The organism is Halonotius roseus, assembly GCF_006861655.1.
In the GTDB taxonomy this organism is placed as follows: Archaea; Halobacteriota; Halobacteria; order Halobacteriales; family Haloferacaceae; genus Halonotius; species Halonotius roseus.
Genome location: NZ_SESI01000002.1, coordinates 223,770 through 334,249, shown reverse-complemented (window position 1 = coordinate 334,249; position 110,480 = coordinate 223,770). Strand labels below are relative to the sequence as shown.

The following is a 110,480-nucleotide window of genomic DNA, read 5'->3' as shown; positions in this document are numbered from 1 at the left end:
TCGAACTCAACGCCTCCGACCAGCGAACCGCCGACGTGATCGAGCGGTTCGCCGGCCGGGCGGCGAAGAACGCGACGCTTGCGGGCAGCGCGGGCGGCGGCGGAGCGGGCGGCGGCGACACCGACAGCCGCCAACTCGTGATTCTCGATGAGGCTGACAACATCCACGGCAACTACGACCGTGGCGGCGCGTCGGCGATCACGGAGTTGGTCAAAGAGTCCGGCCAGCCCATCGTCCTCATCGCCAACGAGTTCTACGAGATGTCTCGGGGGCTCAGAAACGCCTGCGAGGACATCGAGTTCCGCGATGTATCGGCGCGCTCTATCGTGCCCGTCCTGCGGGACATCTGCCGACGCGAAGGGGTCGAGTACACTGACGACGCCCTCGACGCTATCGCCGAGACCAACGACGGCGACCTCCGTGGGGCGATCAAAGACCTCCAAGCCGCCGCCGAAGGGAGAGAATCGATCACGGCCGAGGATGTCGTCACCAGCGGCCGGGATCGGGCGATGGATCTTTTTCCGTTCCTTGATGCCGTCCTCAAGGAGGAGTCCGCCGAGGAGGCCCTCCAGTCGGCCTATCGGGTCGATGAAACGCCCGACGATCTGACGAAATGGATCGAGAACAATCTGCTGGCGGTCTACGAGCCCGCCGAGGCCGCCCGTGCCTACGACGCCCTCGCCAACGCCGACCGCTGGCTCGGGCGCGTGCGTGCCACCCAGAACTACAGCTACTGGCGGTATGCGACCGACAACGCCGCCGCCGGCGTCGCCGCCGCCCGCGACGGAACCAAGGGTGGATGGACGCGCTACAGCCGCCCGCAGTTCTGGCCCGGCTCCGATGAGACGGCCGACGAGGTCTGCCAGCGGATCGCCGAACGCGGCGGGCTGAGCATCGACACCGCCCGCCGCGACGTGCTGCCCTTCCTGTCGGCGATGACCCACCACTGCAAACCGCGGGAATTGACGGTGGCGATGGCCGCGGCCTACGACCTCGACGAGGCGGCCGTCTCCTTTATCACCGGCAGCGGGGAGTCGACAAACAAGGTTGAGTCTATCGTCGCCGATGCCGAGGAGCTGCGCGCGGAGGCGATGGAAGCCCACTCCGGCGGTGCGTTCGCTGGCAACGTACGGGACGCCGCCGCAGGCGCGGCCGGCAGCGACGACGCTGGCGGCGACCACGAGGGCGACAGCGGTACCACCGGCGACGACCCGAGCGACACGGCCGGCGATGTCGCCGACGAACCCGGTGACGACGCGGATCGCGGTGCTGAGGAGGACGAGGATCAGGCCGGGCTCAACGATTTCATGTAACCGTCGCTGCGGTTTCGCTCACTCGGACTGCTCGCTGCCGAGTCGCGTCGCCGTCGACGGCGTGTCGGTGTCGACCAGCCGCCAGAGACCGGCAGCGACGACGCCGAGCAGCGCGAGGTAGAGCCCGAAGTTCAGGAGTTGCACGGTCGGCGTGTAGATGATGAGATCCCGCCCGATCAGCATCGTCGCCAGCAACACGCCGAAGGCGACGCCCGCGAGCCGTCGACCCAGCGGATCGACGCCGTCCAGCCAGTGGATCGTCGCCAGCAACGCGACGACGGCGACGAGCGAACTGGCGTAGTACCACGCTTGGGCCCCCGGCGAATACTGCAACAGCGGGACGCCGCGGCTGAACAGCCCGCTGACCAGCAGCGCGGCCAACGCGACGCCGAGCGTACGGCGGCTCCGTGGTCGTGGTGGGCGGCTGTGATGGTCGCGGTAGCCGTAGATCGTCGTCAGCGACAACAGCGTGAAAATCGACAGGGCAACGATCAGATGGGCGGCGTGTGTCGGCGCGCTGTACCCCCACGGCAGCAGCCCGTTGAGCGTGACTGTGATCGCACCAATCGATATCTGCAGCGGGAGTAACACGACCGCGCCGACCGCCGCCAGCGTCGTTCGGCGGTCGCCGCGCTGCCATGCCCAGCCGGCCGTCCCGAGGATGAAGAAGCCGGTGATCATGGCGACGACACGGTGGAACCACTCGATGAAATCGGGGTTGATCGACAGCGCGGGGATCAACTGATCCGAACAGAGCGGCCACTGTGCTTGACAGGCCAACCCCGAGCCGGTGGCGGAGGTGTAAACGCCGAGGGTGATCAGCGACAGCGTGAGTGCCGTCGTCACCGCCGCAAACCGTCGAAAGCTGAGCCAGTTTGGGCGTTGAACCATTGCTTGAGAGTCGGGTCGCGGGCTATTTAGACCTGTCTTCACTCGGCCGAGTCGTGTTCAGAGAAGTCGGAAAAACTGGAACCTCCTCGAAAGTCCCAGCCGACCGCAGTCGGTTGCCCCACCAACGGGGTGGGACTGAAAGGGGCCGGCGGGTCGGCGTACCCGGACGACGCAAGCACTGGAGGAGCGAACGGAGTGAGCGACGAAGCGCGCAGCGAGTCCCGGAAGCCGAGCCGCCGGGGGCTTTCGAGGTGTTCTCAATCAAAACGAACTTATCTGAATAGTACCCTCGTCCGAGAGCCGTCTTCACTCGCGGCTGCAGTGTCTCGTTCGGATTCAAGTACGTCGCCCACGGAGGGACGACTATGTCCATCCAGCCGCCGCTTGACGACCGCCGGGCGCGACTCGACGCCTATCTCGACGACCGCGATCTGGCGGCCGTCTGGTTCGGTCGCCCCAACAGCTTCGCGTGGCTGACCGGCGGCAGCAACGTCGTCGACCGCGAGGGGCCGGTCGGCGTCGCCGCCGCCGGCTATGACCGCGAGCAGGGCTTTCGCGTCGTTACCGACACCATCGAGGCCCCGCGGCTCCGCGACGAGGAGCTTCCGGACGCATTCACGATCGAGGCCGCCGACTGGTACGCCGACTCGCTGGCCGACGCGGTTGCCGAGCGGTCGCCGACGCCCGCGACGGCCGACTTCGACGTTGCCGGCTTCGAGGCGGTCGACGCCTCCTCGCTCCGCCAGCCGCTGGCTGATGCCGACATCGAGGGCTATCGCGCGGTCGGCGTGGATGTGGCCGAGGCTATCGAATCGGTCGCGCGGTCGCTCTCACCCGCCGACACCGAACGCGCGGTCGCTACCGACCTCCGCGCAGCCCTCGAAGCCCGTGGGCTCGTCGCGCCGGTCGTCCTCGTCGGCGGCGACGAACGCGCCCAAGCGTATCGGCACTACACGCCGAGCGACACCGAAATCGGTGACTACGCGTTGTTGTCGGTGACGGCCCACCGCGGCGGGCTGTACGCGAGCACGACTCGGACGGTCGCCTTCGACGCCCCCGACTGGCTGGCCGACCGCCATCGCGCGGCCGCTCGCGTCGAGGTGTCGGCGTTGGCAGCGACCCAGCGGTCGGCCGCCGCTGCTGGCGACGACGCTGGCTCGGTTTTCGCGGCGATTCAGGACGCCTACGCCGCCGTCGGCTGGCCCGACGAGTGGATGAACCATCACCAGGGTGGCGCGGCCGGATTTGCCGGCCGTGAGTGGATCGCTACACCCGATCACGCGGCTCGTGTTTTCGCGCCGATGGCCTACGCGTGGAACCCGACCGTGCAGGGTGCCAAAAGCGAGGGAACTGTGCTGGTCGCTGACGACGCTATCGAGCCGCTGACGACGACCGGCGACTGGCCGACTATCGATGTCGCCGCCGTCGACACGGTCGCCGATGTCCGGCTTTCGCGTCCCGCGATCCTGCACCGTGATTCATAAGCGGATTTGCGCCTTCGAAACCCCTTTCAGGTAGTCAAGACTGGTCACGCATATGTCATGGCACGCGATTGATAGTGTCGACGAGGCGATCGAGGAAACTCGGTCGTTTCTCTCCCCGTTTGCGATCGGTCGGTGGCTGAAGCTCGCCCTCATCTCGATCTTTGTCGGGACGGGCGGCTCCGGCCTCGGCCTGTTGAACCTCCCCTCCTCGGTTCCTGGTGACGATCCTACCGGTAACATGAGTGCTGGTGGTGGCAACATGACCTCCGGCGGGAATATCAGCACCGCGCCCGGTGGCGAGTTCGGGCCCGACGGCAACGTGACAGCCGGCGCGCCGCCGACCGGCGAGCTGCCACCGCCGGGTGAACTCCTTGAGATGGCCGGGGCCGAGCTCGGGCTTATCGCGGTGATCGCCCTCATCGTTCTCGGGATCGGGCTGGTGATCGGTATCATCACGGAGACGCTGCGGTTCGTCTTCTACGACGATCTCCAGACCGACACAGTTCGGCTTGTCGAGCCCGCGAAACGCCGATTCGGCCAGGCACTCCGGTTGTATGGGTTCAAGATCGGCCTCCAGCTGCTGACCGTCGGACCGATCGCCGGGCTCGTGGCATTCCTCCTGCTGGCCGATGTTCCGATCGGCCCGCTTGTCGGTGTGGCCGCCGCGCTGGTCTTCCTCGCGGTCGTCCTTGTTTCGATGATCGTGAGCCGGATCACCGACGAGTTCGTCGTTCCGACGATGGTCGTTACCGACAGCGGCGTCCTCGACGGCTGGCGGCGGTTCTGGCCCGTCCTCCGCGGGCAGCTCTCGCAGTTCGGCGTCTACCTCGTCGTCCACTTCCTGCTGCTGTTGGCGGTCGGCATCGCCCGAGCGATCCTCTCGGTCATCGTTTACGGGATCGTCCTTGTCATCGGCGGCGTGATCGGGCTGGTCATCGTATTCGGGCTGTTCGGTGGGCTCAGCGCGGCCGCATCCTCGACCGCCGCGCTCGTGGTGTTGGGCCTGCTCGGCGCGCTGACGCTGCTGATCGGCTGGGTGTTGCTGTTGCCGGTGCAGATCGCGGTGTTGACCTACGTCACCAACTACGAGGTGTCGATGCTGGCGGCCTGTGACGACGACCTGCGGCTGCGACCCCAAACGGACGCCATCGACGACGGCGGCGAGTCGGCTGTCGTCGACTGATCGTCGCTGTCGGCGGGGGTCGTGTGTCGGATCGATGGCCAAAACAACGGGTAGCTGACGCGTGACCGGCTTTTATCATGCTGGCGTAACATGTCCAAGACAGTCGTTTGCGGTCCCCTCACGACCCATGTCAGAGCACCTATGTCACGCTCGGCCTCACTTGGCGTCCTCCTTGATCACGCCCAAGACAAGATCGCCCTCCTCGATGCCGACGGCTCGTTTACCTACGTAAACGACGCGACCGAGCGACTCCTCGGTTACGAGTCGGACGACCTCGTCGGCACCAACACCTTCGACTACATCCATCCCGACGATGTCGACGCTGTCCGCGAGCGGTTCACCGAGACGATCGACAGCGAGGGATACGCCGCCGGCAGCGTCGAATACCGCTTTCGGGCGGCCGACGGCGCGTGGGTCTGGCTCGAAAGTCGGATGTCGAATGTCACCGACGACACGCTTGACGGCTACGTTGTGAGCTCCCGGGATATCACCGATCGTGTGACCGTCGAACGCGAGTGCAAGGAGCTCAGCACGCGGCTCCGGGAGCTCTCCGAGACGAGCAGCGACGTGCTCTGGATGTTCGACGCCGACTTCTCGGAGCTACTGTTCGTGAATCCGGCCTACGAGTCGGTGTTTGGGCAGCCGATTGCGGCTCTTGAGGCTGATCCGACCGCGTTTCTCGATGCGATCCATCCGGATGACGCACCGGCTGTCGAAGACGCCATCGAGTGTCTCTCGGCGGGCCGGTCGGTCGAGATGGAGTACCGCGTCAACCCGGGGAAAAACTACAACGTCTGGCTGTGGGTGCAGGCTGAGCCGATCGTCCAGGACGGCGAGATCGTCCGCATCACCGGCTTCGCCCGCGATATCACCGATCGTCGCCGCCGGGAGCGACAGCTCACGGTGATGGACAACCTTCTCCGACACAACGTCCGCAACGATATCGGCGTCATCGTTGGCAACGCCGAACTGATCGAGGAGTCGGTGCCAGAAGCCGCCGACAGCGCGGCGGTCATCCGGCGGACAGGCGATGACCTGCTGAAAAGCGCGGAGAAACAGCGCGGCGTCATCGAAGCCTTGCGCGGCGCGGGTTCCACCCGTCCGGTCGATCTCACGACCATCGTTGCGGCGAGCGTCGACGCCGTTGGCGACCGCTATCCCGACGCCGAGATCACGCTGTCGATGCCCGAAACCGCCACGACCTGCGGGACGAACGAGCTCGAAGCGGCGGTCGTCGAGCTGATCGAAAATGCCGTCACCCACAACGAGGCCGCCAACCCCACGGTCGACGTGACCGTCAGCGTCGACGACGCGGTTACACTGATCGTCGAGGACAACGGCATCGCCATCCCGTCGATGGAGGCCAGCGTGCTCACCGGCGACCACGAGATGGACGCGCTCTACCACAGCAGCGGCCTCGGCTTCTGGCTCATCTACTGGGTCGTCGAACTCTCCGAGGGGTCGATCGCGGTCGAAATGCGAGAGGGTGGCGGCAACCGGATCCGGGTGACGTTGCCGAATGCTGATGCCGACGACCCGACTGCGGACGACAACTGAGCCGCTGTGGGAGCCAGTACTTTTGTGGCTCCCCCGGCATCCCGTGGTATGGGATTAGATGACGATGCCCGCGAGTACCACCGGGAACCGCCGGCGGGCAAGATCGCTATCGAGACGACGAAGCCGACCAACACCCAACGCGACCTGAGTCTGGCGTATTCGCCGGGCGTCGCCGCCCCCTGCCGGGATATCGACGCCGATCCCGAGGCCGCCTTCGAGTACACCGCCAAGGGCAACCTCGTCGGCGTCGTCTCTAACGGGTCGGCCGTCCTCGGCCTCGGCGACATCGGCGCGGAAGCCTCCAAGCCGGTGATGGAGGGCAAGGGCGTCCTCTTCAAGCGGTTTGCCGACATCGACGTCTTTGATATCGAGCTCGATCTCGCTGACGCCGACGCCATCGTCGAGTCCGTCGCCGCGATGGAGCCGACGTTCGGCGGCATCAATCTGGAGGACATCAAGGCCCCCGAATGCTTCGAGATCGAGGAACGGCTCGGCGAGCGGATGGACATCCCCGTCTTTCACGACGACCAACACGGGACGGCGATTATTTCGGGCGCGGCCCTCCTGAACGCCGCCGACATCACGGGCAAGGATCTCGCCGATCTCGATATCGTCTTTTCGGGCGCGGGTGCGTCGGCGATCGCAACCGCGGAGTTCTACGTCTCGCTGGGTGTCGACCACGACAACATCACGATGTGTGACTCCTCGGGGATCATCACGACCGACCGCGAGGATCTCAACGAGTACAAACAGCGGTTCGCCCGCGACGTGAGCGACGGGGATCTCGCCGACGCGATGGAAGACGCCGACGTGTTCGTCGGGCTCTCGGTCGGCGGCATCGTTTCTCAGGAGATGGTGCGATCGATGGCCGACAACCCGATCATCTTTGCGATGGCCAACCCCGACCCCGAGATCGGCTACGACGACGCCAAAGCCGCCCGCGAGGACGATGTGATCGTCGCCACCGGCCGGTCGGATTACCCGAATATGGTCAACAACGTGTTGGGGTTCCCGTTCATCTTCCGGGGCGCGCTCGACGTGCGAGCGACCGATATCAACGAGGCGATGAAACGCGCCGCCGCCGAGGCCCTGGCGGAGTTGGCCCGCAAGGACGTGCCCGACGAGGTCGTCAAAGCCTACGGCGATCAGCCGCTGCAGTTTGGCCCCGACTACGTCATCCCGAAACCGCTCGATCCACGCGTGTTGTTCGAGGTTGCCCCTGCGGTCGCCGAGGCGGCGATGGACAGCGGCTGTGCCCGCACCGAGATCGAAGACCTCGATGCCTACGCCGAGCAGCTAGAGGCCCGGCTCGGCAAATCCCGCGAGATGATGCGGATCGTGCTCAACAAGGCCAAAAGCGATCCCAAACGCGTTGCGCTCGCGGAAGGCACGGATGAAAAGATGATCCGGGCGGCCTACCAGCTCGCCGAGGAGGGGATCGCCGAACCCGTCCTGTTGGGTGATGAAACCGAGATCCGGCGGACGGCCGACAGCCTCGGGTTGGCCTTCGAGCCGGAAGTTGTTGATCCAAGCGGGCACGAACTCGATTCCTACGCCGACCGCCTCTACGAGCTGCGGCGTCGCAAGGGGATCACCCGCAGCGAGGCCGCCGAACTCATCGAGGGCGACACCAACTATCTCGGCAGCGTGATGGTCGAAGCCGGCGACGCCGATGCCATGCTGACCGGGCTGACCCACCACTACCCCTCGGCGTTGCGCGCGCCGCTACAGGTCATCGGCACCGCCGAGGACGCCAACTACGCCGCCGGGGTCTACCTGCTGGCGTTCAAAAATCGCGTTGTCTTCTGTGCCGACACGACGGTCAACCAACGCCCCGACGCCGACGTGCTGGCGGAGGTAACCAAACACACCGCCGAGTTGGCCCGCAGCTTCAACGTCGAACCGCGGGCCGCGATGCTGTCGTACTCAAACTTCGGCAGCGTCCGCAACGAGGCGACAGCCACCATCCGGGATGCCGTCTCACAGCTCCACGACGACAGCGGGGTCGACTTCCCGGTCGACGGCGAGATGCAGGCCGACACGGCCGTCGTCGAGGAGATCATCGACGACACCTACGAGTTTAGCCAGCTTGACGCGCCGGCAAACGTCCTCATCTTCCCGAATCTGGAGGCGGGCAACATCGGCTACAAGCTGCTCCAGCGGCTCGGCGGCGCGGCCGCAATCGGCCCGATGCTCGTCGGGATGGATAAGCCGGTACACGTCCTCCAGCGCGGCGACGAGGTGAAGGACATCGTCAACCTCGCCGGTGTCGCCGTCGTCGACGCTCAGGATTCCGACTAACAGCTAGGACTCGTCGGTGTTTGCGGCGTCGGCGTCGCTGTCGGCGGCCTCAGCCGCCTCGGCGGCGGTGATCGCGCCGATCATCTCCCAGCCCTCGTTGCCATCGCGTTGGCGACCGACGAGCACATCCTCGTTGTCCTCACTGGAGACCAGGCGGTAGCTGGCGTCATCGTCGCTGCGGCTCCCCTCAGCCTGGAACTCCTGTTGGAAGAACTCCGTCCACTCGAACTCGAAGATGGCCTCGGTGCCATCGTCAAGCGTCAGCCGCACCGGGTCGGGCGTCACGTTGTGAATCCGCTTTGCGATCGGGTTGAGATCGGCCATACCCCGGGTTCGATCCCCGGCAGTAACGACCCTTCGATTGTGGGTCGGCCACCGATCGCCGACAGCGATGCGCGCCGCGGTGCAACGCCGTTAGGTAGCTTCGCCCCAAATCCGGTGTATGACCGATTCTGAAGCGACCGACGCCGAAGCGGAGTATGAACGCTGGGTCAGCGAGATCAAGCAGATGCGGGCGGACAAGGACGAGTTTTTCACCGATCACCCGCAGTCGCCGATCCAGCCCGAAGTCCGGGACGATTTCGAGGGGCTGTCGTACTTTGAGCCCAAGCCAGAGTTCCGCGTGCCGACACGGGTTCGCGTCTACGGAAACCCAGAACCGATCGAACTTGACGTGACCGCGGGCCAGCCGATCCGCTATCTTCGCGCCTACATCTTCGAGTTCGAGCTCCGCGATGAACGCCAGCAGCTCGCGGGCTACCAGCAGGAAGGCGAGGATACCGACACGATCTTCATCCCGTTCCGCGACAAGACGACGGGCCAACAGAGCTACCATCAGGGTCGGTACATGGAGACTGAACCTGACGAGGAGCTGACCAACGGGGATACCGTCACGCTAGATTTCAATCTCGCCTACAACCCCTTCTGTGCCTACAGCGATACCTTCGCCTGCCCGCTCCCGCCCGAAGAGAACTGGCTTGATATTGCTGTGCCGGCGGGTGAGCGGAAGCCGCCCGAGCTACTCCGGGAGTGACGCGCGGTCACATCGCCCGCTAATCCACACAGTGGGTTTAACCCGCTGTCGACCTTCTCTAGTGTACCCATGCTTAGTGAGATACGCCAGGCGAACAGCGACACCCGCGTCCAGTATGTACTGATGGTCATCTTCGGCGGGCTCTGTATTCTTGCCGCGTTCTCGCCGTTCGAATACACGGTGCGGGTGACCACCGTCGGTACCCTGTTTGGGTTTACCGCCGGTATCTGGGTGTCACACCTTGTCCAGGTACTTCGGCGTGCCATCGACGCTAACACCACCGTCACACCACAGACTGACTAACATGAGTCCACCAGAGCCCTCTACCGACAGCACAGAACCCTCCACCGATAGCACAGCATCCACCGAGGACGCCACGTTTCTCTCCGGGATCGAGTTTCTGACCGGCGAGGATCCGAATCTCGGTTCGTTCCTGTTGACCATCGGTGCTGTCACCTGTGTGTTTATCGCGCTGTTTCAGCTCGGCCCGGTCGAGCCGCCGGTTTCTCACCTGTTGACCGCCGGTGTGCTTATCATCACCGTCGTTAGTGCCGGATTCGCTGCGTTGCTCGACTCGCTTGGCTACTTCGATACGACGCCGGAACAGCCCGACGAGACCGCCCCTGCGACCGATACCGAGCTCCCGTGGGTTCCATCCGTGCCGGTGTCGGCCTCTCTCCCGCCGATGCTCAATTTTGATGCGGAACTGCAGGCGTTACACACCCATTACGACGGCGATTTCCCCCAACAGTTCGACCCGTTTATCGCGGAGTACAAGCGGCTCAAGACGAATCCTGGCAATCGGTCGAGTATCGCTAGTGATCTTCGGGCTGATCTCAACCCGATCGGAACGATCCTTGACGAGGAGAGCTCGGCCTACGACAACTACGAGCGGATCAGCGAGGGGCTGTTCCGGTATCTCGGCGATGCTGCCGATCACTTCACCGCCACCGATCCGGTCTTCTACAACAGCAGCGGTGTCGAACACGATGTGGTCGACATCAACGACGAACTGGGGCGGGCCGAGGTCACGATCGACAACGATGGTGAGGCCATCGATATCGATCTGGAGATCGAGTTCTACGACGGTGACACGTTGCTGTCGAGCCGGAGCTGTCCGGTCGGCACTGTTGCGTCCGGCGAAGAAAAGATGGTCGACACCGACGTGTTCGTTCCTGCCGCCGCTGACAGGGCGATGACGGTCATTACACCGGCTGCCGGTAGCTGAAACGTCGCGTCGATCCTGTCGGTCGACACGGAGCAGAACGCTCAAGACGGTTGCGTCCGGAGTGGCGGGCAGTATGGAGATACCGAATCAATCCGGGATCGGCATCGTACTGTTCGTTGTCGGGGTACTGCTCTTTATCCCTGGTCTGATCTGGCAAGAGGGGCTACTAACGTATGGGGTTCTGCTCGCCGCTGCGGTGGTGTTAACTGTTGGTACCTACCTCTTCGGCACCAGCGGTAGCGACCGACCGGTCTGACGGCACCGGCTATCTGATCTATTCCTCGAACCGAGCAGCCCAGAGGTGTCTCGGTCATCGATTGTGTTGTCCAGTAGAATGATGGCCGGGGTGGGCTCGAACTTCCGATGCACGCCTCGCTCGGCGCGCATCGACCTCCCGCTCACTCCGTTCACGGGAGCCACAAGCGGGCTCGTCACCGTCCCGTCCAGATTTTCAACACTCCTCGCTGTTGCTCGTCAGGTATCAAATCATGGCCGGGGTGGGCTCCGAACCCACGATCTCCGCATATCCCAGGTACGAGGCTCGGCAGGCCTCATGGGAGCGGACGCTTCCAAGGCGGTACCGCACCGAATCTCAGTAACCCTATGAGTGCGGCGCTATGTCCAGCTAAGCCACCCGGCCGCACCCCAATATACCCTGATCCGGTTCTTTAACCTTCTCATCTGCTGCGGTCTCACCGTCCCACCCCCAGCCGTCTCACGGCCGGCGATTTTTCCGTCGCCCACACGCCCCGCGCCGCTGTTGCACTATGGGTGGCCACCTTTTATACCCGATGAGACAGCCGGATTTATGACCCACCACGGGCATCGTACACCAATGAGTCTGCCCGACGCGCTTACATCCGCACTGGGGGATGAATCCGCGGTCGCGGAGGTCGATCTCGGCGGCGACGACACCCTCGCCGTCACGCCGACACGGACGCTCGTCTATCGTGCCGAGGGGCTGCTGTCGGACGAGGCCGTCGAGGAGTATCTCCACGAGGCCGAACGCCTGACGCTATCGGAGGGTCGCCGGAAGGCCAAGCTGACCATGGAGTACGGCCTTGACGGCACCGAGACGCTGTCGCTGCCGTCCTCCCGGGTCGACGACGCGCTGTTCCCGATCCTCGCCGGCGTGATCAACGCCGCCGGCGTCACCGAACCCGGCGAAAGCGTGCTGAAGACGTTCCGGTTTAGCGAGATCACGCTGATCATCACCAGCAAGCAGGTCGTCAAACATATCGGCGCGCCGGTGTGGACCGAGGACTTCGAGACCTTCGAGTACGGGTCGCTCACCGACGTGACCTTCGAGGAGGGGAGTGTCGCCACCACCGTTGTCCTCACCCACGACGGCCGGCAGGATCGATTCAAGATCCCCAGCGACGATGCCCGCGCCGTCCGGGAGGCAATTGTCGATGCGGTCTGTGCGTTCCACGATGTCGACAGCATCGACGCGCTGCGCGAACAGGTCGCCGAGGCGGCCGACGACGATCCTGACGCCCCGAGCGATGCGGAGGCGTCGGCCGATCAACTCGACTTCGGTGGGGGGCTCGATCCGCTCGGTGCCGATCCACCCGAGGTCGACGCCGACGCGGACAGCGATGCCGATTCGGGCTCGACAGCAAGCGAGACCGCCGGCGATGAGGCACTGGCGGCGTCGCTCGGGGAAGGCGGGAGCGACCAGTCGACCACCGGAAGTGAGCCCTCGACCACCGGGAGCGACCCATCGCCCACCCGTGGCGACTCCCACACAGCCGGCGCGAACGCGTCGTCGACCCCGGCTGACAGCCAGCCGGCCGACAGCCGGTCGACTACCACCGACAGCCAGTCACCCCCCACCGACACCGAGCCGACTGCCGGTGCCGAGTCGACCCCCGGCGTCGACGCGGCGACTAACGACGGGACGGCGGCGGGTGAGTTCACCGAGTCGGCGTTTGAATCCGCTGGCCCGGACGACGAGGGTGAGCTGGCCGAGACAGTCGCCACACTCGCCGAGCGGATCGACCGACAGGAAGAGCAGCTGGCTCGCCAAAACGAGCTGATCGAGACGCTGATCGAGGAGCTTCGGCGCGGCCGATAACGGACGCTGCCTTGCCGCCTTAGTCGTCGCGGCCGACAACTTTTCGAACACAGTCGGAGCCGAACGGCCCGAGTTCACCGGTCTCGAAGCTGATGAAATGGCCTGTCGAGAGCCCCGCGCCACACCGCTGACACGTGAACTCGCCGTCGCGGGCGACGACCTGCTGCTCGAAACGAACGAAACTCCCGCCGCGCCGCACCCGAATCCGGCCCTCCTCGCGCTCGATGAGGCCCCGCTTTTCCGCGGTATCGAGGATCTCGCGGGTCAGCGACGGGCTCGTGGTGACTGTTTCGATCCGATCGATCACCGCCGACAGCGGCAGCTCGTCGGCTTCGAGATGCTCGATCAGTGTGAGCGCGAGATCGCGTTTCGCTGCCCGACGCTGCGGAACCGCCTCGTTGGGTGGTTCGCCCGCCCCCGGATCGCCGTCGGTCACAGTCGCGGCTTTGCCGGCGGCCCGCATAATCCTTCCGCGGGCTGAGTCGGATTCCTGTTACGAGTCGATCGGAAAACCATCCCGTTGCGGTGTCGACGCTATTCGTCGGTGTCGTCTTTAATCTCCGAGAGCTGCTCGATGAGGTTGTCCGTGTCGGCCTCCGACTCGAAGGAGACCTCGCCGTCGTGGTCGTTTTCGTGGACGGCGACCCCGTCGCTGTCGTCGGTATCAACATCCTGGTCTTTCTGCTCGGACTCATCGTAGCTTCCAAATCCCATACCGGATCGACCGACAGCGATCGATAAAAGCTGACTGATGTCGCTGTCAGCCGCGCCGCTCTAAAATTCGATCGATGATCGCCCCCGACGACAGGAGTTCGTCGTCGTGGGTCGGTTCCCGCGCAGTTGCGCGTTCGATCCGGCAGTCGACGCCACGATCGGCCAGCGTCTCGCGGATGGCGTCGGCATCGTGGTGTTGGTCGTGACCAAGGACGATCACGTCGGGTTCGATCCGCTCGATCGGCACGAAGATGTCCTCGGGATGGCCGCGGTGGGCCTCGTCGACGACGCCGAGTGCTTCGACCGTCTCCCGTCGCTGGCGATCCGAGAGGATCGGCGGCTCCTTGTGGGTGATGTTGGCCCGCCGGGCGACGATGACGTGGAGTTCATCGGCGTAGGTCGCGGCCTCCTCCAGGTAGTGGATATGGCCCGGATGCAGGAGGTCGAAGGTGCCCTGGGCGACTGCGCGTGTCGGCGCGGTCATCGGTCGGGCTCCTCGCTGCCGGGGTCGCGGCCCTCAGCCCGTAGTTCGGCGTCGATATCCGCTTGTGTAAAATCAAAGAACTGCTCTTCTGGGAGGTCGACATCGAGCACGTCGAGTGATCGGGGGTCGCCATTGCTGTCGAAGGCCTTCCAGTCGCGCCAGCCATAGGGTGAGCCGATGATAATGTGGGCGTTGCCCTTGTGGAACGTTTTCAGATCCGCGTCGCTCGGTCGCAACACGCCGTTCGGATGGGAGTGCACCGAGCCGACGGCTTTGCGATCGTTGGGGATCATATTGGATTTGACCGTCGCACTCCGGGGGTCGGATTTGGTGCCGGGGATCACCAACACGTCGGTGATCACCTGGCCGCGCCGTTCGAGATCGAACTTGCGGGCGTCCTCGCCCCGAAGGAGGCCCATATACTCGTTGGGGTGGGTCGCCTCGCTGGCTTCGAGTGCGAACTCCAAGGTCTCACGGGCGATGCCGAGGATCTCACTCGAACGGAACAGCCGCATTGCCATCCTCTCGGCCCGGCGGCCATCTAAGCGTTCCGAAAGCCCCGGCGAGCGGAGATAACAAGCTTAACACGTCGGTCGCTCATAGCGGGCGTATATGGCTGATGATTCCGCCGGGGATTCCGGCGTTCGGGACGATTCGCGTCCCGTCGTCTACGATCTCGCCCCTGACTGCACGACCACCGATGTCTCATCGGGCGAACATTACCACGCTGTCGTCAACGGCGTCGTCGACTACGGCGTCTTCGTCGATATCTCGGATAACGTCTCGGGGTTGATCCATGAGTCAAATCTCGATCGCTCCTACGACGTGGGCGACCGCCTTGTCGTCACCCTTGATTCCGCAAAGGAAAACGGCGATATCGCCTTTGATCTCCCCGGGTTCGACGACTACCGAACCGAGCTCCGCGACCACGAGCCGGATATCACACCGATCGACGAGCTTGCGACCGGCGAGACGGTCACCATCGAGGGCCGGCTCGTCCAGATCAAACAGACCGGCGGGCCGACCATCTTCGAGGTCGCCGACGGCACCGGGATCGTCAGCGGCGCGGCCTTCGAGGAGGCCGGCGTTCGGGCGTACCCCGACGCCGAGATCGACGATGTCGTCCGGATCACCGGCGCGGTCGAGCTTCACGATGACGTGCGGCAGGTGGAGATCGACTCGCTGACGATTCTCGACGGCGAGACGGCCGCCGACGCAAACGGCTCGATCGATGCCGCCCTCTCGGAGCGGGCGACGCCGGCCGACATCGAGCCGCTGGTCGAGTGGCCCGCCTTCGAGCCGATCTTCGACGACCTCGTTGACCTTGCCGAACGTCTGCGGCAGACCGTCCTTGAGGGCCGGCCGATCCGGATCCGACACCACGCCGATGGTGACGGGATGTGTGGGGCGACGCCGCTGCAGCTCGCCTTGGAGAACTTCATCACCGAGGTACACGCCGATCCCGACGCGCCCGAACACCTTTGTAAACGCCTGCCGAGCAAGGCACCCTACTACGAGATGGAGGATGTGACGCGGGATCTCAACTTCGCTCTTGAGGGCCAGGATCGACACGGCCAGAAGCTCCCGCTTCTGGTCATGCTCGATAACGGCTCGACCGAGGAGGACGTGCCGGCCTACCGGAACCTCGCTCACTACGACATCCCGATTGTCGTCCTCGACCACCACCATCCTGATCCGGAGGCGGTTGACCCGCTGCTGGACGCCCACATCAACCCCTATCTCTACGGCGAGGATTACCGGATCACGACCGGGATGATGTCGGTCGAACTCGCCCGGCTGATCGACCCCTCGATCAGCGACGATGTCGAACACGTGCCGGCGGTCGCCGGGCTCTCGGATCGCTCGAAAGCCGACGTGATGCCGCGGTTTGTCTTCCAGGCCAACGAGGCCGGCTACGACCGCGACGATCTCGAAGCCATCGGCGAGGCCCTCGATTACGCCGCCCACTGGCTGCGCTACAGCGAGGGCAAAACCCTCGTCAACGACGTGCTTGACGTGGGCTGTGACGACTCCGAACGCCACGAACGCCTCATCGAGTTCCTCGCCGAGCGCGCCGAACGCGATGTGGAACGCCAACTCGACGCCCTTGAGCCGCACGTCGAACACGAACGACTCGACTCCGAGGCCCATCTCTACCGCATCGATCTCGACAACTTCGCCCACCGGTTTACCTACCCCGCGCCGGGGAAGACGACCGGCAACCTCCACGACCGGAAGGTCACCGAAACCGGCGAGCCCGTGATCACGATCGGCTACGGGCCGGATTTCGCCGTCCTTCGATCCGACGGCGTCCGGCTCGATATCCCGGAGATGGTGACCGAGCTCAACGAGGAACTACCCGGCTCCGGTGTCTCTGGTGGCGGCCACCTCGTCGTCGGCTCGATCAAGTTTGTCAAAGGACGGCGTGAGTCGGTGATCGATCTGCTGGTCGAGAAGATGGCCGACGCTGACCTCGACGAATCGCTGTCGAGTACCGCTCCGCTGGAATAACGCGGCTCCGCCACTGCTGCTGTTTCCTCAGTTTTCAGCGAAGACCAGCCACCGCTTTGCGAGCAGTGCGGTGGCACTGATCACGGCGACAGCGACGACCACGAGCCCGGCCGGAAGCTCGCCGCTTGGGAGGAGACTGAACCCACCGCCGTCGCCGCTGGCTTGCCAGTCGCCCGTGAAGACTTCCCGGTAGTAATCGGCGACGGCGTCGTCGCTGACGGCGATCGCCACCTCGCGGTTGTTTTCGGCGGAGTTGTCGTTCCAGTTGAGGCTCCCGATGACGGCGGTGTCGTCGGCGACGATCCCCTTGGCGTGGATCTTCCCGAACCGGTTGTTCTCGTCGGCGACGCGAACGTTGAGCGGGACGTTGTCGTCGGCCGCCCGCTCGCGGAGCGTCTCCGCCAGTGCTGTGTTCTCTTCCTCGGCGTACCAGGTTCCGCTCAGCAGGATCCGCACCTCGACGCCGCGGTCGGCCGCGCGGATCGCCGCCCGGAGCAGCCGGTAGTCGCGGTCGCCGATCGACGGCTGGATCACGAGCAACTCGTCGTCGGTGTTGTTGATGCGCTCTACCAGTGCTGATTCGGCGTTGTCAGGAGCAGCGAGCACGGTGAGCTCCTCAGCTGTCGTCGACAGCGGCGGATGGCGTTGTGGATATGAACCGGTCGCCGCCTCGGCTTCGACGGTCTCGATCTCCTCGTGGACGCTCTCCCACTCCGGGGTATCCTGCCACGTCGTATCGTGTTCGAAGATCGCGGCCAGCTCGTCGGCGACCCCTGCCGACTCGGCGGTCAGCCCCCAGCCGCGGCTGTCGGCCCCGCCGGTGCCGGCCGGCTTCCAGTTTTCGGTGAGCACGACCGCGGTGTCGTCGGCGACGGCGTACTTCGGGTGGTGGTACCGGAACCGAGCGGCGTCACCGGTCATCACGCGCACGTCGACACCGGCGGCGGTCAGCTCATCGAGGACGGTCGCCTGTCGCTCCGTCATGCCGCCAACCGGGCCACCCTCAACGAGGACGGCCACGCTGACCCCGCGGTCGTGGGCGGCGATCAGCTCGTCGACAGCACGCCGATCGGTCAGCGTGTAGGCCGCGAGATACAGTCGGTCGTCGGCGTCATCGATCGCATCGATCGGCGCCGCCGGGTTGTCGGGGAGGACAAACGCCTTGACCGACGCGTCGGTGACGGTGGTGGGTGCTCGCGGTTCGAAGCCCGCGGGCTGCCAGCGCGGCTCGCGGCTGACGCGCCACTGCTGGCTTTCGGGGGCGTCCTCGTAGCTGACGGTGTCGACAACTGTTCCGTCGCGGCGAAGGGTCAGCGTCTCACCGCTGACAGCGAGTTGGAAGCTGCCGGCGGCGGTGACCGGGGTCGCGTTCGTGTAGGTCGCGGTTCGGTCGGGGTGCCGTGTCGCGGCGAACCGACCCGTTCGATCGTCCGGCAGGTCGGCGACCCCTTCGCCGTCGGTGAGCGTCCAGTTTCCCGGCTCGGTGATCTTGACGGTCGCGTACTCGCCGCGGTTTTGCTCGGTTGTCGGATTTGGGTAGAGTTCGACGATATCGCCTGTCGCTCCTGTCGTTGCTGTCGCTGCTGTGTCTGTTGTTGCTCCTGTCGCTGTTGTCGCGTCTGCTATCCCCACAGCTGGCGCGGCGATGAGGAGCCAGCCACAGACGAGGAGCCAGCCAAGGGGTCGGAGCCGGCGGTGCCAGGTCACGACGGGTCTGCTGCGGCTTCGGATAAAAACATCCGGCCGGGCACACCACAGGTGAGAACCCTTATCTCCCGCCGTCGGAATCTCCCGCGTATGACCACGCTCCCCGGCCCGACGCTCGGCGTCGTCGGCGGCGGTCAGCTCGGCCGCATGCTCGCCGAGGCTGCCGCCCCGCTCGGCGTCGAGGTGATCGTCCTCGACCCGACCCCGCAGTGTCCGGCCTCGCTTGTCGCCCGCGACCAGATCGTCGGCGAGTTCGACGATCCCGATGCCGTCCGTGAACTCGCCGCCGTCAGCGACGTGCTCACCTTCGAGATCGAACTCGCCGATCCCGATCTGCTCGAAGAGGTCGCCGACGAGTACGGTATCCCGATCAATCCTGATCCAGGCACGCTCCGGACGATTCAGGACAAACTCGTCCAGAAGGAGGCCCTTGCCGACGCCGGAATCCCGGTGCCGGATTTCATCGGCATCGGCGGCGAGAAGGATCTCAAACTCGCGGTCGAGGAACTCGACGGCGTGATGCTGAAGGCCCGCGAGGGCGGCTACGACGGCCGCGGTAACACGCCAGTCCAGGATCCCGACGACGCGGCCGCCGCGCTCGACGAGCTCGGCGTCGACACGATGGCCGAGGCGTTCGTCCCCTTCGAGCGCGAGCTCTCGGTGATCGGCGTCAAGGGAGCCGACGGCGTCAACACCTACCCTGTCACCGAGACGATCCACGAGGAGGAGATCCTCCGGGCCAGCGTGTCGCCGGCCCGAACCGACGACGAGACACGCGAGCGCGCCCGCGAGGTCGCCATCGACGTGTTGGAGTTCCTCGACGGCTACGGCGTCTACGGGATCGAACTCTTCGAAACCGACGAGGGCGAGATCCTCGTCAACGAGATCGCGCCGCGGCCGCACAACTCCGGCCACTGGACGATCGAAGGCGCGCGCACCTCACAGTTCGAAACCCACGTGCGCGCCGTCCTTGGCTGGCCGCTCGGTTCGACTGACCTCGCCGACCCGACGGTCTCGGTCAACATCCTCGGCGATGTCGACGACCCCGAGGCGGCGACGCTCCACAACGTCGACAGTGTGCTTGAATCGTCGAATGCGCACCTGCACTGGTACGGCAAGAAGCAGGCTCGCCCGCTCCGGAAGATGGGCCATATCACCGTCACCGATCCCGACGCTGACGCCGACGATGCTGACGACCGCGACGACCTACTCGACCGCGCGGAATCGCTCCGCGACGGTGTTACGTTTGTCGGCGAGTAACGCGATTACGGTGCGCAGATACGCACCGATCATACCCTACACTTTGGCCGACGTAGCAACCGAATCCTGGTGGACTGAAAGGGCGAGGTTCTGTCGGCGAACCCCGGCGATGCAAGCACCACAGCGAACGAAGTGAGCGAGGAGCGCAGCGAGCCGCGGGAGCCGACAGAGCCGAGGGCTTTCTCCAATAACACGGCTCTCTCGGAGTCGTATTTGAACACGACTAGTGATAACCGCAACGCACTTGCCGCCGCTGGGAGCATCCACAGCCAATGACGACCGCACCTGAAGTCCAAGAGTTGATGGACAGACTCGAAGCCGAAGCCGCCCAGCAGCGCGACCCAGCAACGACACCGGACGTGGGGATAATCATGGGATCTGACTCCGACCTTGACGTGATGGCCGGCGCGTACGAAGCGCTCGACGAACTCGGCTTCGCCGAGCAGACCGACTTCGAGAACCCACCGGAGAGCCGGTTCACCTTCGAGAGCTATGTGGTCTCGGCCCACCGGACGCCGGAACTGATGACTGTTTACGGCGAGACCGCCGCCGACCGCGGACTCGACGTGATCATCGCCGGTGCGGGCGGGAAATCCGCCGACCTACCGAATATGACCGCCTCGATCGCCTACCCGATTCCGGTGATCGGCGTCCCGGTACAGGAGAAATCAGTCGACAGCGTCATCGGGATGCCGACCGGCGCGCCGCTGACAGCTGTCGACGCCGGCAAATCGTTTAACGCCGGGCTCTCCGCGGGCCAGATCATCGCGCGCGAACACGATGAGATCGAGCAGGCACTGATCGACTACCACGACTCGCTGCAGGGCGGTGTCGGCGAGGTTTCGAAAGCCCTCCACGATCTCGGGATCGACGGCTTCCGCGAGCGCGAAAGCTGATCACCTCCGTCGCTCAGTCCAGTGCAGCGACGAGTTCATCGAGGTCGACGAGCCGCAGATTATCCCGGCTGTCGGCAGCCTCTCGCACTGAGGTTTCGAAGCCACTCCGGCTGAACAGGACGTACTCGCAGTCTCGCTTGCCGCCGTCTGGCGGCGTCCACCGGAGTTCGTCGGTGTGCGATTCCAACGTTGCGAGCGCGTCGTAGCCGGTCGGTGCCGATTGAAACTTACACTCTCCGACGAGCAGTGTGTCGCCGGTCGTGAAGCCGACCACGTCGATCTCGTGATCCTGATACCACCACCCACCGACATCAGTGATCGTGTACTCTGGATACAGGTTTCTGAGCGCGTCTCCGCACAACCGCTCGTACACCGGGCTGATGAAGTCGGCCAACTCCGGCTCGATGAGTTGTTCAAACGAGTCGGGGCCGATGGCGTCGTATCGAGTGCCGCTCCCGTAGACGAAGCGGAACCAAAACCGGAACAGCGGATCGCGCAGCCGATAGCGACCGCGCCGGGAGCGTTCCGGCTGTTCGGTGATCGGGACGTGTCGCTCGATCAACCGGAGGCGTTCGAGTCGGTCGAGGTATTTCGAGAGCTGGTTGGTGTCGACGCCGACCACCCCCGCGATCTCGTTTCGCGTTGTCGCGCCGCCGGCAACCGCTTCGAGGATCGAGAAGTAGCGAGCGGGTTCGGTGAGCTCCATCCGCAACACGTAATCGGGATCGTTGTGGAGGCGACCGTGTTGTGTGAGGATCGACTCGAAGATGGCTTCGCCGAGCGTGTCGGCGTCAGTCGCCGCTTCGAGATAGTACGGTGTGCCGCCGAAGACACCCCAGTATCGGATCCCCTCGGCCGGATCGTCGGGCTCGCCGAGTAGCTCCATCGCCGCCGAAAACGGGAGCTGGTTGACATCGAGGGTGACCGTTGCGCGACCGTACAGCGGGCTGTTGCCCAGCAGGGCGGCCTCCTCCATCATGCTGATCGAGGAGCCGACGAGGACAAACGTCGCTGTCGAGTCGGCCATCTCGTGGTCGAACATCGCTTGCAGCACCGACGGCAGGCTTTCGTCCTCGGCGATGAGATAGGGGAACTCGTCGAGGACGACGATCGCGTCCTGCTCGGCGAGATAGCCGAGCAGTGGCTCCCACTCCTGTTGAATCCGCTCGATTCCGGGGTAGGTTTCGGCTGCAGCCGACGCGAACTGATCGAGTTGGAGAGCTTTCGTCTTCTCTCGGGCTTGGTAGAAGACGACCCCGTCACGATCCGCGATGGACTGTTTGACGAGTTCGGTCTTGCCGAGTCGCCGCCGGCCGTACACGACTGCGAGCTCCGCCGCTGTCGACTCATAACAGTCAGTCAGCCGGCGCAACTCGGCGTCGCGGTCGACGAACGCGTCCATGGTTCACTCTTGTTGGCGACCAACATAATTATTTGGAGTATGCTATCCCAGAATAGCATACTTCGAAGTACTATACTTTGAAGGATGTTATTTTGCATCGCTGATTGTGGCTGTCGCCGGCGGCTGCCGCTCGTCGCTGCCGGTACGTCGTCGATGTCAGCTCTAAGCGGTCGTTGCCGTCGGGATCGACACCGCACGAACGTCCGGGCTCGCTGGTCGAAAATCAATGCTTATGAGGGCCGGGCGCAAACGCTCGTATGTTACGGAGTATATCGAATGTCATGGCTAGCTATCGGGGCACTGGCGTTGGTCGGCATTGCGATCCCGCTTGCGATGATCGTGGTGTCGGCGTTGCTGCGTCCAGCCGTCCCAGAAAGCGGTAAGAAAACGACCTACGAGAGCGGTGAGATCCCGACCGGCTCGGGGCGCGTCCAGCTCAACATCCAGTACTACATGGTCGCGCTGCTGTTCGTCGTCTTCGACATCGAGACGGTGATGATCTTCCCGTGGGCGGTCATGTACCGATCCGCGTTGGATGCGGGCGTCCCCCTCTCACAGGCCATCCTGCCGATGTTGCTGTTCGTCGGGATCCTCGTCGTCGGCCTCGTCTGGGCGTGGCGCGTCGGCGCGGTACAGTGGACGCGCAGCTTGCGGGCGGCCACGCGAAAAACGGAGCGACAGAACTCATGAGCAGCGACAACCACCAACCGTTCGTTACCGACAGTTCGAAGGTAGGCACAGACACACGGGAGGCACGGCTCTCCGGCCAGGACAACCGGTTTAACTCCCGGCTGCGGGAGGCGTTCGGCTCCTCGCCGTTCATCCTCACCAAGTTCGACAAGTTCATGAACTGGGTGCGGGGCTCCTCGATGTTCATGCTGCAGTTCGGCATCGCCTGCTGTAGCATCGAGATGATGCACACCTACGCGGTCAAACACGACCTCGACCGCTTCGGAGCCGGTGTCCCGCGCGCGTCGCCCCGACAGGCCGACGTGATCATCATCCCCGGGACGATCGTCTCCAAATTCGCCCCGCGGATGAAACGCGTCTACGACCAGATGCCCGAGCCGAAGTTCGTCATCGGTATGGGCTCCTGCACCATTTCGGGCGGCCCCTTCCAGGAGGGATACAACGTGGTCAAAGGTGCCGAGGAGGTCATCCCGGTCGACATCCACGTTCCGGGCTGTCCACCCCGCCCCGAGGCGCTCATCTACGGCGTCGCCAAGCTTCAAGAGCGGATCGCCAACGGCGAGTCCTCGCCGGTGACGGTCAAACCCTACGAGCTTGAGGAGTTCGGCGATCTCGAACGCGACGAGATCATCGACCAGCTCGCCGAGGAGATCGATGTCGACGATCTGGTCATGCGGTACAACTGGGGTGACTCGCCGTGAGCGTTGAACTCCCGGCCGACGCCGGCGCGCAGACCCCCGAGGAGATCGCCGACCTGCTCGGCGACCTCGTCATCGGCCGTGAAGAACACCTGAACGCGCCAGGCTTCGTCATCAAACCCGACACCGTCGTCGACGCGTTGCGTCGGCTCCGCGATCAGGCCGGCTTCGATCACCTCTCCTGTGTGACCGCCGAGGAGTACGAGGATCGCTACGAGTCGATCTACCATCTGACGAGCTACGACGACCGAACCCAGGAGGTCAGCATCATCGTCCCCGCCGACAAGGAAAACCCAGTCAGCCAGTCGGCCAACGAGGTCTTCCGCACCGCCGATTGGCACGAGCGGGAGGCCTACGATCTTATCGGCATCGAGTACGACGACCACCCCGATCTCCGCCGCATTCTCCTCCCCGAAACGTGGCAGGGTCATCCGCTGGGGCAATCCTACGATCAGGATCAGCCGCAGGTCGTCCCGCTGCGAGAGCACCAAAACCCGCTGTTGGAGGACCAGAAGGCCGACAACGACAGCGAGACGATGTATCTCAACATCGGCCCGCACCACCCGGCGACCCACGGTGTCCTCCACATCAAGACCGTCCTTGACGGCGAGCAGGTCGTCGATCTCGAACCCGACATCGGCTATCTGCATCGGTGTGAGGAGCAGATGTGTCAGAACAGCACCTACCGCTACCAGATCATGCCGTACCCCGACCGCTGGGACTACATCTCGGCCGGCCTGCTCAACGAGTGGGCCTACGCGCGGACGGCTGAGGAACTGGCTGACATCGAGGTGCCCGAATACGCCCAGATCATCCGAACGATGGGCGCGGAGCTCTGCCGGATGGCGGCACACTTCCTCGCGCTCGGCACATTCGCCCTCGATATCTACGGCGACTTCACCGCGCTGTTCATGTACTCCATCCGCGACCGCGAGAAAGTCCAGAATATTCTGGAGGATCTCACGGGCCAGCGGCTCATGTTCAACTACTTCCGACTCGGCGGCGTCGTCTGGGATCTCCCGGAGCCACGCGAGGAGTTCTTCGAGAAGACACGGGACTTCCTCGACGAACTGCCGACCGCGTTGGAGGAGTACCACGACATGATGACCTCCAACGAGATCCTGCAGGTGCGGACGGTCGACACCGGTGTGCTCCCCCCAGAAGTCGCAAAAAGCTACGGCGCGACCGGCCCGGTCGCCCGCGGCTCGGGCATCGACTACGACGTGCGCCGCGACGACCCCTACGGCTACTACGAGAACCTCGATTGGGATGTCGTCACCGAGGACGGCTGTGACAACTTCAGCCGCCTGCTCGTCCGGATGCGCGAGGTCGAGGAATCCGCCAAGATCGTCGAGCAGTGTATCGACCTCTTGGAGGACTGGCCGGAAGACGAGCGCAACATCCAGTCGAACGTGCCGCGAACGATCAAACCCGACGACGACACGGAGATCTACAAATCCGTCGAGGGCGCGAAAGGTGAACTCGGGATCTACATCCGATCGGACGGCACCGAAAAACCCGGCCGGTTTAAGATCCGGAGCCCGTGTTTCTCGAACCTCCAGACGCTGCCGGAGATGTCCAACGGTGAGTATGTCCCCGACGCGATCGCGTCGCTCGGGAGCCTCGATATCGTTCTTGGTGAGGTGGATCGCTGATGGCTGGGCCTCTACAAAGCGAGGTCTTGCTGCCGGAACAGATCGCCGATCTCCTCGGCCTTGAGGGCGCGCTCGGCGCGGCTGTCGGCGCGCTCATCGGCGCGTTCATCGTCGGCAACGTGATGCTGGCGTTTACCGGTGTTGCCGGCCCGTGGGCGAAACGAAAGATCACGGCTGCGTTCACCGACCGGATCGCCGTCAACCGGATCGGCCCCTTTGGCCTGTTCATCATCGTCGCCGACTCGGTGCGGCTGCTCTCGAAGGAGCTGATCATCCCGGATGGGGCTGACCGCCCTTCCTACGATCTCGCACCGCTGATCCTCCCGGCGTCGGCGATGCTCGGTTTTGCGGTGATCCCGATGGGGAGTCTCGGCCCGTTCAACATTCAGCTTGCCGACCCTGAGGCGGGGCTTGCGCTCGTCTTCGCGTTCGCGTCGATAGCGTCGGTATCGCTGGTGATGGGCGGCTACGCCTCGAACAACAAGTACTCGCTGATGGGTGGGCTGCGGGCGGTTGCCCAAAACATCGCCTACGAGATCCCGTTGATCGTGACCGCGATGTCGGTTGTCGTCTTCGCGGGGACGCTCCAGATGAGCGAGATCGTCGCCGTTCAGAGTCAGACGCTGATTTCCTTGGGCGGCGTGTCGATCCCGGCGTGGTTCGCCTTCGTCAACCCCTTCGCCTTCGTGTTGTTCCTCGTGGCGAACATGGCGGAGATCGGCCGGAATCCGTTCGACATTCCGGAGGCACCGACCGAGATCGTCGCCGGCTACCAGACCGAGTACTCCTCGGTCTACTTCGTCCTGTTCTACCTCGGGGAGTTCCTCCACGTCTTCCTCGGCGGGGCGGTCATGGCGACGATCTTCCTTGGCGGGCCGGCGGGGCCGGTGCTGCCGGGCTTCGTCTGGTTTGTCATCAAGATCTGGGCGTTCTTCCTGTTCACCCAGTGGTGTCGCTCGGCGTTGCCGCGCGTTCGTATCGACCAGCTGATCGAGATCGGTTGGAAGGGGATGCTCGTGCTCTCCTTTGCTAACCTGGTGCTCACGGCCATTATCGTGGGAGTGATAGCATGATCGGACTTCTCAAAGGGATGGCGACGACGATGAAACACGCATTGGACGGAAAGACCTTCACGGTCGAATACCCCGAAACAGCACCGGAAGTCAGCCCGCGGTTCCGCGGCGTCCACAAGTTCAGCCAGGAACGCTGCATCTGGTGTCGACAGTGCGAAAACGTCTGTCCGAACGACACGATTCAGATCGTGATGGACGACCAGCGCAACGGCGAGCAGTACAACCTCCACATCGGGCAGTGTATCTACTGCCGGCTCTGTGAGGAGGTCTGTCCGGTCGACGCCATCCTGCTAACGCAGAACTTCGAGTTCACGGCGGATACGAAGGATGAGTTCGCCTACAACAAAGAACAGCTGAAAAACGTGCCGTGGTACAAGGGGATCGACCCGCTGAACTCACGGAACCCCGACCGGGACGCTTGGATCGGCGAGGGCGACGGCGAAGTCGACTACCAGTAGTCGCCCAGCCGTTCCACGCTGACCGCGCTGTCTCACCGCGTTGTGTTGCCCCTCCCAGAGCCGCGAGGCTGTCCGCCCGGGCGTTTGATTTGCGGATCAGTCTCGAAATCTTCAAAGGGATTCCATCGGGACATACAGGTAATGGTTTATGAGACCATCGCGTTCGCGCTGTTCGCCCTCCTGACGGTGGGCTTCAGCTTGGGTGTCGTCCTTGTCGACGACGTGTTTCACGCGTCGCTGTTGTTGGGCGGCTCCTTGCTGAGCGTCGCGGTGCATTACGTCCTGCTGCAAGCGGAGTTCCTTGCGGCGATGCAGATCCTCGTCTACGTCGGCGGGGTTCTCATCCTGATCACGTTTGCCGTGATGCTGACGCGACGCGAGACCGACCTGGAGGTGACCAACGTATGACCGATACCGACGGCTCGGATCGCGCATCCGCGGCGTTGGCTGTGACCGCGCTGTTTGCCGTCCTGGCAACGATGGCACTCGGGGCCGCCGAGGCGTTCCCTGATCCGACCGGCTTCCCGGCCGACGTATCGATCGTCCACAACATCGGCTACGCGCTGTTCGATATCGGGCTCGGCGAGATCCCCGTGGAGGGCTTTCTCGCCGCGTTCCTGATCATCGCGCTGGCGCTCGATGTGGCCCTCGATGCCGCGATCTACCTCGCCAAACGCGAGGATGAGGGCTCGATCGTCTCGGCGTTGACCGACGGCGGCCGCGAGGTCGTCGCCGGCGACGTGGCCGAGCGTGAGCCGACCGACGAGGGGGGTGACCGATAGATGGTGCCGCCCGAATACTATCTGGTGTTGTCGGCGGCGATCTTCTGTATCGGCCTGTTCGGCATCCTCACCCGGCGAAACGCGCTGTACTTCCTGATGTCCGCCGAGCTCATGTTGAACGCGGCGGTCATCAATCTCGTCGCGTTTTCCTTCCAGTGGGGGAACCTCACCGGCCAGACGTTCGCGCTGTTCGTGATCGCGTTGGCCGCCGCCGAGGTCGCCGTCGGGATCGGGATCGTGCTCGTACTGTACCGCAACTTCGGTGATGTCGACGTGCTGAACGCCGCAACGATGAGGTGGTAACTAATGGTATCAGCATCCGCATACGTTCCGGCAATCGTCCTGTTGCCGTTCGTCTCGTTTATCGTCGCACTGTTCGGCCGTGAGAACCTCCCGAAACGGGGGGCCTACGGCGGCATCGCCGCGACCGCGGGGTCGCTGCTGTTGTCGCTGTGGGTGCTTGTCTCCGTGCGCAACGGCGCGGCCTTCCAGGAAACCTACTACACGTGGGCGACCGGTGCCGGTGCCCAAGACTGGACGCTGACCTTCGGCGCGCTGATCGATCCGCTGTCGGTGCTCATGCTTGTCATCGTCTCCTTGGTCGCCATGCTCGTCCACATCTTCAGTCTCGGCTATATGAACGACGAGGACGAGCGTGACCTGCCGCGGTACTACGCCGGCCTTGGCCTCTTTACGGCCAGCATGCTCGGCTTTGTCATCGCCGACAACCTGCTCATGGCGTTCATGTTCTTCGAACTGGTGGGGCTCTGTTCGTACCTGCTGATCGGCTTCCACTTCCGGGAGCCTGGCCCGCCGTCGGCGGCGAAAAAGGCGTTCCTGGTCACCCGGTTCGGTGACTACTTCTTCCTTGTCGGCGTCGTCGCCGTCTTTACCACCTTTGGCACCGCGGCCTTCGCCGGGGCGGAATCGTTCCCCGCACTCGCCGAGGCCGCGCTCAACGGCGAGGCGACGGTGTGGACACCTGGTGGCCTTGAGGTGTCGACGTGGTTCACCATCGTTGGCCTCCTGATTCTCGGTGGCGTCATCGGGAAATCCGCGCAGTTCCCGCTGCACACGTGGCTGCCGGACGCGATGGAAGGCCCGACGCCGGTTTCGGCGCTGATCCACGCCGCAACGATGGTCGCCGCCGGTGTCTATCTCGTCGCGCGAATGTACGGCTTCTACGTGCTGTCGCCGACGACGATGGCGATCATCGCCTTCGTTGGTGGCTTTACCGCGCTGTTTGCGGCGACGATGGGTGTCGTCAAACGCGAGCTCAAACAGGTGCTGGCGTACTCGACGATCTCACAGTACGGCTATATGATGCTCGCACTCGGCTCGGGTGGCTACGTTGCGGCGGTCTTCCATCTGACGACCCACGCGTTCTTCAAGGCCCTACTCTTCCTCGGTGCTGGCTCGGTTATCATCGCCATGCACCACAACGAGGATATGTGGGATATGGGCGGCCTCAAGGACAAGCTGCCCGTCACCTACTGGACGTTCCTCGCGGGCTCGCTCGCACTCGCGGGCATCTTCCCGTTTGCCGGCTTCTGGTCGAAAGACGAGATCCTGTATGAGGCACTGATTCACGGCCTCGACGAGCCGCTGATCCTCGGGGCCTACGTGATGGGGCTGCTCGCGGTGCCCGTCACGGCGTTCTACACCTTCCGGATGGTGTTCCTCACCTTCCACGGCGAGCCCCGGAGCAGCCTCGCCCGCGACCCACACCCGGTTCGCTGGAACGTCAAAGGGCCGCTGTCGGTACTCGGCATCTTGGCCGTCGTCACCGGCGGCATCAACCTCGTCCCGGTTCAGAAGGTACTCAACATCGAGGGGATCGATTACCTACATCTCTGGCTCGACAACCACTGGGGCGGCATCGAGGGCCTGTCGTCGCACCACTACGCCGAGCTTGACCCCTACAGCAGCCAGTACCTCTTCGGCGGCGAGGTGCCGACAGTCCTCGCCGGCGCGGCTGCCTCACTGGGGCTGGCGATCGGTGGCCTCGCCCTCGCGTGGGTACTGTACAACGTGGCTGATCCCGACGAGCACACCGACAAGCTCGGCGGGCTCAAGGAGTTGCTGTACAACAACTACTACCAGGATGAGTTCCAGGTCTGGGTCGCCGACAACACCCAGTCGGTCGCCGGCGGTGCCGACACCTTCGATCAGGGTGTCATCGACGGCGTTGTCAACGGCGTCTCCTCGGTGAGCCTGCTGAGCAGCGAGCGGATCAGACGGATTCAAAGCGGCGTCGTCAGCAACTACGCCCTGCTGTTGACCTTGGGGCTGACGACACTGCTTGTTGTCTTCGGCCTCATCGGAGGGTGGTTCTAATGATACTTGAAGCACTACTGGCGGTCACGTTCGCAGCGGCCCTGCTCGTCTTTGCGGCCCCCGACGAGTACGCACCCAAACTCGCCTTCGGCCTCAGCCTGCTGCCGATCGCCGGCAGCCTCTATCTGTGGTCGGCCTTCGAATCCGGTGGCAACGCGCTGACCGGCGGCGAGATCGCGTTCAACACGGTCGTGCCGTGGCTGGAGGTCGCCGGCTACCAGTTGCAGTGGTACGTCGGCCTTGACGGGATCAGCCTGCCGCTGGTCATCCTCACGACGTTCCTCACGTCGCTGGCGATCGTCAGCGCGTGGACACCGATCGACGAGCGACAGAGCCAGTTCTACGGGCTGATGCTGTTGATGGAGGCGAACCTCATCGGCGTCTTCACCGCCCTGGATTTCTTCCTCTGGTTTGTCTTCTGGGAGGCCGTGCTCGTCCCGATGTACTTCCTGATCGGGATCTGGGGCGGCCCACGCCGGAAGTACGCCGCGATCAAGTTCTTCGTCTACACCAACATCGCCTCGCTGGTGATGTTCATCGGCTTCATGATGTTGGTGATCGGGCTGCCGGTCAACAGCTTCGGGCTGCCGGAGATCACCCAGTCGCTTGCGGCCGGCGAGCTTGGCAACTTCTTCTGGCTGCCCGCAGACACCCTCGCCTTGGTCGCCTTCGCGGCCATGTTCATCGGCTTTGCGGTGAAGGTGCCGGTCGTGCCCGTCCACACGTGGCTGCCGGACGCTCACGTTGAGGCCCCGACGCCGGTGTCGGTGATGCTGGCGGGCGTCCTGCTGAAGATGGGTACCTACGCCCTGCTGCGGTTCAACTACACCATGCTGCCCGAACAGGCACAGTACTTCGCGGTGCCGATCGCTATCATCGCCGTCGTCTCCGTGATCTACGGCGCGATGTTGGCTCTGGCTCAGGAGGATCTCAAACGGATCGTTGCCTACTCCTCCGTCTCTTCGATGGGGTATGTCCTCCTCGGGCTGGTCGCGTTCACCGAGTTCGGCCTCGGTGGTGCGACGTTCCAGATGATCGCCCACGGCCTGATCTCGGGGCTGATGTTCATGGCCGTCGGCGTCATCTACAACGCGACCCACACCCGCCTTGTCGGCGACATGTCCGGGCTGGCCGATCGGATGCCGATCGCCGTCTGGATCCTCGTTGCCGGCGCGTTCGCCTACATGGGCCTGCCGCTGATGGCCGGCTTCGCCGGGGAGTTCTTCATCTTCGTCGGCTCCTTCGGCTCGACGGTGCTGCCGTACGCGCCGGTGTTTACCGCCGTGGCGATGTTCGGCATCGTCATCGTCGCCGGCTACCTCCTGCGTGCGATGCAGGGGACGCTGTTTGGCCCGTTCAACCTCGAAACCGACTATGAACTCGACCGCGCGCCGATCCACGATGTCGCCCCACTGGTCGCGCTGCTGGCGGCGATTATCGTGCTTGGCGTCGTCCCCTCACTGTTCTTCGATATGATCCGCGATGCAACCGTTCCGCTGCTTGAGTTGCTGGGAGGTGGGGCGCCATGAGCCTCGTTCTCCAGGGTACCGCGACCGACTGGGCGTTCAGCGTGCGCGCGCTGCTTCCGGTTGTCCTGCTGGCACTCACCGGCCTCGTCGTCTTCGGTATCAACAGCTTGCGGCCCGACGGCCGTGACAACAAGCTGCTGGCACTGACCTCGATCGCCGGCACGCTGTCGGCGTTGGGCGTCGCCATCTGGTATCTACTCGCTGGCACGGGCCAGCCCACCCACGGCGGCGCGATCAGCCTCTTCAGCGGGGCGATCATCGTCGATGGCCTCGGGCTGTTCTTCACGGCCATCTTCGCCAGCGTCGCCACGCTCGTCATCGCCGCCAGCTACGACTACTTCGAAAGCGATGCCAACCCGGCGTCGTTCTACTCGCTGTTGTTGTTGGCGACGACGGCGATGGGGCTGATGGCGGTCTCGAACTCGCTTGTGACCGTCTTCGTCAGCCTTGAGATGGCGTCGCTGCCATCCTACGCGCTCGTCGCGTATCTCAAGGATAACCGCGGCAGCGTCGAGGCCGGCCTGAAATACTTCCTCATCGGCGCGGTCTCCTCGGCCGTCTTGGCCTTCGGGATCAGCCTGGTGTACGCGGCGACGGGCTCGCTGCTGCTGCCAGAGGTCGCCGCCCAGATCGGCTCGGTCGGCGATCTCAACGGCGTGCTCGGTGTCGGCGTCGTGATGGTCGCCGGCGGCGTCGCCTTCAAGACGGCGTCGGTGCCGTTCCACTTCTGGGCACCCGAGGCCTACGAGGGCGCGCCCGCGCCGGTTTCGGCGTTCCTCTCCTCTGCGTCGAAGGCCGCCGGCTTCGCGGTCGGCTTCCGTGTCTTTGCGACCGGCTTCCAGCCCGCCCTCGATATCGGGATCGACTGGGGGCTGCTGTTCGGCCTGCTCGCGGTCGTCACGATGGTGCTCGGCAACTTCGCGGCGGCGACCCAAACTGAGGTCAAACGCATGCTGGCGTACTCCTCGATCGGGCATGCGGGCTACGCGCTGATCGGGCTGGCGGCGATCACCGCCGGCGCGAGTGCCACAAACGCAACCGTGATGGGTGCGGCGATGGCCCACCTGTTCGTCTACGGCTTCATGAACACCGGCGCGTTCCTCTTCATTGCGATGGTCGAACGCTGGGGCGTCGGCCGTACCTTCGAGGATTACGCCGGCCTCGCCGAGCGCGCGCCGATGGCGAGTCTCGCCATGGCGGTGTTCATGTTCAGCCTCGCCGGCCTCCCGCTGTTCGGCGGCTTCCTCTCGAAGTACGTGCTGTTCCTCGGGGCGATCAACGCCGGCTTCTGGTGGCTCGCCGCGGTCGGCGCGGTCACCAGCGCGCTGTCGCTGTTCTACTACAGCCGGGTCGTCAAGGCACTGTGGCTTGAGAGCCCGACGACCGATCTCGACGCCGTCGGCGACGTACCGACCGGCCTCTACGCCGCGGTCATCGTCGCCGGCGTCGTGACCGTGCTGCTCCTGCCGGGCTTCGGGCCGGTCATCGAGACCGCCGAGGCCGCCGCGGCCGCGCTGTTCGCCTGAGACGGCCACCCGCTTTTTCGACCCTGCCAGTGCGACCACGACAACCGACCAGCTCAACCACGAACCCAGCCAGCGCGACCATAATAATTGACACGGCACTGTTTTCCCGAATCGCCGCCCACATAGGGGTATGATGCGCCGGCTCGTCCTCGGCGACCGGGCTGTCGGCAGCACCGTCGCCAGCCACGTCGCCGACCAGCCCGGCAAGCTCTACGTCGTCACCGACGACCGGGGCTGGGTGACGACGCTCCGCGAGGACGGCGTTCGGGCCGTCGAGGGCGATCCGACCGACGAGTCGAACTACCCCGATATGGCCGATACCGTCGTCGTCGCCGCGGCCGACCCCATCCGCCACGGCCGGATCGCCATGCGAGCCCGCGAGGTGTTCCCTGCCGCGACGCTGCTGTCGATCCGCCACGACGACGCAACCGAGAGCCACGCCGAGCAGCTGGGAGCGGTCGCAGATCGCTACATCGACCCGGTCAGCGACATCACCGACCGGCTGCTCGATGTCGCTGGCGGCGTCCACGGCGACCGGATGGCTCGCCTGCTGTCGGTGCTTCGCCCGCTTTCCGCCCCGCTGGCCGTCGTCACCCACGACAACCCCGACCCCGACGCCATCGCCAGCGCGATCGCGCTCACCCACATCGCCGACCGGGTCGGCGTCGATAGCGAGGCCTACTACTTCGGCGAGATCACGCATCAGGAAAACCGCGCGCTCGTTAATTTGTTGTCGCTGCCGCTGACCGAAACCTCGACCGAGTCGTTTTCTCCTGAGGAGTTCGGTGCTATCGCGCTCGTCGATCATGCCCGGCCTGGCGTCAACGACAGCCTGCCGCCGGGCACGCCGGTGCAGATCGTCGTCGACCACCACCCCCAGCGACAGCCCATCGACGACCGCGAGGGCTTCCTCGACATCCGGCCCGACATCGGTTCGACGAGTACAATCATGGTCGAGTACCTCCGCCAACTCGGCGTAACGCCCCCGGAGTCGTTGGCGACCGCACTGCTGTATGGGATTCAGACCGACACCAGACAGTTCACTCGTGGCGTCTCCGAGGCGGATTTCACCGCCGCCGCGTTCCTCTCGGCACACGCCGACGAGGACGCGCTCACCCGGATCGAATCACCGGCCGTGAGTGGGTCGGTACTGGACACGCTGGCGACGGCCATCGAGGCCCGCGAGGTGCGCGGTTCCGCGCTGGCGAGCTGTGTCGGCGAGATCACCGACCGAGACGCGCTCTCCCAAGCCGCCGACGAACTCCTCACCATGGAGAGCGTCGAGACGGTCATCGTCTTCGGCTACGACGACGAAACCATCTACGTCTCCGGCCGGAGCCGCGGGTCGGGGGTCGATCTCGGCGAAACGCTGCGGGAGGCACTCGGCCAGGTCGGCAGCGCGGGCGGCCACGCGACGATGGCCGGCGCGCAGGTGCCGATCGGCGTGCTCGGAGCCGTCGAAGAGTGGGAGACGCTATCGGTCGTCGTCCACGACACCATCGCGGGCCGGTTCTTTGAGACGCTCGATACCGCACCGCGCCCCGGCCAGTACGGCGATCCGCTGGTGCGGTTTCCGCCGGAGTGATCGACAAGAGTTTTTTGTCAGCTCCCTGTAGAGCGACCGATGGACACTGAGCCACGTGTCAAGGCGTACATGACGCGGGCGGTGACGACAGTTTCGCCGACCGATACCGTCGGGGCTGTCCGCGCACAGATCGACGGCGAGGACGGCCACAACGGGTTTCCGGTCACCCGCGACGGCCGCGTTGAGGGGTTTGTCACCGGCCGTGATCTGCTTGCTGCCGACGCCGAGGCAACGATCGCCGATGTGATGAGCACGGAGACGATCGTCGCCGACCCCGAGATGACGATCACCGACGCCGCCCGTGTGATCGTCCGCTCGGACATCGAGAAGCTACCCGTCGTCGACGATGCCGGCGCGCTTGTCGGCATCCTCTCGAATACGGATGTTATTCGCAGCCAGATCGAGCGGGCAACCCCCGAGAAGGTTGCCAAGCTCAGTCGGATGCTCACCGATCTCCACGGTGTCGAGCTGACCCAAGAGCGGCGATCGGTCGCGCTTGCCGAGCTTGTACCGACACAGGCGGAGGTGTACGCCGACGAGCTCGACGGCCGCCGCTACGAGCTCGAACGCGGGCTGGCCGAGCCGCTGGTCGTGATCGATGCCGGCGGCGACGACGGCGTGGTGTATCTCGCCGACGGCCACCACCGCGCGCTTGCGGCCGACCGGCTTGGGATCGACGAGATGGACGCCTACGCGATCGTCCCCGCCGAACCTCTGGAGCTGGGGATGGCTCAAACCGCTGCCGAACAGGGGTTGTCATCGATCGATGATATCTCGGTCATCGAGCAGGATCGGCATCCGCTCGTCGAAACGACGACCAAACTGCAGGGATGAGACGATCGGCTGGATCGATCCCGACAAGGAATTGTTCAAAGCTATAAGGCCGCCCGGAATGGTGTCGGTATGAGCAATCGACTGCTGTTGCTTGGCCCGCCCGGTGCCGGTAAAGGAACCCAAAGCTCGCGGCTCGCCGACGAATTCGATCTTGAACACATCACGACCGGCGACGCTCTCCGGGCAAACAAGGATATGGAAACCGAGTACGGCACCCCACGGGAGTATATGGATGCCGGCGAGCTCGTCCCCGACGGCCTGGTCAACGAGATCGTCAAGGCCGCCATCGACGAGGCCGACGGCTTCATTCTCGATGGCTACCCGCGAAACCTCTCGCAGGTCGAGTATCTCGACTCGATCACCGAGCTTGACGCGGTTGTCTTTCTCGATGTCGGCGAAGATGAGCTGTTGCGCCGGCTGACGGGCCGGCGTGTCGACCCCGAAACGGGCGACGTGTACCACACCGAGTTCAACATGCCAGACGACGAGGAGATCGTCGACCGACTCGAACAGCGCGACGACGACACCGAGGAGGTCGCCGCCGAGCGACTGGAGGTCTACCGAGAAAACACCGAGCCTGTCGTCGAACAGTATCGAGAAACTGGTGATCTGATCGAGGTTGACGGCGAAGCCGATCCGGACGGTGTCTTCGATCGCATCGTCGACGCCGTCGGCCTCGACGACTGATCGAGCCCCTCCTCGTCGGACACGCCACAGCCCGCCGACCACGCTGCTGGCACCGACAGAGTACAACCTTCTTATTCACGCGTTGCCAACAGGGTGGCAATGAGCCGAATCGAACGCAAAGTTCGCTCGTTGGTCAACGCTGACGCCGAGATGAAATCCGCCATCGAGACCGTCCTCGACACCGCCACTGACAACGAGGTGCAGTGGGTCGACGTTCGGGATGAGATCTCTAGCGGGCAGTGGGGCCGGCTGATCGAGAAGGGGATCCTCGTCGACGGCGAGGGTGGGTTCCGGATCGAATCGCCCGACGCCGTCCGTGAGGGACTTACCGAGGAAAGCGACGCCGAGGAGATCGAATCGACCTCCTGGACGAAGTGGGATAAGGCCGCGGCCGGCCTGACCGTCGGCCTCTTTGCGGGCTACGCGTGGGCGCCCGCCCGCAACATCGTTGCCGGCGCGATCGACGTTGTGCTGGCTCCGCTGACAAACGTCGTCCCGTTTTACGTCGTTGTGATGATCATCGCCTTGGCGACCGGGCTGTACTCGACGCTGCTGCGTGTCGCGCTGACCGACGCCGAGAAGATGGGCGAGTACAAGGCACGGATGGATGATATCAAGCAGAAACGCGAGGACGCCAAGGAGCGCGGCGACGAGGAAGCCCTTGAAGAGATTCAACAGGAACAGATGGAGGCGATGGGCGACCAGCTCGGCATGTTCAAAGAGCAGTTCCGCCCGATGGTGTGGATCATGTTTCTCACCATCCCGGCGTTCCTCTGGATGTACTGGGCGCTCGGCTTCCGCGGTGGGGTCGAACACTACGCCTTCCAGAACATCGTCATCCCGTTTGCGGGTGAGGTCGAGTGGACGACCGGGATCGTCGGTCCGATGCAGATCTGGATCGTCTGGTACTTCCTGTGTTCGATGGCGTTCAACCAGATCATCCAGAAGGGGCTCAACATCAGCATGACGCCGTCGGCGAACTGAGCCCCTGTTTTCGGGCACCCCGCGGTTGCCGCATGCGAGGAGGCCCCATGGGCGCGGTGAAGGGTAATCTCTTTTAGGTGGACGGCCGCAGAGTGGATATGTTACTCACCGTTTCTGGCCCCCCCGGCAGCGGGAAGTCGACGAACGCTGCCGCCCTCGCCGACGCCTTTGATCTCGATCATGTCAGCGGCGGGGATATCTTCCGCGAGCTGGCCGCCGAACGCGACCTCTCGCCCGTCGAGTTCAACGAACTGGCCGAGGAAAACGACCAGATCGACCGCGATCTTGACGCCCGGCTGCGGGAGATCGCCGTCGAGGACGACGATGTTGTCTTGGAATCCCGGCTCGCCGGCTGGCTTGCCGGCGACCACGCGGATGTGAAGATCTGGCTTGACGCGCCGCTGGCCGTCCGCGCCGACCGCATCGCCGACCGCGAGGACAAATCGACCGCCGTCGCCCGCGAGGAGACCGAACGCCGCGAACACAGCGAGCGCAAGCGGTATCAGGAGTATTACAACATCGATATCGCGGATCTCTCGATCTACGACATCACCTACAACACCGCCCGCTGGGGGCCCGAGGCTGTCCAGCGGATGCTTGCGACCGCCGTCGAGGCCTACGATCCGGCCATCGACGAGGGGAAAGCCCCGGTCGAGGGCGTCGCCTACGAGTTCTGAGCGGTTTTGATCCACCAATGAGCGATCTACTTCGTCCCGCACCCGACGACCGCACGCCCGCCGAGCTGTTGGCCTTCGGCGTCGTCAACCTCGATAAACCCGCCGGCCCCTCGGCCCACCAGGTCGCCGGCTGGGTGCGGGATCTGGCCGGCGACGCCGTTGACGACCTCGTTGCCTCGGCTGCCGACGACGAGGGGTCGACACCGGATGTGGAGTCACCCACGGTCGACCGCGCGGCGCATGCGGGGACGCTGGATCCGAAGGTGACAGGCTGTCTCCCGATGCTGCTCGGCGACGCCACCCGGATGGCCCAGGTCTTTCTCGAAGGCCGCAAGGAGTACGTCGCCGTCTTAGAGCTTCATGGCCCGCGGCCGGCTGATTTCGAGTCGGTGTTGAGTCGGTTTGAGGCCCCGCTCTACCAGAAACCGCCGAAAAAGAGCGCGGTGCGTCGCCAGCTTCGCGTCCGAGAGATCTACGCCCTGGAGCTGTTGGATCACACCGACCGCCAGGCGTTGCTCCGGATCGCGTGTGAAAGCGGCACCTACGTTCGCAAGCTGTGTCACGATCTGGGGCTGGCACTCGGCACAGGCGCACACATGGGCCATCTTCGCCGCACCGCGACCGATCCCTTCGACGACACCTCCTTGGTCGATCTCCACGAATTTACCGACGCGCTGGCGGTCGCCCGCGAGGGCGACACCGAGTGGCTGCGAGAGGTTGTCCAGCCGGCCGAGCGCGCACTGGAGCATCTGCCGAGCGTCGTCATCGCCCCCTCGGCGGCCGACCAGGTCGCCACCGGCGCGCCGGTGTACGCGCCGGGTGTGATCGAGGGCCCCGACAGTGCGGTCGACGACGACGCGCTTGTGGCCTGCTATACGCCCAACGGGAGTGCGGTCTGTCTCGGGCGGCTCGTCGGCGACCCCGACGCCGACAGCGGTGTTGTGGTCGATCTCGAAGCTGTGTTGGTGTAACCTTCTCAACCGCGCAATACATTCAATACACGCCAGTACAATCAGTCTGTATGCCGATCACCAGCGACGAGTTTGAGGAGCTCTCGTCGAACCCCGGCGAGCCAGCGGCCGGCACCAACGCGGATCGGATCCTCTCCTTTCTTCGAGCGCACCCGGAGACGGCGTACACCCAAAGCGAGATCGCCGCCAACACCGGCGTGAAATCCGGATCAGTTGGCCCAACGCTCGTGCGACTCCGCGAGCGTGGGCGGGTCGATCACCGAGAACCCTACTGGCGCGTCAGCGACCACGAACAGAGCGTCGACGCCGCCGGTGAACACGCAGCAGCAACGCTTACCCAGCGGGAGGAGGCCGATCACCCGCCACAGCTGAGCGAGTGGGAACCCCACGCCGTCGATCCGCGCACGCTCCGCGATGACGAGTGACCGATTTCTCGCCGGCGACGTGGTGTGGGCTCCTGATCCGTACCGCACCGGCTCGAACCCGCGGCCATGGCTCGTTCTCAGCGCGGATGCGGTTCCGTACCGTGGTGAGGAGTACATCTGTGCGGGGCTCACACTGAGTGATCTCCCCGCGAACGTCGCGGTCACCGAGAGCGATTGGGTCGCCGGCTACAACCCCGAGAAGCTTTCATACTGTTCTCCGTGGGTGCTCGCAACGATCAAACACGACGCGGTTGCAAATCCACAGGGACAGCTGACCGATGAGTTTACTCGGCGGATCATTGCTCGCAGCAGTGAGTATCTGTCCGGCGACATCGAGAAACAGCACTGAAACCACCCGACACAGCCGGCGGCGACAAGCGAAACAAAGGTGTTAAACGACCGCCTCGCATTCTCTCGGATGCGGGACTGTGGGGTAGTGGTATCCTCTGCGGATGGGGTCCGTAGGACCTGAGTTCGACTCTCGGCAGTCCCACTCTCTTTCCGTTGAACACGATGGAGCCATCACTGCAGTGTTGCGTAGCTGAGGAACCCGATGGCGATCAGCTCCAGCAGCCGCATCCCCAAGACGACCTGTCCGGCCAGCGGATCCATGCTGTACAGCGTCTGCATGCTGCTGAAGAAGAACGCAAGCGCGATCAGATTCTCGATGAGTAAGACGCTGCTAAACCCAAGCAGGCCGAGGATCATCGGCGAGCCGAACTGCCGGTAGTTTCGCACCCAGACTGAAACGAGAACCAACAGCAGGATGCTGTTGATACCGGCGACGCCCATCGCCGCTGGGGTTGCGATGTTTGCGATCATCGCTATTCGACCTCCGAAGCGATCTGCTCAAACGTCTCGCTGTACTGCTCAAACCGATCGGTGAGGAAGTACAGCTTTCCGTAATCATGCTCGCTCGGCTCGACGACATCGTGTTCGTGTAACATCTCTATGTGGTGGGTGATCGTGTTGTAGTCGACATCCAGTGTTTCGGCCAACTCGTTTGCGTTCTGTGGGCGATCACTGAGCTCCCGCACGATGCGAACCCTGTTGACACCGCCACGGCTTCCGGCAAAGAGGTACCACAGGGATTTCTCCATCGGTTAGCTGCCACTCTCCGCGGCAGTGGCAAATCGCTTTTCACATGGAACGGTGGGGTCTCCATGACTGGTACTCTGTCGCTGGTTTGTCGATCGCACTCGATCACCCGCAGGCGGCACGATATCTGTCTCCTCACCGCAAATACCTAAATAGCTTCTTCAAGAAGCGATCAAACTCCGTTCAAACTTCGCGTGATCGATTCCGACCGAAATTTGAACTGAGTATGAACGGTGTTGGGTCGAACCTTGCAAAATCCCCTTTGATGGGCTGACTGTAGCGATGATATGGCACGTACACGACGACGGCTGCTGCAGGCGACCGGAACAGCGACGGTGATCGCTCTTGCCGGCTGTACAGATACTGACAGCACATCCGACGAAGGGTCGGACGACTCCATGGACGACGAGTCAATGGATGATGAATCGATGGAGAATGACTCGATGGATTCCTCCATGGACAACGAGACAATGGACGATGAGTCCATGAGCAACGACTCCATGGACGGCGGCTCGATGGAGAATGACTCGATGGAGGGCTCCATGGACGATGGCTCGATGGAAAATGAGTCGATGAGTGGTTCGATGGACAACGGTTCGATGGAAAACGAGTCGATGGGCGGTTCCATGGACGATGGCTCGATGGGCAACGAAACGATGAATGACAGCTCCTGAGTTGACACCGATGTTGCAGCCACACTCACCACTAATACGTCCCCGAGACAACACCACCGTAGTTGAGACCTAACCCATGGATCGCGCTACTCGACTCCGAGCGCAGGTGTCCGCTCACAGCACCGAGCTGCTCGTCGCGCTGCTTGCCGGCATCACCGGCGTCGCCGGCTCGTATGCGGTCGCCGGCTACACCCGCCAGTTCATCGTCGCGCCGATCGACGCGCTTGTCGTCCGACTCACCCCCGGTCGACTCGTTGCGTTCGTCATCGAGAACATCGGCGAGGAGGGCCATCTGCTGCATATCGCCCTCTCGGTGGGGCTCGCTGTCGGCCTCCTCGGCGCGATTGCCCTGCTCGGTATTCGCGTCGCCGACCGACTCACGCAATCGACACTTGGGATCGTCCTTGCTGGCGGGCTCGCGTGGGGTGTCACCGCGGCGATCACGGCTGACCCATCGCTGGCGATCGGTGCGGCCGCGCCGGTGTTGGTGTTCACCGCGCTTGGCGTGCAAGCCGGCGACGCCATCGAACACAACCCCGCCCGGCGACGCGTCATCGCCAGTGCGGCCGCATTTATCGGCGTTGCTGCTGGTGTCGGCCGTCTTGCCAACGCCGGTGGCAACGATGCTCCGACCGACCCGGTCAGCGAGGCGGTCGCCGATCGGCTGCAACAAGCCGACACCCAAGCCCTCGATATCGACGGCGACGTACCGGGGTTGGTCAGCGAGATCGGCGAGTTCTACAACGTCGATATCGCCGAATTCGACCCCGAGGTGCCGGCCGACGACTGGTCGATGACGATCACCGGCGAGGTCGGCGACGACGTAACCGTCAGCTACGACGAGCTGACCGCGATGCCGACCGAACACCGCTACGTGACGTTGCGGTGTGTCGGCGAGGATCTCAACGGTGAAAAGATGGATACCGCCGTCTGGACCGGCACGCCGATCAAGCCCCTACTGGAGGAGGCCGATCCCGGCGGTGGATGCGGCTGTGCGATGCTCCGAGCCGAGGACGACTACTTCGTCCAGTTCCCCGTCGAGGCCCTCGAAGACGCCTTCCTCGCCTGGGAGATGAACGGCCAGCCGCTCCCGCAATCACACGGTCATCCGGTGCGCGTGCTCGTGCCCGGTCACTGGGGCGAAACGAACGTCAAATGGCTCAGCGAGATCGAACTGCTCGACGAGGAGATGGACGGCTACTGGGAACAGCGCGGCTGGCATGGCACCGGCCCGGTCAACACGGTCGCCAAGCTCTGGAGTACGACCACGCTCGATAGTGGCGCGATCGAACTGGCCGGCCACGCCTACGCCGGCACCCGCGGCATCGAGCGCGTCGAGGTCTCGACCGACGGCGGCTCGACGTGGCAGGACGCCGAGCTCTCCGAACCGTTGCCCGGCGACGATGTGTGGCGGCAGTGGCGACACGAGTTCGACCCCGACGGCAGCCACGAGGTGGTCGTCCGGGCGGTCGACGGCGAGGGGACTGTCCAGCCCGAAGAGCGGTCTGACTCCTACCCAAGCGGCGCGACGGGCTGGGTACGGCAGACGGTGAATATGATGGGCGCGTCGGGCTGATACTGTTTATTGTAGACGGTTACCGCCTCGACCGCCCACCGGGCGGCGGTCGAACGGTAACTTCCTACAGTAAACCGTATGAGAGGCGGTCGCCGCGAAGTAGCAAAACATTACACGTCGGAGCGACCACCTTGAAGTATGGAACTGGATTCGTACATCACCACGGAGGAAACGGAGCTCTCGCCGGCGGTCGTCGTGACGACAGTTTTGCTGGTCGCGGTGTTCGCCCTCGGATTGCTCTACCAACTCGTCGGGATCGTTCTCTAAGTGCGCATTGGCTACTCGCGTGTTGTATCCGCGTGTGAGCGAACCCACAGCTCGCCGATCCGCGAGAGCGTCGTCCGGTAGGATTTGCCGATCTCCTCCTGTTCAATGTAGCCCTTGCCGCCGGGGCCAAGCCGGTCAACGTTGTAGATCACCTTCGACCGGAAGCTGTCGGTGTACTCCTCGTTGAGATCGCGGGCGAGTGCCTCCGCAAGCTCGCTGACCGAATCGAACTCGCCGTGCTCGCCGAGCGTAAAGAGGATGAGCTCCTCGAAGGGTTTGACGCTCGAAAATGAGGCGACCGGGAGCTCGACGATATGCTTGCCGTTGATTTCTTTCGCGCCGATCGTGCTGCCGCGTTCGTCGAACTCAGCCAAGAGGTCGGCGGTGCTTTCCAGCCGCTCTTCGATCCGCTCGCGGTCGAAATCGTCGGCCTCAAGCAGGTCGCCGAGCAGCTCGCGCTCGGCCCGCAGCTCCTCGGCGAGCTCGGTTTCGAGATACTTCTCGGGGGCGGTGTAGTAGGTGTGAATCCGATCTCTGTCCTCCTGGCGTTCGACCATCACCGAGTGGGCCGCCGTCGCAAACGCGAAGCTGACAGGGCGGGGCATCGAGCAGACGTTGACCCAGACCTCCGCGCCGCCGTCGAGTTGGTCGTTGATGAGCTCGAAGGCTCCCTCGAAGGCCGCGTCGTAATCGTAGACATCTTCGAGGCGTATGCGGTCGGTTTCCGCGCCCAGCAAGCTTTGAAAGTCGGTTTCGAGCTTGGAGGCGAGGTTCCGGGAGTATTCGACGTTGGCCTCGCTACCGACCGCGCCCTCAAGCAGGATCGCCCGATCCACGTCGAACTGATCGCGGATCAGCGGCGCGATAAGCCGGTCGTAATCGAAGCCGACCGGGACGATGTGGGTTTGCATATTCTACACTACGCTGGGGTAGGTAAATATCCCCTCACACGACGGGCTCGGGGAGCCGTCTACTCGATGTCGATATGATAATACCCGCGTCGTGCTGGCCTGACCTCGACGGTGTACACACCACTCTCGGTCGCTGTATGGGTGATGGTGGCGACGCCGGTGACATCGGATCCGGCTACCGTCTCACCGCTTGGGGCGACGATTCGGGCGACGGTCACCGCTCCTTCCTCATTTTCGACCTCAACGCTGATCGTGTCGCCGGTGGCAACCTCGATGTCCTGTGTTCGATCAGCCCCGCTTGCTCTCGTCTTTGTTGCTCCAGCCCACCCGGAGCAGCCGGCGATCCCGACGACACCGGCTGTTAGAACGCCAGCACCAAACTGTCGCCTCGTTGCCATAGCTTCGCGTACGCTAACCGGCCGGTAAAAAGCATGCCTCGGTGCCCTACTCTCTCCCGCTGTCAGCGCGCTCGTCGCCCTCGCCGTTGTCATCGTTTTCGCCGTTGTCATCGTTTTCGCCGTTGTCATCGTTTTCGCCGTTGTCATCGCTTGTGTCGCCCGCCTCGTCGGGGAGTTCCTCGACTTTGATCACCTCCAGGGGGATCTCGCTGAGTCGCTGGCCGATCTCCGTGCGGGCGACTCGCTTTGCGTGTTCCTCCTGTTCGACGTTGAACACGTCCATCGTCAACTCCAGGGCGACGAGTGCCTCGTCGGCGATGATATACGCCGGCGGCAGCTCCTCGCCGTCGGGCCCGGTCGGCGATCCCATATCGATCTCGACGTAGTTGAGATCCGGGTTCAGCAGCTCGCCGGTCTTCGAGATCGCAATGCGGACGGCCTCATCGACTGTTTCCACGTCGTACACCGATACCGCAGCTTCGACGACGACTCGGCAGTCCATGTGTGTAAGTAGCAGGGCAGCAAGTATGAAAGTTCGGCCGCAACGACAGTTCAGCCACGACTGTCGCTGCCGCCCTACTCGCCGCCGTTGCGGAGGTAGTGAAACACGTACGTCTGGACGTAGCCGGCGTACTCGCCGCCGAACCGCTCGCGGATCGCCCGCGACGTTTCGGTGTAGGAGCCCTGCTCGCAGCCGGGGTAGTATTCTTCGATGGCTGTCCGAATCCACGTATCCAGCGGGATCGCTTCGAGGTAGCCAAGCGAGAACAACAGCACGCAGTCGGCGACCTTGTCGCCAACGCCGACGAACTGAGTCAGATACTCGCGGGCGGCTTCGTACTCCCGGCCGATGGCGTCAGCCGGGTCGGCCTCGCCGTCGGCGACCATCTCGGCGGTGCGCTGAACGTACGGCGCGCGGTAGCCGAGGCTGAGATCGCGCAACTCGGCTTCGGTGCGGGCCGCCAACGCCTCGGGCGTCGGAAACGCCTGATACGTTCGCCCGTCGAACTCGACGGTTTCGCCGTATTCTGCGGCGAGTCGCTGCTGCATCCCGTGAATCCGACCCACGCGCATCTGGGCCGAACAAATGAAGGAAATGAGGCAAGCAAACGGCGGATCACGGACGAGTCGCATGCCGCGATACTGCTCGAAGGCGCGATCGATCAGCGGCTCGTCGGGCGCGTCGGCTCTGATCTCGTCGAGATCGTCGTCAAGTCGCAGGAGGTGGGTGAGGATCGGGACGGCGTCGGTCGTCGACTCCCACTCGATGTCGTCGTCGATCTGTCGAACGCGGACAACGGCCTGCTCGTCGCTGACGCCGTCGAGCGGCGGGACGACCGTCTCGTACCACGCCTGCCCGCCGTAGGCTTCGTCGGTCGTGTACATCTTCCCGTCGAGCCGACTCCAGAGATAGCTCTGACCGCTTTCGACTGTCGACTGCAGGTCGAACGGCCCGGCGAGGTCGTCGACCGAAATGACGCCTGTCTCCATTACCGAACGGGAGGCTGGCGGCGGGTTTCGGGGTTTCGGTGTTGGGTGAGTAGGGCGAGTATCCGGATTCGGCAGCAACGACTCAGCGGTTCCGGCTCACCGGGAAGCTCGTCACCGTCGCGTTCTCGTTGAACCGCTCAAGGACGCGCTCGTAGAGCTCGTTTTTGACGCGCGTTCCCTGTCGCGGATGGGCGATGTAGCGAAGCCGGAGTTCGACCCACGATTCCGCCTGCGTGACGTTGACTGTCGGGCCATCGGTGACTTCGAGTTCGACCGGCGTCTCCGCGAGTCGCTCCCGGAAGTCGGCGATGGAGTCGGCCATCTCCGCGCCGACGACCGCCTCGGCCTCCTCGATCATGATCTCGGTCGCGGCGTCGAGATCTGTCTCGTAGGAGACCTGCATCGAGATTTCGTTCCAGACGTACTCGGAGCCACCGCCGCCGAAGTTGGTGACCTCCGAGGACAACACCACGCTGTTGGGCACCGTGACCACGCGGCCTGAGGGCTGGTTCGTCGAGATCAGCTCGCCGCCGACCTCCCAGATCGTCGTCACGAGGAAATCGACCTTGATCACGTCGCCCTTCGTCTCGCCGATCCGGACGCGCTCGCCGACCGAGTACGGTCGTTTCGCCATGATGTAGAGCCAGCCGAGCAGCGAAAGCAGCGGCTGTTGGAGCGCGAAGGTGATCGCAAAGCCGACAACACCGAGCGACAGCAGGACGCCGAGCCACTGGTCGGTGAGCACACCGAGCAGGGCGACGACGCCGACCGCACCGAAGACGAGCCGGAGGATGTTGCGAAGGTCATGGGCGCGTCGTTTGGTGGCGGTTCGAAGCAGGAACTGCAAGACGAGGAGGTGCAGCCCCGAGAGGCCGAACACGACCGCGCCCGCGAAGAGAAGCTTGCTGAGCAGGTCAGCCGTCGGCAACGGGCCCAGCATCTCGGGGCCGAGGGTAAACAGGGGTGTCGTCACGAGCGCGCCGGCGGCTGCCAGACAGATCGCGGTGAACACTGAGAGCCAGCCGGCAGCGCGGTTCACAGTGACCTCTCGGCGGCCACCCGGAAAACCGTACCGTCCTACCGGAGTTCGATCATCGTCATCGTGCCGAGCTTGGTGGCGATATCCTCGTCGAGGCCGTCGCTGGTGACCCGCCACGTCCAGTTGCCCTCCGCGGTGCCGGGCGTGTTGAACCGGGCGTGGTTGTCGAGGGCAAGCAGATCCTGCATCGTCGTGAACGCCAAGACCGCGTCGGATCGCCAGACGGCTTCGATCATCGACCAATGGATCTCGTCGCCGTCGACGCCGAGATTGTAGTGGAGGCATTCGCGCTGGCGGTCGCCGAGATCGTTGTAGTAGCCCTGGAACGTGTTGGTGTCGTGCGTCGATGTGTAGCCGACCGAGTTTTTCGGGTAGTGCATCGGCTGGTGGGTGTTGCCGTCCTGACACCAGTCGGCGTACTGCGGGACGCGCATCCCGGGGAAGCCGAACTCGTCCATCAAGGCGTTGAGTTCGGCGTCGGGGAAGCCGAGATCCTCGGCGATGAAGGGGAGCTCGCCGAGTCGATCCCGGATCGTCTCGAAGAAGTCGTAGGCTGGGCCGTCGCGCCACTCACCCTCGGCGGCGGAGTCGGCGTGGGTCGGGATCGCCCAGTACTCCAGAAAGCCCTGGAAGTGATCGAGTCGGGTTACGTCGACCTGGCCGAAGAGACGATCAAGCCGGCGGGCCCACCAGTCGTAGTCATTGTCGGCGAGCGTCCCCCAGTCGTACAGGGGATTCCCCCACTTCTGGCCGCTGTCGCCGCTGTTCGGCGGGACGCCGGCGACCGCAGTCGGCCGGTTTTGGTCGTCGAGTTGGAACGCCTCGGGGCTGGCCCACACGTCCGCGCTGTCGAGGCCGACGTAGATCGGCACGTCGCCAACGAGGTCGATACCCGCATCCTCGGCGTCGGCTTTGAACGCTTGCCACTGTTTGTCGAACCAGTACTGGACGAGCACGCGGTACTCGATCTCGTCGGCCAATCGCTCGCGGGCATCGTCGAGGGCGTCGGGATCGCGGGTGCGGATCGGCTCGGGCCAGTCGACCCACGCGACCTTCTCGTGCTCCTGTTTCAGCGCGCGGAACAGGGCGTAATCCTCGACCCACGGTTCGTTCTCGCGGAACTCGTCGAGGGCCGCGCGGTCGTCCTCGGTCGCTGTCTCGTCAAACCGCTCGTGGGCGGCTCTGAGCTGCTCGCGTTTGTAGTCGGCGACGCGCTCGTATTCGACTTCGTGGCGGTCGAAGTCGGGGATAGGTTCGAGGTCATCGTCGGTCAGCCAGCCGTCATCGACGAGGCGGTCAAGGCTGATCAACAGCGGGTTGCCGGCGAACGCCGAAAACGACTGGTACGGCGAGTTGCCGTGGGCCGCCGAGGTCGGCCCCAGCGGGCAGAACTGCCAGTAGGTCTGTTCGGCTGTCTCCAGAAACGAAAGGAACTCCCGTGCCCCGTCACCGAGGTCGCCGATGCCGTGTGGCCCCGGCAGCGAGGTGAGATGCAGGAAGACACCGCTCGTGCGCTCGAATTGCATACCCTCACTGTCGGGGGCATCCGTGTCAAACGTTGTGGTCTTCGACGGCCGCGGTGGCGGCTGTGGTCGCCGTCGCGCCGCGACCGTCCGTGACCGCCCTACGCCTCGTCGCTCATCGCGCCGAACACGCCGTCGGCGTCGGCCGGCACGTCGAAGTCATGGAAGTGCTCGCCCTTCTCCTTCGAGAGAATGTTGAGCGCGGCTGCCGCGCCGTCACCGGCTGAGATAACCGCCTGCCACTCCTCGGCGCGTACCATCGCGCCCGTGGCGTAGGCGTCATCGACGCTGGTCTCCATGTCGACGCCGACATCGACGACATCGCCGTCGAAGCCACAGCCCAGCGATTCCGCGAGATCGCGGTTGGCACCCGTCGCCAACACGACGTACTCGGAGTCGTAGCTTCCCTCGGCGGTTTCGAGGGTGAAGCCGTCGTCGGTGGCCGCCACGTCCGTGACCTCCTCGCCTTGGTGTCGTTCGACGCCGAAGCTGTCGACCTGCCGGCGGGCGGTCTCCATGAACGCCGTCCCGTCCTGTGAGCCAACGCCGAGATAGTTGAACAGGTGGGCTTTGTGCATCCACGTGCCGTCGGTGTCGAAGACCCGCGTCTGGAGGCCGTTTTTCTGGGTAAACAGCGCGGCACTCAGGCCGGCGGGGCCGCCACCAACAATACTCACAGTCGCGTCAGCGTCAGTCTGACTCATGTCACGTCAGTGAATCGCCAGCCGTAAAGAACCATAGGCGACATCGATGTTACTGGTGGGTTGTTGAAAAGTGTCGTGCGGCCGCCAACTGGCAGCCAGCGTGACAGTACCGAGCCGACCCGGGCAAGTCGGCCGGTGGTGCTTGTCGATCCGGGCAGGTTCGACAAGTTAGCTTGATCGACCGTCCGGGCAGGGCGGCCGACAGGATCGCCGGGTTGTCAGAGGCACTCCGGCATCTACGGTAACGGTGGCGTATAGCTTTACGTCACCGTCTGGGTTGACGCGTCGGAGAGTGACGAACGTTTAAATATATCACGGTTGTTTATACGTGTAGACCAGCTCCCCGCAGGATTCCATCCACCAATGGTTGCCACTGATCCCTCTGATGTGTTATCGACGCTCATTCAGCGAGAGTCGGTGTTGTACGCCGTCGATGTCGCCGGCTGTGAGAAACGCGATATCGTGGCCGCGGTACCCTCCTCGCGGTCGACAGTCGACCGGAGCATCCGCGAGCTGGAAGCTGCCGGGCTCGTTACCCGATCGCCGGAGGGGTACCGACGGACGCTGCTTGGCGAGCTGTTGCTGTCGGAGTATTACCGGTTCAAGGCACAGACAGCCGAACTGCTTTCGGCGGGTGATATCTTCGCCGAGCTGCCGCCGACACAGGAGATCGATCGGTCGATGCTTGAGGACGCAACGATCGTCACGGCCACGCAGGCGACCCCTCACCAGCCGGTCTCCGCGCTCTGCTCGCTGATAAGCGAGGCCCAATCGATCCGGGTGCTCTGTCCGGCCGTCTTCCCGCAGCTCATCGAAACCTGTGCGATGGCGACCGACACCACCGAGACCGTCGAGATCATCCTCACCGACTCGGTGGCCGCCGCGCTTGTCGATAGCTACACCGAATCGCTGACCGCACTCCAGGAGGCGGGGGCTGAGCTCCACCTGCTTGAGACGACACCCCCACATGGGCTTGCGGTCATCGAACGACCGATGGGGTCGACGGCTGGCCTGCTGGTGATCGACGATAGCGGCGGTCGCGCCTTGGTGCGCAACAGCGGCGACGACGCCGTCGCGTGGGCCACCAGCCGACTCGATCACTGGCGGCGTGAGGCGACAGGACTCCCGCTGGCTGAGATCAACGATGCCGGATCAGTGCTGCGCTGACAGCGGTGCCTGATCCTTCTCGCCATCGCCGAGCTGATGTCTGACGGCGGTGCTTGACCGCCGCCACCGCTGAGTCGATGTCTGACAGCCGTCTGTCAACCACGAAATCTTATTATCGGTGCCCTCAACGGTAGGTGCATGGACGGCACTCCACAGGAGATTACGACGCTCGTCGGTCGTGAGGTCTACTCGAACAACGGCGTGTTTGTCGGCGAGATCGAGGATGTACAGCTTGATTTGGACGCGGAATCGGTCACCAGCCTCGCGGTCGGCGAACTTAACAATGAGCTGTTTGCCGACACCGTTAGCCCGGGTCAGGGTGTGTTGATCCCCTACCGCTGGGTGCGGGCGGTCGGCGATATCGTCCTTGTCAACAACACGGTCGAACGCCTCCGAGAGGCCGACGACGCCGAGGAAGCGGTCGCCTAAGAGCCGTTCGAGTCGCCGCCTTCGACGCCCAACTCCGCAAACAGCTTCTTTCGCACCGCTTCTTCGGTCAGCTCCAACAGCGTCTCGCGGTTGTCCTCGCTGGCTTCGATCCCGGTAAAGATCCCCAGCGGCACCTCGACGCTACCCTGCGTGGAGTGGCCGACGACATCGCCGCTGTGCTCGAAGGCCCCCTCAAGGACACTGCCGATGTCGATCCGGATATCCTTCGAGCGGGCGGCGACGATGATCCGCTCGTCGACGATGCCGAACACCGCGCTGGTGGTGATCCCCTCCAGATCCAGCAGATACTGGGCGGCCTGCTCTAAGGCGTCCCGGTCGCGGATGAAGCCGGCTGTCGAAAAGAGGTGACTTCCCTGTACCTCGCGGCTCTGGATCGCCTCCGCCAGCACGTCTAAGGTCTCCGGCGACATCGACGGCGACTCGACCTGTTCGAGTGTGTCGTGGTTGGCGAACGGATGGAGGTAGGCGGCGGCGGTCAGATCCGCGGGTGTCGTATCCCGCTTGAAATCCAGTGTTTCCGCCCGAATACCGTACAGCAGCGCGGTAGCGACCGTCTCGCTGGGGCCGAGATCGAACTCCTGGAGATACTTTGTGAGGATCGTCGAGGTCGACGAGAGGTTGGTGCGTACATCAACGAACGGGGCGTCGACCTCCTCGTCGGGCTCGACGTGATCGATGAAGATGTCGATCTCGAAGCCGGGATCGTTGGTCTCCGAGGGGACGTTGTCGACAAGGGCGATCCGGTCGTACTCCGTGATCGGCGGCTCCTCGTCGCTGGCCAGCAGCTCGATCCCGAGGAGGTTGACGAACGCGCGGTTCTCCTGGTGGCCGATATCGCCGGCATACCGGATGTCGGCCTCGACGCCGAACTCGGCGGCGATCGCCTGGAGGGCGGTCGCGCTGGCGATCGAGTCGGGGTCGGGGTTGTCCTGGGTGAGGATCGCCAGCCGGCCCTCCGTGGCCTCAAGGATGTCGGCGAGCTGGCGGGCCTTGTACTGGAGTTCGCCGGATTCGAGGCTGCGGAGCGCGGAGTCGGCGATCACCTCCGAGGGGTTGACAACGACATCCGCGCCGAGCTCGCTGAGCTCGTCTTGGCTGACGGGATCGGATGCCCGAACAACGATATACTGGTCGCCGCCGGCCTCTCGGATCGCCGCGACCGCATCCTTGTTGGCTTCGATATCGGAGGCCAACACCAGCAGGATGTCGCGGTCGGCGACCGCCTCGGCGACCGAGGGATCGCTGATGTCCTGGACTGTCGCGTTGAGATCCTGATCTCGCAGGGCCTCAACACGGTCAGTATCCTTATCGAGGATGAGCACGTCGTTGTCCGCCTCGGTGAGTTCCTCGGCGACGGCGTGGCCAACGCTTCCACAGCCGAGGATCGCGTAGGTTGACCGCGAGGAGCCGGTCACACCAGCACTCATGGATATCCAAAGACAGCGGCGGTGACCACTTAATGTCGTTTGTTTCGCCACGGCCGCCACAGCGGCCGCCAACGCGACCGAGCCCGCACCTCAGCCCGCGAGTGGTGGCTCGCCACCGACGACTACATCGGGCAGCCATCGGCTGCCGATCGCTGGCTGCGAAAGGAAACCCCTTTTAGCACGACACGGGTAGCCAGCGGTGAGGGCTGGTAGCTCAGTTTGGTAGAGCGACGGACTCTTAATCCGTCGGTCGCGTGTTCAAATCGCGTCCAGCCCGCTTTTGCGACGAACAAACGTGAGGAGCAAAGCGGCTACTGATTTGAACGCAGCGAGTGAATAAGTGAACGAGTGAGTGTTCAAATCGCGTCCAGCCCGCTCTCTTACCGACTGATTTGGAGTCCGTTGTATAACAGATAGAGCTATCACTGCGCGGCCAACCGCTCGCTTCCGCCATGTTCAAGCCGACGCGGGCTGACAGCCCGGTAATGACACGCACCGTCTGGATCAAAGCCGACGACGCTGTCGGCGACTGGGAGACGCGCAAACAACGGATCACGACCGCCATCGAGGCCGGCGTCGACTGGGTGCTCGTCGACGAAAGCGATGTCGACCGCGTCCGCGAGCTCGGCGAGATCAACGTCGCCGCCTTCCGCTCGGATGCCGACATGGTCGATGAGGCCGAGCCGGCCGCCGGGGGCGCGGCCGCCGACGCCTACTTCGTCGGCAAGGACGGCGAGGGCGACGGGACAGTCGATCTCCCCTCGGATTTCGCCGGCTCAGCCGATCTCTCGACGCTCCGCCGTGGCAGCAACGGCCCCCAGGGCGCGTACGTCCGTATCTTCGATCAGGACTACGAGGCCTTCGCCGAGGCCGCCGCGAAAGACGCTGACTACACCGCCGTCATCGGCGAAGACTGGACGATCATCCCGCTGGAAAACCTGATCGCCCGTATCGGCGAGGAGACCGATCTGCTGGCCGGTGTCACCTCCGCCGAGGAGGCCCAGACCGCCTTCGAGACGCTGGAACTCGGCGCAGACGGCGTCCTGCTCGACACTGACGACCCCGACGAGATTCGCAACACGGTCGAGGTCAGAGACGCCGCCGAACGCGAGACCCTCGAACTGCAGTACGGCGAAGTCCTCGATGTCGAACGCGCCGGGATGGCCGACCGGGTCTGTATCGACACCGGGAGTCTGATGGAGCACGACGAAGGGATGCTCATCGGCTCAATGTCCCGCGGCCTCTTTTTCGTTCACGCCGAGACCGCCGAATCGCCCTATGTTGCCTCCCGGCCGTTCCGCGTCAACGCCGGCGCGGTACACGCCTACGTTCGGACGCCCGATGGCGGCACGAAATACCTCTCGGAGCTCAAAAGCGGCGACGAGGTACAGGTCGTCGACACCGACGGCAACACCCGAGAGGCGATCGTCGGCCGCGTGAAGATCGAGAAACGGCCGATGTTTCGGGTGGAACTGGAGGTCGACGGCGACCGCATCGAGACGCTGCTGCAGAACGCCGAGACGATCAAAGTTGCCACCAGCGAGGGCCGCAAGGCTGTCACCGATCTCGAAGCCGGCGACGAGATGCTGCTGTACTACGAGGATGTGGCCCGGCACTTCGGCGAGGCTGTCGAGGAATCGATCATCGAGAAATAGCTGCGCGGCCGCGATCGCAGACACGGCACCGACCCATCGGTTTTTAGATGCTGTCGCTCGCCCGTAGTCGTATGACTATCGAGGAAAGCGATCTTCCCGGCGTGGGGAAGAAACACGTCGTCGATATCGGCGACGAGGAGCTGATTATCGTCACGCACAACACCGGCAAACGGGAGGTTTTCCGGCGGGGTGATCCGGATGCGGACTCCGAGAAGCTCTACGAGCTCTCAGACGATCTCGCCCGTACCGTCGGCACGATCCTCGAAGGGGCGTACTTCCAGCCTATCGAGGCCGAAAAACAGGAGACGACCCTTCCGGGTGGGCTGCTCTTGGAGTGGTATGAGATTCCGCCCGGCTCGCCGCTGGCCGGCGAGACCATTGAGACAACCGATATCGGCGGCCAGACCGGCGTCACCGTCGTCGCCATCGAGCGCGGCGGCGACACCGTCGAGAGCCCCGGCCCAGATACGACGCTTCAGGAGGGTGATACGCTCGTCGTCATCGGCACCGACGAGCAGTGTGACGCCTTCGAGGAGCTGCTCGCCGGTGGGACATGACCGCGGTGGGACGACGGCCAGCCGCGGCAGCGGTCTATCGACCGAGCGCGTCGGCGACACCGCACCGATTGGGGGTGGGCCTGCGTGGCTAGCCTGCTGGAAGTCGGGGTCATGTTCGCCGCTATCGCCGTTGTCGGCTGGCTGGCCGACCGGCTCGGCCAGTCGGTGATCCCCTTCTACATCGTCGTCGGGATGGTCGCCAGCGAGTACGTGTTCGGCCGGCTCTCATTCGCGGGCGGCGACCTCTATATCGCCGAAACCGAGTTTATCGAGCTTGGCGCGGAGCTTGGGATCGTGTTTCTCCTCTTCTTCCTTGGGTTGGAGTTCAACCTCGACCGCCTGCTCGCCCGGCGACGCGAGATCAGCACCGCGGGGACGATCGATGCTGTCGTCAACCTCCCGATCGGCTTCGCGCTCGGCTGGCTGTTTTTCGGGTCGGTGTTGCCGGCGGTGTTGGTCGCCGGAATCGTCTACATCTCCTCGTCGGCCATCATCACCAAATCGCTGCTGGATCTGGGCTGGATCGCCAACGACGAGGCTGAGCCGATCCTCGGCACGCTGGTCTACGAGGATCTGTTGATCGCGGGGTATCTCGCGGTGACGACCGCGGTCGTTCTGGGCGGCGGCGACATCCGCGCTGCGGCGGGTGCGGTCGGCGTCGGGCTGGCGTTTATCGGCCTGCTGTTTGTCGGCGTCCAGTTCGGTACGCCGGTGTTGGAGCGGCTGCTGGCCGCCGACACCAACGAGTCCGTCGTCCTGCGGACGGTCGGGCTGACAGTCGCGGTCGCCGGGATCGCGCTGTCGCTCGGCGTCAGCGAGGCGGTTGCGGCCTTCTTTGTCGGGATGGCCGTCTCCTCGACGACACACGTCACCCACATCGAGGAGCTGCTCGAACCCCTGCGGGATGCCTTCGCCGCGGTCTTCTTCTTTTGGATTGGCCTCGTCACCGACCCGCTCGCGGTCGCCGGTGTCGCCGCCCTCATCGCAGCGGCGGTTGTCGTCACCACGCCGACGAAGCTTCTCAGCGGCTTTCTCGGCGGGCGTGCCTTCGATCTCACCGTGCGGCGGTCGACGCGAACCGCGCTGGCGATGACGACCCGCGGGGAGTTCTCGCTGATCATCGCCACGCTGGCGGTCTCGGGTGCCGCAAACGGCACGATCCCCCAGCCGGTCGCCGACCGGATCAGCGCGTTCGCCGTCGGCTACGTGTTGGTGATGGCGGTCGTCGGCACGACGCTGATGGGGTACGCCGGGCCGTTTGAGCGGCTCGCCGAGCGGTTCCTCGGAACGAACGCCACAGGCGAATAGCGTCCTACCCCTGTCTGGGTTTGTCGGTGCTCATCAACGTCGTCTGTCTGAGCTCCTCAAGATCGTCACAGCTCGTCAGAGCCTCTCAGGGCTCGTCAGGCTGCGACCGCTCCTCGGCTGTGTTCTCCTCTGGTGTGTTGTCGACGGTGTCGCCGTCAAGCGGTTCGGTACACCAGGTGCAGAAATCGAGGTCGTCGTCGGTTGGTTTCCCGCAGTGCGGACAGGAGCGTGTCCCGTCCTCCTCGACCGTCTCATCTGTTCCGATCCCGGACGATGATCGCCCCTCAAGATACGCCAACAGCGTCGCATCGAAGACGCTGACGGCCGTGATCACAAAGAGTGTCAGCCGCACTTCCATCGGAATCGCACCGAAATCGAAGGGGTCGAGCGTTGCGGGGTTTGGCACGTAGTAGCTGAGCAGCAGAATCCCCGCACCGAGTGTCACCGTCAGCCACAGCAGAGAGCGTTTCCACCGACGGAGATACGCGTGGCCGACCCCCGGCACCCCGATCATCGCACCGCCGAGAGCCAGGAGGGTGGTCACCACAACCCGTCGTCGCGCGCTGTCCATACCCCGACTTAGACCATCCCCGTGTTAAACATCGTTGTTCGCCGTCGCCGTCGTCAGCGTGTCGACCACCTCACGGAGTGTCGCAAGCGGGTACTGTCCCGGGGCGGTTGCGTCGGCGGGATCGACCGGCGCGTAGCCGATCTTCGAGCCGTAGACTGGTGCGACCGCCCGGGTGTGTTGGCCGGCGGCACCCATCCCCATCGTTGCGACCGTCCTGCCGGCTGCCGTCGCGCGGTGCGTTGCGGTCAGCAGATCGAGCGCGTCGCCGCGGTCGTGTGCCGTCGTGGCGAGTTTGGCGATATCTCCTTCCTCGCTTCCGAGCCGCAGACGTTCGGTGAGCTCGGCGACCGGCGGCGTCGACTCAAAATCATGGATCGAGGCGATCACCGTCACCCCTGCCTCACGGGCACTGGCGCGCACATCTCGGGCGGTGTCGGTGTCGGCGTCGGCTACACTCCCATCGAGGGCGCGGCATTCGAGGTCGACCGCCGCAACCGCGTCGTGTTCAACCGCCGTCGCAAGCGTATCGAGGCGACCCGCCTCGTCGGTCGCCTCGCCGCCCTCCCAGGCGGCGCGGTTGGTGGCGATGATCGGGAGTTCGCCGTCGTAGCCCGCCAGCTGGTCGAGGGGATCGGCGGCGAGATCGAGTCGGAACTCGACGGCATCGGCGACCGCCTCGCGGGCCGCCGGCTCGTCGGCGAGGCTGTCGGTCGAGGCGGCGAGGACAAACTCGTCAAAATTGAGATCGAACGCTGACATACAGTCGGGATACAGGCCGGGCGACAAAACCGTACCGTCTCCAGCGGTTCGCCTCGTGTTGCCCGGTGTCGTTTTCCTGCCGTCAGGCGTCCTCGAACAGCGAGTCGCCGGTCATCTCCGTCGGCGTCGGCAACTCCATCAAATCCAGCAGCGTCGGCGCGAGATCACAGAGCGCGCCACCCCCTCGCAGCCGCCGGCCGCCGTCGTCGCCATCCGGCGAGATGTAGATCACGGGAACAGGGTTGAATGTGTGGGCGGTATGGGGGTCATCCTCGGTGCCCATGTCGTCGGCGTTGCCGTGGTCGGCGGTGACGATGAGGTGGCCGCCGGCGGCCTCGATCGCGTCGGCGAGCCGGCCCAGCTGTTCGTCGACGGCTTCGACGGCGGTGATGGCGGCCTCGTAGTCGCCGGTGTGGCCGACCATATCCGGGTTGGCGAAATTGAGAACGAGCAGCTCGGGATCGTCGGCTTCGATGATGTCGATGGCGGTGTCGGTTACCTTTTCGGCGTGCATCTCCGGCTGGAGGTCGTAGGTCGCCACCGCCGGGCTTTTGATGATCTCGCGTCGCTCGCCGTTGAACTCGATCTCGCGGCCCCCGTTGAGGAAGTAGGTGACGTGCGGATACTTCTCGGATTCCGCAAGCCGCAGCTGGTCGAGGCCGGCGTCGGCGACGACCTCCCCGAGGGTGTTTGCGGGCTGTTCCGGCGGGTAGGCCACATCGAGGTCGAACGTCTTGTCGTACTGGGTCATCGTCACCAGCTTGGTGTCCGGTGGGGTGGTCTCGATACCCCATTCAGGCTCGATGTCGGCGAGCATCCGCACCAGTTGGCGGGCGCGGTCGGCCCGGAAGTTGACAAAGATGACCGCATCGCCGTCCGCCAGCGCGGGCTGGTCGGCCACCAGCGTCGGCTCGATGAACTCGTCGGTGTCGCCGCGGGCGTAGCTTTCCTCGACCGCCGCAACCCCTGTGTCGGCTGTGTGGTCGGCCTTGCGGTTGACAATGGCGTCGTAGGCGCGGTTCGTCCGCTCCCAATTAACGTCGCGGTCCATCGCGTAGTAGCGGCCGGAGACGGTGGCAACGTCGCCGGTGCCGTGTTCGGCGGCCGTTTCGGTGATCGTTTCGAGATGGCCCGCGCCGGATTTCGGGGCTGTATCTCGGCCATCGGTGAAGGCGTGGGTGACCGCCTCAACGCCGCGGTCGGCGGCGAGTTCGATGAGGGCTTGGAAGTGCGTGATATCCGAGTGGACGCCGCCGTCGCTGACCAAGCCCATCAGGTGTACCGCGCCGTCGTGGTCGTCGGCGTAGCTGATCGCGTCGTTGAACGCCTCGTTGTCGCGGAAGCTGCCGTCCTCGATCGAGTCGACGATCCGGGTGTAGGACTGCTTGACGACCCGGCCCGCCCCGATGTTGAGGTGGCCGACCTCGCTGTTGCCCATCTGGCCCTCCGGGAGGCCGACGCGTCGGCCGTAGGTGGTGAGCGTGTTGAACGCGCCCGTCTCGCGTAGACGGTCGAAGGTCGGTGTTGCCGCTGCCCGCACCGCATCGCGGCGGTCATGGTCGCCGAGCCCCCAGCCGTCAAGCACGATGAGTGCACCTCGCATATGTCGGCCCTCGCCCGCCGGGGTAATGACGTTTCCCTTTGGATCGATCCCCCTGTGCCGGTGGGTTTTTTGCTCCTGGGGTCGTCACCACGGGTAACAGCCGCTGCTCGGGGGAGCACACCTGAATATGAGTGGGAGTCACACCGATCGTTCGTCACAGCGTGCGATCATCGATATTATCAACATTCTGAGCGTTGCGATCCTGCTCGTTGTCACCTCCTCGACAGCCGCGGTCGTCGGTGCCGCGGTGTTCAGCGGCGAGTTCGACGATCGTGGGCTCCAGCAGCCCGACCAGGATGACGATGACCCAACCAGAGAGGTCGCTGTCGACACCGAGTCGACCGGGGTTGGGACGACGATCACCTGGACAAACCCCGGTGATGCTGCCTACGTCGAGATCCGCGATCCCGAGGGGAACCTTATCGAGACGATTCAGGTCTCCGGCGGTGAGGCGACCATCGATCAGGACAACTTCGAGGTGTATGCGATCTACGAGGATGGCACCGAGACGCTGATCGAGCAGCGGGGAACGGGCTGATCGCGGGGAACGGGCTGATCCAACCGCAGACCGACCTCGTTCGATCTTTCGGGCCACCCTGATGTTCTTGTAAAGCGCGGGAGAGGCTATCGTATGAGCACGCCGAAGGCCGATCCGGATATCGGCGATCTCTTTGATCAGCTTGAGAAGCTCGCCGAGACCGTCGACACCGACGAGGAGCGCGAACAGGTCGAAAAAGCGATGGAGCTGACCGCTGACGCCGCCGAGAGCGACGGGGCATTCGGGCAGGTGATCTGGGGGTTCGATCGGGCTGATGCCGCGGAGGCACTGCTTGGGAGTCTCCTCTTTGGGATCCCGATGGCCGTCGAGGGCGGCACAGCAGAAGTCGGCCAGTTTTTCGTCGCGCATCCACCCTTCCTCGTTGGCACGCTCCTGTTTTCGATCCTTCTCACATCAGGCGTGCTGTACGTCGCCGACATCCAAGACGTTCGGGTTCGACACCGGCTGTTTGGGCTGGTGCCGCGCCGATTGGCGGGTGCCCTCTCGATCTCGTTTCTGATGGCGATCGTCTTGCTGACCGCATGGGGCCGGATCAGCTGGGCCGAGCCATCGGTTGCGATCGCCAACGTTGTTGTCGCGTTTGTCCCGATGTCGGTCGGGGCGGCACTCGGTGATATCCTGCCCGGAAGCTAAGCCGACCGAAACCGCTGTCTCCGGCTTTTCATCCTCGATTTAGCTCACGCTTAGCTCACGCGTTGTCACGCTTAGCTCACGTATCGTCAAGCCCGGCATCGCCGAACGTCGCCATCTCGGTGTGTGCCCGGCAGGCCGCCCGATAGCTGCTGATCGCCAGTGCTGCCCCAGTCCCCTCCCCGAGACCCATCTCGTAGTCGAGACAGGGCGCAACGTCGAGGGCGTCCAGTTGGATCGCATGGCCCGGTTCGGTCGAGACGTGCGAGCCAAGCAGATAGTCGGCCACGCGCTCGTCGATCGCGGCGGCCACCAGCGCGGCCGCGCCCGTCACAACGCCGTCGACGACGACCGGAATCCGCCGGCTGGCGGCTTCGAGTGCCACCCCGACGAGCCCACCGATCTCGAAGCCGCCAACACACCGAAGCACGTCGATCGGGCTGTCGGGGTCAGGATCGGTGACCGCGAGGGCCCTCTCGATCGTTTCGATCTTTTCGTGCCGGGTTGCCTCGTCGATCCCGGTGCCGTGACCCGTTACGTCGTCGACCGAGCTCTCGGTCAGGGCCGCGGTGATCGCCGCGCTGGCGGTCGTGTTGCCGATACCGAGATCGCCGAGGCCGACGACACCAGCCTCGGCGGCGTGATCGGCGACGAGTTCGCGGCCGGCGGCGATCGACCGACGCGCCTGGGCGGCTGTCATCGCGGGCTCGACCGCCATGTTCGCGGTGCCGTCGGCGATGTGGTGGTCGATGACGCCGCTCGGCACGTCGCCGGCGACACCCATGTCGACGACGTGGGATGTGATCTCGTTGGCCCCAGCCAGGGCGTTGATCGCGGCATCGCCGCCCTCGACGGCGTCGACCATCGCGGCGGTCACCGACGACGGGTAGGCACTGACGCCCTCGCTGGCGACGCCGTGGTCGCCCGCCAGCGTGAGGAGCACCGCGGGATCGACGCTCGGGGTCGGCGTCGCCTGCATGGCGGCGATCTCGACGGCCATCGATTCGAGCCGGCCGAGGCTGCCGGGCGGTTTGAGCAACTCCGTCTGTCGCTCTTGGGCCGCCTCGCGGGCCGCCTCGTCCAGCGGCGGGATCGACACCGCGATCGGGGTGTCGTCCCCAGCCGGTGTCGACTCGTCAGTCATCAAAGTCCGGCAGGTCGTCGGGGGCTTCGTACTCCGATTCCCAGTCGATGTACTCGTCGTACAACACCTCACACACCTGCTGGCCGAGTTCGGTCAGCCCGGCGTTGATCGCCGAGACGGTCGCCCAGCTATCGAGATCGGGGTGGAGGTCGCGCTGTTTCCAATCCTCGGGGATCCCGGGTGCGTGGTAGCCGACACGATCAGCGAATCCATCCCAGAAGAAATCGAAGTGTTGGAGCATCTCGATGTCGACAACGATCCCGAAGCCCGCGTCGTCGAGATCGGTGTCGGCGGCCCACATCTCGAAGGCTTCGTCCCACGCGCCCTCCCGCAGAAACGTCTCGATCTCCTCGCGTCGGTAGTCGGTGTCGCCGACGACCTCGGCGTCCTCGTACTCGTTGGGATCGACCGATTCGAGCGTTGGGGGGTCGGGCGGCTCGGCGGTGACTGGCATACCCCAGCTATACCGACGCGGGGAATAAGTGTGGTCGTCGCCCGGGGGCTCGCCACCGGTGATCGGACTGTTTTTGCCGGCGGCGACACCTCCCGGCGTATGGAACAGACGCGACGCGCGCTGTTGGCGTCGGTTGCGACGGGCGCGGCCGCGGTGGCCGGCTGTGCGGCCCCCGAATCGACCGACAGCAGTGCCGGCGAGAGTCCCTATACGCGAGTGTACAACGAGGTTCTCCCGTCCGTTGTCGTTGTCCACGTTGCCGAAAACGGTCGCAAGGTCGGGCAGGGATCGGGGTTTGCGATCGATCCGCGGACGATCGTCACTAACCACCATGTCGTCGACCCCGGCTCTGAGGTTACGGTTCGGCTGGCCGACGGCGAGTGGGCCGACGCCAGCGTCGTCGGCTCGGATCGACACAGCGATCTGGCGGTACTTGCGGTCGACTCCTCGGTGTCGGTCTCGGAGACGCTGTCGTTCGTTGCTGAGCCGACGCCGGTCGGCGCGGAGGTCGTCGCCATCGGCGCACCCTTTGGCCTCAGTGAGTCGCTGTCGCGGGGGATCGTCAGCGCGCGCGGCCGCTCCGTCCAGGGGCTCAGCCGGTTTTCGATCCCGGCGGCGATTCAGACCGACACCGAGGTCAACTCCGGGAGTAGCGGCGGCCCGCTGGTCGATCTCGCGGGCGACGTTGCCGGCGTCGTCTTCGCCTCCCAGGGCGGCAACGTCGGCTTCGCGGTCTCGGCGGAGCTGGCAACCCGTGTCATCCCCGAACTCCGCGAAACTGGGAGCTACGACCACTCCTATCTCGGCGTGACGATCATCACCGTTGAACCCCAGATCGCCGACGCCAACGGCCTCGATCGCCCGCGTGGCGTGTTGGTCGTCGAAACGACCGACGGCGGCCCAAGCGACGGCGTGTTGCGACCGAGTCTCACCGACAGCGACGACGCGGACTCCGACGTTGACGACGGTGACAACGAGGAGCCGCCGGCAAACGGCACCGAGCCGACACCGCCATCGCCCGATGAGCCCGCCCCGGAGCAACCCCAATCCGGTTCGCCGGCGATCCCAACCGGTGGCGATGTGATCCTGGCGATCGGCGGCAGCGAGATCGACAACACCGACGAGCTAAGCCGGGTGCTCGCCTTGGAGACTCGCCCCGGCCAGACAGTCCCGATTCGGGTACTGCGGGACGGCGAGGAGATCGTTGTCGACGTGACGCTCGGAACGCTGCCGGACGCGTAGTTACTCGTCGTTGTCGTCGGAAAACAGATCGTCCGGCACCAGCTCGTCGTCGCGGTCGGGTTCCGGCTTTTCGACCTCGATCTCGTCAGGATCGCGCCCGGCGGCATCGAGGATCTCATCGGAGACGGTGATCGGACACTCGCTGCGGACGGCGATGGCGATGGCGTCGCTTGGCCGGGCGTCGAAGGCGAAGGTTTCCGGCTGGCCGTCGACGTACCGCTCGGCGTCGACCTTGGCGTAGAAGGTGCCGTCGGCCAGCTCGTCGATCCGGACGCCGTCGATCGCGCCGCCGAACTCGGTGACCATCTCGACCAACAGATCGTGGGTCAGCGGTCGCTCGAAGGGCTCGCCCGACAGCGAGTGGCGGATCGACTGTGCCTGATCGCTGGTGATGAAGATCGGGAGGTACTCGTCGCGTGCGGTGAGGATGACGGCGGGGACGTTGGTTCCGTCGGGACCGACGCCCATTCCGATCCCCTCGACCGCTGCATCGTGTGACATACCTGCACTTCGGGTGGGATGTATGAATAGCTGTTCCCGGTGTGGCCGATTCGTGGTCGACCACCAAGCAGCCCCACAACCCTGACTCCGACACTGGTAAACCCGCCGGTGGACAAACGCGGCCAATGAGTACCCCCGCGGATCGACCGACCCGAACCGAGCCATCCGACGGCGAGGGGTCGGTATCGGTCATCGGGACCGCCCACGTCTCCCAAGCCAGCGTCGAGGAGGTCGAAACCGCGATCGCCGACGAACAGCCGGATATCGTTGCCGTCGAACTCGATGACGGTCGCTACCGACAACTGAAGGGCCACGAGCCTGACGATCTCAACGCCAGCGATCTCCTGCAGGGCAACACCGTCTTCCAGTTTCTCGCCTACTGGATGCTGTCGTACGTCCAAACACGGCTCGGCGAGCAGTTCGACATCGATCCCGGCGCGGATATGCTGGCCGCGGTCGAAACCGCCGAGGAACACGGGATCGACGTTGCCCTCGTCGACCGCGACATTCAGGAGACGATCCAGCGGTTTTGGGCGCGGATGACGATCACCGAAAAGCTGCGGATGGTCGGCGGCCTCGCCTTCGGCGTCACCGACAGCCGCGTCGTCGGCGTGATGGTCGGCCTCATGGTCGGCCTGGTCGCCGGCCCCGCACTCGCTCTGTTTGGCGGCGCGGTTGGTATCACCGAGGCGGTCTATCTCCGGGCCGCCGCAAGCGGCCTGCTTGGCCTTGCTGCCGCCTTGCTTATCGACCAACTTGCCGGGCTCGCACTTGGTGGCGACCGTCGCCTCATCGCCTCGCTTGGTGGTGGCTGGGCGGTTGCCTCCGTCGTTGCTGCCTCCGGAGTTGCTGACGCCGCTGTCGGCTCGCTGCTCGGCGGATTCGCCGTCACGATTATCGGCAGTCTCACGCTTGGTCTCGTCGGCGGGCTCGCACTCGGGCTGGTCGCTGCTGTGGTGATCGGTCTACTTGGCCCAACCGGCCCCGCTCCGGAGGGCGGCATCGACGAGATGGAGATTGAGGAGCTGACCGACGCCGACGTGGTGACGGTGATGATGGAGGAGTTTCGGCAGTTCAGCCCCGGCGGCGCGGAAGCCCTGATCGACGAGCGCGACGCCTACATCGCCCACCAGTTGGTCGGGCTTCGGGATGCTGGCTACGACGTACTGGCGGTCGTCGGCGCAGGCCACCGTGCGGGGATTGAGGGATATCTCGACGATCCGGCCTCGTTGCCGCCGATGAACACGCTGGTCGGCGAGGAGACTGGCCGCGGGATCCCGTGGGGGAAGATCATCGGGATCGTGCTCTCGGTCGCGTTTGTGAGTTTCTTCGTGCTGTTGGCGATGGCTGGCGTCCAAAACGCCTTCCTGCTGCGCGTGTTCGGTGCGTGGTTCCTGATCAACGCGGTTTTCGCCGCCGGATTTGCCAAGCTAGCTGGCGCGCGGTGGTCGTCGGCCGGCGTCGGCGGCGCGGTCGCGTGGATGACTTCGATCAACCCCGCCCTCGCCCCGGGCTGGTTCGCCGGCTACGTCGAGCTTCGGCATCTGACGGTCAACGTCGGCGACATCGGGACGCTCAATGATCTGCTGTCCGACGAGACGAAACCGATCGGCGAGATCATCGGTGAGATGTTTGATGTCCCGTTGTTCAAGCTGATCATGGTCGTCGCCCTGACGAACGTCGGCAGCATCGTCGCCAGCGCGCTGTTCGTGAGCTACATTCTTCCCCTGCTTGGCACCGAACTCGGCGGCGTCGATGGGATCTCACAGCTCATGCTCGACGGCGCGCGCAACAGCGCGGAGCTGATCTGGAGGACGATCACGTGAGTACTGCCTACCAGATCGGCGACTACGAGTTCAGCAGCCGTGAGGTGCGTGATCTGTTGATCGCCTGGGCCGCGTTGGGGCTGGCCTTCACGATCTTTTTCGCCGGCGGCGGGCCAAACGTCCTCGCGCTCGGGCCCGGAATCGTGGTGCTGCTCGGCGTGAGCCTGTTGACTGCGGGTGTCGCCTTCCTGCTGCATGAACTCGCGCATAAGGTGGTCGCCGTCAACTACGGCCAGATCGCGGAGTTCCGGGCCGACTACAACATGCTGTTTCTGGCGGTCATGAGCGCGTTGCTCGGGTTCATTTTTGCGGCTCCTGGTGCGGTACACCATCGCGGCTACCTGAACGCGAAAGAGCACGGCCACATCGCTATCGCCGGCCCGGTGATGAACCTCGCGTTGGCGGCGGTCTTCCTCCCGGTGTATCTTGGCGGCGTCGGATTGAATCTGGGGCTGCTCGTCTTGCTCGGACAACTCGGGATCATCGTCAACCTATTTCTGGCGGCGTTCAATCTCGTGCCGTTTGGCCCGCTTGACGGGAAGACCGTCATCGCGTGGAGCAAACCGGTCTGGGGCGGGACGTTCCTGCTCAGTGTCGGGCTAACGTTCCTCGCGGTCACTCGAATAGGTCTGAGCTTTGCTGTCTGAGATGCCATGGTACTGTCGGCCACACGGTTTTATACATTGCTCTCGAAGTGCCTGTAGGTGACTCCCGTGTCGAACATCGACGACGACATCACGACGCTCCGCGAGTCGGGCGGGTACGCCTCGGAAGAAGCTGTCTTGGAGGACGCCGTTCGGGCACTACTTGCGAAGCGACCCGAACTACGAACCGAGTTGGCGGTCACGAAATACCGCAACAGTGAGGTGAGTCTCAACCGCGCGGCCGAACTCGCCGGGGTGGCTCCCGCCGAATTCAAAGAAACGCTCTCTGAGCGCGGGATCACACGCACAGCCGGCTTTCTCTCCGACGCGGAGCGTGAGGCTGCACGCCGTCGCTAAGCACCGATGACGCTCGTCGATAACAACGTGTTGAGTTCGCTGGCGAAGATCGAACGGCTTGAGCTTCTTGATGCCGTTTTTGATGAGGTGGCAACGACGCCTGCCGTACTCGACGAACTCCACAGCGATTCAGTTGCCGGCTACGCGTTCGTTGATCGGATCGACGAGCTAAAATCGTACAACGGCGGCTGGCTTCAAATTCGCTCCCCGACGGAGGCCGAGCTGGAACTGACTGACGACATCGTCGATGAAAGCCTCTCCTATACGGATGCTGAGTGTCTCGCCATTGCCGAACAGCGTGCTGAACGGCTGTTGACTGACGATACGCATCTCGGTACAACTGCTGTCCAACGGGATGTCACGGCCGTATGGGATCTTCCGTTATTCCTCGAAACGTGTGTCACTGAGGGCTTTATCGACACACAGGCGGAGCTGTCAGCACTGCTTTCGGATCTCCGAACTGAGGATCACTATCGGTTCACACAGGCGGATACCGATCGACTGTACGACAGCCTGTGATCAACCGCCGAATCACCGTGTTTTTGTGTTCGCTGCCCGCGCTGTGAGGTATGACTGACGACGCGGACGACGAACTCACCTACGCCGACGCGGGCGTCGATATCGAAGCCAGCGAGTCGGCGACGGCCGCGCTGATCGACGCGGTCGGCGACAGCGAGGGTGATTACGCCGGCCTGCTCGACATCGGCGACCGATATCTCGCCTTGGCGACTGACGGCGTCGGCACGAAACTCCTCGTCGCCGAAGCCATCGGCGACTACTCGACAGTTGGCATCGACTGCATCGCGATGAACGTCAACGACCTCGTCGCCGCCGGCGTCCGGCCGGTCGCCTTCGTCGACTATCTCGCGATCGACGAGCCCGACGACGACTTCGCCGAACAGATCGGCGAGGGGCTGGCCGCCGGAGCCGACCAGGCTGACATTGAACTTGTCGGCGGCGAAACCGCGGTGATGCCCGAAGTCGTCAAGGGCCTCGATCTCGCGGGGGCCTGCGTCGGACTTGCCGACAAGGACGGCCTCTTCGACGGCGCGGCCGAGCCGGGCGACACGCTCGTCGGCTGGGCATCCTCGGGGATTCACTCCAACGGGCTCACGCTGGCGCGAACGGCGACGACCCGCGACCATGAGTACACTGACGCCTGTCCGTTCGAGGGCTATGACACCATCGGCGAGGCCCTGTTGGAGCCGACCCGAATTTACACCGACTTGTTGACGCCGATGCGCGCCCACGGCGTTCGCGGCGCGGCCCACATCACCGGCGGCGGCTGGGGGAACCTCCAGCGACTCGGCGAGCACCGCTACGTCATCGACGACCCCTTCGACGCACAGCCAGTCTTTGACTTTGTCCAAGAACAGGGCAACGTTTCCGACGCCGAGATGCATACGACGTTCAACATGGGCACCGGCTTCGTCGCTGCCGTCGGCGACAGCGAGGCCGCCGCTGACCTCGCAGCCGCGACTGACGGCCGGGTGATCGGTCACGTCGAAGCGAGCGATGACCACGACGCCGGGGCTGGAGTCTCGATTCGCGGGCTGGATCTGTAACCGGCCAGAACCGGCGATATCGCTCAACCGACTGCCACGACCCTATATGTCTGCTGTCCGGAACAGTTGCCCGACAGCGTACGCGACAGTCGTGAGGACACCCGAGACGGCCAGGCCGGCCGCGAGCGCGAGCAGTCCCACCGAGACGACGTTGACGACGTTGAAAATCGGAATGAGCGGCACGAGTAGATTCAGTGTGTACGCGAAACACGGGCCGAGAGCGAGCAGCCAGCAATCGATGAACGAGCCACCGCGGGCGACGTACCGGGCGAGCGCGAGGAGTGTGAGGACTGCGGCAGCGTTGACAATCGCCGACTGAACGGAGACTGGCGGCTCGGCGTTCCCCACTCGGAGCAGCGTCAACGCCGAGACGATCACGAGAAACAGAAGCCCGGACACTCGTGTGACCGTCAGCGACTCCCGCATACACTATCTCGACCGCCACCTGTGTGATGTGCCTTGTTATCTCACGTAGTACGCACTCACCGACACAGCACCGTCGCTCACGGGGGTTGAGACACACGTCACAGAGCGGGGGTGGTTACACATGGAGTCCCGCAGGTGTGACGTGTGTTCCTTCAAGATACACGCGCCAGCGGCTAAATCATTTGCGCTGCGGCAGCAGCACCCGCGAGCAGTGGGGTTAATACCGTGTCACCCCTGTTTGATGAGGGTTACACATGGAGATCCGCACCGGACTCTCGTACGGAGATGCATTGCTGGTTCCACAGCGCTCGGCTGTCGACAGCCGCAGCGACATCGACCTCACCGCACGGCTGACGCCGTCGCTCACGCTGGATATTCCGCTTGTCAGCGCGGCGATGGACACCGTCACCGAAGCCGACACGGCAGCCGCACTGGCTGACCTCGGCGGACTCGGGGTCATCCACCGTTTCCTCTCGATTGAGGAGCAGGCCGCCGAGGTGCGCGCCGTCGCCGAGGGGGGCGGCCCTGTCGCCGCGGCGGTCGGCATCGACGAGGATTATCTCGACCGCACAGAGGCGATTTTGAATGCTGGCGGCGACGCCGTCGTCCTTGATGTCGCCCACGGCCACATGGAGCGCGCCCTCGACGCGGTCGCGGAGATCCGCGCGGAGTACGATCCCGAGATAATCGCCGGCAACGTCGTCACACCCGATGCTGTCGAGGATCTGTACGACTCGGGCGCGGACTGCGTGAAAGTCGGCGTCGGGCCGGGGTCGCACTGCACGACCCGCGAGGTCGCCGGCGCGGGCTACCCACAGCTCTCGGCGGTCGACAAGTGTGCTGACCGCGCCGACGAACTCGGGATCACGGTCATGGCCGACGGCGGGATTCAGAACTCCGGGGACGCCGCCAAGGCGCTGATGGCCGGCGCGGAGACGGTGATGATGGGCGGCTTCTTCGCCGGCACCGACGAGGCACCCGGCCGCGTCGTCACGCGCAACGGCGAGCGGTTCAAACGCTCTCGCGGGATGGCCTCGACGGCCGCCAACGACGACCGCGAGGACAAAGAGATCGACGTCGACTCCGGCGAGGGCGTCGAGGCGTTGACGCCGTACAAAGGCCCGCTCGTGCCGCTGACCGAGGAGTTCCTCGCGGGGATTCGCTCGGGGCTGAGCTACTGCGGCGGGCATACGATTCCCGAGGCCCGCGAGAACGCGGTGTTCGTGAAAGTCTCCGACGGCGCGAAGGAACGCGAGAGTGCTCACGGCGTGCTCGTGGAGTCCGGTGTGGCGCAGTCGGGCGTCGAACAGATTGCTGAGTCGGACTAAGCGATTCTGACTCCAATTTTGTCGTCGTCGGTTCGAGGCGTGTTTTGAGAGCGGTTTCGAGGACAATATTTAGTGCAATCGAATCCTAAATCGGTTCATGAACCGAAATTCGGTTCAGTCAGATACAGAGTCAAGACTGGAACTTCGTGTTCCGCTGCCGATTCGTAACGCCGACGCCTTCGCACACGACTCGATACCCGATATTCTCGCTATTCTCGTTGACAACCCCGAGCAGACGTTCTCGAACCGCGAACTCCACCGGCTGACCGGCAAGGGCATGTCAAACGTGAACGCAGCCGTTGACTCGCTTGAAGCGTTGGGCGTGATTCAGGTTGATCGCGCCGGACGGTCGAATCAGGTCGGTATCGACACTCGGCAACTCTCTCGGCCCGATGATCCGATTGCGAGCATCCCGCAGTCGGAATACCGCCCTCCGGTGCAGGCTGTCCGCGACCGACTCATCGATGACATCGGCGACGACGCCGGAATCGTGCTGTTCGGCAGCGTCGCTCGCGGCGAGGCCGACCGCGCCAGCGACCTCGATATCTTCGTTGTCGTCGACGACGAGCGCATGGCCGCCCAGCGCGCCGCCCACGCTATTGAGGACGAGATGGCCGACGAGCGGTTCGACGGCGACCGCTACGAACCACACATCGTCGTCGAAACGAGAGACTCAGCGGTGTCTCATGACCGAATCGAGCAGGTGTTCACTGAGGGGATTACGCTCAACGAGGCCGAGGTTCTAAAAGCGATTAGGCAGCAGGTCGCCGGTAATGGGACTGGATGACGTTGTCGACGCGGTGGACTACGTCGAATCGCTGCTGGCCGACGGCGAGACGGGGCCGGTACAGGACTCGCTGTCGTGGCAGCAAACCGACGCCGACATTCAGTTGGGCAAGGCGTGTGCGATGCTCGGGACGTGTCGGCAACTGCGCCAGGGCACGAACAACTACGTGAGCATCGTCGAACTCTCGTTCAACGCTATCGAACGCTCGTTTCAGTTCTATCTCGTCGATCAGACCGCCGCTGAGTCCGCTGATTTCCGCAGCCACGGACAGGTGTTCGAGGAAATCGCAGCGCGCGGCGTCTTTTCGGACACTGACGTACCCGACCGAATCGACGCCTTCCGGTCGACGCATCGGGCGCGAATCTACTACGATCTCGACCGGCCGGGCCGTGATTTAGCGGCCGGTATGCATGAGTTGGCGGAAGCAGCACACGCCTACGTGGTGGCGTTTGCCGATGCGTACCCGCGGTGTAATTGTGACGAGAGAGGTACACAGAACCGTGAGTAGAATCGACAAGTAGAACATTCAAAATATTTATTTGAGATTGACAACATCGTATCGTTTGTGACAACATTCTATAACAAAAGTGGGAAACCAATTGCTTACACAGAAAACAACAAAGATATTTATCTCTTTACTGGAGAGCCAGTTGCTTTCATTAGTAGCAACTCGCTATATTCGTTCTCTGGAACGCACTTAGGTTGGCTAAAGAATGGATGGGTTATTGATCCTCAGGGAGATAGAGCATTTTTCACCGAGAATGCGAGCGGTAGTGGGCCAGCAAAGCCCGCGAAACACGCAAAACCAGCAAAAAGTGCAAAGTCTGCCAAACCCGCAAAAGGAGCCAAAGAAGCTAAGCCGGCTATGCCTGCGCTGTCTTTGTCTTGGTCTTCTATGTCTTCAAAATCGTTTTTTGAGCAGTAATTCGAAAAACAGAACACAAGCGTTGTTACCGCCCCACCTGAACACCCGCTATGCGAATTTCGAGCCGCGGGCAGGGCGAGGCCGGCCGCGAGCGGCTGACGCTCACGCCCGAAACCGTCGACGACCTCTGGCATCTCTCCTACGTCCTCGAACCCGGCGATCTCGTCTCCGGTGACACCACCAGACGCATCCAACGCGACGACGACCAGATGCGCGATACCGGCGGCCAGCGCGAACACATCTCGGTGACCATCGAAGTCTCGGACGTGGAGTTCGCCCGCTTCGCCAACCGGCTGCGCGTCGGCGGCGAGATCACGGGCTGCTCCCGCGAGGATCAACTCGGCCACCACCACACGCTCAACGTCGAGGCTCACGACGAACTGACGATTGAAAAACAGTTCAAGGCCGACCAGATCGAGCGCATCGAGGAGGCCGAACAGGCCGCCGACAGCCCCGATGTCGCCATCGCCACCGTCGAGGAAGGCGAGGCCTACATCCACCTCGTCAAGGAGTACGGCGTCGACGAGTACGCCTCCTTCACCAAACCCACCGGCAAGGGCGAGTACTCCCGCCCGCGCGACGAACTCTTCGCCGAGTTGGGCGACGCCCTCTCGCATCTCGACACCGACGCGATCATCCTCGCCGGCCCTGGCTTCACGAAGCAGGACGCCCGCGACTACATCGAAGAGGAGTACCGCAACCTCGCCGACCTGATCACCGTCGTCGACACCTCCAGCGCGGGCGGCCGGGGCGTCCACGAAGTCCTGAAACGTGGCGCGGTCGAGGAGGTGCAGGACGAAACCCGGATCGCCCGCGAGGCCGAGACCATCGACGAACTCATGGAGCGAATTGCCGACGGCGCGAAAGCGGCCTACGGGATCGACGAAGTACAGGAGGCCGCCGAGTTCGGCGCGGTCGAGGAACTCCTGATACTCGATAATCGCCTGCGGGACGAACGACAGGGCGACGGCGACTGGGACCTCGACATCAACGACGTGATCGAATCGGTCGAACAGCAGGGCGGCGAGATCACCGTCTTCTCATCGGATTTCCAGCCCGGCCAACAGCTCGATAGCTTTGGTGGAATTGCCGCGCTGCTGCGGTATCGCTTGCAGTAATCGGATCTAATCGAGCAGCTTTCTGAGATGGATGGAGGTAGAAAGCCCTCGACGCTCTCGACTCCCGGGACTCGTTGCGCGCTTCGTCGCTCGCTACGCTCGCTCCTGCAGTGCTTACTTCGTCCGGGCTCGTCGAGAGCGTCTCGCCCTTTCAATCCGCCAGGGTGGCGGCTGATCAGCCGGCCGACCCATCTGCTTGGCTGCTCGTATCTCAACACCGCCTACCGATTTACCAGCAAGCCTTAGGTTCCTGGTTACCGGGCGTTGTGGCATGGGCCTCCCGCAGTCAATCAGCAGCCTCCTGCCGAAATATGCCGCCGTCGGCGCGCAGCTAGCCGAGTTGCTCGTCGTTTCGGCCGTCGTCTACATCCTCGGTCGGTATCTGCTGGAGCCGGCTGTCGCGTGGCTGTTCGCCCGCCGCGACCTCGACCCGACGCTCACGCGGGCTCTCCAGAAGACGCTCCACGTGGGCGTCATCGTCGCCACGCTGGCCGTCGGCGCGGCGGCGGCCGGCTTCGGCGGGCTGTTGGGCGGCTCCGCGCTCATCGTCGCCGCGCTGACGCTGGCGGTCGGGTTCGCCGCCCAGGACGTGATCTCGAACTTCGTCGCCGGCGTCTTCATCGTCCAGGATCGTAACTTCACCATCGATGACTGGATCGAGTGGGACGACAAGGCGGGCTTTATCGACGACATCGGCTTTCGCGTGACCCGCGTTCGCACCTTCGACAACGAGACGATCACCGTCCCGAACACGGTGCTGGCGACGACGCCGGTCACCAATCGGATGAGCAACGAGACGCTGCGTATCTCCTACACCGTCGGGATCGGCTACGACGACGATATCGACGAAGCCACGCGAATCCTCCTCGCTGCGGCCGCCGACCACGATGAAATCCTCGACGATCCCGAGCCCTCCGTACGAGTCGCCGAACTCGGCGATTCCGCAGTACTCCTGCAGTCCCGGTTCTGGATCGACAACCCCGACCGCGAGGAGTTTTCGGAGACCCGTTCCGAGTACATTCGCACCGTGAAAGAACGGTTCGACGACACTGGTATCGACCTCAGTACGACGACCCAACACGAACTCTCAGGCGAACTCGCGGTCGACGAGCCACCATCGTCGCGGGCGACCGATCAGGAATAGCGCGGCGACCGAGCAGCATCGCAGCGTCGTTGACGCCGTCTCACCTCCCGGTCAGCGCGTCGCTGGCCGGTGCGAACTCAACTGTCGAGCCGAGGCCCTGCTCGCGGGCGCGCTCGTAGAGCATGCCCGCTGCGGCGACCGTCTCGATGGCCGTCCCGCCGCTGTCGAAGACGGTAATCTCGTCGTCGCTCGTCCGGCCCACAGCGTTGCCGGCGACGACATCACCGAGTTCGGCGTGGATGTGTGATTCGTCGACGACACCCGATTCGACCGCGTGGATGAACGAGCCAGCGTCCTGCATGACGCGGTCGCGGAGATCCGGGACGTAGGTGCTCCGCTCGATGGTCGTTGCGTCGAGTTCGCGCTTCTTCGGGTGGTACTGTCCCATCGCGGTGACGTGGGTGCCGGGGGCCAACTCGTCGCCGTCGAAAACGGGTTCGCTGGCGGTCGTTGCTGTGATGACGATATCCGCGCCGTCGACGGCAGCCGCGCTCGAATCAACGGCTGTGACATCGAGCGTCTCGGTCATTTCATCGGCGAACGCCTCGCGGTGAGCCTCGGTGGGCGAGAACACGTCGACTGCGGTGAGTTCACGCACTGTCGCCGTCGCGCGGAGCTGGCCGCGAGCCTGCGCGCCGGAGCCGATGACGGCGACCGTGTCGGCATCCTCGCGGGCCAGCGCGTCGACGCCGACCGCACCGGTCGCACCGGTTTTGAACGGGTTCATGCTCGCGCCGTCCAGCAGGGCCAGCGGTTCGCCGCTGTCAGCATCGAACAGCGGCGTCATGAACCACGCGTCGCCCGCGCCGAAGCCCGCGCTGTAGGTGTAGCCGCCCATGTAGCCGTCCTCGGGGAGGATCGCGCTGTAGCTCGTCAACATTCCCGGCGGCTCGTCGCCGAACAGCGCGGTTCGCGGCTCGGCGGGCGCGCCCGCGCCGCGCTGGCGGTAGCCGTCGGCGACGCGGGCGACGTACTCCGCGGGCGTCGCCAGGCCGCCGATCTCGTCGCTGGAGAGAAACAGCGTGTCGGTCATGCAACGACCTCTACGCCGCGGGCTGAAAAAGGGTTGACACGGGGTGATTGTCGGGCTATTCGGCGTTTGCTCGCTGGGACGCGTCGGCGGTGTTCGCTGTCGGCCGGGTCGGCATGTTGACGAACAGCGCGTGGCCGATGATGAGCGCGGCAACGCCGGCCCCCGCTGGGATCGCCATGGTGAGATCGAGGCCGGCGATCGAAAGGAGGGAGGTCACGCCGACCAACACCAACGGGATCACACCGAGCACATAGTCGTAGTACTGTGCCATAGCTACCGTACACTACGGTAAAATCACTAATAAATTTCCGTGGTTTTCTCGTGACTTCTTGCTGGCCATACAAAACATTGTCATAACGTATGAGAAAGCAACAGCCGGGAGCACCGTCGTGTGACCCGAACCAGCACATCATAGCGTTTATCAGAAACTCAGCAAAACAGACGCCCATCGACATGTCCGGCCCTCCTCCCTCCGAGCGTCCAGCATCGACGCCTTCGTTGGCAACCACACCGCTCTCCATTGATCAGTCATGAGCAACGATCAGCCGGCGATCACCGCCAGCGAGCTGACCAAAACCTTCGACGACGACGCTGTCGTCGACGGGATCGATCTCACCGTCGACCAGGGATCGGTCTACGGCTTCCTCGGCCCCAACGGCGCGGGCAAGACGACCACGATGCGGATGTTGACGACGCTGACGACGCCGACCAGCGGCGACGCGGCGATCCTCGGTACGTCGGTCGGCGACCGCGACGGCGTCCGCAGCCGCGTCGGCTACCTCCCCGAGGAGCCGCCCGTTTTCGACGAACTCACCGGCCGCGAACAGCTTCGATATTTCGCCCGCCTCCGCGATCTCCCGCCGGAGCCGGCTGCCGATCGGATCGAGACGTGGCTCGACCGCTTCGATCTCACCGATGACGCCGACCGCCGGCTCGACGACTACTCGAAGGGGATGCGCCAGAAGATCGGCCTCATTCAGGCCCTCCTGCATGAACCCGCGGTCGTCTTCCTCGATGAGCCGACAAGCGGGCTCGACCCGCGGGCCGCCCGCACCGTCATCAACGCCATCGACGACCTCACCGACAACGGCCAGACGGTCTTTCTCTCGACGCATATCCTCTCGGTCGTCGAGGAACTCGCCGACACCGTGGGCGTGCTCTACGAGGGCGAGCTCGTCGCCGAGGGCGCGCCGTCGGAGCTGACGGCGGCCGCCGAAGCCGGCGCGGATTCGACGCTGGAGGATGTGTTCCTTTCGGTGACGACCGAATCGTCGACAGCGGCGACCGCCGTCGCCGACAGCAACGCCGGCGAGGTCGCTGGCGAGACCGACGCGGCGGCGACGGAGCGATAGATGTCGGTTTCGTGGGCCCGAACTCGGACGATCGGTCGCACCGAGCTCCGCCGCCGCTGGCGGACGCTGCGGGACAATCCGAGCCAACTGATCGGCATCGTGTTGATGGTGCTGTTTCTCCTCCCTGCGGTGGGTGTGCTTGTCGGCGGTGCGTACTTCGCTGGGGGCGCGCTCACCGGCGAAGTGTCGACGCCGGGTCATTTCGCCAGACGGGTCGCTGTCGGGATCTGGGTTGCCGCCGCCGTCTTCGGTGGGATCCGCGGCTACACGTCGCTGCTCGATCCCGACAACCGCGATGGGCTGTTGACGACGATCTCTCACGGCCAGCTGTTTGCAGGGGTGCTCGCCGCCGAGGCAACGGTGCTTGGTCTCCCGACAGTTCTCGTTCTCGCGCTGGCGGCGGTCGCCTTCGCTGTCGGCGTCGGCTCGGTGGCTGCCGCACCGGTCTTCTTCGTGGCGGCCACGTTGCTGGCGACAACCGGTTTCCTGGCCGGGGTCGGTGCCGCCCTCCTTATCAAAAACGGCGGTGTCCGCTCGCGGCTGCTCTACCGGCTCCGAACCCTCGTTTTCGTCGCCGGCTTTCTGGCGTATTTCGCCGTGCTGTTCTCGAATTCGACAAGCGATGTGCTCGCGCCGCTGCTCGACGTTGTCGCGCCGACACCGATCGGCTGGGTTGGTGAGGCTCCCCTCCTTGTTGCCGGTGTCGAGGCCTCGCTTGTCCGCGTCGCCGGCGGATTTGTCGTCGCCGTCGTCGGTCTCGCCGTCAGCGCGCCCGTGTTGACACGGCTGGCGGGCTGGCTCTGGTATGCCGACGGGCTCGAAACGACCAAATCGACGGCGACGCCGACCGATGCGACCGGCGGTCGGTCGCTCAGTTGGCTCCCCCAGCCGATTGCCGGCGTCGTCGCCGTCGACTGGACGCGGGCCCGCCGGTCGCCGATCTCGCTATCGTATGCGATCTACCCGGTGTTCGTGTTGGTGACGCCGATCATGGAAACCGTCCAGACCGGCAGCGTCGCCGGATCGTTCCCGGTGTTGGTGGCGTTCTGTGGCGTGTGGATCACGGGCGTGTTGTTTACGCTCAATATCGTTGGCAACGAGGGTGCGGTGTTGCCCGCGACAGTGTTGAGCCCCAGCCCGGCTCGCGCACTTGTCGGCGGTCACATCGCCGCGGGCGCGCTCGTCGGCCTTCCCGCGACGGCTCTTGCGGTCGCCGTACTCGGGGTTCTGGGCCCGCAGTCGCTCACGACGGTCGCCACGCTGACCGTCGGGACGGTCGTCGCCGCGGGCTGTGCCGGCCCGATAGCGACGGGGATCGGCGCGGCGTTCCCGCGACACGAGGCCGTCAGCGTCTCCCGAAGCCGGAAGGCAATCATTCCGAGTACGGTCGCGTTCGTCATCTACTCGCTGATCGTTTCTATCGTCGCCCTCCCGCTGTTGCTCACCCACACCGGTTTCATCGCCCACCTCGTTGCCGACACGCTCGGCATCTCGCGGGTCGTCTTCGGCGGCGTTGGGATCGTCATAACGGCGGTGCTTGGCGTCGCCTTCGGCCTGTTTTCGTTCCTCTATGCGCGCCGGACGGTCGAAGGGTATCGAATGGAATAGAAACGGTCGTGGGTTCTCAACCGACGATTTTGAAAAAGAGCCACCGGAAGCCGGCGATCAGCCCGCCGGTGAGCACAAGCGTGATCGCTACGAACGCGACCGCGAGATCGCCGGGGAAAACTGGTGTCGCCCGCAGGCCGAAGCCGATCAACGCGGCGACAACCCACGCCCGAATCCCCAGCGGAATCGCCGCCTTCGCTGACTCGCCGGCTCCCGCCGAGTACGCCCCGATCACGACGGCACCCACGAGCCAGCCGATCACGAACGGCGCGTAGACACCGGGCGCGCGGCCGGGCGTCAGCGTACTGTGCTGTATCATGCCGATTGTCAACACGCCGAGGATCGCCAGCAGATCCCCGACGGCCAGCGGGAGGCCGGCCGTATCGACGCGGTCGTTGAGCATACCCCATCCTTCGACTGGGGGGTAAAACGTTCAGCGATTCGTCCCAACGGCTCAGCGGTTCGTTCCGACCACGGTATACTCGAAGCCGGCGTCGAGCACGTCGACTGAAAAACCGGTGTCCGTGAGCAAGTCGGCGAGATCCGCCGGCGTGTAAAACGTCGATTTCATGCCGATCGCGTGTTCGGCGCGAACCAGTAGCCAGCCCAGCGGGTGGCTCGGATTGAACTCCCGAACGACGAGGACGCCACCCGGACGAATCACGCGATTCGCTTCGGCGACAACCGCTGCTTGCTGTGGCATGTGGTGAAACGCGTCGACGATGATCGCAGCGTCGACCGCGTCGTCGCCGATCGGGAGTCGGCCCGCGTCGCCCTGTACCGCGCCCAGCGGGCCGGGTGGATCGGTGGGTCGCCCCGGCCCGCTCGCTGTTCGGGTTCGCGCACGCGTCAGCATGGGGCGGGAAACGTCGACAACAGTTCGCTCGCCCGCGTCGACCGCGATGCTCGCTCGGCCGGTGCCGCCGCCGAGATCGAGCACGCGGTCGATGTCGCCGTCGGCCCGCGCGAGGGCTGCCGCCAGTGACTGCCGGTCGGCTGCTGGCATCACCCAATCGTAGAGTCGCGCGAACCGGTCGAAAAACCGGCCGTCGCCGACGCCGTGCATACGTCGTCCTCGACGGCCGTCGGCAAAAGCACTCTTGTCGGTGCCGCCGCTACCTCGGTGTATGGAGTTCGCGCTGCTGGGCTGGGCCGAGGCTGATCCCACGCTGCGGCTCGATTACCGACGGTTCAGCTACGCCGGGAAGTTCGTCACCGGCGGGACTGGCGTCGCGGTGATCCGCGGCGACGCTGCAGGGAGCGCGACCGCGGCCGGCGACAGCAGTACCGACGCCGAAAGCGACGACACGGACTCGCTGGCGTCGCTGCCTGACGGCGTCGCCGAGAGCGATTTCGCCGACGATATCCTCGCCGCTATCGCGTTCAGCCCGGATCGAACCGAGCCGTCGACGCTGAAAATTCGGTATCTCACAGTCCGTGACGACCTTCGCGGTGACGGCCAGCAACTCGGGCCGAAACTCGTCGCGTTTCTGACCTCGCGGGCGGCCGCGGCTGGCTACGACCGCATCGCCATCGCGGTCAACAACGCCTTCTCGTATCACGCGCTCTACAAGGCCGGCTTCACGTACACTGATCGGGAGACCGGACTGGCCGAACTCGTTCTCGACCGGCCGATCAGCACGCCGGCCGTGGCGTCCCAATCGGGCTACCAGCGCGGACTTGATGTGTTCCGCGGGCGGACGGGGCTCTCGACGGCTGAAACCGAGTTCCTCGCCGAGCATATCGATGTCACGCCGCCAGCGTTGTTGTCGACTGCTGACGATCAGTAGCTACCTGCTGTAGATCGACTCGGGAGTTTCAAGCCACCGGCGCGCCACTGGCCGGTATGGGAAACGCGGATCTGCGCTCGCTGGCCGCCCTCTCGACGTGTTCCTTCGAGGAGATCGCGGGTAGCACCGTCGCCGTCGACGCCCACAACTGGCTGTATCGGTATCTGACGACGACGGTCAAATGGACTGACGACGCGATCTACACGACTGACGACGGCACCGAGGTCGCCAACCTGATCGGCGTCGTCCAAGGCCTTCCAAAATTCTTCGAACACGATCTGACGCCGATCTTCGTGTTCGACGGCGGCGTCACCGACCTGAAAGACGACGAAGTCGCAAAACGTCGCGAGCAACGCGAGCGGGCCGAAGAACGGCTTGCTGAGGCCGAGGCCGCCGGCGACAGCGTCGAAGCCGCGCGGCTGTCTGCTCGTACTGTTCAACTCACCGAGACGATTCAGGAGACGACCCGCGATCTGCTCGCACTCCTCGACGTGCCCTACATCGACGCGCCTGCTGAGGGCGAGGCCCAAGCGGCCTATATGAACAAGATCGGCGACGCCGACTACGTCGGCAGCGAGGATTACGACACGCTGCTGTTCGGCGCGCCGCGCACGCTGCGAGAGCTGACGAGCAAGGGCGATCCCGAGTTGATGGAGTTGCAGGCGACGCTGGACAATCACGGACTCACCTACGAGCAGTTGGTCGATGTGGCGATGCTCTGTGGCACCGATTTCAACGAGGGGATCAGTGGGATCGGCCCCAAGACCGGCGTGAAGTTGATCAAAGAACACGGCGACCTCTTCGGCGTGCTCGACGCCCGTGGCGCGCATATCGAGTTCGCCGACCGCATTCGGGAGTTGTTCTTCGATCCGCCGGTCACCGACGACTACGAGATCGACAGCGACATTGACCCGGATCTTGACGCCGCTCGCGCCTACGTCACCGAGCAGTGGGAAGTCGACGCCGACGAGGTCGAACGCGGCTTCGAGCGGATCGAGTCGGCGGTCGTCCAGACTGGTCTCGACCGCTGGAGCTAAATTATCATTTTCGCGGGCGGCTATGGTATTGTTTAGAGTAGGTTGATTGGGTTGTGACTATCTCGAAAGCCCCCGGCGGATCGGCCACCGAAAGACTCGCTTGCGCTCGTCTTTCGAGGTTCTGCTCGCTTCGTCGCCGGCCTACGGCCGGCTTCCAGCGGGATCGTAGATCCCGCCCAGCTCGCAGAACTCCCGGGACTCGCTGCGCTCCTCGCTCACTGCGTTCGCTGTGGTGCTTACGTCGGCCGGGTTCGCCGAGACGCCGGCCCCTTTCAGTCCCACCCGTGTCGGCTGGTCAGGCAGCCGCGGTCGGGCGGGACTGAAAGGGGCGACGCGCTGGAGGAAGACGGGCGACGCAAGCACTGCAGGGCCGCAGGCCCGAAGCGCGCAGCGAGCCCCCCGACTCCAGCGCGTCGGGGCTTTCGAAGCGGTTCCCATTTGTCCGTTTATCTGAGCACGACCGTAGCTATACTGCATCCCAAGCTGACGCCCCCGAAGCCCGCGCGTTTTTGTGGGTTGATACCGGGTAGTCGGTATGGACGCCGCCGATATCGAGGCCGCCATCGAAGCCGGGATCGAGGACTGTGAGGCAACCGTCAGCCGTCCCCGTAGCGTCGACGAGGAGTTCGAGGATGCCCATTTCGCCGCCGTCGTCGTCTCGCCCGCGTTCGAAGATCAGAGTCTGGTCGATCAACACCAGCAGGTCTACGACGCCCTTGGCGAGCACATGACGACAGACATCCACGCCATCGAATTGACGACCTACACGCCCGAGGAGTACGAGGAACACGGTGAGTAGCAACGCGAACCGCGACGAGTAGGGGCAATCAGTAGCTTTTACCCCGGATTCACCCGTTGGCTCGGGTATGGCAGACGACTACCGCACGGAGTCCGATAGTCTCGGTGAGATGCAGGTGCCGGCCGACGCCTACTGGGGGGCCCAAACCCAGCGCGCCGTCGAGAACTTCCCCATCTCGGGCATCTCCTTTGGCCGCCGGTTCGTCCGCGCGCTCGGCATCGTGAAGAAGGCCGCGGCGCAGGCCAACCGCGATCTCGACCTCGTCGACGACGAGATCGCTGGCGCAATCGTCGACGCCGCGGACGAAGTCATCGCCGGCGACCACGACGACCAGTTCCCGGTCGACGTGTTCCAGACCGGCTCCGGCACCTCCTCGAATATGAACGCCAACGAGGTCATCGCCAACCGCGCCGCCGAGATCAGGGGTCACGAGATCGGCGACCGCTCCGTCCACCCGAACGATCACGTCAATTACGGCCAGTCGAGTAACGACGTGATTCCGACGGCGATGCACGTCGCCAGCCTGGAAGCCGTCGCCAACGACGTGGTGCCCGCGCTCGAAACGCTGGCTGATGAACTCGCAGCGAAGGAAGACGAGTTCGACAGCGTGGTCAAAACCGGCCGCACCCACCTACAGGACGCGACACCGGTTCGACTCGGCCAGGAGTTCGGTGGCTATCGCACCCAGATCGAGAAAGGAGTCGACCGCGTCGAGAGCGTCCAGGATCACCTCGCCGAACTCGCCCTCGGTGGGACGGCCACCGGCACTGGACTCAACACGCATCCCGAGTTCCCCGAGCGCGCGGCCGACTACATCGCCAAGGAAACCGGCCTGCCGTTCCGTGAGGCCGACAACCACTTCGAGGCCCAGGCCGCCCACGACGCGATGAGCGAGGCCCACGGCGCGCTCCGGACGGTCGCCGGCTCGCTCAACAAGATTGCTAACGACCTCCGGCTGCTGGCCTCCGGCCCGCGCAACGGTCTCGGCGAGATCGAACAGCCCGAAAACCAGCCGGGCTCGTCGATCATGCCCGGCAAGATCAACCCTGTTGTCGCCGAAGCAGTCAATCAACTCCACAAACAGGTCGTCGGCAACGACGCCGCCGTCTCGGCGGGTGCGGCCGAAGGTCAGATCGATCTCAATCTCTACAAACCCATCTTGGCGCATAACTTCCTGCAGTCGGCCGACCTCATCGCCAATGGCTCCGAAGTCTTCGCCGAGCGGTTCGTCGCCAAACTGGAGGCCAACGAGGAGCACTGCGCCGAACAAGTCGAACAGAGCATGGCACTGGCGACCGCGCTCAACCCGGCCATCGGCTACGATAAGGCCAGCAAGGTGGCGAAAAAGGCCCTCGCAGAAGGGAAGACAGTGAAACAAGTCGCCGTCGCGGAAGGGTATCTGACCGAGTCCGAAGCCGACGAGGTACTCGATCCCGAAGCGATGACCCACCGTGTGATTTTGGGCACCGACGAGTAGTTCGGCTACCCTTCTACCGGGTCGCAGTCCCGTTCATTCCCACCGGTCGCGCGTGAGGACTTCCCCCGGTGTCGTCGTCGCTGCGGTTCCCAACACGACGCCAGCGTTGAGACTCGTGTTGATCCCGGTTTTCGCGTTGTCGCCGACGACCACACCGAACTTTCGGCGCCCCGTCGAGACACGGTCGCCTTTGACCGTCATCTCGACCGGTTCGTCGTCGTGCCGGAGGTTGGCAACTGTCGTCCCTGCGCCGAAATTAACGCCGCGGCCGAGGATGCTGTCGCCGACATACGAGAGATGGCCGACCGTGGCATCGCTCAGCAGGACGCTGTTCTTGATCTCGACGGCGTGGCCGACTTTCGCGTTCGCGCCGACGGCGGTCGCCCCGCGGATGTAGGCGTTCGGACCGACGGTCGCGTCCTCGCCGATGTAGGCCGGCCCCTCGATCGTGACGCCGCTTTTGATCGTCGCATCGGATTCGACGACAATGTCGCCCTCGATGGTTGCGTCGTCGCTGACGGTACCGTCGATCCGGGTCGATAGCGACTCCGAGAGCCACTCGGTGGCGGCCAGCAATTCCCACGGCCGACCGACATCCAGCCAGCGGTCGAAGGGGACGGCCGTCACCGTCGTCTCCCCGCAGACAGTTTCGAGTACGTCTGTCAGTTCCAACTCGCCGCGTTCGGAGGTCGACACGTCGAGATACTCTGTCGTCGACGCCGGGAAGACATAGGAGCCGGTGTTGATCAGATTCGACTCGGGGTTGGCTGGCTTTTCAACCACGCCAGTGACGCGGGTGTCGTCGTCCGAATCGAGTTGGAGGACGCCGTAGTTCGAGGGGTTGTCGACGCGGTAGGAACCGACGGCGGGGCCGGACTCGTAGAGTGTCGCCAACGAGTCGTGATCGTAGAGCGCGTCGCCGTTGAGGACGGCGAACTGGGCGTCGTCGAGTTCGGGTGCGGCCGCCCGGACGGCGTCAGCGGTGCCGCGCTGGGCGGTCTGTTCGGCGTATTCGATGTCGACGCCAGCGTGGCTGTCGCCGAAGTGCTCGCGGACTTGGTCGGCCTCGTAGCCAACGACGACGACGAACCGGCTGGCTCCGGCGTCGGCCGCGCGGTCGAGAGTGTGTTCAAGCAGCGGCCTGCCGGCGGCCGGCAACATTGGTTTCGGTGTCGCGTCGGTCAGGGGTCGCATCCGTGTTCCTTGGCCGGCTGCGAGGACGACTGTCTGCATGGCTGCTTCTTCGGAGGGGGCGCAAAAACCGTTCTGGTGGCGAGGCGGCCGTCGTCAGGCGACGTTGTCAGCGAGATAGGGTTCACAAACGCGCTCGATTCCTTCCTCGAAGCTGATCTGTGGTTCCCAGCCGGTCGCCTCGTGGAACTTCGAGATGTCGGCCATTGTATCGTGGACGTAGCCGTCGAAGGGACACTCGATGTATTTGGGGTCGATGTCGGTGCCGAGTGCGTCATTGATCATCTCGACCATCTCGTTGAAGCTGTAGGCCTTTTCTGTTCCGACGTTGTAGACGCCCGTTAGTTCGTGGTCGGCGGCGAGTTCGCAAGCGCGAGCGACATCGTCGACGTGCGTGAAATCCCGTGTTTGAGTGCCGTCGCCGAACAGTTCCGGGGCGTCGCCGTTGGCGATGGCGTCGGCGAACTGGGCGACCGTGTTGGCGTACTCGCCTTTGTGTTCCTCGTTGCCACCGAAGCCCTGATAGACCGAGAAGAAGCGCAGGCCAGCCATGTTCATGCCGTAGTGGTTGGCGTAGTACTCGGCGTAGCGTTCCCGGGCGAGTTTCGAGGCTTCGTAGGCTGTCTGGGCCTTGACTGCCATGCTCTCCGGTGATGGCTCAGTGCGACTTCCGTAGACCGAGGATGTCGAGGCGTAGACGGCGGTCTCACAGCCCGCCTTCCGGACGCGCTCGACAGTATTGACGAACCCTTCGACGTTGACGCGACAGCCGCGCTGGGGGTCGTCCTCGTGCATGTCCCGCGAGGAGTAGCCGGCGAGATGGAACAGTACGTCGACATCGGTCGGATACGTCTCGTCGAGAATCGACGCCTCGACGAACTCGACGGATTTCGATAGGTTTGCCCGCGTCCCGAGATACGTATCGTCGACGACGATCACGTCGTTGTCGACGGCCAGCCGGTTTGCAAGGTTCGAACCGATAAACCCCGCCCCGCCGGTGACGAGGACGCGCTGGTCGTCCATACTCACTTCTCGGGTTTGCCGTTCATCACTACTTCGGTTCTATTGCCGACCGTGATCACGTGCTCGACTGCATCTCGTGGAGTTCGGCGTAGGCCCCTGCTTCCGCCAACAACTCGTTGTGGGTACCTGCCTCGACGATCTGGCCGTCGTCAAGGGTATAGATCCGGTCGGCGTTCCGCACCGTCGATAGGCGATGTGCGATGGCGATAATGCCGACCTCTCGATCCATCGATTCGATCGAGGCCTGCAGGTCGGATTCGAGCCCCGAATCGAGATCGCTGGTCGCCTCGTCAAGGACGAGGAAGTCGGCGTCGGTCAGCAGCGCGCGAGCGACGGCGATCCGCTGGCGTTGGCCGCCGGAGAGCCGAACGCCGTCGTCGCCGAGTTGTGACTCGTAGCCGTTCGGCAGGTCGTCGAGGAACTCTTCGACCATGGCGATCCGACAGACGCGTTCGACTTCCTCGCGGGTCGCCTCGCGGTTGCCGACGGTCACGTTGCGTTCGAGCGTGTCGTCGAAGATGAACGGCTGTTGGCGGACGACAGCGATCCGTTCGCGCCACTGTGTGAGATCGAACTCGCTGATCGGGACGCCGTCGGCACGGATCTCACCGGTGTCGGGTTGGTAGAGTCGAGCGAGCAGCGAGACGATGGTTGACTTTCCCGCGCCGGACTGGCCAACGAAGGCGACAAACTCGCCGCGAACAACGTCGAATGAGATGCCATCGAGCACCCGCTCGTCGTCGGTGTAGCTGAACGCGACATCGTCGAAGTCGATCTCTTCGACCGACGACACAGGCTGATCGCCGTCAGACTCCCGTCGCTCGTCGAGTTGATCGAGGAACTCGTGGGTACGAACAAGATGTGAGAGCGCGCCTTCAAGACTGTAGAGTTGGCTGTTGAGCGTGCTCACCCGCGGCGCGAGCTGGAACATGGCGATGAGGAAGATCCCGAGTTCGCCAAGTTCGAGCCCCGAGAAAACGAAGCCGACGTAGATCAACACGAAGATCGTGACCGCGGCCGCAAGCTGGTAGAAGTTGGTGATCGCCGCCTCGTTGCGCGAGATGGCGACCTCGGCCTCGGCGTACTGATCGATCGCTGACCGGAAGTTTCCGAACAGCTCGTCGGCCATTCTGAAGAGTTTCACGTCGCGGATACCCTGTGTGCCGGCTTGGACGGCGGTTTGGACGCGTTCGTTCGCCTCGGCGACACGCGTGCCGACGGTGACAGCGGGCTCGATGCCAACCCGGAGGACGACAGTGATCGTCCCGAGGAGACCGACTGCGACCCCGGTCATCAACGGTGTGATATACAGCATGATAGCGAGGTACATTCCGACCAGAAACAGTCGCTCCATCGTTGCCACGCCCTTCTCGATCACTTGGCCGGAAAACCGGGTCTCGGTGATGATCGCGTTGAGGATGTCGTCGGAGCCCTCTGCGTCGAAGTAGCCGACGCGTGCGTTGAGCGCGCTGTCGAACGCCCGGGTGCGGAGTGTCGTCTCGTACTGCGTGGCGAGCCACGCTTTCAGCCACGCGACGATGAAGGAGAGCGTGTACCGGACGGTCATCACCGCGGTGACGCCGACGAGGAGGAAGCCGAGTTCGAACGGAACACCGAGGAACTCGTAGATCGCAAGGAAGGTTTCCAACACCGGGCCACCGCCGTCAACGGGGCCCTCTGCCTGTGCGACTTCGATGATCGGATGGATGAAGCCAAGGCCGACGCCTTCGAGGGCGGCGACGAAGCCGCCGAGAAGGATCAGTCCGGCGGTGAATGTGGGGCGGTAGCGGGCGACCCGGAGGAGGGCGGACAGCTTCTCACCCCACGTGAGGTCTGGCTGATCGATGGAGGCCTCTGTCATTGTCCCCCGTGTCTATTACCTCCGGTGAAAATCCTGTGGGAGCAATGGTGACATGTCTCAAGATCGTCTGTTTGTTACCAGCTATTTACAGATTCGTTGACACCGATGGCTACTCGTTGGCAAAGCATTCAAGCAAACAGCGGCGAATCCGTTGGTATGAGCCAATCGACGCCGACAGCGGTGATTCTTGCGGCCGGTGAGGGCCAACGGCTGTCGCCGCTGACCAACCGGCGGCCGAAGCCGATGTTGCCGGTAGTCAACAAACCACTGTTGGAACACGTGCTGGAGGCCGTGATCGACGCTGGCATCGAAGAGATCGTCTTCGTTGTGGGCTACGAACGCGATCGTATCCAGACGTATTTCGGCAACGGTGACGACTGGGATGTCTCGATCGAGTACGCCGTCCAAGAGAACCAATTGGGCACCGCGCATGCGGTACAGCAGGCTGAATCGCACGTTGACGGTGATTTCCTCGTACTCAACGGCGACCGGATCATCGGCTCCGACGCCGTTGCTGACGTTCATGCGGCCATGGATGGTGAGACGGATGCCGCGATGGCCGTCACACGGGTTCCGGAATCCGAGGCCTATGGGGTCGTGACGCTCTCGGGCGATGAGATCGTCGATATCATCGAAAAACCACGCGACGAACTCGCCTCGAATATTATCAACGCTGGGGTGTATGGATTCACCCCCGCTGTCTTCGATGTGATCGACGCAACGCCTGCCGGCCCTGACGGTGAGTATCGGCTTACTGATGTCCTTGCGCGAGTCGCTGAGAACGGAACGATCCGGCCGGTTCGGTACAATGGTCGATGGTTGGATGTCTCCTACCCCTGGGATCTGCTCTCGGTCACCGGGCAGCTCCTCGATCAGGATGGTGGCGACACTGCTGGGTCAGTCGGGGCTGGTGCACAGATCGATACCGCTGCTCACCTCGCCTCTACAGCTGCTGTCGGTGCCAACACGGTTGTCGGCCGCGGTAGCACGGTCGCTGCCAACGCCCGGATCGGGCCTAACGCGACGATCACCCGCTCGGTTATCTTCCCGGATGCGACAGTCGAAGCCGGGGCAGTTCTTTCCGACTGTATCGTCGGTGCCAACGCGACCGTCGGTGCGAACGTAACGGCGGCCGGCGGCGAGGCGACCGTCGTCACCGACGGCGAGATCCACTCGGATGTTATCTTCGGTGGATTGATCGGCGACAACGCGGCTGTCGGTGGCGCGGCCACTATCGCGCCCGGTGGGATTCTCGGCAATGATGTTGTTGTTGGCGAAGGTGCGGTCGCCAGCGGAACGATCCCCGACGGCGTCGAGATCAGGAGGGGGTAAGATGTGTGGGATCGTCGGCTACGTCGGTGAGGATGCTGCACTACCCGTATTGATGGACGGCTTGTCGAATCTCGAATACCGCGGCTATGACTCCGCCGGTGTCGCCCTAGTAGACGACGATGTCTCGGTGTACAAACGTTCGGGTGAGGTCGACGCGCTTCGGTCGGCTCTCCCGGCTGCCGAGAACGCTCCACAGACGATCGGTATCGGCCACACACGGTGGTCGACCCACGGCCCACCGACCGACGCAAATGCCCACCCGCATACCGATGAGAGTGGTCGCGTGGCGGTCGTCCACAACGGAATCATTGAGAACTTCGAGACGCTCCGGGAGGAGCTTGGCGATCGGACGTTCACCAGCGACACCGACACCGAGGTGATCCCGCATCTGATCGCCGCGGAACTTGACGGCGGGGCGACGCCACAGGCGGCGGTACAGACGGCGGCCGACCGACTGGCAGGGAGCTTTGCGATCGTCGTCGCCATCGCCGGTGTCGACGAGCTATTCGCTATTCGGCGTGACAGCCCGCTGGTGGTTGGTCACGGCGACGGCGAGACCTACCTCGCCAGCGACGTGACGGCCTTCCTCGAAGAGACGCGTGAGGTCACGTATCTCGAAGACGACGACATGGCCGTCGTCGGCGACGACGGGGTGACGATCTACCGTGACGGTGAACCGATCATCGTCGAGACCGAACAGCTGGAGTGGGAGGCTGATGCGGCTGAGAAGGGTGGCTTCGATCACTACATGCTCAAGGAGATCCACGAACAGCCGCGAGCGTTACGACAGACGCTGTCGGGGCGGTTCGATATCGATGCTGGAACCGTTGATCTGGATCTGGATCTTGAGGAAGCATATCTAAACTCCGTTGAGGAGATCCAGATCATCGCCTGTGGCACCTCAAACTACGCGGGGCGGTACGCAGCCGAGTTGTTGGAGTCGGTGACTGAGGTGCGCACCAGCGTTGAGGTCGCCAGTGAGTACGAGTTCGATGGTGGCCGCGATCCGTGGCGGACACTCGTCGTCGCTGTCACACAAAGCGGCGAGACCGCTGATACGCTGTCAGCAGTTCGAAAAGCCAAGCAGGCCGGCGCGCGGACGCTTGCGGTGACCAACACGTTGGGAAGCACCGTCACACGAGAAGTTGACGACAGTCTCTTTATCCGTGCGGGCCCGGAGATCGGCGTCGCGGCGACGAAGACGTTTGCCTCACAGGTCGCCACGCTGTCGCTGTTTGCGGTCTATCTCGGGCGGGTTCGAGGGTCGGTTTCCTCGGCTGAGGCGACGACCGTCCTAGAGTCGATTCGAGCACTTCCGGGAGCTGTCCAACAGATCCTTGATGACGAGGATTATATCCGTGAGGTTGCCGAGGAGCACGGCGACAGCAACGCGTTCTTCTTTATCGGACGGCGATTCGGCCATCCGGTCTCGCTTGAGGGCGCGCTGAAGCTGAAAGAGATCTCCTATGACCACGCTGAGGGGTTCCCGGCCGGCGAGCTGAAACACGGCCCGCTGGCGTTGGTGACGCCGGAAACGACCGTCCTTGCGGTGGTAACCGAAGGATCGAACGCCGACGAGACGTTGAACAACATCAAGGAGGTGCAGGCGCGTGGCGCAACTGTCATCGGTGCTGCATCCGCGGGCGATTCGACTGAGTATCTCGACGTACAGTTTTCCGTGCCCGATATCGGTCTGTTGGAGCCGCTGGTGACAAACGTCTACTGGCAGCTGTTTGCGTACTACGTCGCCAAGTCGAAAGGGCGGAACATCGACAAACCGCGGAATCTCGCAAAGAGCGTCACCGTCGAATAGTCGCCGCAACGCCGTTTAGTTGTCTGCTTCTTCGAATCGATCCTCGGAGAGTTTATCCCAGATCTCCGTACAGCCGGCCCCGTCCGGAACCTCCGACAGATGCTCGGCCTCCGTGGTCGCGGACTGACTTTGGTTACTCATGTTCTGAGTAAACGAATGTAGGCCGCCGGTATATAATTTATGGCGGCACCAGCATTTTCTTATCGGTGGCACAGAGACCACGGGGTATGTCTGACGCCAATAGCGATCTGTTTTCCCTGCTTGATCTCACCGAGTACGAGGCCGACGCCTTAGAGGAGTTGTTACTGCTTGGTCGGACGACAGCCCCCGATCTCGCGGAGGCGACCGGCATCCCGAAAGCCCGGATCTACGGCGTCCTCGATTCCCTCGTTGAAGCAGGCTACGTCACAGTCACCCCCGGGCGGCCGAAACAGTACAAACCACACGAGCCAGCCGAGATCATCGATCGTGCGATCACCAACCGACAGGACGACTACGAGCGGTTCAGACGCGATGTCGAGCGTGTCGCCGACTCGTTTGTTGATTCCTATGCTCCCATCGAAAATCGGGATGTCGACGAACTGAGTCCAACAGAAGATCTGTTCCATGTGGTCGATGTTGGCGAACCGAGCGAACGGGAGACTCGACGGCTGTTCCGAGAAGCTGACGAGAGTGTGTTCGTCCTGACAAAGAGTTTTGGCTACATCGATGCTGTTGAGCCGTCGATGCGGGAGGCAATCGATCGGGGGATCGATGTTGATGTTCTCATGTTGTCGCCGACTCATCTCTCGATGGATAACAGTCGTAGACAGCAGGAGATCCGGTCGCTGCTTGCGGAATCGTTCCCATCAGTGTCGGTGCGGATAACTGATCGGCTTCTCCCATGGCGTGGCACGTTTGTCGATCCCGATTTGGGTTACGAGACGGGCCAGGGGCTCTTACTCGTCGAACAGGAGGAGCTCCCAAATCACCTTCGGCAAGCAGCCGTCACGAAAAACCCTGCGTTCGTGGCTGGGCTCTGGCAGTATTTCGATATTCTCTGGACTCACGAGAGCCAGCCGGTTGATGATGAACCCTTGTCGTAGCCACCGGGTGGTCGAAAGCAAAGCTTTTAGCGTAGTTACTCATATTTTGAGTTAACGATGACAGTACTCCTAACCGGTGCTGACGGCTATCTCGGCTGGCCGACCGCGTTGCGGCTGGCTGACCGGCTTGACGAACGGATCGTCTGTGTTGATAACTTTGCGCGTCGCGAGTGGGTCGAGGAGTCCGGCAGTGTCTCGGCGACACAGATCGAAGAGCCACGAGAACGGTTTGCCGCTGTGGACAATCTGAGTCTCATCGAGGGCGATCTCGCGGATCGTGAGTTTGTGATTCAGTTGCTCGATACGCACGAGCCTGATACCGTGTTGCATACGGCTGCCCAGCCGAGCGCGCCGTACTCCTCGATCAACGGGGAACGGGCACTCTACACCCAGCGCAACAACGTTTCGATGAATCTCAACCTCCTGCATGGACTCGCCGAATGCGGGCTCGATGACACCCACTTTATCGAGACAACAACGACCGGTGTCTACGGCGCGCCGCATTTCCCGATTCCCGAGGGTGGCGTTGAGGTTGATCGAAAGGGGGGATCCGATGAGATCCCCTTCCCGAACATGGCTGGAAGTTGGTACCACGCGACGAAGTCGTTTGACGCTGCCAACATGCGACTCGCCGAGTCGGAGTTCGAGTTCCCGATCAGCGAGATCCGGACGGCGATCGTCTACGGGACAGAGACCGACGAAACACAGACTCACGATAGTCCGACGCGATTCGATTTCGACTACTACTTCGGGACGGTCGTCAACCGGTTCTGTGCACAGGCCGTCGCTGGCTATCCGATCACCGTCTACGGCAAGGGTGAACAGCGGAAGCCGATGGTTAGTCTCGAAGATACTGTTGAGAGCTTGGTTCGGCTCGTCGAGGACGGCCACTCCGGTGCTGACGAGATCGATATCTACAATCAGGTGACGCGCCCCGTGGCGATCGTCGAACTCGCCGAGACGATCGCCGAGGTCGGCGAGGAGTTTGATTTGGATGCTGAGGTCAAACACTACGAGAACCCACGGAACGAAGACGAGGAACACAAAATGGAGATGGAAAATGAGGACTTCCTTGAGCTGGTTGGCGGCCAACGGCAAACGCTTGAGGAGGGAATTCGAGACGTGCTCGGCTCGCTGGTCGAGGAACGTGACCGGATCGCTGCCCACGAAGATCGGTTCCTGCCTGGTGTGTTGACTGATGAGTGAGACATTTCATGTCTGTGTCACAGGTGCGGGTGGCTACATCGGTTCGCGTGTTGTTGTCGAACTGCTTGAAGCCGGTCACGATGTTACAGCGGTTGATAACTTTCGGAACGCACAGGTTGAGGAGATTACCGGGGTTTCTGTTGCGGAAACCGATGTCCGTGATCGCGATGCTGTCCGCGACGCTGTCGATGGTTCTGATGCGGTGATGCATCTCGCAGCGCTGAGCGGTGTCCCTGACTGTGATGAGTCTCCTGAGGACGCATTTGACATCAATGTCGGTGGCACAGAGAACGTTGCATGGGTTTGTCACGAAACGGGGACACCGATGATTTTCCCATGTAGTATGGCAATTGTCGGTGATCCGGTGGAGTTCCCAATTTCATCCGAACACCCCCGTAATCCGACTAATCACTACGGGCGCACCAAGGCCATGAGTGAGGGGGATATTCACGCGCTCGCTGAAGATGCCTTCCCGGCACACGTCTACATGAAATCAAACCTGTATGGCGGTCATTCAGTTGCAGGTACACGTGTGAGTAAAGGGACGGTGATCAACATCTTTGTTGAGAAAGCCCTGAATCACGAACCGCTGACCGTCCACAAGCCAGGCACACAGGCCCGCGATTTCATCCACGTCAAAGATGTTGCACGTGCATACATCAGCTCACTTGATTCGCTTGTCGGAGGGGAACCCGGAGCAACTACGTTCCCGTTAGCAAGCGGTGAATGCATGAGTATTCTCGAACTCGCTGAGACGGTACAGGATGTCGTCGCGGAGGAACGCGGATACACCGTGGACATTGACCTGGTAGAGAATCCACGGAGTGACGAAGCAGTGGCGGACGACTTTACTGTTGATACGACTGAGGCAGCCGAGCGGATCGGATTCGATACCGAGTGGACAGTGGCTGAGTTCGTTCGAGAACTTGCAGTGTAAGAATAAGCGTATCAGAACGGAATATTCGCTCTGATCGTCGTTCGAAACCGCGATGAAATACCTAGTAGCACCCCAAAGTAGACTCCTGCGCCGACCGGAATAAGGAAGAGACTCGGTAGTATCCGATACGAGAGGTATTCAGCTCCGGCGTACACCGGTATCCCCATTGCTACTGCTGCAACCAGCTGTTTGAGTACCTCGGATATCGGGAACTGAAACGCAGTGAGCCGAGTGAGAGCACCATACGCGAGTATGGCCCCAACGGCGGCTGAACTGATTGTGGCGACTGCGGCACCGACCCATCCATAGACGAACACTAAAACAAAATTAAGCGAGATGTTTGTAACGACAAACACAGCATTTATTCTGAAGCCGATATCGGGTCTGTTGATCGCATCGATAACGTTCACAAACTGATTCTTATAGGTTGAGATCAGCCGTGCGAGTATCAGCAATACCAAGATGAGGTATCCTTGGCGGAACTCCTGGCTGTATACAGATAGAATAACCTCGCCCAAGATGAGGCCACCGACCAGTCCCGGAATAACAAACACTCCTGCGTACGCAACTCCAGTCTGAGCAAGTTCTGCGATGTTTTCTGTTTCGTCAGCATCGAGACTACTGATTTCAGGAAAAAGGCTTGCGTTAATAGCGACCCCGAAGACAGCGAGGACGGATGCTACGTTCCAGGCGATCTCGTAGATCCCGATCAGATCGCTAGTGACGAAGACGCCAAGGACGAGGGTATCCATCGATGCAAGGGTTCGATTACTAAAACTTCCCAGCCATGAGAACTTTGCGTACGCCCAGAGTGATCTGAAATGAGAGCGATCCGGATAGCTGAAACGCGCAGAAATGTAGTAGAGTCCAACTGTAGCGGCCAGGATACTACCGATTATGTATCCGAAAAATAGCCCTAAAAGATTGAATCCCAGTAGCACGAATGCGACTTGTGCGACGGTACGCGTGACTCTATCAAGCGGCTGTAGTGCGCCCGAGATGTGGGTGAGATTTTCTCCAACAAGCACGGAGGTAACGAACGAAAAGAACGCTCCCGCAAACAGAAGCAGCAACAAAATATCAATCCGTTCGAAGCCGGTGTAGGATCGGAGTTGATTCTGAAATACAATAATCACAGCAGTGACAACAATCAGACTTGCTACTTGGAGTAGTACCCCGGCAGTAACAAACTCGGATGGTTCGTCAGTTTCGCTGATTCGTTTTTTTACGGCTTTGGCTATCCCCATCGTTGAGAACATCTTCAGCCATGTCAGCACAGCAATTACCAGATAGTAGGTTCCGAGTGTTCCTGCACCGAGGATACGTGCTAAATAGATCGTTGCGACGAATCCTGCGAGGGTTGCACCGATCTTTGAGAGAAAATAAATAAATGATTTTTGTCCGAGCCGCATACGATCAGAACTTGTATCCGAGCTTTTCTAATCTTTCTTCAACTTCGTCATCCATCTCGACTTCGTCGATATCCATTGAGGTCTCAGTAACCTGTTTCTCATGTGTTTCGATTTTCTCTCGTATTTTAGTCAGAATCGACGGCTTTTGGCTAATAATATCATTTTTTTCCGCTGGATCTTCGTCCAAGCGGTAGAGCTCCTCATTTCCACGATTCTTTATATATTTCCAGTCTTTGTCTCGATAGAATATCCGATCCGGTTTCCCTTCGGAACCTCCCCAGTCACCGATGACGTGGTCACGGGCCCATTTGCCCTTTTCGACGAGTGGTTTCAGACTGCTCCCGTAGAAGTTATCAGGGATATCGCAACCGGCGTAGTTGGCTATCGTTGGTGACACATCGACGAGCCCAACCATCTCATCATATACCCCAGAACCATCAGTAGAGAGTATCAGTGGCACGTGGATACCTTCATCGTGAACCGTGTTGTGGCTATACTGCCCGTGTTCGTAGAACTCTTCTCCGTGATCAGCGGTGATTAGTATGATCGTGTCCTCTCCCCATGACTCCTCTATGCTGTCGATTAGGCGGCCGATTTCGTGATCGGTAAATCGAATTTCAGCATCGTATAGATCAATGAGTTCCTGTTGTTCGTTCTCGCTGATCTCCTCAGGTATTTCAAGCATCTTCCGCCTGAGCTTGATCGATCGCCGATCACTGATTGATGTGTCACGGAATTTAAGCTGATATTCTTCGGGTGGCACGTACGGGTGGTGGACATCCATGTAATGTGTCCAGAGGAATCGGTCACTCGAATCAGCTTCAGTCTTGGTTACCCATTCGATCGAGCGGTCGGTGATTTCGTCTGCCTTCACGTAGCTGGAACCGACATTGAGGCCAGCGTTTTTTTCAGTCGTGTCATAGAGTCGCTGTAGGAAGTTGTAAAGAATGCTGTCTTGATTGAGATTTGTTTTGATAAACTGTCTAAGTTTCGCAGTGAAACTGGGATCTGTTTTGGAATCATAGAACATATCAAACCCGCGTTGATACCCGAAGTCAGCACAAAGAAACAAGTTAGAGTGGAACCCCGCAGTAGAATAACCGCCTTGAGTTAGCACCTCAGAAACAAGTGTTCTGCCCTCAGTGATTCTGTCGTAACCTCCGTACATGTTGGTGTACGAGGAGGTGAGTATAGTTGGAAATGAAGCACGTGTCATTCCTGCATGAGCGAATGCGTTCAAAAATTGATGAGAGTTACCGGCTAGTTGGTCGATGTTCGGTGAAGTATTTCGTTCGTAACCATAACATCCTAAATGATCGTGGCGTAACGAGTCAATAGTTATCAAAGCAATATCGGTCATTGTCACATTTATCTATAGCCGACCCATTACCTGTTTCGATAGCCGCTATTTAGTCTTGTCGAGCGTGTCATAGAACTCTTCACATGCTACAGTCAGATTAATTACGATTATAACAGATTACTCTCTCAGAAATGCGTGCACTAAGTGTACAAAGTTTAAAACCGATTAGAGAGTGCCCTTTCGTTTCCGAATAATGATTTCTCGAACCCGTTCAACGTGGTTCGTCTCGGATTGAACGAATGCTGTGAGGACGGCCTCGACGATCTCGGAGCGGCTGACTCCGAGATCGTCACACTCAGCGACCAATTCATCCACTTCTCGCACGATTTCCTCGTCAACAGCGACGCCGAACTTCTCTTTTGTCATAGCTACGACGGGCTAAGAACAGCGTGCACTAAGTGCACGGTGTTTTCAATTCGTTAGAACTGATTCAACAAACCATGCGAACTCTTCTATGACACCCTCCTTGTCAGTTACTATCATAAATGAAGAGACAACACTTTCATATTGTAATGAAATGGTAAAACAAGTCATGAAACGAGTCCTAATGATTTCTAATAATCGCACGCGTGAGATAGGGGGCGGACCAGAAAAAGAAGCGAACAAGGAACTTCTACGTGAGCGTGGCTGGGAAGTCGAAATTGGATACGTATCTGAACCGTCGATCTCCGGTATTCTGAAGGAGATACCTAAGCTTGCTCGCCGAGCACGCTCGAATGATATTGACCTGATGGTGACCCATTGTAGCCCGCCTGAACTACACGCTCTGGGATACATTTTGAAGAAGATTACGGGAGAGCCGTGGTTGGCGGAGTTCCGTGATCCTCTAGCAACAAACGTTCATGTAGATACTGGATCCTCTTCTCATTTCCAGAGACGTATTTTGGAGAAATGTGTCGTTAGTTCTGCGAATCAAGTAGCATGGTGGAATGGTATTCAAATGAATGACAATTACTTCTATGAATCCTACCCTAATATGCCTGAGTCGAAGTTCTATAAGATACCCTATTTAGGATTCGGCGGTGTCGAAGTTGAAAAATTTAACAGTGGGAGCCCCAAACAGTATGATAAGTTTACGATAACATACGCCGGTTCCTTCTACGAGGGGTGGATTGAGCCCTACGAGTTCTTGGAGGGTCTGAGCGAATACGTGGATCGTCATGGTGGCGGGGATATACAGGTACAGTTCTACGGAGACTGGAAAGAAGATTACCAGCAGAAGGTGCGTAAGGAGAATCTCGAAGATATCGTAACCACGTATGACCCAGTACCGCATGACGAGATAATCCGGATTCTGAAAGGATCTGATTTACTTCTATACGTCGGCGGCAATGATCAGCGCAACAAACACAATATCTCGTTGAAGATGGCGGATTACGTCGCCGCCGAGTCACCGATTCTGGGTGTAATCGATCGGTCTTTCCGTGCTGGGAGGTTCATTGAAAAAGAAAATATCGGAATCGCTGCTCATCCAAGGGAAGCGGATTCAATAGCCGATGCGATTCGAGAAGTTAGTACATGCACATTTGAGTACGACGCCGACGGCCGTCTCAAAGATAGGTTTGATAGTCAGGAAGCTATGGCCGAGTATGCGGCTATACTCAATGCTGTTTCCACAGGAGAACGACATGTACCGAAGAAGTCGATATAGCCGCGTTTAAATAGAAAGAAGCGTGTATCAATTAATAAATGATTGACAAACTTTATAAATTTGGACAGAGAATACCGAATCCTATAGCCAAATTCGGAGCAGGTGTAATTGTTAAAATAAATCAACTTCGAGGGAACAATCATTTCCGATATAATTATCAAGGATCAGAGTTTGTATATGTTTACTATGATGTTCCAACTTTCCTGAAGCAGTACGACTGTATTGATGTTGAGCGTGGCTGTACAGGACTGGAGGGTATACCTCTATCATACTTTGACCTCTCTGATCATGATGCAGCATTTGATGTGGGTGCCCACTTTGGACTTTATACTGTCATCCTTGGAAAGTTGAATCCAGATATTCCAATCTTCGCGTTTGAACCGAACCAATACAACCGTTCCGTTCTTGAACGCAATTCGAAAGTTAATGATTTTGATTCGTCACGGGTTAGTATATCTGATACTATTATCGCTGGAGAGACTGGCTCTGTTACCTTTCATGAAGACAGGTCAACATCTGGATCACCGAGAGATACAATTACGCCTGGACAAGATATGGAGAAGTTTACCGATTCAGTAAAGCGTGAGGGTAGGGCTTTATCTGATATTTTTACCTCAAAAAATATAAAAAGGCCGTTTATAAAAATTGATATAGAAGGTGCTGAAAATAAAGTTATTGCTGATTTGCTGTCCGCAGATCTTGAACATTTTGCGGGAATCGTAGAAATACATTCCAGCAGACTTGAGAACGGAGAGAATGCTGTGTTAGACCAGTTTGACAATCATAATATTTCATATGATCTTGTTAAAGACCATCCAGTAAAACCACAGGGATACTATTTTAAGAGCAGATAAAAATAGAGAATAATTGAGTTGATGTAGACATAGTCCGTAATGTTCTCAATCGTAGTAAGCTGTTCCATCAATATAGATTATCATTTGTAGATATAGAATCAAGAGTCTGTGCTAACACGTCCATCTTGTGTGCTCTGCTGAACTCATCAAAGATCTCTTTGTCGGACGTATAGTTGAACTCCTTTGAAATCATAATCTCGATAGCACCTGCTATCGCCTCTGTGTCGTCGGGATGGATCACTACACCCAAATCGCTCTCTTCGATCAGTTGTGCGACTCGGAATGAGGGGTCTACAATGGCAAGTATCGGTGTTTTCGCGCCCATGTAGTCCCAGATTTTGGATGGAACACTGAGTTTGTTCTGTGGATCGTCGCCACCGATATAGACGACGATATCCGACCCCTTGAGCACTGGTATGATCTGATCGTGCGGCACGAAATCATATGTCTGAATAAATTCGGAGACGCCGAGCTCTTCTACCTTCTCTTGATATTGCTCTGTCCAATCCCCATAGAACTGCAAGGTTAGTTCGTCTTGGTTTGGATTATTCTGTTCAACGTATATAGAAAAGCCTTCGAGGAGCTCGTACGGTTCGATCCAGCCCTCGTAGAAGGAGCCGGCGTAGGTGATTGTGAGCGAATCGTAGCTTGTTGTTGGTGCTGACTCAAACTTTTCTGATTCGAAACCAAGGAATGGAAGCTTGTAGAACTTCTCTGCTGACACGTCTGGGTACTTGGTTTCGAGATGATCGTCTGCCATTTGTATTCCATCCCCCCAGACGACTTGATCGCTGTTTTGAACTGCTAATTTCTCTACCTGCGCTGCTATCTTGGTCAGGAATGCGTCGGGATCTCGATCCGGATTTTCAACCATCGGGTCACGGAATTCAACGAGCCACGGTAGTCCCAGAACCTGGCTTACGATGTACCCTATTAGCTGGAGATGGAATGGGTTGCTGACAGAATTGATAACATCAACATCTCGTCTCATACCAATATATAGACATTTGAGAATAGCATAGGGGAACAGTAAAATATGCGGCTCAGGGACGTGTCCAACTACTACATCCCAGTCTCGCTCCTGTAACATCCGCTTTCTCGTTGCGAACTTTTCAGAACGTCCCCCTCCATTTTTTAGATCGACGTTAGAGATGAGTAGTACCTTCTTCATCTAATAAATTAAAGATAACCGAGATCTTCAAGTCGATCTTTCGTTGCTTGAGTAACCTGATCGGCGGTCACGTACATTTGTTCGTCATCACCGAGCATAGACTGTAGGTCATCGAAGAACTCTTTAGCAATTTCAGGCTCGTCCTTGAGTAGATTACGTCCTTCGCCAGGATCCTGCGCGATATGATAGAGCTCTACGGGTTCAAGCTTTCCGTTCGCTGTGCAGATGAGTTTCCACTCGTTAGAGCGGAGGCAAACAAGCGAGTCAAGATCATTCCACCCGAAATCATACTGCTCGTTCATTTTGTGGGTCAGCTTGTTCTCTTTTGTTAGCTGTCCGTGATATGTTTCAGAGTAGGCAAATTCTGGATGGTCGCCGCTAAGCAATGTTTTCCCGTCTGTCTCGGGAGCATCTATATCAAGTGCGTCAAGAAGTGTCGGAACGATATCAATACTACGCACCTGTTCGTGTACCGTCTCGTCTGGGAAATGATCGCCGTTGAATATGAGGGGTACGCGTATTATATTTTCGTACAATTCAACGCCACGAACTTGTGATCCAACACGGTTTCCTTCGCTGTCATAGACCCATGGATACCCATGTTCGCCGGGCATCTTGGAACCGTGATCACCTGTTACAACCGAGATGTCAATGTCGATAAGTTGGTGTAGATTTTCAAGCTGTCTAGCAACGAATTCCGCCTCTTCGCGGTACCTGCGCTGGTATCTACCAATATACTGCTCAACGTTTTCGTAGACATTATTTTCATCGAACTCTGGTTCGTCACGTTTGCCGAACTCGGAACGAAGTGTTAGGTGCAGATCAAACGAGTGGATAAATACAAAATTATCCTCTCCTTCGTGATCATCAAGCCAGTTCACTGCGCGGTTCACAAGAAGATTCGCAGGCCCAAACTCGTTGCCGCGACCCTCCATACGGTCTTCCATTGGGGTTATGTGGTGGAACTCGTCGAACGTATCAGGAATGTTCCCCGTGGGAAGTGGGTACCCCCCAGTAAATCCAACGGTGTTGAATCCTTCCTCAGAGAGTATCTCAGGAAGGAGTGTTGCATCTGTCTCGTAGTCTATGAGCCAGCGAACCCCATGGTTAAATGGATTGAGTCCTGAGAGCATTGAAGTATGAGATGGACTTGTGAACGCAGCCTGTGTAATACAGGTATCGTAGTAGCTACCCGATGATTTCAGTCTCTCGTAGAATCGGTGGTCAAAAGTATCATGACGTAAACAATCTACTGAAGCCAATACTATGTTCATAGAACAAGTGCGGTGGTTCTACGTTTATACTTTTATCGTTTAGTTGCTCTTCTCCACGCGGTACTCTGGGAAGTATCCTCCGTCGGTATCAATACCTACTCTCTCGGCTTCGGATGTCAATTCATTATATACTTCCGGCATGTGTACTGATGTACCGAGATACATTTCAGCACGATCAGCTGAGAAGGATTTCTTGAACTTGAACACACCTGGCCTCCCCCCTTGGAAATCAAACATTTTCTTTCCGGTGGCTCGCATCTGCATCAATGTTCCATAGCAGAGTAAATTATTGACACGCATATCCCAGTAGTCGGGATCAGAGGCGCGCAGGTAATCGTGGGCCAGCTCTTCATTGTGTACTACCATCGCTCCACCGACAACTTCGTCGTCGTACGTGGCTACAACAAGTGTCGAAAGATCTGTTTCCAACATGTCACAGAAAAAGTCATACTTGAAGCGGTAGTGATCGGTAGCATTCTTCGCGTCCATTGCGTTCGTGTAGATATCGTAGAACGCTTCGTAGTCATTATCAGATTCAGTGGGCTTTACCTCAAGATCCGTCTTCTGCGCTTGTCTTATGGCGTTCCTGTTGCGTTTCTCGAACTCGTCCCAGAGTGTTTCTTTATCTTTAGTTAAGTCAACTGGAACCGTTTCTCTATTGAACTTCGGTTCCAGGCAATCAAATCTCTCGTAATTTCGTTCGTTTGGGTCGAAACGAACGAACTCGGCGACAATGTTTTCTGACTGGCAGAAATTATCAAACTGCTCCGCGAACGCTTCGCAGAGTGAGTTGTCGTCTTTTGAAGTAAATGGCCCGCCATAGTACCATGAAGAAACAATATCATCGTATTTTGATAGGTCTGTTTCTGACCCGTCTGCAAACGGAACTGATTTGAGTGAACGACGGATGTACGGGTAGTAGATAATTTCGTCGCCATCTTGGAGAACGAAGGCTTCGGCGTGTTCATCATCGTGTTCAAAATTTCCTGCGAGTAGTTGGAGGTAATCTGGCCGATGATATGGCCCAGGCTTGCCGACCCGTTCGTAATTCTCCCACCATTCGTCGGTGTTGTCAGCTGTTAGGTGCTTTGTCTCCATCTCTTATATATACGGGTATTCCGAATTACGGAATGTATCTTTCCCGTACTCAGTAATATCCTCTGCTTGCATCCACTCTTTGATCTCTTGGACGCCATCCGCGATGTCGTGCTGTGTTTCCCAGCCCAGTATATAATTGATCTTGTCAAAGCTCACCCGGTAGGTTCGCTCATCCTCTTTATGTTCGACGAACCGAACCTCAGCATCATCAACATTCTCCTCGACGATTCGTCCAACTTCCTTTATTTGATAGTTCAGATCGTTATCACCAACATTGAATATCTGGTGGTTGACCTTCTCCTCGTCGGCTTCTAAGACCGCAGCGAAGGCGCGTGCGGCATCATGGACATGCACAAGTGGTCGGTATTGCTCCCCGCCGTAGACCGGAATGTCGTCCTCCAAAAGGGCTTTCGCGGTCAGAATATTCACAACCAGATCGAATCGCATCCGGCGCGACCACCCAAAAATCGTCCCAAGCCGCAGGATCGTTGGTGTGATCTCGTTATCCGAGAACATATCATGAGTCTCATGCAGAATGATCTCCTCGGAGTCGATCTTCGACTCGGCGTACAATGATAGCGGATTCAGGTATGAGCCTTCGTTGAGCTCCATGAGTTCGCTGGCACCGTACACTGAACACGTCGATGCAAACACAAGCCGCTGAATATCGTGAAGCTTACACACTTCAACGAGCGATTTCGTCGCTTCGACGTTGACCGCCTGCGTTGCCTGCTCGTTGACACCACAGGCTGGATCGCCGACGATCCCTGCGAGATGGATGACGGCATCGCAGCCCTCCATCGCATACGAGAGATCCTCGATATGTCGAATATCGCCTTCACGAACCTCCAGCTTCTCGTCATCGCGTAGCGGTTCGAGTGCCTGGTCACCCCAGAGCATCGAATCGAGCACCCGAACCTCGTGCCCGTTGTTGAGCACCTCTTCAACAACGTAGTTTCCGATATAGCCTGCGCCGCCTGTTATGAGTACTTTCACAATCGATAGCTACCAAACGAGATAGTAAATCTGTTATGCTATCCGCCTGATCGTGGTTTGTTTGCCGCACCGACATCTGCTGCGGGGTAAGTCGTTATATCGTCTCCTCAAATTCTCGGACGGTCTCGATAACGTACTGGATGTCCTCCTCCTCAAGATTCGGGTGATTCGGAAGTCCGATCATATTGCCGACAACCTCCTCTACGTGCGGCAGTGACAGGTCGTACTTGTGACTGTTTGGATTTGCACTCCACGGGAACTCTGAATTGAACCCACGGTGGTTTTCGAAGACTGGCTGGTCATACAACGGCACATTGTACCTGTGGCGGGTCTCAACACCGCGCTCCCGTAACTCACGCCAGACTTCCTTTCCAGTCATCCCGATTTTGTCCGGCTGTATCTCAAATGGTGCCCAGAAGTAGGCGTGTTCGACATAGTCACGTACTGCCGCGGGCTCAAGCCAGTCGAGATCCGCAAGCTCATTGTGCAACCGCTCGCTGATTTCTCGTCGCCGCTGGTTAAATCCGGTGAGCCGGTCGACCTGTGCTGTCCCGAGGGCACCGTTCAACTCGCTCATCCGGTGGTTGTATCCAAGCGTTACGTGTTTGTCGCGATTTGCCATGCCGTGACTTCTGAGCATCCGTAGGTTTTCGGCGATCGCGTCGTTATCGGTTGTGATGATGCCGCCCTCCCCGGTCGTGATGTTCTTCGTCGCGTAAAACGAGAAGCAGCCGATATCACCGATTGAACCGACCTTTGAATCCCTATATGCAGCACCGTGTGCTTGTGCGGCATCCTCAATCACATATAAATCGTGCGCAGCAGCAAATTCCCGTATTTCCTCCATCTCTGCTGGATGTCCATACAGATGTACCGGCATCACAGCGAACGTTTCATCTGAGAGACATCGTTCGAGATCGGTATGATCGAGCGTATAGAGTTCTCTGTCTATATCAGCAAACACTGGAACTCCAGCCTGGTGGACGACCGCCGTTGCGGTGGAGCCAAACGTGAGCGATGGGACGATCACTTCGTCTCCTGGTTCCATCCCGAGAGCTTTGAGTGAAAGTTGGATGGCTTCGGTTCCGTTTGTAACTGCAACGGCATGGTCTGTCCCGACATGATCAGCCCACTTCTCTTCGAACTCTTCAACGTACGGGCCTTGAAGGAACCGCCCCGAATCAAGCACCTCGGCGATATTCGATCGTTCTTCATCACCGAGAACCGGTTCGGCTACACCAACATACCTATCCATACCACTAATATGCGATAGGATAATGAAGAACCCAACGATAGGTCTGGTCTGGCCGCGGCTGAATAAAATCCATACAGCTATGAATTATTCTTTTATCACTGGTGAATAGTTGATCGAACTGTACACATATCCAACACCAACGCTGACTGTAAATGCAAGAAGTGCTATCATCTTCAATAATTCCTTCTGAGATCGTTTTTTTACAATTCTTTGTAGCCGATGTGGAATAAATTCACGTAGTAGTCGTAATAGGAACTCGTTTTCGTCATCTCCCCCGGTTTTAACATATGTTTTCATCGCCCGCTTCGAGTACCCCTGCCAGAATGCTCGATCCACCAGCCACCAAAACTTCGTCCGGTACTCAAATACCTTGTGTCCCACCTTTGCTTCCGGATCGTACCACACACCCTGTCCGTACTCCGTCCGCATCCGCGCACACAGTTCCGTCTCACCACCCTGTAGATTCTTTTCGCCTTTTCGTCCCCCAATATCGACATCGAACCCGCCCAATTCAGCGAACACATCGGCCCGAAACGAAATATTCGAGCCAAATGTGTTCCGAACCTCTCCCGGTTCTTCGGCAAATCCACGGTGGGTAACCCCGACAAGCCAGTAGAACTCTTCAGGTAGAAATGACGGTTTCCCTGCAACCCACTCCGGGGTCATCTTTCCGCCGGCTGCGATCGCACCTTTCTCCTCGTAGGCTCGAATCAACCGTTCGATCCACTGCTTGTCCGCGACGGCATCGTCATCGATAAACGCCACAACATCTCCAGTTGCGATCTCCGCACCTCGATTTCGGCTTTCAAGCAGCCCGACGTTCTCTTCGTTGCACTCGATAACAACATCGTCGCGGTCGCCGTAATCAGCCACAACACGGTCGTACACCGGTTGTGTGCCATCAACGATAACGATGAGCTCAACGTCGTCGTACGTCTGCGAGAGGATACTCTCAGCAGCTTCGGTGAAATGAGGATACATATCCTCGGTGTACGTACAGAGGACGACCGAAACGTGCACATCTTCCGTAAGGCTGCGCGCCGTGTTTATCTGTTCCGTCTTTTCCTGTTCAGAGCACTCGCCACGCGCTGTTTCACAAGCCTTATTGACTGATTGAGACTGTGGCAAACTAATGAAAGATGCCGTGCTCGACTACATCCGGGGAGTGAAGCAGGCAGACTCCCCCGCTGATGTGTTGAAACAAGTGTATCACATTCCAGTGTTGGCGGCCCTCATCGCGTTCATGCTGGCCGTCCGGCTCCGCGCACTGGAGAACTTCCAAACTGACGGCGGTGTGACGTTCCGCGGCAACGACCCGTGGTATCACTTCCGACAGACGAACTATCTGCTTGAACATTTCCCGACGACGATGCCGTTCGATCCGATGACGAACTATCCGACCGGGACGAGCGTCGATCAGTTCGGGACACTCTACGATCAGCTTGTTTCCGGCTTTATTCTGCTCACCAGCTTCGGCGATCCTTCAACCGAGTACGCCGGGTTGATTATGCTTGTTGCCGCGCCGGTGTTCCTTACGGCGACTGTCATCCCCGCGTACCTCATCGCGGCCAGATTCGCTGGTCGATGGCCGGCACTCGTCGGACTTGCCGTTTTCGCACTCCTTCCAGGAACTGTTCTCAGATACAGCTTGGTCGGCTTTTACGATCACAGTGCGGCCGAGGTCTTCTTCCAGACGCTCGGTGTGCTTGGCTTCGTGACGGCGATCGCCGTCGCCCAACAATCACAGCCGGTTTGGGAACTCGTCGTCGACCGCGACCTCGACGCGCTTCGTCGGCCACTCCTCTACTCAATCGGTGCGGGTGTCGCGGCAGCACTCTACATGTGGGCGTGGCCGCCCGGTGTGCTTCTCGTCGGCTTCACGGGGATCTTCTTTGCGCTTAAGATCACGACCGATGTGTACCACAACCGGACGCCGGAACCGATGGCGTTCGTCGGTGCCGTTTCGATGACGGTCACCGGTTTGCTGATGTTTGTCCCGTTGAAGAGCTTCACTATCGGTGCTGCATCCCAACATTCACTACTCCAGGTGATCCTACCGCTTGGGGTTGGACTCGGTTCTATCTTCCTCGCCTATCTTGCCCGACAGTGGGAAACCCGAGAGCTGGATCGGAGCTTGTACCCGGTTTCAGTCGGAGCAATGATTCTTGTTTCTGCTGTTGCCTTTTCTCGATTCGTAGTTGATCTTACCGGTGCTCTTCTTGCTCGCGTCGGGTTCAGTGCAACAGCTGGTGCACGGACGATCGGCGAAGCATCCCCGCCGCTATCGGACAACCCTCCCTTCGAGTTCATCTACAGCGAGTACCGACTTGCACTGTTCACCGCGATCGCCGCAGCACTCGTCATGCTTGCCCGCCCACTGATCCAAAGCGACGACACGCGCGACACAGGCTACGTCGCCGCCGCACTCACAACGGTCGGCCTGATCTATCTCGGCTCACCTGTTGTCGATCAGATCGCCGGTATCTTCGGCACGACATGGCAGGTGCTTGGATTGCTCATCAGCACTGGACTGATCGTTGGTGCCACCCTCCGCCATCGCTACGACGCGACCGAACTCTACGTTCTCGTCTGGGGCGCGTTCATCATCTCCGCGGCGTTCACCCAGGTTCGCTTTAATTACTACCTCGCCGTCGTCGTCGCCGTCTTCAACGCGATCTTCATCGCCCAAGCAACTGATTTCCTTGATATTCGTGCGACTGCTGGCTCAGTTCGTGAATCCGCCGAATCACTCGAAGGCTGGCAGGTCATGGCCGCCGTGACGATCGTTTTCCTTGTTGTTGCCCCGTTTGTGTTCCCGACGGTTGCGGCGTGGGACACCGCTGGCCCGGACAGCAACGGCCCCGGTGCCGTCCAGATCTGGGACGACAGCTTAGAGTGGATGAACGAGGAAACCCCGGCTCCCGGCACACTTGAGGATCCTGACGCCGAGCCGCTGGATCCAACCGGAACTTACGAGCGACCTGCCGACGGCGACTATGACTACCCAGACGGTGCGTATGGCGTCCAATCGTGGTGGGACTACGGCCACTGGATCACTGTCCACGGTGAACGGATCCCGAACGCCAACCCGTTCCAGCAGGGCGCGACTGAGGCCGCCAACTACCTGCTCGCACCAAATGAAACGGCCGCTGAGGACGCCCTCAACGAGAAGATGGGTGAGGACGGCCAAACGCGGTACGTCATGGTCGATGCCCAGATGGCGAACCCGAACTCGAAGTTCTCCGCGCCGACGGTGTTCAACGACGATGTGAGCTTCAATGACTACATCGATGTGGTATACCGCCAGCGCGGCGAGCAGCTCCAGCCGGTCAGACTCCGCACCCAACAGTACTACGAGAGCCAGATGATCCGGCTGTACGCCTACCACGGCAGCGCGGTCGACCCATCCCCTGTCGTTCTCGATACTGAACAACGAACCGTTCCGACACGGGGTGGCGGCCAGACCCAGATTCGCGCCTTTGAGGGTGGAGCCCAAACGTTTGGCTCGCTTGCCGAGGCCGAAGCCTACGTCGAAGAAAACCCTGGCGCACAGCTCGGCGGCATCGGTGACAACCCGACCGAGCGTGTCGATGCCTTAGAGCAGTATCGCCTCGTCAAGGCCAGCGACACCCCAAGCCGAAACTATCTCAACAGCTACCGCCGACTCCAACAGCAGACCAACGCCTCGGCCGGCTCACTGCTCCGAAACACGCCCTCGTGGGTGAAAACCTTCGAGAAGGTGCCCGGTGCGACCATCGAGGGCTCGGGTGCCCCGGCTGGGAGTGAGGTGCGCGCCACGGTACCAGTGGAGATCCCGGCCAGCGGCAACCGGTTTGCCTACACCCAGTATGCAACCGCCGACGAGAACGGTAACTTCGAGATGACCGTGCCGTACTCGACGACCGGTTACGACGAGTTTGGCCCCGAAAACGGCTACACGAACGTCAGCGTTCGTGCCACGGGCGAGTATCGGCTCCAGGCCACAACCGATGATGGCGGCTTCTATGCCGGCACCGCCAGCGTCGACGAGGCACAGGTCGTCGGTGCCGACGAGACGGCTGTCGATGTCGAACTGAGCGAGGAACAGCCACTCCAGCTCGGCGGTCAGTCGATCCAGGCAACCGGCTAACCGAATGCGTCGAATCAGAGCCCTCGGTGGCGTCTATCTCCGCGGGCTTGCGATGGGGGCAGCCGATGCCGTGCCGGGCGTCTCCGGCGGCACCATCGCGCTGATCACCGGCATCTACGAGCGGCTGATCGCCGCGATCACCGCTGTCGACCCTGACCGGCTCCGTCGGATCGTTCGGGGGATTCGTGCCGAGGATCGTCCCGACGCCGTCGCCGCGCTCCGAGAGCTCGACACCGCCTTCCTAGCCGCCCTCGGTGGGGGAATCCTCACCGCCGTTGTCTCCGTGTTACGGCTCGTCAGCCTGCTTCTGGAGATCGCGCCGGTCGCCACCTACGGCTTCTTTTTCGGCCTGATCGGCGCGTCGGCAGCCGTCCTCTACGGTGAGGTCTCACTGGCGACCCGTGGTCGGCAGCTCGCCGCCATCGCGGGCGTTGGGATCGCCTTTGCTCTCTCGGGGTATGCCGCAACCGCCCTCGGCTCGTCGCTCCCGATCATCTTCGTCGCCGGCGCGGTCGCAGTCACCGCGATGGTGTTACCCGGCGTCTCTGGGTCGCTGCTGTTGCTCATGCTCGGCCAGTACGACTACATGTCGACGACGCTCAGCAGGTTCACCGATGGACTCGTTGCCGCGGCTCGCGGTAACGGCACCGACACCCTCACCGAAACCGCGCCGACGATCGCCGTCTTCCTCGTTGGCGGCGTCGTCGGTCTGTTTACCGTTGCCCACGCGGTTCGGTGGGCACTCACCAACTACCGCGAGGCGACACTCGCCTTTCTGGTGAGCCTCATCGTTGGCGCGCTGCGCGCGCCGGTCGAACAGACGGGGATCGAACTCAGCGAGGCCGGCCGAGTGTGGACGCCGGGTGCGATCGCCGTCTTCGCCCTCGTCGCGGTCGCAGGTGCCGCTGTTGTCGTCGGGATCGATCGGCTTGCCGGCGGCATCTCCGTGGGCGATGAGTCGGACGGCTGATCGCGGGCTTCGGCCCTCGTCTCGGTGCCGTCGTCGTCGACGTTTTTGCGTCGTCGTCGCTTACAACGAGCCGTTGGCGAGGAGTTTGTTCGTCGCCCGTCTGATCTCGATCGTTTCTGTCGTGTGGTGTTTTCGTTGGCGAAGCCGGCGGCGGAGCTGTTCGACCTGTTGGGGAACTGCCCCGGCAATGTTCTCCTGTTCGGCCGGGTCGTCAGCGAGATCAAACAGCAGCCCCTCGCCGTCGCTTTCGATATACTTGTATCGGCGGCCCCTGACGGCACGGTGGGTGCCACACTCGCTGGTCGCAATCGGCAGTCGATCGCTGCCGTCGGTCGGATCGAACGCACCGGTTGTGAGCGACAGCGCGGTCTCAGGGATCGAGCTGAGCGATGTGGGCTCGCTCACGGTCGCAGTTTCCCCGGCGTTGGCGATGAGATAGGGGACGTGGATGTTCTCCTCGTAGACCTCGCGGTGGTGGTGGCCGTAGTTGCCGTGATCGCCGAACGATTCGCCGTGATCGGCGTGGACAATCATCACGGGGTCGTCGGCCGCAAGCTCCGATCGAAGCCACCCAAGGAAGGCGTCGCTGGCCCGCACCGTATCGCGGTAGCTCCGCAGGACGGATCGCCGAACGCGATCCGACATCCCCGACGCGTTGCCCCGCATCGGCTCCGAGGAGCGGTAGGCACTGTAGTAGGTGCCCAACAGTGACCCCTCCTCGCGGTGTTGTCGGGCCGGCATAAACGGAAAGTGTGTATCGAGGATGAATACCCAGAGGAAGTACGGCTCGCTGAGCTGGCTGCGCACCTGCTGTATCTCCGCTGCGAGTGTTTCCCACTGGGCGAAAAACTCGCTGCCGGCAGCCATATTCAACACGAGCTGTACCGGGCGGGCGTCGGTGTCGACACCCGGCATGCGTTCGGCGAGACTGGTGAGCCAGCCACCCGACCCGCCAGTCGAGCAGTCCTCAAAGATATCGAAACCGCGGTCGAAGCCGGCGGCGGGCGTCGTCCAGGGGTTCGGCGTCACGCCGGCGGTCTCGTAGCCGCGGGCGGCCAGCCGCTCGGTGAGCGTCGGGTTGTGGCGGAGATGCTCGTCGATGGCGGCCAGTCGCCGCTCCCAGTGGCTGTCCTGTGGGAACGACTCCAGCGTTGTCGGTGGTCGCGGTCGACCGCTGAAAACTGTCGGCATCGACGAGAACGTCTGGGGGCCGGGTGCGATCGCCGCCTCGTAGGCAACGCCGTCGTCGGCGAGGTTGTCCATCGTCGGCGTCAGCCCGCGGTCGTCGCCGAGAAAGCCGCAGTGGTCGGCCCGCAGGCTGTCGATCGACACCATGACGAGGTTCGGGTTGTCGACGCTGTTTGGCGTATCGCTACTCATCCCGGTGGGACGCCGCGGTGGTCGTCTGTCGGTGTGTCGACTTCATTGCTACCGGATGCAACACCGGGGTTTTGCTTTGTTAGGAACGGCCTATCGCCGTCGCCGAACCGGTTGGCATCGACGCGGCTCACCTGGATTCACAGACGATTCCAACAGCACTCAGCTCTGCCCCAACCACCGCCCAGCGTTGGTCTCGCGCGGCAGCTGTCGATCGTGTGGCCGCCGTTTGTCTCGGTTCGACCAGGGCGTAGGACGGCTATAACAAAACCACGAGCCGCGCTACGAGGATGGTAGATGTCACTTCGAGGCTCCGAAACGACCCAATACTGTCCGTTTCGTCACGATAGGTATCGGTTTCGACCGCTTCGAGCCGGGCCCCCGAGTGGACACACCATACGGACACGCCAATGAGCCACCAGAATGGACTCCCAGGCTGGCTGTCGGGCACCAACCTCGATACGACGCTGGCGAAGATCGGCATCCTCGCCAGCCTGCTGCTGTTGGGGCTGCGACTGCTGACCGCCCAGGTGCTGTTGGTCGTGATCCCGGTCGCAACGGGCGTCGCCTGCGTGCTGTATTTCGGCGTCCACCGCCGGCAGACGACCG

114 protein-coding genes and 3 tRNA genes (2 of these 117 cut by a window edge) are annotated in these 110,480 nt (G+C 62.0%); 72 read left to right on the top strand and 45 right to left on the bottom strand.

What is annotated here, in order from left to right:
* Positions 1-1,313, top strand: the 3' portion of a protein-coding gene (locus tag EWF95_RS07725; RefSeq protein ID WP_142443493.1) for a replication factor C large subunit. 196 nt of this gene lie to the left of the window's left edge; 1,313 of the gene's 1,509 nt are visible here — the last part of the coding sequence; its start codon lies beyond the left edge, outside the window; its stop codon occupies positions 1,311-1,313.
* Between the two features lie 18 nt (positions 1,314-1,331).
* Here the strand turns inward: EWF95_RS07725 and EWF95_RS07720 are convergent, their stop codons facing one another.
* Positions 1,332-2,204, bottom strand: coding sequence for a COX15/CtaA family protein (locus EWF95_RS07720; RefSeq protein ID WP_142443492.1), 873 nt, complete (start codon positions 2,202-2,204; stop codon positions 1,332-1,334).
* Positions 2,205-2,569: 365 nt separating this feature from the next.
* On the opposite strand from EWF95_RS07720, the gene EWF95_RS07715 reads away from it, so the two are divergent.
* The 4 genes from EWF95_RS07715 (at position 2,570) to EWF95_RS07700 (ending at position 8,729) form a co-directional block, all read left to right on the top strand.
* On the top strand, positions 2,570-3,688 hold the full coding sequence (locus tag EWF95_RS07715) for a M24 family metallopeptidase (RefSeq protein WP_142443491.1): 1,119 nt from the start codon (positions 2,570-2,572) through the stop codon (positions 3,686-3,688).
* A 52-nt stretch (positions 3,689-3,740) separates the two neighbouring features.
* On the top strand, positions 3,741-4,871 hold the full coding sequence (locus EWF95_RS07710; protein ID WP_142443490.1) for a DUF7544 domain-containing protein: 1,131 nt from the start codon (positions 3,741-3,743) through the stop codon (positions 4,869-4,871).
* Positions 4,872-5,012: 141 nt separating this feature from the next.
* Positions 5,013-6,428, top strand: a complete 1,416-nt coding sequence (locus EWF95_RS07705; RefSeq protein ID WP_142443489.1) for a PAS domain-containing sensor histidine kinase — start codon at positions 5,013-5,015, stop codon at positions 6,426-6,428.
* Between the two features lie 48 nt (positions 6,429-6,476).
* Positions 6,477-8,729 (top strand): NADP-dependent malic enzyme, encoded by a 2,253-nt coding sequence (locus EWF95_RS07700; protein WP_142443488.1) that lies wholly within the window; start codon positions 6,477-6,479, stop codon positions 8,727-8,729.
* A gap of 3 nt (positions 8,730-8,732) precedes the next feature.
* Here the strand turns inward: EWF95_RS07700 and EWF95_RS07695 are convergent, their stop codons facing one another.
* Positions 8,733-9,053, bottom strand: coding sequence for a transcriptional regulator (locus EWF95_RS07695; RefSeq protein WP_142443487.1), 321 nt, complete (start codon positions 9,051-9,053; stop codon positions 8,733-8,735).
* A gap of 118 nt (positions 9,054-9,171) precedes the next feature.
* On the opposite strand from EWF95_RS07695, the gene EWF95_RS07690 reads away from it, so the two are divergent.
* The 4 genes from EWF95_RS07690 to EWF95_RS07675 all read left to right on the top strand — a co-directional run bounded on the left by EWF95_RS07690 (position 9,172) and on the right by EWF95_RS07675 (position 11,246).
* A complete protein-coding gene (locus tag EWF95_RS07690) occupies positions 9,172-9,762 on the top strand; it encodes a DUF1684 domain-containing protein (RefSeq protein WP_142443486.1) in 591 nt (196 codons plus the stop codon).
* 69 nt (positions 9,763-9,831) lie between these two features.
* Entirely contained in the window at positions 9,832-10,065 is a 234-nt protein-coding gene (locus EWF95_RS07685; RefSeq protein ID WP_142443485.1) for a hypothetical protein, read from the top strand.
* Position 10,066: 1 nt separating this feature from the next.
* Positions 10,067-10,990, top strand: coding sequence for a hypothetical protein (locus EWF95_RS13685; RefSeq protein ID WP_221886630.1), 924 nt, complete (start codon positions 10,067-10,069; stop codon positions 10,988-10,990).
* A 73-nt stretch (positions 10,991-11,063) separates the two neighbouring features.
* Complete coding sequence (locus EWF95_RS07675; protein WP_142443484.1) at positions 11,064-11,246, top strand: hypothetical protein; 183 nt, start codon at positions 11,064-11,066, stop codon at positions 11,244-11,246.
* Positions 11,247-11,479: 233 nt separating this feature from the next.
* Here EWF95_RS07675 and EWF95_RS07670 read toward each other — a convergent pair.
* Positions 11,480-11,630 (bottom strand) — tRNA-Met (locus EWF95_RS07670).
* A gap of 195 nt (positions 11,631-11,825) precedes the next feature.
* On the opposite strand from EWF95_RS07670, the gene EWF95_RS07665 reads away from it, so the two are divergent.
* Positions 11,826-13,067: a DUF7115 domain-containing protein gene (locus EWF95_RS07665; RefSeq protein ID WP_142443483.1), complete on the top strand. Its 1,242-nt coding sequence runs from the start codon at positions 11,826-11,828 to the stop codon at positions 13,065-13,067.
* 19 nt (positions 13,068-13,086) lie between these two features.
* On the opposite strand, the gene EWF95_RS07660 is transcribed toward EWF95_RS07665, so the two are convergent.
* The 4 genes from EWF95_RS07660 to EWF95_RS07645 all read right to left on the bottom strand — a co-directional run bounded on the left by EWF95_RS07660 (position 13,087) and on the right by EWF95_RS07645 (position 14,780).
* On the bottom strand, positions 13,087-13,503 hold the full coding sequence (locus EWF95_RS07660) for a DUF5830 family protein (protein ID WP_281285199.1): 417 nt from the start codon (positions 13,501-13,503) through the stop codon (positions 13,087-13,089).
* A 98-nt stretch (positions 13,504-13,601) separates the two neighbouring features.
* Positions 13,602-13,781 (bottom strand): DUF5786 family protein, encoded by a 180-nt coding sequence (locus EWF95_RS07655; protein ID WP_142443482.1) that lies wholly within the window; start codon positions 13,779-13,781, stop codon positions 13,602-13,604.
* Positions 13,782-13,827: 46 nt separating this feature from the next.
* Complete coding sequence (locus tag EWF95_RS07650) at positions 13,828-14,265, bottom strand: adenylyltransferase/cytidyltransferase family protein (protein WP_142443481.1); 438 nt, start codon at positions 14,263-14,265, stop codon at positions 13,828-13,830.
* Positions 14,262-14,780 (bottom strand): Mov34/MPN/PAD-1 family protein, encoded by a 519-nt coding sequence (locus EWF95_RS07645; protein ID WP_142443480.1) that lies wholly within the window; start codon positions 14,778-14,780, stop codon positions 14,262-14,264. The genes EWF95_RS07650 and EWF95_RS07645 overlap by 4 nt, the downstream gene beginning before the upstream one ends.
* A gap of 97 nt (positions 14,781-14,877) precedes the next feature.
* On the opposite strand from EWF95_RS07645, the gene EWF95_RS07640 reads away from it, so the two are divergent.
* Entirely contained in the window at positions 14,878-16,776 is a 1,899-nt protein-coding gene (locus tag EWF95_RS07640; protein WP_142443479.1) for a DHH family phosphoesterase, read from the top strand.
* Positions 16,777-16,803: 27 nt separating this feature from the next.
* On the opposite strand, the gene EWF95_RS07635 is transcribed toward EWF95_RS07640, so the two are convergent.
* On the bottom strand, positions 16,804-18,483 hold the full coding sequence (locus tag EWF95_RS07635) for a phospholipase D-like domain-containing protein (protein WP_185911735.1): 1,680 nt from the start codon (positions 18,481-18,483) through the stop codon (positions 16,804-16,806).
* Positions 18,484-18,513: 30 nt separating this feature from the next.
* Here EWF95_RS07635 and EWF95_RS07630 point away from each other — a divergent pair, with 30 nt between their 5' ends.
* Together EWF95_RS07630 and purE are read left to right on the top strand one after the other, a co-directional pair.
* Entirely contained in the window at positions 18,514-19,743 is a 1,230-nt protein-coding gene (locus EWF95_RS07630) for a 5-(carboxyamino)imidazole ribonucleotide synthase (RefSeq protein WP_142443922.1), read from the top strand.
* Positions 19,744-20,015: 272 nt separating this feature from the next.
* Positions 20,016-20,639 carry a 5-(carboxyamino)imidazole ribonucleotide mutase gene (purE, locus tag EWF95_RS07625; RefSeq protein WP_142443477.1) on the top strand — a complete coding sequence of 208 codons (624 nt, stop codon included), beginning with the start codon at positions 20,016-20,018 and terminating at the stop codon, positions 20,637-20,639.
* Between the two features lie 13 nt (positions 20,640-20,652).
* Here the strand turns inward: purE and EWF95_RS07620 are convergent, their stop codons facing one another.
* Positions 20,653-22,041 carry an ATP-binding protein gene (locus tag EWF95_RS07620; RefSeq protein ID WP_142443476.1) on the bottom strand — a complete coding sequence of 463 codons (1,389 nt, stop codon included), beginning with the start codon at positions 22,039-22,041 and terminating at the stop codon, positions 20,653-20,655.
* A 276-nt stretch (positions 22,042-22,317) separates the two neighbouring features.
* On the opposite strand from EWF95_RS07620, the gene EWF95_RS07615 reads away from it, so the two are divergent.
* From EWF95_RS07615 to EWF95_RS07520, 20 genes are all read left to right on the top strand, one after another.
* The gene (locus EWF95_RS07615) at positions 22,318-22,731 is read left to right on the top strand and encodes an NADH-quinone oxidoreductase subunit A (RefSeq protein WP_142443475.1); all 414 of its coding nucleotides are present in this window, start codon (positions 22,318-22,320) and stop codon (positions 22,729-22,731) included.
* Entirely contained in the window at positions 22,728-23,432 is a 705-nt protein-coding gene (locus EWF95_RS07610; RefSeq protein WP_142443474.1) for an NADH-quinone oxidoreductase subunit B, read from the top strand. Before EWF95_RS07615 ends, EWF95_RS07610 begins: the two co-directional genes overlap by 4 nt.
* Positions 23,429-25,084, top strand: a complete 1,656-nt coding sequence (locus EWF95_RS07605) for an NADH-quinone oxidoreductase subunit D (protein WP_142443473.1) — start codon at positions 23,429-23,431, stop codon at positions 25,082-25,084. The genes EWF95_RS07610 and EWF95_RS07605 overlap by 4 nt, the downstream gene beginning before the upstream one ends.
* Complete coding sequence (locus EWF95_RS07600) at positions 25,084-26,157, top strand: complex I subunit 1/NuoH family protein (RefSeq protein ID WP_142443472.1); 1,074 nt, start codon at positions 25,084-25,086, stop codon at positions 26,155-26,157. Before EWF95_RS07605 ends, EWF95_RS07600 begins: the two co-directional genes overlap by 1 nt.
* A complete protein-coding gene (locus EWF95_RS07595; protein ID WP_120103400.1) occupies positions 26,154-26,615 on the top strand; it encodes a NuoI/complex I 23 kDa subunit family protein in 462 nt (153 codons plus the stop codon). The genes EWF95_RS07600 and EWF95_RS07595 overlap by 4 nt, the downstream gene beginning before the upstream one ends.
* Positions 26,616-26,756: 141 nt before the next feature.
* Entirely contained in the window at positions 26,757-27,023 is a 267-nt protein-coding gene (locus tag EWF95_RS07590; protein ID WP_021041461.1) for an NADH-quinone oxidoreductase subunit J, read from the top strand.
* Positions 27,020-27,397 (top strand): hypothetical protein, encoded by a 378-nt coding sequence (locus tag EWF95_RS07585; protein ID WP_142443471.1) that lies wholly within the window; start codon positions 27,020-27,022, stop codon positions 27,395-27,397. Before EWF95_RS07590 ends, EWF95_RS07585 begins: the two co-directional genes overlap by 4 nt.
* Positions 27,398-27,700: an NADH-quinone oxidoreductase subunit NuoK gene (gene nuoK / locus EWF95_RS07580; protein ID WP_142443470.1), complete on the top strand. Its 303-nt coding sequence runs from the start codon at positions 27,398-27,400 to the stop codon at positions 27,698-27,700.
* Between the two features lie 3 nt (positions 27,701-27,703).
* On the top strand, positions 27,704-29,734 hold the full coding sequence (gene nuoL, locus EWF95_RS07575) for an NADH-quinone oxidoreductase subunit L (protein WP_142443469.1): 2,031 nt from the start codon (positions 27,704-27,706) through the stop codon (positions 29,732-29,734).
* The gene (locus EWF95_RS07570; protein ID WP_142443468.1) at positions 29,734-31,263 is read left to right on the top strand and encodes a complex I subunit 4 family protein; all 1,530 of its coding nucleotides are present in this window, start codon (positions 29,734-29,736) and stop codon (positions 31,261-31,263) included. The genes nuoL and EWF95_RS07570 overlap by 1 nt, the downstream gene beginning before the upstream one ends.
* Positions 31,260-32,789, top strand: coding sequence for an NADH-quinone oxidoreductase subunit N (locus EWF95_RS07565; protein WP_142443467.1), 1,530 nt, complete (start codon positions 31,260-31,262; stop codon positions 32,787-32,789). Before EWF95_RS07570 ends, EWF95_RS07565 begins: the two co-directional genes overlap by 4 nt.
* A 130-nt stretch (positions 32,790-32,919) precedes the next feature.
* Positions 32,920-34,374, top strand: coding sequence for a DHH family phosphoesterase (locus EWF95_RS07560; RefSeq protein ID WP_142443466.1), 1,455 nt, complete (start codon positions 32,920-32,922; stop codon positions 34,372-34,374).
* 39 nt (positions 34,375-34,413) lie between these two features.
* Positions 34,414-35,208 carry a CBS domain-containing protein gene (locus EWF95_RS07555; protein ID WP_142443465.1) on the top strand — a complete coding sequence of 265 codons (795 nt, stop codon included), beginning with the start codon at positions 34,414-34,416 and terminating at the stop codon, positions 35,206-35,208.
* A gap of 69 nt (positions 35,209-35,277) precedes the next feature.
* Positions 35,278-35,895, top strand: a complete 618-nt coding sequence (locus EWF95_RS07550) for an adenylate kinase (RefSeq protein ID WP_142443464.1) — start codon at positions 35,278-35,280, stop codon at positions 35,893-35,895.
* Between the two features lie 99 nt (positions 35,896-35,994).
* Positions 35,995-36,879, top strand: a complete 885-nt coding sequence (locus tag EWF95_RS07545) for a DUF106 domain-containing protein (protein ID WP_142443463.1) — start codon at positions 35,995-35,997, stop codon at positions 36,877-36,879.
* A 98-nt stretch (positions 36,880-36,977) separates the two neighbouring features.
* Complete coding sequence (gene cmk / locus EWF95_RS07540; protein WP_142443462.1) at positions 36,978-37,556, top strand: (d)CMP kinase; 579 nt, start codon at positions 36,978-36,980, stop codon at positions 37,554-37,556.
* Positions 37,557-37,573: 17 nt separating this feature from the next.
* Positions 37,574-38,527 carry an RNA-guided pseudouridylation complex pseudouridine synthase subunit Cbf5 gene (locus EWF95_RS07535; RefSeq protein WP_142443461.1) on the top strand — a complete coding sequence of 318 codons (954 nt, stop codon included), beginning with the start codon at positions 37,574-37,576 and terminating at the stop codon, positions 38,525-38,527.
* 50 nt (positions 38,528-38,577) lie between these two features.
* Entirely contained in the window at positions 38,578-38,952 is a 375-nt protein-coding gene (locus EWF95_RS07530) for a MarR family transcriptional regulator (protein WP_142443460.1), read from the top strand.
* A complete protein-coding gene (locus tag EWF95_RS07525; RefSeq protein ID WP_142443459.1) occupies positions 38,942-39,301 on the top strand; it encodes a hypothetical protein in 360 nt (119 codons plus the stop codon). Before EWF95_RS07530 ends, EWF95_RS07525 begins: the two co-directional genes overlap by 11 nt.
* Positions 39,302-39,374: 73 nt before the next feature.
* Positions 39,375-39,445, top strand: a tRNA-Pro gene (locus EWF95_RS07520).
* Between the two features lie 29 nt (positions 39,446-39,474).
* Here EWF95_RS07520 and EWF95_RS07515 read toward each other — a convergent pair.
* Positions 39,475-39,774, bottom strand: coding sequence for a hypothetical protein (locus EWF95_RS07515; RefSeq protein ID WP_142443458.1), 300 nt, complete (start codon positions 39,772-39,774; stop codon positions 39,475-39,477).
* A 2-nt stretch (positions 39,775-39,776) separates the two neighbouring features.
* Complete coding sequence (locus EWF95_RS07510) at positions 39,777-40,052, bottom strand: winged helix-turn-helix domain-containing protein (RefSeq protein WP_142443457.1); 276 nt, start codon at positions 40,050-40,052, stop codon at positions 39,777-39,779.
* Between the two features lie 285 nt (positions 40,053-40,337).
* Here EWF95_RS07510 and EWF95_RS07505 point away from each other — a divergent pair, with 285 nt between their 5' ends.
* The 3 genes from EWF95_RS07505 to EWF95_RS13840 all read left to right on the top strand — a co-directional run bounded on the left by EWF95_RS07505 (position 40,338) and on the right by EWF95_RS13840 (position 42,567).
* Positions 40,338-40,724 carry a hypothetical protein gene (locus EWF95_RS07505; protein WP_142443456.1) on the top strand — a complete coding sequence of 129 codons (387 nt, stop codon included), beginning with the start codon at positions 40,338-40,340 and terminating at the stop codon, positions 40,722-40,724.
* Positions 40,725-40,800: 76 nt separating this feature from the next.
* The gene (locus EWF95_RS07500; RefSeq protein WP_142443455.1) at positions 40,801-42,300 is read left to right on the top strand and encodes a molybdopterin-dependent oxidoreductase; all 1,500 of its coding nucleotides are present in this window, start codon (positions 40,801-40,803) and stop codon (positions 42,298-42,300) included.
* 138 nt (positions 42,301-42,438) lie between these two features.
* Entirely contained in the window at positions 42,439-42,567 is a 129-nt protein-coding gene (locus EWF95_RS13840) for a hypothetical protein (RefSeq protein WP_281284933.1), read from the top strand.
* Positions 42,568-42,578: 11 nt separating this feature from the next.
* On the opposite strand, the gene EWF95_RS07495 is transcribed toward EWF95_RS13840, so the two are convergent.
* From EWF95_RS07495 to EWF95_RS07465, 7 genes are all read right to left on the bottom strand, one after another.
* The gene (locus EWF95_RS07495; RefSeq protein ID WP_142443454.1) at positions 42,579-43,478 is read right to left on the bottom strand and encodes an HFX_2341 family transcriptional regulator; all 900 of its coding nucleotides are present in this window, start codon (positions 43,476-43,478) and stop codon (positions 42,579-42,581) included.
* Between the two features lie 59 nt (positions 43,479-43,537).
* On the bottom strand, positions 43,538-43,876 hold the full coding sequence (locus EWF95_RS07490; protein WP_142443453.1) for a hypothetical protein: 339 nt from the start codon (positions 43,874-43,876) through the stop codon (positions 43,538-43,540).
* Between the two features lie 46 nt (positions 43,877-43,922).
* Entirely contained in the window at positions 43,923-44,378 is a 456-nt protein-coding gene (locus tag EWF95_RS07485; protein WP_142443452.1) for a DUF555 domain-containing protein, read from the bottom strand.
* A gap of 74 nt (positions 44,379-44,452) precedes the next feature.
* On the bottom strand, positions 44,453-45,367 hold the full coding sequence (locus tag EWF95_RS07480) for a DNA-3-methyladenine glycosylase family protein (RefSeq protein WP_142443451.1): 915 nt from the start codon (positions 45,365-45,367) through the stop codon (positions 44,453-44,455).
* Between the two features lie 82 nt (positions 45,368-45,449).
* Positions 45,450-46,406, bottom strand: a complete 957-nt coding sequence (locus EWF95_RS07475) for a mechanosensitive ion channel family protein (RefSeq protein ID WP_394348581.1) — start codon at positions 46,404-46,406, stop codon at positions 45,450-45,452.
* Between the two features lie 38 nt (positions 46,407-46,444).
* Complete coding sequence (gene malQ, locus EWF95_RS07470) at positions 46,445-47,932, bottom strand: 4-alpha-glucanotransferase (RefSeq protein ID WP_142443450.1); 1,488 nt, start codon at positions 47,930-47,932, stop codon at positions 46,445-46,447.
* Between the two features lie 98 nt (positions 47,933-48,030).
* Positions 48,031-48,633: an FAD-dependent oxidoreductase gene (locus EWF95_RS07465; RefSeq protein WP_142443449.1), complete on the bottom strand. Its 603-nt coding sequence runs from the start codon at positions 48,631-48,633 to the stop codon at positions 48,031-48,033.
* Between the two features lie 363 nt (positions 48,634-48,996).
* On the opposite strand from EWF95_RS07465, the gene EWF95_RS07460 reads away from it, so the two are divergent.
* Together EWF95_RS07460 and EWF95_RS07455 are read left to right on the top strand one after the other, a co-directional pair.
* Positions 48,997-49,800, top strand: a complete 804-nt coding sequence (locus EWF95_RS07460) for a helix-turn-helix transcriptional regulator (protein WP_142443448.1) — start codon at positions 48,997-48,999, stop codon at positions 49,798-49,800.
* Positions 49,801-49,938: 138 nt separating this feature from the next.
* Positions 49,939-50,229: a PRC-barrel domain-containing protein gene (locus EWF95_RS07455; protein ID WP_142443447.1), complete on the top strand. Its 291-nt coding sequence runs from the start codon at positions 49,939-49,941 to the stop codon at positions 50,227-50,229.
* On the opposite strand, the gene EWF95_RS07450 is transcribed toward EWF95_RS07455, so the two are convergent.
* A complete protein-coding gene (locus tag EWF95_RS07450) occupies positions 50,226-51,677 on the bottom strand; it encodes a DHH family phosphoesterase (RefSeq protein ID WP_142443446.1) in 1,452 nt (483 codons plus the stop codon). The two genes, EWF95_RS07455 and EWF95_RS07450, sit on opposite strands and share 4 nt — an antisense overlap.
* A gap of 203 nt (positions 51,678-51,880) precedes the next feature.
* Between EWF95_RS07450 and EWF95_RS07445 the strand changes: the two genes are divergently transcribed.
* The 4 genes from EWF95_RS07445 to EWF95_RS07430 all read left to right on the top strand — a co-directional run bounded on the left by EWF95_RS07445 (position 51,881) and on the right by EWF95_RS07430 (position 55,197).
* Positions 51,881-51,954 (top strand) — tRNA-Lys (locus tag EWF95_RS07445).
* A gap of 208 nt (positions 51,955-52,162) precedes the next feature.
* Positions 52,163-53,332, top strand: coding sequence for a 3-dehydroquinate synthase II (locus EWF95_RS07440; protein ID WP_142443445.1), 1,170 nt, complete (start codon positions 52,163-52,165; stop codon positions 53,330-53,332).
* 71 nt (positions 53,333-53,403) lie between these two features.
* A complete protein-coding gene (locus EWF95_RS07435; protein WP_142443444.1) occupies positions 53,404-53,889 on the top strand; it encodes a cation:proton antiporter regulatory subunit in 486 nt (161 codons plus the stop codon).
* Between the two features lie 111 nt (positions 53,890-54,000).
* On the top strand, positions 54,001-55,197 hold the full coding sequence (locus tag EWF95_RS07430; RefSeq protein WP_142443443.1) for a cation:proton antiporter: 1,197 nt from the start codon (positions 54,001-54,003) through the stop codon (positions 55,195-55,197).
* 85 nt (positions 55,198-55,282) lie between these two features.
* On the opposite strand, the gene EWF95_RS07425 is transcribed toward EWF95_RS07430, so the two are convergent.
* The 3 genes from EWF95_RS07425 to gpmI form a co-directional block, all read right to left on the bottom strand.
* Positions 55,283-55,768 carry a zinc ribbon domain-containing protein gene (locus tag EWF95_RS07425; RefSeq protein WP_142443442.1) on the bottom strand — a complete coding sequence of 162 codons (486 nt, stop codon included), beginning with the start codon at positions 55,766-55,768 and terminating at the stop codon, positions 55,283-55,285.
* A gap of 24 nt (positions 55,769-55,792) precedes the next feature.
* Complete coding sequence (locus tag EWF95_RS07420; RefSeq protein WP_142443441.1) at positions 55,793-56,527, bottom strand: type I 3-dehydroquinate dehydratase; 735 nt, start codon at positions 56,525-56,527, stop codon at positions 55,793-55,795.
* Between the two features lie 82 nt (positions 56,528-56,609).
* Positions 56,610-58,130 carry a 2,3-bisphosphoglycerate-independent phosphoglycerate mutase gene (gpmI, locus tag EWF95_RS07415; RefSeq protein ID WP_142443440.1) on the bottom strand — a complete coding sequence of 507 codons (1,521 nt, stop codon included), beginning with the start codon at positions 58,128-58,130 and terminating at the stop codon, positions 56,610-56,612.
* Between the two features lie 127 nt (positions 58,131-58,257).
* On the opposite strand from gpmI, the gene EWF95_RS07410 reads away from it, so the two are divergent.
* Both EWF95_RS07410 and EWF95_RS07405 read left to right on the top strand, forming a co-directional pair.
* Positions 58,258-58,668 (top strand): hypothetical protein, encoded by a 411-nt coding sequence (locus EWF95_RS07410; RefSeq protein ID WP_142443439.1) that lies wholly within the window; start codon positions 58,258-58,260, stop codon positions 58,666-58,668.
* Positions 58,669-58,761: 93 nt separating this feature from the next.
* Positions 58,762-59,322 carry a DUF2391 family protein gene (locus EWF95_RS07405; protein WP_142443438.1) on the top strand — a complete coding sequence of 187 codons (561 nt, stop codon included), beginning with the start codon at positions 58,762-58,764 and terminating at the stop codon, positions 59,320-59,322.
* A gap of 76 nt (positions 59,323-59,398) precedes the next feature.
* Here EWF95_RS07405 and cobT read toward each other — a convergent pair whose 3' ends face one another.
* Together cobT and EWF95_RS07395 are read right to left on the bottom strand one after the other, a co-directional pair.
* Positions 59,399-60,463: a nicotinate-nucleotide--dimethylbenzimidazole phosphoribosyltransferase gene (gene cobT / locus EWF95_RS07400; protein WP_142443437.1), complete on the bottom strand. Its 1,065-nt coding sequence runs from the start codon at positions 60,461-60,463 to the stop codon at positions 59,399-59,401.
* Positions 60,456-60,917 carry a hypothetical protein gene (locus tag EWF95_RS07395; RefSeq protein ID WP_142443436.1) on the bottom strand — a complete coding sequence of 154 codons (462 nt, stop codon included), beginning with the start codon at positions 60,915-60,917 and terminating at the stop codon, positions 60,456-60,458. Before EWF95_RS07395 ends, cobT begins: the two co-directional genes overlap by 8 nt.
* Positions 60,918-61,016: 99 nt before the next feature.
* Between EWF95_RS07395 and EWF95_RS07390 the strand changes: the two genes are divergently transcribed.
* Positions 61,017-62,159, top strand: coding sequence for a S1C family serine protease (locus EWF95_RS07390; protein ID WP_142443435.1), 1,143 nt, complete (start codon positions 61,017-61,019; stop codon positions 62,157-62,159).
* On the opposite strand, the gene EWF95_RS07385 is transcribed toward EWF95_RS07390, so the two are convergent.
* Positions 62,160-62,660 carry a bifunctional nuclease family protein gene (locus EWF95_RS07385; protein ID WP_142443434.1) on the bottom strand — a complete coding sequence of 167 codons (501 nt, stop codon included), beginning with the start codon at positions 62,658-62,660 and terminating at the stop codon, positions 62,160-62,162.
* Positions 62,661-62,785: 125 nt separating this feature from the next.
* Between EWF95_RS07385 and EWF95_RS07380 the strand changes: the two genes are divergently transcribed.
* The 5 genes from EWF95_RS07380 to purM are packed head-to-tail and all read left to right on the top strand — an operon-like array spanning position 62,786 to position 67,052.
* Positions 62,786-64,486, top strand: a complete 1,701-nt coding sequence (locus EWF95_RS07380; protein WP_142443433.1) for a TraB/GumN family protein — start codon at positions 62,786-62,788, stop codon at positions 64,484-64,486.
* Positions 64,468-65,133, top strand: a complete 666-nt coding sequence (locus EWF95_RS07375) for a metalloprotease (RefSeq protein ID WP_394348582.1) — start codon at positions 64,468-64,470, stop codon at positions 65,131-65,133. The genes EWF95_RS07380 and EWF95_RS07375 overlap by 19 nt, the downstream gene beginning before the upstream one ends.
* 57 nt (positions 65,134-65,190) lie before the next feature.
* The gene (locus EWF95_RS07370; protein ID WP_246055652.1) at positions 65,191-65,487 is read left to right on the top strand and encodes a UPF0175 family protein; all 297 of its coding nucleotides are present in this window, start codon (positions 65,191-65,193) and stop codon (positions 65,485-65,487) included.
* Positions 65,488-65,493: 6 nt separating this feature from the next.
* A complete protein-coding gene (locus tag EWF95_RS13530; RefSeq protein ID WP_185911734.1) occupies positions 65,494-66,006 on the top strand; it encodes a hypothetical protein in 513 nt (170 codons plus the stop codon).
* A gap of 50 nt (positions 66,007-66,056) precedes the next feature.
* Positions 66,057-67,052, top strand: a complete 996-nt coding sequence (gene purM / locus EWF95_RS07360; RefSeq protein WP_142443431.1) for a phosphoribosylformylglycinamidine cyclo-ligase — start codon at positions 66,057-66,059, stop codon at positions 67,050-67,052.
* A 42-nt stretch (positions 67,053-67,094) separates the two neighbouring features.
* On the opposite strand, the gene EWF95_RS07355 is transcribed toward purM, so the two are convergent.
* Entirely contained in the window at positions 67,095-67,478 is a 384-nt protein-coding gene (locus EWF95_RS07355) for a hypothetical protein (protein ID WP_142443430.1), read from the bottom strand.
* A gap of 254 nt (positions 67,479-67,732) precedes the next feature.
* Here EWF95_RS07355 and EWF95_RS07350 point away from each other — a divergent pair, with 254 nt between their 5' ends.
* The 6 genes from EWF95_RS07350 (at position 67,733) to EWF95_RS07325 (ending at position 72,780) form a co-directional block, all read left to right on the top strand.
* Complete coding sequence (locus tag EWF95_RS07350; protein ID WP_142443429.1) at positions 67,733-68,806, top strand: guanosine monophosphate reductase; 1,074 nt, start codon at positions 67,733-67,735, stop codon at positions 68,804-68,806.
* 97 nt (positions 68,807-68,903) lie between these two features.
* Positions 68,904-69,593: a nucleotidyltransferase domain-containing protein gene (locus EWF95_RS07345; RefSeq protein ID WP_142443428.1), complete on the top strand. Its 690-nt coding sequence runs from the start codon at positions 68,904-68,906 to the stop codon at positions 69,591-69,593.
* Entirely contained in the window at positions 69,580-70,101 is a 522-nt protein-coding gene (locus tag EWF95_RS07340) for a hypothetical protein (protein WP_142443427.1), read from the top strand. Before EWF95_RS07345 ends, EWF95_RS07340 begins: the two co-directional genes overlap by 14 nt.
* Positions 70,102-70,158: 57 nt before the next feature.
* On the top strand, positions 70,159-70,518 hold the full coding sequence (locus tag EWF95_RS07335) for a 4-fold beta flower protein (RefSeq protein WP_142443426.1): 360 nt from the start codon (positions 70,159-70,161) through the stop codon (positions 70,516-70,518).
* A 50-nt stretch (positions 70,519-70,568) separates the two neighbouring features.
* Positions 70,569-71,636 carry an mRNA surveillance protein pelota gene (locus EWF95_RS07330; protein ID WP_142443425.1) on the top strand — a complete coding sequence of 356 codons (1,068 nt, stop codon included), beginning with the start codon at positions 70,569-70,571 and terminating at the stop codon, positions 71,634-71,636.
* 271 nt (positions 71,637-71,907) lie between these two features.
* Entirely contained in the window at positions 71,908-72,780 is an 873-nt protein-coding gene (locus tag EWF95_RS07325) for a mechanosensitive ion channel family protein (protein WP_142443424.1), read from the top strand.
* 40 nt (positions 72,781-72,820) lie between these two features.
* Here EWF95_RS07325 and EWF95_RS07320 read toward each other — a convergent pair whose 3' ends face one another.
* Together EWF95_RS07320 and EWF95_RS07315 are read right to left on the bottom strand one after the other, a co-directional pair.
* Positions 72,821-73,813, bottom strand: coding sequence for an ornithine cyclodeaminase family protein (locus tag EWF95_RS07320; RefSeq protein WP_142443423.1), 993 nt, complete (start codon positions 73,811-73,813; stop codon positions 72,821-72,823).
* A gap of 55 nt (positions 73,814-73,868) precedes the next feature.
* Positions 73,869-74,084 (bottom strand): hypothetical protein, encoded by a 216-nt coding sequence (locus EWF95_RS07315; RefSeq protein WP_142443422.1) that lies wholly within the window; start codon positions 74,082-74,084, stop codon positions 73,869-73,871.
* A gap of 259 nt (positions 74,085-74,343) precedes the next feature.
* Between EWF95_RS07315 and EWF95_RS07310 the strand changes: the two genes are divergently transcribed.
* The gene (locus EWF95_RS07310; protein ID WP_142443421.1) at positions 74,344-75,165 is read left to right on the top strand and encodes an ABC transporter ATP-binding protein; all 822 of its coding nucleotides are present in this window, start codon (positions 74,344-74,346) and stop codon (positions 75,163-75,165) included.
* Positions 75,166-76,773 carry a hypothetical protein gene (locus EWF95_RS07305; protein ID WP_142443420.1) on the top strand — a complete coding sequence of 536 codons (1,608 nt, stop codon included), beginning with the start codon at positions 75,166-75,168 and terminating at the stop codon, positions 76,771-76,773.
* A gap of 16 nt (positions 76,774-76,789) precedes the next feature.
* Here EWF95_RS07305 and EWF95_RS07300 read toward each other — a convergent pair whose 3' ends face one another.
* Together EWF95_RS07300 and EWF95_RS07295 are read right to left on the bottom strand one after the other, a co-directional pair.
* Positions 76,790-77,176, bottom strand: coding sequence for a DUF3054 domain-containing protein (locus EWF95_RS07300; protein WP_142443419.1), 387 nt, complete (start codon positions 77,174-77,176; stop codon positions 76,790-76,792).
* A 51-nt stretch (positions 77,177-77,227) separates the two neighbouring features.
* Positions 77,228-77,839 (bottom strand): class I SAM-dependent methyltransferase, encoded by a 612-nt coding sequence (locus tag EWF95_RS07295; protein ID WP_142443418.1) that lies wholly within the window; start codon positions 77,837-77,839, stop codon positions 77,228-77,230.
* A gap of 61 nt (positions 77,840-77,900) precedes the next feature.
* Between EWF95_RS07295 and EWF95_RS07290 the strand changes: the two genes are divergently transcribed.
* Both EWF95_RS07290 and fen read left to right on the top strand, forming a co-directional pair.
* Positions 77,901-78,563 (top strand): GNAT family N-acetyltransferase, encoded by a 663-nt coding sequence (locus tag EWF95_RS07290; protein ID WP_142443417.1) that lies wholly within the window; start codon positions 77,901-77,903, stop codon positions 78,561-78,563.
* Positions 78,564-78,619: 56 nt separating this feature from the next.
* Positions 78,620-79,600, top strand: coding sequence for a flap endonuclease-1 (gene fen / locus EWF95_RS07285; protein ID WP_142443416.1), 981 nt, complete (start codon positions 78,620-78,622; stop codon positions 79,598-79,600).
* A 141-nt stretch (positions 79,601-79,741) separates the two neighbouring features.
* Here fen and EWF95_RS07280 read toward each other — a convergent pair whose 3' ends face one another.
* Entirely contained in the window at positions 79,742-80,038 is a 297-nt protein-coding gene (locus EWF95_RS07280) for a hypothetical protein (protein WP_142443415.1), read from the bottom strand.
* A gap of 97 nt (positions 80,039-80,135) precedes the next feature.
* Between EWF95_RS07280 and EWF95_RS07275 the strand changes: the two genes are divergently transcribed.
* Positions 80,136-80,399 carry a BolA/IbaG family iron-sulfur metabolism protein gene (locus tag EWF95_RS07275; RefSeq protein WP_142443414.1) on the top strand — a complete coding sequence of 88 codons (264 nt, stop codon included), beginning with the start codon at positions 80,136-80,138 and terminating at the stop codon, positions 80,397-80,399.
* A 67-nt stretch (positions 80,400-80,466) separates the two neighbouring features.
* Positions 80,467-81,876, top strand: coding sequence for a class II fumarate hydratase (locus EWF95_RS07270; RefSeq protein ID WP_142443413.1), 1,410 nt, complete (start codon positions 80,467-80,469; stop codon positions 81,874-81,876).
* Between the two features lie 33 nt (positions 81,877-81,909).
* Here EWF95_RS07270 and glmU read toward each other — a convergent pair whose 3' ends face one another.
* From glmU to EWF95_RS07255, 3 genes are read right to left on the bottom strand one after another with little or no spacing between them, the layout of a single operon-like run.
* A complete protein-coding gene (gene glmU, locus EWF95_RS07265; protein WP_142443412.1) occupies positions 81,910-83,109 on the bottom strand; it encodes a bifunctional sugar-1-phosphate nucleotidylyltransferase/acetyltransferase in 1,200 nt (399 codons plus the stop codon).
* Between the two features lie 54 nt (positions 83,110-83,163).
* Positions 83,164-84,090: an NAD-dependent epimerase/dehydratase family protein gene (locus tag EWF95_RS07260; RefSeq protein WP_142443411.1), complete on the bottom strand. Its 927-nt coding sequence runs from the start codon at positions 84,088-84,090 to the stop codon at positions 83,164-83,166.
* A 55-nt stretch (positions 84,091-84,145) separates the two neighbouring features.
* Positions 84,146-85,951: an ABC transporter ATP-binding protein gene (locus EWF95_RS07255; RefSeq protein WP_142443410.1), complete on the bottom strand. Its 1,806-nt coding sequence runs from the start codon at positions 85,949-85,951 to the stop codon at positions 84,146-84,148.
* A gap of 156 nt (positions 85,952-86,107) precedes the next feature.
* Here EWF95_RS07255 and EWF95_RS07250 point away from each other — a divergent pair, with 156 nt between their 5' ends.
* Positions 86,108-87,283 carry a sugar phosphate nucleotidyltransferase gene (locus tag EWF95_RS07250; RefSeq protein ID WP_142443409.1) on the top strand — a complete coding sequence of 392 codons (1,176 nt, stop codon included), beginning with the start codon at positions 86,108-86,110 and terminating at the stop codon, positions 87,281-87,283.
* Position 87,284: 1 nt separating this feature from the next.
* A complete protein-coding gene (gene glmS / locus EWF95_RS07245; RefSeq protein WP_142443408.1) occupies positions 87,285-89,096 on the top strand; it encodes a glutamine--fructose-6-phosphate transaminase (isomerizing) in 1,812 nt (603 codons plus the stop codon).
* 15 nt (positions 89,097-89,111) lie between these two features.
* Here the strand turns inward: glmS and EWF95_RS13835 are convergent, their stop codons facing one another.
* The gene (locus EWF95_RS13835; RefSeq protein ID WP_281285198.1) at positions 89,112-89,237 is read right to left on the bottom strand and encodes a hypothetical protein; all 126 of its coding nucleotides are present in this window, start codon (positions 89,235-89,237) and stop codon (positions 89,112-89,114) included.
* Between the two features lie 86 nt (positions 89,238-89,323).
* On the opposite strand from EWF95_RS13835, the gene EWF95_RS07240 reads away from it, so the two are divergent.
* Genes EWF95_RS07240 through EWF95_RS07230 form a run of 3 tightly spaced genes read left to right on the top strand, consistent with a single transcriptional unit; the run spans position 89,324 to position 92,324 of the window.
* Entirely contained in the window at positions 89,324-90,181 is an 858-nt protein-coding gene (locus EWF95_RS07240) for a TrmB family transcriptional regulator (RefSeq protein ID WP_142443407.1), read from the top strand.
* A 57-nt stretch (positions 90,182-90,238) separates the two neighbouring features.
* The gene (locus tag EWF95_RS07235; RefSeq protein ID WP_142443406.1) at positions 90,239-91,387 is read left to right on the top strand and encodes an NAD-dependent epimerase/dehydratase family protein; all 1,149 of its coding nucleotides are present in this window, start codon (positions 90,239-90,241) and stop codon (positions 91,385-91,387) included.
* Positions 91,380-92,324, top strand: a complete 945-nt coding sequence (locus EWF95_RS07230) for an NAD-dependent epimerase/dehydratase family protein (protein ID WP_142443405.1) — start codon at positions 91,380-91,382, stop codon at positions 92,322-92,324. The genes EWF95_RS07235 and EWF95_RS07230 overlap by 8 nt, the downstream gene beginning before the upstream one ends.
* Positions 92,325-92,335: 11 nt before the next feature.
* On the opposite strand, the gene EWF95_RS07225 is transcribed toward EWF95_RS07230, so the two are convergent.
* The 3 genes from EWF95_RS07225 to EWF95_RS07215 all read right to left on the bottom strand — a co-directional run bounded on the left by EWF95_RS07225 (position 92,336) and on the right by EWF95_RS07215 (position 95,462).
* Positions 92,336-93,736, bottom strand: a complete 1,401-nt coding sequence (locus EWF95_RS07225; protein ID WP_142443404.1) for an oligosaccharide flippase family protein — start codon at positions 93,734-93,736, stop codon at positions 92,336-92,338.
* 4 nt (positions 93,737-93,740) lie between these two features.
* The gene (locus tag EWF95_RS07220) at positions 93,741-95,096 is read right to left on the bottom strand and encodes a sulfatase (RefSeq protein WP_142443403.1); all 1,356 of its coding nucleotides are present in this window, start codon (positions 95,094-95,096) and stop codon (positions 93,741-93,743) included.
* A 165-nt stretch (positions 95,097-95,261) separates the two neighbouring features.
* A complete protein-coding gene (locus tag EWF95_RS07215) occupies positions 95,262-95,462 on the bottom strand; it encodes a ribbon-helix-helix protein, CopG family (protein WP_142443402.1) in 201 nt (66 codons plus the stop codon).
* Between the two features lie 166 nt (positions 95,463-95,628).
* Here EWF95_RS07215 and EWF95_RS07210 point away from each other — a divergent pair, with 166 nt between their 5' ends.
* Together EWF95_RS07210 and EWF95_RS07205 are read left to right on the top strand one after the other, a co-directional pair.
* A complete protein-coding gene (locus EWF95_RS07210; protein ID WP_185911733.1) occupies positions 95,629-96,747 on the top strand; it encodes a hypothetical protein in 1,119 nt (372 codons plus the stop codon).
* A 38-nt stretch (positions 96,748-96,785) separates the two neighbouring features.
* Complete coding sequence (locus tag EWF95_RS07205) at positions 96,786-97,601, top strand: FkbM family methyltransferase (RefSeq protein ID WP_142443400.1); 816 nt, start codon at positions 96,786-96,788, stop codon at positions 97,599-97,601.
* Positions 97,602-97,668: 67 nt separating this feature from the next.
* Here the strand turns inward: EWF95_RS07205 and EWF95_RS07200 are convergent, their stop codons facing one another.
* The 6 genes from EWF95_RS07200 to aglG all read right to left on the bottom strand — a co-directional run bounded on the left by EWF95_RS07200 (position 97,669) and on the right by aglG (position 104,415).
* The gene (locus EWF95_RS07200; RefSeq protein WP_142443399.1) at positions 97,669-98,772 is read right to left on the bottom strand and encodes a glycosyltransferase; all 1,104 of its coding nucleotides are present in this window, start codon (positions 98,770-98,772) and stop codon (positions 97,669-97,671) included.
* An 8-nt stretch (positions 98,773-98,780) separates the two neighbouring features.
* Positions 98,781-100,046: a sulfatase-like hydrolase/transferase gene (locus EWF95_RS07195; RefSeq protein ID WP_142443398.1), complete on the bottom strand. Its 1,266-nt coding sequence runs from the start codon at positions 100,044-100,046 to the stop codon at positions 98,781-98,783.
* Positions 100,047-100,085: 39 nt separating this feature from the next.
* Positions 100,086-101,144, bottom strand: coding sequence for a GNAT family N-acetyltransferase (locus EWF95_RS07190; RefSeq protein ID WP_142443397.1), 1,059 nt, complete (start codon positions 101,142-101,144; stop codon positions 100,086-100,088).
* 3 nt (positions 101,145-101,147) lie between these two features.
* Positions 101,148-102,140: an NAD-dependent epimerase/dehydratase family protein gene (locus EWF95_RS07185; protein ID WP_185911732.1), complete on the bottom strand. Its 993-nt coding sequence runs from the start codon at positions 102,138-102,140 to the stop codon at positions 101,148-101,150.
* Between the two features lie 94 nt (positions 102,141-102,234).
* The gene (locus tag EWF95_RS07180) at positions 102,235-103,395 is read right to left on the bottom strand and encodes a DegT/DnrJ/EryC1/StrS family aminotransferase (protein WP_142443395.1); all 1,161 of its coding nucleotides are present in this window, start codon (positions 103,393-103,395) and stop codon (positions 102,235-102,237) included.
* A gap of 84 nt (positions 103,396-103,479) precedes the next feature.
* The gene (gene aglG, locus EWF95_RS07175) at positions 103,480-104,415 is read right to left on the bottom strand and encodes a glucosyl-dolichyl phosphate glucuronosyltransferase (protein ID WP_142443394.1); all 936 of its coding nucleotides are present in this window, start codon (positions 104,413-104,415) and stop codon (positions 103,480-103,482) included.
* 112 nt (positions 104,416-104,527) lie between these two features.
* On the opposite strand from aglG, the gene EWF95_RS07170 reads away from it, so the two are divergent.
* The gene (locus EWF95_RS07170) at positions 104,528-107,524 is read left to right on the top strand and encodes an oligosaccharyl transferase, archaeosortase A system-associated (RefSeq protein ID WP_142443393.1); all 2,997 of its coding nucleotides are present in this window, start codon (positions 104,528-104,530) and stop codon (positions 107,522-107,524) included.
* 4 nt (positions 107,525-107,528) lie between these two features.
* Positions 107,529-108,494 (top strand): DUF368 domain-containing protein, encoded by a 966-nt coding sequence (locus EWF95_RS07165; RefSeq protein ID WP_142443392.1) that lies wholly within the window; start codon positions 107,529-107,531, stop codon positions 108,492-108,494.
* Positions 108,495-108,554: 60 nt separating this feature from the next.
* Here the strand turns inward: EWF95_RS07165 and EWF95_RS07160 are convergent, their stop codons facing one another.
* Positions 108,555-109,874, bottom strand: coding sequence for a sulfatase (locus EWF95_RS07160; protein WP_142443391.1), 1,320 nt, complete (start codon positions 109,872-109,874; stop codon positions 108,555-108,557).
* A 407-nt stretch (positions 109,875-110,281) separates the two neighbouring features.
* Here EWF95_RS07160 and EWF95_RS07155 point away from each other — a divergent pair, with 407 nt between their 5' ends.
* A protein-coding gene (locus tag EWF95_RS07155; protein ID WP_142443390.1) for an ArnT family glycosyltransferase crosses the window boundary here: on the top strand, positions 110,282-110,480 show its beginning. It continues 1,766 nt past the right edge of the window; the window shows 199 of its 1,965 coding nt (coding positions 1-199); it begins with the start codon at positions 110,282-110,284; its stop codon lies beyond the right edge, outside the window.

What these genes read in the sequence shown, in the direction of transcription:
- EWF95_RS13835 (WP_281285198.1), bottom strand. Translation starts at nt 89,237, where the DNA reads ATGAGTAACCAAAGTCAGTCCGCGACCACGGAGGCCGAGCATCTGTCG.
- EWF95_RS07190 (WP_142443397.1), bottom strand. Translation starts at nt 101,144, where the DNA reads ATGGAGACAAAGCACCTAACAGCTGACAACACCGACGAATGGTGGGAG.
- EWF95_RS07650 (WP_142443481.1), bottom strand. Translation starts at nt 14,265, where the DNA reads ATGACCGCGCCGACACGCGCAGTCGCCCAGGGCACCTTCGACCTCCTG.
- EWF95_RS07490 (WP_142443453.1), bottom strand. Translation starts at nt 43,876, where the DNA reads ATGGCAACGAGGCGACAGTTTGGTGCTGGCGTTCTAACAGCCGGTGTC.
- EWF95_RS07460 (WP_142443448.1), top strand. Translation starts at nt 48,997, where the DNA reads ATGGTTGCCACTGATCCCTCTGATGTGTTATCGACGCTCATTCAGCGA.
- EWF95_RS07160 (WP_142443391.1), bottom strand. Translation starts at nt 109,874, where the DNA reads ATGAGTAGCGATACGCCAAACAGCGTCGACAACCCGAACCTCGTCATG.
- EWF95_RS07320 (WP_142443423.1), bottom strand. Translation starts at nt 73,813, where the DNA reads ATGACCGACACGCTGTTTCTCTCCAGCGACGAGATCGGCGGCCTGGCG.
- cmk (WP_142443462.1), top strand. Translation starts at nt 36,978, where the DNA reads ATGTTACTCACCGTTTCTGGCCCCCCCGGCAGCGGGAAGTCGACGAAC.
- EWF95_RS07235 (WP_142443406.1), top strand. Translation starts at nt 90,239, where the DNA reads ATGACAGTACTCCTAACCGGTGCTGACGGCTATCTCGGCTGGCCGACC.
- fen (WP_142443416.1), top strand. Translation starts at nt 78,620, where the DNA reads ATGGGAAACGCGGATCTGCGCTCGCTGGCCGCCCTCTCGACGTGTTCC.
- EWF95_RS07560 (WP_142443466.1), top strand. Translation starts at nt 32,920, where the DNA reads ATGATGCGCCGGCTCGTCCTCGGCGACCGGGCTGTCGGCAGCACCGTC.
- cobT (WP_142443437.1), bottom strand. Translation starts at nt 60,463, where the DNA reads ATGACTGACGAGTCGACACCGGCTGGGGACGACACCCCGATCGCGGTG.
- EWF95_RS07555 (WP_142443465.1), top strand. Translation starts at nt 34,414, where the DNA reads ATGGACACTGAGCCACGTGTCAAGGCGTACATGACGCGGGCGGTGACG.
- EWF95_RS07255 (WP_142443410.1), bottom strand. Translation starts at nt 85,951, where the DNA reads ATGACAGAGGCCTCCATCGATCAGCCAGACCTCACGTGGGGTGAGAAG.
- EWF95_RS07665 (WP_142443483.1), top strand. Translation starts at nt 11,826, where the DNA reads ATGAGTCTGCCCGACGCGCTTACATCCGCACTGGGGGATGAATCCGCG.
- EWF95_RS07655 (WP_142443482.1), bottom strand. Translation starts at nt 13,781, where the DNA reads ATGGGATTTGGAAGCTACGATGAGTCCGAGCAGAAAGACCAGGATGTT.
- EWF95_RS07705 (WP_142443489.1), top strand. Translation starts at nt 5,013, where the DNA reads ATGTCACGCTCGGCCTCACTTGGCGTCCTCCTTGATCACGCCCAAGAC.
- EWF95_RS07550 (WP_142443464.1), top strand. Translation starts at nt 35,278, where the DNA reads ATGAGCAATCGACTGCTGTTGCTTGGCCCGCCCGGTGCCGGTAAAGGA.
- EWF95_RS07615 (WP_142443475.1), top strand. Translation starts at nt 22,318, where the DNA reads ATGTCATGGCTAGCTATCGGGGCACTGGCGTTGGTCGGCATTGCGATC.
- EWF95_RS07595 (WP_120103400.1), top strand. Translation starts at nt 26,154, where the DNA reads ATGATCGGACTTCTCAAAGGGATGGCGACGACGATGAAACACGCATTG.
- EWF95_RS07710 (WP_142443490.1), top strand. Translation starts at nt 3,741, where the DNA reads ATGTCATGGCACGCGATTGATAGTGTCGACGAGGCGATCGAGGAAACT.
- EWF95_RS07485 (WP_142443452.1), bottom strand. Translation starts at nt 44,378, where the DNA reads ATGGACTGCCGAGTCGTCGTCGAAGCTGCGGTATCGGTGTACGACGTG.
- EWF95_RS07380 (WP_142443433.1), top strand. Translation starts at nt 62,786, where the DNA reads ATGAGTACCCCCGCGGATCGACCGACCCGAACCGAGCCATCCGACGGC.
- EWF95_RS07215 (WP_142443402.1), bottom strand. Translation starts at nt 95,462, where the DNA reads ATGACAAAAGAGAAGTTCGGCGTCGCTGTTGACGAGGAAATCGTGCGA.
- EWF95_RS07430 (WP_142443443.1), top strand. Translation starts at nt 54,001, where the DNA reads ATGTTCGCCGCTATCGCCGTTGTCGGCTGGCTGGCCGACCGGCTCGGC.
- EWF95_RS13840 (WP_281284933.1), top strand. Translation starts at nt 42,439, where the DNA reads ATGGAACTGGATTCGTACATCACCACGGAGGAAACGGAGCTCTCGCCG.
- EWF95_RS07525 (WP_142443459.1), top strand. Translation starts at nt 38,942, where the DNA reads ATGACGAGTGACCGATTTCTCGCCGGCGACGTGGTGTGGGCTCCTGAT.
- EWF95_RS07205 (WP_142443400.1), top strand. Translation starts at nt 96,786, where the DNA reads ATGATTGACAAACTTTATAAATTTGGACAGAGAATACCGAATCCTATA.
- EWF95_RS07230 (WP_142443405.1), top strand. Translation starts at nt 91,380, where the DNA reads ATGAGTGAGACATTTCATGTCTGTGTCACAGGTGCGGGTGGCTACATC.
- EWF95_RS07545 (WP_142443463.1), top strand. Translation starts at nt 35,995, where the DNA reads ATGAGCCGAATCGAACGCAAAGTTCGCTCGTTGGTCAACGCTGACGCC.
- EWF95_RS07610 (WP_142443474.1), top strand. Translation starts at nt 22,728, where the DNA reads ATGAGCAGCGACAACCACCAACCGTTCGTTACCGACAGTTCGAAGGTA.
- EWF95_RS07535 (WP_142443461.1), top strand. Translation starts at nt 37,574, where the DNA reads ATGAGCGATCTACTTCGTCCCGCACCCGACGACCGCACGCCCGCCGAG.
- EWF95_RS07395 (WP_142443436.1), bottom strand. Translation starts at nt 60,917, where the DNA reads ATGCCAGTCACCGCCGAGCCGCCCGACCCCCCAACGCTCGAATCGGTC.
- EWF95_RS07590 (WP_021041461.1), top strand. Translation starts at nt 26,757, where the DNA reads ATGGTTTATGAGACCATCGCGTTCGCGCTGTTCGCCCTCCTGACGGTG.
- EWF95_RS07305 (WP_142443420.1), top strand. Translation starts at nt 75,166, where the DNA reads ATGTCGGTTTCGTGGGCCCGAACTCGGACGATCGGTCGCACCGAGCTC.
- EWF95_RS07515 (WP_142443458.1), bottom strand. Translation starts at nt 39,774, where the DNA reads ATGATCGCAAACATCGCAACCCCAGCGGCGATGGGCGTCGCCGGTATC.
- EWF95_RS07210 (WP_185911733.1), top strand. Translation starts at nt 95,629, where the DNA reads ATGAAACGAGTCCTAATGATTTCTAATAATCGCACGCGTGAGATAGGG.
- EWF95_RS07195 (WP_142443398.1), bottom strand. Translation starts at nt 100,046, where the DNA reads ATGAACATAGTATTGGCTTCAGTAGATTGTTTACGTCATGATACTTTT.
- EWF95_RS07180 (WP_142443395.1), bottom strand. Translation starts at nt 103,395, where the DNA reads ATGGATAGGTATGTTGGTGTAGCCGAACCGGTTCTCGGTGATGAAGAA.
- EWF95_RS07505 (WP_142443456.1), top strand. Translation starts at nt 40,338, where the DNA reads ATGGCACGTACACGACGACGGCTGCTGCAGGCGACCGGAACAGCGACG.
- EWF95_RS07330 (WP_142443425.1), top strand. Translation starts at nt 70,569, where the DNA reads ATGCGAATTTCGAGCCGCGGGCAGGGCGAGGCCGGCCGCGAGCGGCTG.
- purE (WP_142443477.1), top strand. Translation starts at nt 20,016, where the DNA reads ATGACGACCGCACCTGAAGTCCAAGAGTTGATGGACAGACTCGAAGCC.
- EWF95_RS07720 (WP_142443492.1), bottom strand. Translation starts at nt 2,204, where the DNA reads ATGGTTCAACGCCCAAACTGGCTCAGCTTTCGACGGTTTGCGGCGGTG.
- EWF95_RS07500 (WP_142443455.1), top strand. Translation starts at nt 40,801, where the DNA reads ATGGATCGCGCTACTCGACTCCGAGCGCAGGTGTCCGCTCACAGCACC.
- EWF95_RS07510 (WP_142443457.1), bottom strand. Translation starts at nt 40,052, where the DNA reads ATGGAGAAATCCCTGTGGTACCTCTTTGCCGGAAGCCGTGGCGGTGTC.
- EWF95_RS07425 (WP_142443442.1), bottom strand. Translation starts at nt 55,768, where the DNA reads ATGGACAGCGCGCGACGACGGGTTGTGGTGACCACCCTCCTGGCTCTC.
- purM (WP_142443431.1), top strand. Translation starts at nt 66,057, where the DNA reads ATGACTGACGACGCGGACGACGAACTCACCTACGCCGACGCGGGCGTC.
- EWF95_RS07165 (WP_142443392.1), top strand. Translation starts at nt 107,529, where the DNA reads ATGCGTCGAATCAGAGCCCTCGGTGGCGTCTATCTCCGCGGGCTTGCG.
- EWF95_RS07300 (WP_142443419.1), bottom strand. Translation starts at nt 77,176, where the DNA reads ATGCTCAACGACCGCGTCGATACGGCCGGCCTCCCGCTGGCCGTCGGG.
- gpmI (WP_142443440.1), bottom strand. Translation starts at nt 58,130, where the DNA reads ATGCGAGGTGCACTCATCGTGCTTGACGGCTGGGGGCTCGGCGACCAT.
- EWF95_RS07440 (WP_142443445.1), top strand. Translation starts at nt 52,163, where the DNA reads ATGACACGCACCGTCTGGATCAAAGCCGACGACGCTGTCGGCGACTGG.
- EWF95_RS07450 (WP_142443446.1), bottom strand. Translation starts at nt 51,677, where the DNA reads ATGAGTGCTGGTGTGACCGGCTCCTCGCGGTCAACCTACGCGATCCTC.
- EWF95_RS07340 (WP_142443427.1), top strand. Translation starts at nt 69,580, where the DNA reads ATGGGACTGGATGACGTTGTCGACGCGGTGGACTACGTCGAATCGCTG.
- EWF95_RS07290 (WP_142443417.1), top strand. Translation starts at nt 77,901, where the DNA reads ATGGAGTTCGCGCTGCTGGGCTGGGCCGAGGCTGATCCCACGCTGCGG.
- EWF95_RS07715 (WP_142443491.1), top strand. Translation starts at nt 2,570, where the DNA reads ATGTCCATCCAGCCGCCGCTTGACGACCGCCGGGCGCGACTCGACGCC.
- nuoK (WP_142443470.1), top strand. Translation starts at nt 27,398, where the DNA reads ATGGTGCCGCCCGAATACTATCTGGTGTTGTCGGCGGCGATCTTCTGT.
- EWF95_RS07620 (WP_142443476.1), bottom strand. Translation starts at nt 22,041, where the DNA reads ATGGACGCGTTCGTCGACCGCGACGCCGAGTTGCGCCGGCTGACTGAC.
- glmS (WP_142443408.1), top strand. Translation starts at nt 87,285, where the DNA reads ATGTGTGGGATCGTCGGCTACGTCGGTGAGGATGCTGCACTACCCGTA.
- EWF95_RS07690 (WP_142443486.1), top strand. Translation starts at nt 9,172, where the DNA reads ATGACCGATTCTGAAGCGACCGACGCCGAAGCGGAGTATGAACGCTGG.
- EWF95_RS07700 (WP_142443488.1), top strand. Translation starts at nt 6,477, where the DNA reads ATGGGATTAGATGACGATGCCCGCGAGTACCACCGGGAACCGCCGGCG.
- EWF95_RS07420 (WP_142443441.1), bottom strand. Translation starts at nt 56,527, where the DNA reads ATGTCAGCGTTCGATCTCAATTTTGACGAGTTTGTCCTCGCCGCCTCG.
- EWF95_RS07240 (WP_142443407.1), top strand. Translation starts at nt 89,324, where the DNA reads ATGTCTGACGCCAATAGCGATCTGTTTTCCCTGCTTGATCTCACCGAG.
- EWF95_RS07435 (WP_142443444.1), top strand. Translation starts at nt 53,404, where the DNA reads ATGACTATCGAGGAAAGCGATCTTCCCGGCGTGGGGAAGAAACACGTC.
- EWF95_RS07345 (WP_142443428.1), top strand. Translation starts at nt 68,904, where the DNA reads ATGAACCGAAATTCGGTTCAGTCAGATACAGAGTCAAGACTGGAACTT.
- EWF95_RS07685 (WP_142443485.1), top strand. Translation starts at nt 9,832, where the DNA reads ATGCTTAGTGAGATACGCCAGGCGAACAGCGACACCCGCGTCCAGTAT.
- EWF95_RS07570 (WP_142443468.1), top strand. Translation starts at nt 29,734, where the DNA reads ATGATACTTGAAGCACTACTGGCGGTCACGTTCGCAGCGGCCCTGCTC.
- EWF95_RS07250 (WP_142443409.1), top strand. Translation starts at nt 86,108, where the DNA reads ATGAGCCAATCGACGCCGACAGCGGTGATTCTTGCGGCCGGTGAGGGC.
- EWF95_RS07220 (WP_142443403.1), bottom strand. Translation starts at nt 95,096, where the DNA reads ATGACCGATATTGCTTTGATAACTATTGACTCGTTACGCCACGATCAT.
- EWF95_RS07385 (WP_142443434.1), bottom strand. Translation starts at nt 62,660, where the DNA reads ATGTCACACGATGCAGCGGTCGAGGGGATCGGAATGGGCGTCGGTCCC.
- EWF95_RS07315 (WP_142443422.1), bottom strand. Translation starts at nt 74,084, where the DNA reads ATGGCACAGTACTACGACTATGTGCTCGGTGTGATCCCGTTGGTGTTG.
- EWF95_RS07325 (WP_142443424.1), top strand. Translation starts at nt 71,908, where the DNA reads ATGGGCCTCCCGCAGTCAATCAGCAGCCTCCTGCCGAAATATGCCGCC.
- EWF95_RS07280 (WP_142443415.1), bottom strand. Translation starts at nt 80,038, where the DNA reads ATGGGAACCGCTTCGAAAGCCCCGACGCGCTGGAGTCGGGGGGCTCGC.
- EWF95_RS07410 (WP_142443439.1), top strand. Translation starts at nt 58,258, where the DNA reads ATGAGTGGGAGTCACACCGATCGTTCGTCACAGCGTGCGATCATCGAT.
- EWF95_RS13530 (WP_185911734.1), top strand. Translation starts at nt 65,494, where the DNA reads ATGACGCTCGTCGATAACAACGTGTTGAGTTCGCTGGCGAAGATCGAA.
- nuoL (WP_142443469.1), top strand. Translation starts at nt 27,704, where the DNA reads ATGGTATCAGCATCCGCATACGTTCCGGCAATCGTCCTGTTGCCGTTC.
- EWF95_RS07405 (WP_142443438.1), top strand. Translation starts at nt 58,762, where the DNA reads ATGAGCACGCCGAAGGCCGATCCGGATATCGGCGATCTCTTTGATCAG.
- EWF95_RS07260 (WP_142443411.1), bottom strand. Translation starts at nt 84,090, where the DNA reads ATGGACGACCAGCGCGTCCTCGTCACCGGCGGGGCGGGGTTTATCGGT.
- EWF95_RS07640 (WP_142443479.1), top strand. Translation starts at nt 14,878, where the DNA reads ATGGCTGATGATTCCGCCGGGGATTCCGGCGTTCGGGACGATTCGCGT.
- EWF95_RS07350 (WP_142443429.1), top strand. Translation starts at nt 67,733, where the DNA reads ATGGAGATCCGCACCGGACTCTCGTACGGAGATGCATTGCTGGTTCCA.
- EWF95_RS07275 (WP_142443414.1), top strand. Translation starts at nt 80,136, where the DNA reads ATGGACGCCGCCGATATCGAGGCCGCCATCGAAGCCGGGATCGAGGAC.
- EWF95_RS07675 (WP_142443484.1), top strand. Translation starts at nt 11,064, where the DNA reads ATGGAGATACCGAATCAATCCGGGATCGGCATCGTACTGTTCGTTGTC.
- EWF95_RS07310 (WP_142443421.1), top strand. Translation starts at nt 74,344, where the DNA reads ATGAGCAACGATCAGCCGGCGATCACCGCCAGCGAGCTGACCAAAACC.
- EWF95_RS07645 (WP_142443480.1), bottom strand. Translation starts at nt 14,780, where the DNA reads ATGCGGCTGTTCCGTTCGAGTGAGATCCTCGGCATCGCCCGTGAGACC.
- EWF95_RS07480 (WP_142443451.1), bottom strand. Translation starts at nt 45,367, where the DNA reads ATGGAGACAGGCGTCATTTCGGTCGACGACCTCGCCGGGCCGTTCGAC.
- glmU (WP_142443412.1), bottom strand. Translation starts at nt 83,109, where the DNA reads ATGCAGACAGTCGTCCTCGCAGCCGGCCAAGGAACACGGATGCGACCC.
- EWF95_RS13685 (WP_221886630.1), top strand. Translation starts at nt 10,067, where the DNA reads ATGAGTCCACCAGAGCCCTCTACCGACAGCACAGAACCCTCCACCGAT.
- EWF95_RS07170 (WP_142443393.1), top strand. Translation starts at nt 104,528, where the DNA reads ATGAAAGATGCCGTGCTCGACTACATCCGGGGAGTGAAGCAGGCAGAC.
- EWF95_RS07585 (WP_142443471.1), top strand. Translation starts at nt 27,020, where the DNA reads ATGACCGATACCGACGGCTCGGATCGCGCATCCGCGGCGTTGGCTGTG.
- EWF95_RS07530 (WP_142443460.1), top strand. Translation starts at nt 38,578, where the DNA reads ATGCCGATCACCAGCGACGAGTTTGAGGAGCTCTCGTCGAACCCCGGC.
- EWF95_RS07225 (WP_142443404.1), bottom strand. Translation starts at nt 93,736, where the DNA reads ATGCGGCTCGGACAAAAATCATTTATTTATTTTCTCTCAAAGATCGGT.
- EWF95_RS07600 (WP_142443472.1), top strand. Translation starts at nt 25,084, where the DNA reads ATGGCTGGGCCTCTACAAAGCGAGGTCTTGCTGCCGGAACAGATCGCC.
- EWF95_RS07355 (WP_142443430.1), bottom strand. Translation starts at nt 67,478, where the DNA reads ATGCGGGAGTCGCTGACGGTCACACGAGTGTCCGGGCTTCTGTTTCTC.
- EWF95_RS07295 (WP_142443418.1), bottom strand. Translation starts at nt 77,839, where the DNA reads ATGCACGGCGTCGGCGACGGCCGGTTTTTCGACCGGTTCGCGCGACTC.
- EWF95_RS07495 (WP_142443454.1), bottom strand. Translation starts at nt 43,478, where the DNA reads ATGCAAACCCACATCGTCCCGGTCGGCTTCGATTACGACCGGCTTATC.
- EWF95_RS07200 (WP_142443399.1), bottom strand. Translation starts at nt 98,772, where the DNA reads ATGAAGAAGGTACTACTCATCTCTAACGTCGATCTAAAAAATGGAGGG.
- EWF95_RS07390 (WP_142443435.1), top strand. Translation starts at nt 61,017, where the DNA reads ATGGAACAGACGCGACGCGCGCTGTTGGCGTCGGTTGCGACGGGCGCG.
- EWF95_RS07565 (WP_142443467.1), top strand. Translation starts at nt 31,260, where the DNA reads ATGAGCCTCGTTCTCCAGGGTACCGCGACCGACTGGGCGTTCAGCGTG.
- EWF95_RS07465 (WP_142443449.1), bottom strand. Translation starts at nt 48,633, where the DNA reads ATGAGTCAGACTGACGCTGACGCGACTGTGAGTATTGTTGGTGGCGGC.
- EWF95_RS07695 (WP_142443487.1), bottom strand. Translation starts at nt 9,053, where the DNA reads ATGGCCGATCTCAACCCGATCGCAAAGCGGATTCACAACGTGACGCCC.
- EWF95_RS07270 (WP_142443413.1), top strand. Translation starts at nt 80,467, where the DNA reads ATGGCAGACGACTACCGCACGGAGTCCGATAGTCTCGGTGAGATGCAG.
- malQ (WP_142443450.1), bottom strand. Translation starts at nt 47,932, where the DNA reads ATGCAATTCGAGCGCACGAGCGGTGTCTTCCTGCATCTCACCTCGCTG.
- EWF95_RS07455 (WP_142443447.1), top strand. Translation starts at nt 49,939, where the DNA reads ATGGACGGCACTCCACAGGAGATTACGACGCTCGTCGGTCGTGAGGTC.